Below are 85,749 nucleotides of genomic sequence, written 5' to 3' on the forward strand. Positions count from 1 at the left end.
GGTCAAATACGCTTGATCCGCTGGCCTCGTCATGGGATCTTGACGTCAGATGGTAGGCCACTTGGGGAATGTCGGGTTAAGACATTATTTATCACATTGGGTGGTCGCGCTCCGCTAAGCATGGCGCGTTACCCTTGCGAAGATTCGAGCTTGATAATGACACGATTCGTATATTGCCAGTTACAGTCCGTGCTGCGGTCATCAGAGGACAGGCGCTGAAGGCGCGCGTCGCCGCCAAGAATGAAACCGACCATCGCGCACGGAATGTGGACGCTTCAGTGAAAGCGAGAGATACCCATGGTGAAACGCAGAGACGAGGGCACGCAGGACGGCCTCGACGACACGTCGAAAACCGCCAAGCCAGCCGACACGCAGACTGATCCGGAAGATCCGACGCTCCGTCCCGAGGAGGAGGGCGCAGAGCAGGGTGCAGGTGATGACAAGAGCCGCACCGCGCAGGCCGATGATCCCCAAGGGACTGCGAACGATCCGGCCGATGGCGGTGCGACGGGCGCGACCAAGGACGACGGCGCCGACCCTTCAAGCACCGATGACGGGTCCGGCTTCGGGCTGTTCAGCACCGCATCCGCAACATCGGCCCCGGTTCAGGGCACCACGGGCGATGACACGCTCTTCGGGACGGCGGATGCCGATAGCATTGACGGCGGGGACGGCGATGACCTGATCTTCGGGAACGCGGGCAACGATACGGTCTTCGGCAGCGATGGTGACGATACCATCAGTGGCGGTCGCGGTGACGACAGGATCGACGGCGGACCCGGCAATGACGTTCTTTTCGGGAATGACGGCAATGACCGCCTGCTGGGCGGCACGGGCAATGATATCCTCGACGGCGGGCTGGGAGATGACATTCTCGACGGTGGGTCCGGCAACGACCTGATCTTTGGCGGGGATGGCAACGATACCGTCGTCGGTGGAGGCGGTGACGACACGATTTCGGGCGATTCCGGTGCGAACGTGCTTTTGGGTGGCGATGGAAGCGACACGTTTCTCGGGGCCTCCGACGGTGACGAAATCTACGGCGGCAGCGGCGGTACTGATTTTGACACGATTGATCTGACCGGGCTCGGTCCGTTCGAGATCGTCGGGGAAACGACTGATCCCGATGGAAATTCGACAAGCGGCACGGTCAACTTCCTGGATGCGCCGGATGGCACCGTCACCGGCAGCTTCAACTTTTATGAGATCGAGAACATCGTTCCGTGTTTCACACCGGGCACGCGGATCGCCACGCCGCGCGGGGAATGTGCGGTCGAGGATCTGCAGGTCGGCGACCGGATCATCACGCGCGACAACGGATTGCAGGAAATCCGCTGGATCGGTCAACGCGCCCTCACCGGGCAGGAACTGCGCAAGGCACCGCATCTTTGCCCGATCCTGATCCGTGCCGGGGCGCTTGGGCGGGGGCTACCCCTGCATGACATGCTGGTCAGCCCGCAACACCGGGTGTTGCTCAATTCGGATCGCGCCGCGCTCTACTTTGACGATCGCGAGGTTCTGGCGGCGGCCAAGCACATGACCGGCATGGAAGGTATCGGCCCGGCGGGCGTACGTGCGACGACCTATATCCACTTCATGTTCGATCAGCACGAGGTCGTGCTGTCGAACGGGGCGTGGACTGAAAGCTTTCAACCCGGTGAACAGGTACTCGACGGTCTGGGGACCGAGCAGCGCAGCGAGATATTCGAACTGTTCCCGGAACTGCGCGGTGTCCGGGGCGTAAACGCGTATCAGGCGGCGCGCCGATCGCTCAAGAAACACGAGGCGCGTCTTCTGGTGGAATGACGCGCGCTGTCCGGCAGTACGGGTCTGGGTCGCCTCGCCACCCGTCCGGATATCCGGCCTGACCCTGCGCCGTCCATTTTTACGTGCGCAGGGCCAGTCCGGTTTTGGGGTCAGGATTTCTTCGACTGCCGCTTGCGGTCGGTGGGGTCGAGCAGGCGCTTGCGCAGGCGAATGGCATTGGGCGTCACCTCGACAAGCTCGTCATCGTCGATATAGGCGATCGACCCTTCGAGGCTGAGGGTGACGGGCGTGGTCAGGCGCACCGCCTCGTCGGTGCCCGAGGCGCGCACGTTGGTCAGCTTCTTGCCCTTGAGCGGATTCACCTCAAGATCGTTCTCGCGGCTGTGTTCGCCGATGATCATCCCCTGATAGACCTTGGCCTGGGCCCCGATGAACATCTTGCCCCGCTCTTCGAGGTTCCACAGCGCAAAGGCCACCGCCTCGCCGTTTTCCATGGATATGAGCACGCCCGCGCGCCGTCCCGGAATCGGGCCGCGATGGGGCACCCAGTCGTGAAAGACCCGGTTCAGCACGCCCGTGCCGCGCGTGTCGGTCAAAAACTCGCCGTGATAGCCGATCAGACCGCGTGACGGTACATGTGCGATGATCCGGGTCTTGCCGGCATCGGCGGGCTTCATTTCCACAAGGTCACCCTTGCGCGGGCCGGTCAGCTTTTCGATCACGACGCCGGAATACTCGTCATCGACATCGATGGTCACTTCCTCGACGGGTTCAAGCTGGTTGCCGTTCTCGTCCTCGCGCAGCACCACCCGCGGCCGCGAGATACTCAGCTCGAAACCTTCGCGGCGCATGTTCTCGATCAGCACGCCCATCTGCAATTCGCCGCGCCCCGCGACCTCGAAGGCCTCGCCGCCCGGCGCGTCGTCGACGCGGATGGCGACGTTCGATTCGGCCTCCTTCATCAGGCGCTCGCGGATCACGCGGCTTTGCACCTTCTTGCCGTCGCGCCCGGCAAGCGGGCTGTCATTGATGCCGAACCTTACGGTGATCACGGGCGGGTCGATGGGCTGCGCCGCGATCGGCTCGTCCACGGCCAGGGCGCAGATCGTGTCGGCGACGGTGGCCTTGGACATGCCCGCGATGCTGACGATGTCGCCGGCCACGGCCTCGTCGATGTCCTGGCTCATCAGGCCGCGAAACGCCTGGATGCGGCTGATGCGGAACTGTTCGATCTTCTGGCCGATGCGCGACAGGGCCTGCACGGTCGCGCCCACCCGCAGGCGGCCCGATTCGACGCGGCCGGTCAACAGGCGGCCGACGAACGGGTCGGCGCCGAGGGTGGTGGCGAGCATGCTGAAATCCTCGTCCGCGCGCGCGATCTGCTTCGGGGCGGGGACGTGGTTCACGATCAGGTCGAACAGCGCCGAGAGATCCCTGCGCGGCCCGTCGACCTCGTGATCGGCCCAACCGCCGAGCCCCGAGGCATACATGTGCGGAAAGTCGAGCTGGTCGTCATCGGCGTCGAGATTGGCGAAGAGGTCGAACACCTCGTTGAGCGCGCGGTCGGGTTCCGCGTTCGGCTTGTCGGCCTTGTTGAGCACGACGATGGGGCGCAGACCGAGGGCGAGCGCCTTGGAGGTGACGAACTTGGTTTGCGGCATTGGCCCTTCGGCGGCGTCCACCAGCAGCACGACGCCATCGACCATCGACAGGATGCGCTCGACCTCACCGCCGAAATCGGCGTGGCCGGGGGTGTCGACGATGTTGATGCGGGTGGATTTCCACATCAGGCTGGTGGGCTTGGCGGTGATCGTGATGCCGCGTTCGCGTTCCAGATCGTTGCTGTCCATGGCGCGTTCATCGACCGCCTGGTTGGCGCGGAACGCGCCCGACTGTTTCAGCAGCTCGTCCACGAGTGTGGTCTTGCCGTGGTCGACATGGGCGATGATGGCGATGTTGCGCAGATCCATTTGCGGTGTCCTCTACCGTGATGACCCGCGCCCTATATGCCGCAACGCGGAAAGACCAGAGGTAAAGGGGTATTTACGCGGTCGCGATACGCCATCGCGCGCCCTGTCGCCTGCTACAGGCGCCAGCGCGCCGGATATGCCGCAATCGGGTGGAGACACCCGATCGCGAACCAATAGGGCGGGATCAGAACGGAATTTCGTCATCCATGTCGCGCGCCGGACGGCCGCCGCCCTGCGGCTCGGCCGGGCCGCCGCCGTAATCGCCGCCGCCATACCCCTGATCCTGACCGCCGCCATAGCTTGGGCCGCTACCGCCGCCTTCGCCCTTTCCGTCGAGCATCGTCAGTTCAGAGCGGTAGGGGCGCAGCACGACCTCTGTCGAGTAGCGGTCCTGACCCGACTGATCCTGCCACTTGCGCGTTTCGAGCTGGCCTTCGATATAGACCTTCGAGCCCTTGCGTAGGTATTGCTCGGCCACCCGCGCGAGCGGTTCGGAAAAGATCGCGACAGAATGCCATTCGGTCTTTTCGCGGCGTTCACCGGTGTTCTTGTCCTTCCATGTTTCGGACGTGGCGATGCGCAAGTTGCAGACCTTGCCACCGTTCTGGAAGGTCCGCGTTTCCGGGTCACGGCCCAGATTCCCGATGATGATTACCTTGTTTACAGAGCCGGCCATCGCGCCCTCCTTGGATCAAGCGGTTCCTGAATTGGCATGGTTACACCATCGCAAAGACATGAAGGAAAGATAAAAATGGCACCGTCCGGCACAGGACCGGTCAACCGGCGCATGCGGCACGGAAAAATGGGTCGAAATCATGTGAATCTTGCGTATGATGCGCATGGGACAGTGATGGGACAAACAAGATGCGCGGACTGAAATGCGCGGTGGTCATCGCGGCGATGGCCCTGATGCTGGGGCTGCCTCGGGGGGGGCAGGCCGACACGGTGTCGACCAAGGGCCGTCTCACGACCTTCAAGTCGCAAACAGGCGTTCTGGATTCGCGCGCCCGGCAGCAATACAACAACTCTGTCAGGCTTCAGCCGAAACGCTTCAAGGCCCCCACCAAATGGGACGAGCTGTCACCGGCCTTTCGGGGCAGCTATCGGGGGCCGTATCTCAACGTGGCGAAACAGGCGGCGCGGCGCTACCGCGTGCCAGAGGATCTGTTCCTGCGGCTTGTCCAGCAGGAATCGGCGTGGCGCGCCGATGCGCGGTCTCACAAGGGGGCGATCGGGCTGGCGCAGCTCATGCCGCAGACGGCCCGGATGCTGGGCGTCAATCCGCACGATCCGCGCGAGAACCTCGAAGGTGGCGCGCGATACTTGGCCGAGCAGTACCGCACCTTCGGGTCATGGCGCCTGGCGCTCGCCGCCTACAATGCGGGTCCGCGCGCGGTCCGCGAATATGGCGACGTCCCGCCCTACAAGGAAACGCGCAATTACGTGAAGGTCATCCTGGGCATCTGATCGACACCACTCAGCCCGCGAACCCGATCTTGTGCAGGTGGATTTCGTGGGCCGGGTGCTTTTCGGCATTCACCACCCGTCCGTTGTGGTGATTGTAAAGCGCACGCCAGTAGGGCTGCAGGATCACACCGTTCTCGCGCAAAATGGACTGCAACCGTGACATCACGCCGCGCCGCGTGTCGGGATCGGACAGGCGATTGGCCTCGTCGAGCAAGCGGTCGAACTCCGGGTCGGAAAACCCGGTCTCGTTCCAGACCGCGCCGCTGCGATAGGCAAGCCCCAGCACCTGGACGTCAAGCGGTCTGTGGTTCCATTGCGTGCCGGAAAACGGGTAGTTCAGCCAGTTTTCCCAGAAGGTGCTGCCCGCCACGATCCTGCGCCTGACCTTCAGCCCCGCGTCCCGCAGTTGTGCCGCGACGGCATCGCCGGTGTAGCGTTGCCATTGGTCGTCGATCGTCACAAGCTCGTGCTCGAAATCGAGAAACCCCTCTGCCACGATTTCTTGCAGCGCGCGGGCGGGGTTCAGCGGGACCGGTCCGAGATCCGCGTGGGCGGGGTGGATCGGGCAGACATGATCGTTCTGGGCTTGCGTGCCACGCCCGTCATGGCCCAGTTCGAGGCAGACAGCGTTGTCCACGGCCAACGTCAAGGCGCGGCGCACACGCGCATTGCGGTACGGGTTCCCGCCCTCAATTTCGGGGCGCTGCGAGCCACGGATGACGATGGTATCGGCGGTCTCGACACGGGTCGCGGTCCAGCCAATGTCGTTCATCGAATCTATGAAATCGCCCACGCTTTCATACAGCAGGTCGATCTCGCCGGCCTGCGCGGCCGCCAGCCAGTCAGAGGGGTTCGTGCCGAAATCCAGAAATTCCACCCGGTCGAGCCACGGTCCGCCGAACACCTCGGTCCCCCACCATTCATGATCGGTCTGCCGTTCGAGGATGCAGCTTTTGCCCACGTCAAGGCTGACCGGGCGAAACGGGCCGGTGCCGATGCCATCCGCGAACGGATCACCGCCATCGTAGCTTTCATGCACGATGGCGGCGGGATAGTCGGACATGTTGGCGATCACCGCGATGTCGGGTCGCGCCAGGTGCAAGATTACCGTCAGGTTGTCGGCGACGGTAACCGCCCCGGTGCGGGCCTTGCCCGTGGCGAGATCGATCAGCGCGGTGAAGCGGTTGGCCATTGAATTGGAAGGTACGGTCGTGTCGCACCAGCGTTCGATATTGCGCGCCACGTCCCGCGCCGTGAAGGTGTCGCCGGTGTTCCAGCGGATGCCGGGGCGCACGTGCAGGACGTAGCGTGTCGCGTCCTCGTTGACCTCCCAGTCTTGCAGGAGCATGCCGCGCAACGTGCCATCGGCCTGATATTCGACGAGATACTCCAGAAAACCGCGCGTCTGGTTGGCCTTGGCGCTCCAGTCGAAACTGCGCGGATCTCCGAGCGGTCGGACGGTTTGCTGGATGCGCAATGTGCCGCCCCGGAGCATGGCCGTATCCGCCCGCGCCGGCGCACCCAGACCGCCCAGCATGTAGGCCGCGGCCGCACTCGCCCCGAGCGTCGTGGCACGTGTCAGGAATTCCCGTCGCCCCATGTGCCCGCGTCCGAAGTCCGTCACAAGGCCGGTCGTCGCGGGATGATGCGGCGGGATCTCGTGTGTCATGGTCTGCTGTCGTCGCCTTTGCGCGACCCCTGATCGTCAACTGTTCCACGTCGATTAGACAACCCAGCCCCGCGCAACGCAACCCACCGCGCGCGCGGTGCGGGTCTCAAATCGCCCGCGCGACGGTTGGGCGCGTGACCGCCTTGTTGCGCAACGCCGACGGGCTCTGACCCGTGTGATGCAGGATGAATCGCGAGAAATAGGCGGCGCTGCCAAACCCGAGCCCCGCCGCGATCCGACCGACGGGCAGTTCGCTGTCTTCCAGCATCTCCCGCGCGGCATGCAGGCTGCGTTCGGTGAGAAGGTCGGCCGCGGTGTGCCCCGAAAGCTGTTTGCACACGCGGGTCAGATGCGTCGGAGTGACACCAAGCGCGCGCGCATAGACCGCCATCGACCGCCCGTTCATGTGATCACGCTCGATCAGCGCGGCATAGGCGGCGACCAGTCGCTCGCCGGCATTGGGCTTGGCGGGGCCGGGATGTTCGACCATCGCCCGCCGCAGCCAGACGCTGAGACGCTGGGCCTGCGCCGTCAGGGCCTCGTCCAGGAACGGGCGCGCGCCGGATTGCTCGCGCTGCATCACTTCGAAGATCGTGGTCAACTCGGTCTGCCCGGCCGTGTCGCGGATGCGCAGGTGCTGCACGGTGTCGGGCATCTCGACCGTCCCGTCCGGAGATACCTCGCAGACATGGCCGAACCCCGCCTTGCCCAGATCGAGCGAGAACATCGTCCCCGCCGGAATGTGCAGGGCGTTGTGCACCCCGAGGCCCCGCCGGATCCCGCCGATCACCGCGATGCCCTGGCCGCGCGTGATCCAGACCAGCGCGTGCTTCTTGCAGGAATGTTGCAGGCCGACCCGCCACGTCGCGCCGCGCGCCCATTGCACTACGGTCATGACTTGAGCGTGTTTCATCGACACTGCCTCCGGTTGTCGTATTTGGACCAGTTTTCGCACGGATTCACGGTCGTGTCAGGACAAAACCGCGAAATTTCTAAACTTCGTCAGCGGCGATCCGCCGCCAGCTTCGCATGCGGGCGCGAAACCACGTGCGCTGACGCTTGGCGAATTGCCGCGTGGCGATGGTGGCTGCCTCGCGTGCCTCGTCCAGCGTTGTCTCGCCGCGCAGATAGGCCACCAGCTCTGCCGCGCCGATGGCGCGCGACGACGGGCGCACAGGGTCCCATGTGTCAAGATTGGCGCGCACCTCGTCCAGTGCGCCCGCGTCGAGCATCCTGTCGAAGCGCCGCGCAATCCGGGCGTTCAGCCAGCCGGTCTCGGCGGTCATCAAGAGCGGCTGACAGGTGTCCAGCGACAGCAGCGGCGCGGGGGTCGTGTCCTGCCATGCGGCCAGCCCGCGTCCGGTGGTGCGTTGCACCTCCCATGCGCGCTGCACGCGCTTCGGGTTGCGGGTGTCGATCCGGGCGCGGGTGTCCGGATCGAGCACGTCGAGCAGCGCCCCGAGGCCCTCGGCCGCGACACGCTCGTCGGCCTCTTGCCGGATTCCGGGCGGGGTTGCGGGGATCTCTGCCAGACCTTCGGTCAGCGCCGCGAAATACAGCCCGGTGCCGCCGGTGATGATCGGGCGGTCGGGCCCCCGCACGATATCCGACATCTCGCGCAGCCAGTGACCCACGGAATAGTCCTGTCGCGCGCCAACATGACCGTAAAGCCTGTGCGGGGCCTGCGCCACTTCTTCGGGTTCGGGCCGGGCCGACAGAACATGCCAGTTCTCGTAGACCTGTATTGCATCGGCATTGACGATGATTCCGCCCTGCGCGCGCGCAATGGCAAGGGCGAGGGCCGACTTTCCGGTCGCGGTCGGCCCGGCGATCAGGACGGGGCGGGCAGGGGCGATGTCGCGCATGATATCCATGCCCTCTGGGTATCCGAGATCACGACGCATGACGAGGTCCGGGGCCGCGGTTTCATGCACAGCGATGGTTTCTGCGATTGCACCTTGGGGCCATTTGCGACATTTTGCAGCCAACTGACCTGCTGCGGAGATCCTGCATGACGCCTGTCGACACCCAGAAACCGAGATTCAAACGCGTCATGCTGAAAATCTCGGGCGAGGCTCTGATGGGCGATACCTCATACGGGTTGCACCCCCCGACCGTCGAGAGGATCGCGCGCGAGGTCAAGACCGTGCATGATCTGGGGGTAGAGATCTGCATGGTGATTGGTGGCGGCAATGTCTTTCGCGGTTTGCAGGGGTCTGCACAGGGAATGGAGCGGACGACCGCCGATTACATGGGCATGCTGGCCACGGTGATGAACGCGCTCGCGATGCAATCCGCGCTGGAGAAACTCGGGGCGTTCTGTCGGGTGATCACGGCGATCCGCATGGACGAGGTGGCGGAACCCTATATCCGCCGCCGGGCCGTGCGCCATCTGGAAAAGAAGCGGATCTGCATTTTCGCCGCCGGCACGGGCAATCCCTATTTCACCACCGACACCGCAGCGACGCTGCGCGCCAACGAAATGGCCTGCGAGGCGATCTTCAAGGGCACCAAGGTGGACGGCGTCTACGACAAGGATCCGCTGAAGCATCCCGACGCCAAGCGGTTCGACAGCGTGACATTCGACGAGGTGCTGACCCAGCATCTCAACGTGATGGACGCCTCCGCCATCGCTCTTGCACGGGACAACAATCTGCCGATCATCGTCTTTTCGCTGGACGAGCCGGGCGGGTTCAAGGGCATCCTTGCAGGCGAGGGCACCTATACAACCGTGCATGGTTGAGACTACACAGGGGCGCAAGGACCGGCCCACAGGAAGGACGAGAACGGACATGGCGGACGATATCGAAATCGACACGAGCGACCTTGAGCGTCGCATGGACGGGGCGATGAATTCGCTCAAGACGGAATTCGCCTCTCTCCGAACAGGCCGTGCCTCGGCCTCGATGCTCGAGCCGGTCCAGGTCGAGGCCTACGGTCAGATGACCCCGATCAACCAGGTGGGCACCATCAACGTGCCGGAGCCGCGCATGGTCACGATCAACGTCTGGGACAAGAGCCTTGTCAACAAGGTCGAAAAGGCCATTCGCCAAAGCGGCCTCGGGATCAATCCGCAGATGAACGGCACCATCATCATGCTGCCGATCCCCGAATTGAACGAGGAGCGCCGCAAGGACCTGACGAAGGTCGCGTCGCAATATGCCGAACATGCCCGCGTGGCGATCCGCAACGTGCGCCGAGACGGAATGGACAAGATCAAGAAGGCCAAGGCCGACGGCATGTCCGAGGATGACCAGAAATTCTGGGAAGACGAGGTGCAGGATCTGACCGACAGGTACATCAAGCATGTCGACGATGCGCTCGAACACAAACAAGCCGAGATCATGCAGGTCTGATGACGGAAGGCGTGCAAATGGCTAAGACAAAGCTCCATTCGGCCGGACCGCGCCATGTCGCGATCATAATGGACGGAAATGGCCGTTGGGCGCAGGCGCGCGGGCGACCGCGGCTTTTCGGCCATCATGCCGGTGCCCGCCGGGTGCGCGAAATCGTCGAGGCCTGTCCCGAACTCGGCGTCGAGTACCTGACGATCTTCGCCTTCTCGACCGAGAACTGGAAGCGCACGCAGACCGAGGTGGCCGGGCTGATGACCCTGTTCCGGCGCTATATCATGAAAGAGATGCAGGCCTTCGTGCGCGAGAACGTGCGTGTCCGGTTCATTGGGGACCGGCCCCGGCTGGATGCCAAGCTGCACGGCCTGATGGACGAGGCCGAGGCGATGACCGCGCATTGCACGGGCATGAACCTGACCATCGCGCTCAATTATGGCGGGCGCGACGAGGTTTCCCGCGCCACCCAGCGGCTGGCGCGGGATGTGGCTGCCGGGAAATTGCGACCCGAGGATGTCGACGAGGAAACGCTGCCGCGATACCTCGACACCTGCGTGGTGCCCGATCCGGATCTGGTCATCCGCACCTCCGGCGAGGCGCGGATCTCGAATTTCCTTCTCTGGCAGTCGGCCTATGCGGAATACGAATTCATCGACACGCTCTGGCCCGATTTCACCCGCGAGATCTTTGCGGATGTGCTTGCGCAATACGGTGTGCGCGATCGCCGTTTCGGTGCAGTCTCCGCATGAGCGGGGGCGCGCGGTGGTCCGATCTCGCGCCGCGTGTGGCGTCCGGTGTCGCCATGGCCCTGGTCGGGGGCGGGGCCATCTGGGCAGGTGGCTGGATCTTTGCCGTGCTGGTCAGTGCGCTGTCCGGGCTGATGATCTGGGAAGCGGCGCGGATGTTCGAGACGCCTGACAGCGCCGTGCGGTCCGGTATCGTCGCGGCGGTGGTTCTCGGGCTGGCGCTGTCGCTGCCGGGCAGTTTCGTGCTGCCCCTGCTGCTTGCCGCCGCGCTTGTCGCGGTCGGTCGGGCGGCACGAGATCGCGCGCCGTTCCTGGCGTTGGCGGTTTGGGCCTTGCTGGGTTGCTACGCCATGGGCCTCTTGCGGGCCGAGGCGGGGGCGGTCTGGATCTTGTGGCTGGTCTCGGTCGTGATCGTGTCGGATGTCGCGGGCTATTTTGCGGGGCGCAGCCTGGGTGGGCCGAAATTCTGGCCCAGCATCAGCCCCAAGAAGACATGGTCGGGCACCGTCGCCGGTTGGCTGGGGGCCGGGGTGATCGGCGCGCTCTTTGCAGGTCCGACCGGGGCGGGGCTCGCGCTGGTGCCCGTGTCGATCCTTGTGGGTTTTGCCGGACAGATGGGCGACATCGCCGAAAGCGCGGTGAAGCGGCTGTGCGATGTCAAGGACAGCTCGACCCTCATTCCCGGGCACGGAGGCGTGCTCGACCGGTTCGACGCGATGCTCGGCGCGGCCCTGCTGACGCTGGCCCTGCGGGCGGTCGGCCTGTTGCCGGGGGTTGCATGAAACGCGTGTCCATTCTGGGGGCGACCGGGTCCATCGGGCAAAGCACGATCGACCTGATCCGGCGCGATGCAGGTGCCTACGACGTCGTGGCGCTGACCGGTGGACGCAACATCGCCCGCCTGGCCGCCGACGCCCGGAGGCTTGGCGCGGATATCGCGGTGACCGCCCATGACGAGCTGCTGCCGGACCTGCGCGCCGCGCTGGATGGATCGGACGTCGAGGCGGCGGCGGGGCAGGCGGCCCTGACAGAGGCGGCGCGACGCCCCGCGGACTGGGTCATGTCGGCCATCGTCGGGGCGGCGGGGCTTGCCCCCGGCCTCGCGGCGCTCGAGCAGGGCACGACGCTGGCGCTGGCCAACAAGGAGTCGCTGGTCACCGCGGGGCCGCTTCTGCTGCGGACCGCCCGCGCGCATGGCGCACGCATACTGCCCGTGGACAGCGAGCACTCGGCGATCTTTCAGGCGCTCGTGGGCGAGGACCGGTCGGCGGTCGATCGCGTCATCATCACCGCCTCGGGCGGAGCGTTCCGCGACTGGCCGCTTGCGCGGCTTGCGGCGGCCACGGTGACCGAGGCCTCAATGCATCCCAACTGGGACATGGGGCAACGGATCACCATCGATTCCGCCTCGATGTTCAACAAGGCGCTGGAGGTGATCGAGGCGCGCGAGTTCTTCGGCTTCACCCCCGACCAGATAGAGGTGCTGGTGCATCCGCAATCACTGGTCCACGCGCTGGTGGGGTTCTGTGATGGCGGGCTGATGGCGCATGTCGGCCCGCCGGACATGCGCCACGCGATCGGCTATGCGCTCAACTGGCCGCATCGGCGTGCGCTGCCTGTGCCCGCGCTAGATCTGGCTGCGGCCGGTGTGCTGGAGTTCCGCACCCCCGACGAGGCGCGCTATCCGGCGCTGCGTCTGGCGCGCGAGGTGATGGCCGAGGGCGGTCTTGCGGGCGCCATCTTCAATGCCGCGAAAGAGCGCGCGCTGGATCATTTCATCGCCGGGCGCATCCGCTTCACCGACATGAGCGCGGTCGTCGATGAGGTCCTGTCGGACCTGACCGCCACGTCAGAGGCGCGCAATGCTGTCGCGACCCTTGATCTGGTGGCCCATATGGACCATCTCGCTAGGGACCGTGCCGACGCCGCGACCGAAGCGCGAAAACTTTAAGGATAGTCCGTGGATCTTCAAACCCTCCTACCGCAATTCGGAAGCGGTCTCGTGACCATATTGGCATTCATCGTTGCGCTGTCCGTGATCGTCGCGATTCACGAATATGGCCATTACATTGTCGGGCGCTGGTCGGGCATCAAGGCCGAGGTGTTCTCACTCGGGTTCGGGCCGGTCCTGTTTTCGCGCATGGACCGCCACGGCACGCGCTGGCAGGTCGCCGCGCTGCCGTTTGGCGGATACGTGAAGTTTCTCGGCGACGCCGATGCGGCCAGCGGCAAGGACAGCGACGCAATGGCGCAGGTGCCGGCCGAGCGTCTGCGACAGACCATGCACGGGGCCCCGCTCTGGGCCCGTACAGCGACGGTGGCGGCAGGGCCGATCTTCAACTTCATCCTGTCGATCCTGATCTTCACGGCCGTCATGATGGCCGGTGGGAAGACCGCCGATCCGCTGACCGTGGGCGCGCTCAAGCCGCTTCCGGTCGAGGGTGTGACGCTTCAGCCCGGTGACGAGGTGCTTGCCGTCGCTGACATGGCGCTGCCCGAAGTGGGGTCGGGCGGCATCGACGACGCGTTTCTGCGCGACCTGCCCACCCGCTCCCTGCTCGACTACGAGGTGCGGCGCGACGGACGGCGCACCAGCGCCCAAGGCCCGCATATCATGCCGCCGCTTGTCGGCGGGCTGTCGCCGCAATCGGCGGCATTCGACGCGGGTCTCAGGGTGGGCGATGTGATCACTGCGGTGAACGATCAGCCGGTTCATGCCTTTTCCGAGCTCAAGGAGATCGTCGAAGGTTCGAACGGTGCATCGCTGGCTCTGGACATGTGGCGCCCGGACAGTGGCGCCTATAGCACGACCCTGACACCGCGCCGCGTGGACGAGCCACAACCCGATGGCGGTTTCCGCACCGAGTGGCGCATCGGCATCGCCGGGGCCATGGCCTTCGAGCCCGCGACCGAGGCGCGCGGCCCGGTCGAGGCGGTCGGCGCCGCCGTCGCGCAGACGTGGCAGATCATCACAAGCTCGCTCTCGGGGCTTTACGCGATGATTACCGGCGCGATCAGCAGCTGCAACATGTCCGGGCCGATCGGCATCGCCGAGGTTTCTGGCGCGATGGCCAGCCAAGGCGCGCAAAGCTTCATCTGGTTCATCGCGGTCCTGTCGACGGCTGTCGGTCTGCTCAACCTCTTTCCCGTGCCGGTTCTGGATGGCGGGCATCTGATGTTCTATGCCTATGAGGCCCTGACCGGTCGCCCGCCAAGCGATCGCGCCCTGCGCTTTCTGATGACGGTCGGGCTGACGCTCATCCTGTCGCTGATGGTGTTTGCCGTGTTCAACGATCTCTTCTGCCCATGAGCATGTCGGCGGGCCAGCGTAACGTCGGGGTGTGACGTGACGAGCCTCAACCGTGTCGTGATGCAGAGATCCACGCGCCGCTGGTTGGCCGCCCTCGGACCCGAGACGCTGGACGCGGCGGAAATTTCGGGCAAGTTCGGCCGCCGCTTCGGGTTCCGGAGTTATGACCGTTTCCGGTATCCGAAACACGATATCTGTCAGGGGCCGTTCCGCGACGCCGACGGGCGCGTCTTGCGCTTCGATGTGATCCTTGCCAATCAGGTCTGGGAGCATCTGGACAGGCCACATGCCGCGATAGCCCATGTGCGCCGGATGCTGCGTGCGGATGGCTGGTTCTGGCTGGCCGTGCCGTTCTTCATCCCCTACCACCGTGACCCGGTGGATTGTTCGCGGTGGACGGCGCGCGGTCTGACGAATCTGCTGATCGAGGCCGGGTTCGACGCGCCCCGGATCTCCGCGCGACAATGGGGGAACCGGGCCGCCGCCGCGCGCAATCTGGAATCCGACTGGCCACCCGTGTACGATCCCGAGACCGACGATCTGACAAATGATCCGCAGTTCCCGATATGTGCGTGGGCCCTGGCGCAGAAATAGGCGTAGCGTGCCGCGCGCCCGCGCCGGGTCCGAAAATTGACTTGGACCGATGGCGTGGCGCGCCTATCTGAAATGAAACTCACCCGCAGGGGGCAGAATGGCCGAACTGAAGAACATCGCAGTGCGCGGCGCGCGCGAGCACAACCTCAAGAACATCGACGTGGACATTCCGCGCGACAGGCTGGTCGTGATCACCGGGCTTTCGGGGTCGGGCAAGTCGTCTCTGGCCTTCGACACGATCTATGCCGAGGGGCAGCGGCGCTATGTCGAATCGCTATCGGCCTATGCGCGCCAGTTTCTCGACATGATGCAAAAGCCGGATGTGGACCATATCAGCGGCCTGTCGCCTGCCATTTCCATCGAGCAGAAGACGACCTCGAAGAACCCGCGCTCGACAGTCGGCACGGTGACCGAGATCTATGACTACATGCGCCTGCTGTTCGCGCGCGTCGGCACGCCCTATTCGCCGGCGACCGGTCTGCCCATCGAGGCGCAACAGGTGCAGGACATGGTCGACCGGGTCATGGCGATGGAAGAGGGGACACGCGGCTATCTGCTGGCCCCGATCGTGCGTGACCGCAAGGGCGAATACCGCAAGGAATTTCTGGAATTGCGCAAATCCGGGTTTCAGAGGGTGAAGGTCGACGGCGCCTTTCATGAGCTGGACGATCCTCCGAAACTCGACAAGAAGTTTCGCCACGATATCGACGTGGTCGTGGACCGGATTGTCGTGAAGGAGGGGCTGGAGACGCGGCTGGCCGACAGTTTTCGGACCGCGCTGGATCTGGCTGACGGGATCGCCGTGCTGGAAACCGCGCCGCGTGAGGGCGAGCCCGAGCGCATCACGTTCTCCGAACGCTTCGCCTGCCCGGTCAGCGGTTTCACCATCCCCGAGATCGAACCGCGCCTGTTCTCGTTCAACGCGCCGTTTGGCGCGTGCCCCGATTGCGACGGGTTGGGGGTAGAGCTTGTCTTTGACGAGAAACTGATCGTGCCGGACGCGGCCCTGAAGATCACGGACGGGGCGATCGCGCCGTGGCGCAAGGGCAAGAGCCCCTATTTCACGCAGACCATCAACGCCATCGCCAAGCATTACGAATTCGACAAGGCGACCCCTTGGAAGGATCTGCCGGCGCATGTGAAACAGGTGTTCCTCTACGGCTCTGGCGACGAGGAGATCCCGTTTCGCTATGATGAAGGCGGGCGCGTCTATCAGGTCAGCCGTGCCTTCGAGGGCGTGATCCCCAACATGGAGCGGCGGTATCGCGAGACCGACAGCGCCTGGATCCGCGAGGAATTCGAGCGGTATCAAAGCAACCGGCCCTGTGGCACCTGCGGCGGCTACCGTCTGCGCGAGGAAGCGCTTGCGGTGCGCATCGGTCCCTCCGGGGGCGGGCGGGACCAGCTTTTGCATGTCGGGCAGGTTGTGCAGATGAGTATCCGCGAGGCGTATGACTGGTGCGCGACCGTTCCCGACAACCTGACCAACCAGAAGAACGAGATCGCCCGCGCCATCCTCAAAGAAATTCGCGAACGGCTGGGATTTCTCAACAATGTCGGGCTGGATTACCTGACGTTGTCGCGCAACGCGGGCACGCTGTCGGGGGGCGAGAGCCAACGGATTCGATTGGCCAGCCAGATCGGATCGGGTCTGACCGGCGTGCTTTACGTGCTTGACGAGCCGTCCATCGGGCTGCACCAGCGCGACAACGGACGGCTGTTGCAGACGTTGCGCAACCTGCGCGACCAGGGCAACACCGTGATTGTCGTCGAACATGACGAAGAGGCGATCCGCACCGCCGATTACGTCTTCGACATCGGGCCCGGCGCGGGCGTGCACGGCGGACAGGTCGTCAGCCACGGCACACCTGATGCAGTTGCCGCCGATCCGGCCTCGGTGACTGGTCAATACCTGTCGGGCGCGCGCGAGATCGCGGTGCCCGCCAAGCGGCGCAAGGGCAATCGCAAGAAGCTGACCGTGGTCAAGGCGACCGGCAACAACCTGAAGGACCTGACGACCGAGTTTCCGCTTGCCAAGTTCATCTGCGTGACCGGCGTGTCGGGTGGCGGCAAATCGACGCTGACCATCGAGACGCTGTTCAAGACCGCGTCGATGCGCCTGAACGGGGCGCGCCACGCGCCCGCGCCATGCGAGACGATCAAGGGATTGGAGCATCTCGACAAGGTGATCGATATCGACCAGCGCCCGATCGGCCGCACGCCACGGTCGAATCCCGCCACCTATACCGGCGCCTTCACGCCGATCCGCGACTGGTTCGCGGGGCTGCCCGAGGCCAAGACGCGCGGATACAAGCCGGGGCGTTTCTCCTTCAATGTCAAGGGCGGCCGCTGCGAGGCCTGCCAAGGGGATGGCGTCATCAAGATCGAGATGCACTTTCTGCCCGATGTCTATGTCGAATGCGAGACCTGCAAGGGCGCGCGCTACAACCGTGAAACGCTGGAAATCCGCTTCAAGGGCAAGAGCATAGCGGACGTTCTTGACATGACGGTTGAAGAGGCCCAAGCGTTCTTTCAGGCGGTGCCGTCGATCCGCGAGAAGATGGATGCACTGATGCGCGTGGGCCTTGGCTATATCAAGGTGGGCCAGCAGGCCACGACCCTTTCAGGTGGCGAGGCGCAGCGGGTGAAGCTGTCCAAGGAGTTGGCCAAACGCTCGACCGGCCGAACGCTCTATATCCTTGATGAGCCGACGACCGGATTGCATTTCGAGGATGTGAAAAAGCTGCTTGAGGTGCTGCACGAGCTTGTCGACGCGGGAAACACCGTGGTGGTGATCGAACACAACCTCGACGTCATAAAAACCGCCGATCATATCATAGATATCGGGCCGGAAGGTGGCGATGGCGGTGGCGAGCTTGTGGCCACCGGAACGCCCGAGCAGGTCGCCGAAGAGACGCGCAGCCACACAGGACGCTATCTGAAAAATATGCTGGCGGCACAACGACGTGTCGCCGCAGAATGACCTGCCACTCCAAGCCCGGATCCGGGCTTGGCGGACGTTCTTCCCAGACACGTCATCCTCTGCCCGTCGCAGAGGATGACGTGTTCAGAGGCCTATTTCCGGTCGAGTTGGCAGGTCGACGTGCCGAGTATCGAATACATCGGACAGGACGACATCAGCCCGGTGACAAGCGGCACGATACCGATGAGATACAGCCAGCTATAGGGCCCGCTGGTCATGAAGAACGCAGCGATCAAGGCAAGCCCGACCACGATCCGCAGCACGCGATCTATCGTTCCGACATTTTTCGTGAACATCCAGAACCCTCTCTTATGTGAGTGACATATTCACACATATAGACATAAACATTGCTGAATATAACGGGTCGTCGTCCAGTTACCCATACGTTGGGTCGTCAACTCATTTGAAGTTGCGGCTGTCCTTGATCTGGTCCCACGCCCAGACGACCTGCTGCAACTGCTCTTCCTGACTGCGGTCGCCGCCATTGATGTCCGGGTGCAAGACCTTGATCAGCGACTTGTAGGCCTTGCGTACCTCGGTCTTGGTCCAGTGATCTTCGACTTCGAGTATTTCTACCGCGCGACGTTCGGTCGGTGGCAACTTGCGGCGCCCACCTTTTTTCTTGCCGGGGTTCTGCGTCGCGTTCACCCCCAGGACCTGGTGCGGATCCTCGATGCCGAGCCGTGCCCAGGCCCGTGCCTCGGGGTCGTTGAAGCGCTTGGTCTCACGATCCCAGACCTTGTCCTTGGTGGCTTGCGCGTTCATTTCGGCCTCGGTGGTGCCGTCAAAGAAATTCCATTTGAGGTTGTATTCGCGCACGTGCGTTTGGCAAAACCAGTAATAATCGTCCAGCACATCGGGTGCCTTCGGCGCACGGTACTTGCCCGGCTCTTCGCAGCCGGGATGATCACAGATCCTGGTCGATGTTTCAGATGCGCCGGACATGCTCCGTCTGCCCCGCGGGTTTTTCTTCTTCGCCGACGAGACCGATATATCGAAACCGAAGGGGTCAGTTTTGGACATGAAACATACCTTTTCAACTCAGGTTCCAAAGTGTATCGCAAAACACCATGAATTGAAGGGGCAATCGCAAAAAACTTCGCCCCTGTCGTGCCCTTCCACCAAGGACAGATCAATGGTCGCAGCGTGTCAACCATCTGATTTATCGTACGAAACCTGCGGTTCCCGGATCAATCGTGCGGCGTGGCCGGCGCCAGCGTCCGGGCGAGGCTGGATGCGGTGACATCGTCCTCCTGCGGCCGGTTTTCAATGCGCTCGACCGGCCCGACATCACGCTCGAACACCAGAACGGATCTGTAGACCGTCTGGGTGGATGTCAGGCCCTGCCGTTCCACGCTCGGCAGGATATCGCTGCGCAGATATCTCCATCCGTCGCGCGCCATTTGGTTGAGCGTATCCTCAAGGCCAAGGGCAAATCGCGCCTCGGGCGTTTTCACGCCCGGCGCCTTATGGCCACGTGTCGGGGCCGGGATCACCTTGTACTCAACCTGTGACATCTGCGGCTCCGATTACGGCGCGACTGCCTGCATGGTATGCCCCCTTGACCAGAGCCGCATGTCCGATCGCCGCGCTGCCTGCGCGGACGACCGCGTTCAAAACCCTACTTTGTCGCAGGGCCGATGATCATGACCATCTGACGGCCTTCCATCTTGGGCATGTTCTCGACCTTCCCGACATCCTTGACGTCTTCCGAGATCCGTTCGAGCAGATCCCGCCCGAGATCCTGGTGGGCCATTTCTCGACCACGAAAGCGCAGGGTGACCTTCACCTTGTCACCGCCTTCAAGGAATTTCAGCACGTTGCGCATCTTGACGTCATAGTCATGCGTGTCGGTGCCGGGGCGAAACTTCACCTCCTTCACCTCGATGACCTTCTGCTTCTTGCGGGCTTCGGATTCGCGCTTTTGCTGTTCGTACTTGTACTTGCCGTAATCCATGATCTTGCAGACCGGCGGATTGGCATTGGGCGAGATCTCGACAAGGTCGAGTCCGACCTGTTCAGCCATCTCCATCGCGGCACGGGGGGTCACGACCCCCGCGTTTTCGCCATCGGCCCCGATCAGGCGGATTTCGTTCGCACGAATTTTGTCATTGACCCGAGGGCCGGTGTCACGCGACGGGGGTGCGTTGTGAGGTCTGCGAGCTATGGTATCGATCCTTCAGTGGTTGACTGAGCATGATGGTGTCGAGGCGGCAATCTAGACGTGCCAGTGGCGGCTTTCAAGCCGCAAATAAGCGGACGAGGGCTGAAACAAGTCCGATTTCCGCCTTGCGGGTTTCCTTTTACAGAACCATTTGGCACATAAGAACAATAGGGCCGAAACGATGATCGGATCGGCCCGTCCTAATTTGGGAGACGGTTATGAAAAACCTGATTTGGATCGTGCTGGCCGTGATCGTGATCGGCGGCGGTTACATGCTGTTTACGGGCAAGTCGGTCGACGAGGTGGTGCAGGACATCAGTGGCGCGACAGAAGAGGTCACGTCGACAGACACGACCGCCGAGACCGACGCCGACGTCGACGCGGACGGTGAGACCACGGATCCGTCGACGGACACTGCGCAGGACGAGGCGGACACGGTCGAGGAAACGGCGACCGATGGCGCTGACGCGGCCGAGGACACCGCGAACGACGCGGCCCAATCCGTTGGTGACGCCGCGAACGAGGCGCTAGAGGCCGTAGAGGAGACGGCAGACGACGCTGCCAACTTCGCAGAGGACACGGCAGCAGACGCCACCGAGGCCGCTGAAGACGCGGCACAGGAAGCCGCTGACGCCGTGTCCGACATCACGAATGGCACCGCCGCCGAAGGCACGGATGACGCCGAAGGTGCCATGGGGGAAACTCCCGAAACTGAGGCGGATGCCGCATCTGGGACGGACGGGGCCAGCGACGGCACGGACGAGCAGCCGGCCAACGAAACCGACGATAGCGCCGGAACAGTCAATGAGTCCGCATCCGAGGCGAGCGACGCGGCCGCCGAGGACGCCGAACAAGCCGTCGAGCGTGTCCGGCAACGGGGCGAAGAGGCCGCGGCCGAAGCCGAAGAGGCCGCGCAAGAATCGATAGAGCGGGCGCGTCAAGCGGCCGCGGGCAGCGAGGAAGAGGCCGCAGCCGAAGCGCGCGAGGCGTTCGAGGCCGCCACCGGCGAGACGTCCGGTGAAAGCGCGAATGACGGGTCGGGCAATGTCACACCGAACGGTGACGGGGCCGAAGCCTCGGACGGGGCGTCCGGTATATCCGGCGCGTCGGACAGCGGCGCAGACGAGGTGCCGTCGGCCTTGACCATGGACGGTTTCGACATGGACGGCGCGCGCACCCTTCTGGAAGAGTCCAGCCTTGGCGAAACGACGCAGAATCTACTGCTCGATAGCCTCGAACGCGGGCAGGACAATCCCGAGATGCTTCAGAATTCCCTGGAATCGGTGCAGCGCGCCCTCGGATACTGATCCCAAATCTCGGCAGAAACGAAAAACCCGCGCAAGAGAATGCTCTTGCGCGGGTTTTTTTATGGATTGGATGACCGCCGTCAGTCCAGAAACGCCTTTTCCACCACGTATTCCTTGGGTTCGGAATTGGCCCCCTCGCGCAGACCGTACCCTTCAAGCAACTCCTTGATTTCAAGGTTGAAGGCCAGGTTGCCGCACACCATCGCGCGGTCGGTTTCCGGTGCCAGAGGTGCGACGTCCAGATCGGCGTAGACCTCGCCCGAACGCATCAGGTCGGTGATGCGGCCCATCTTGTCGCTGGGTTCGCGTGTGGTGGTGGGGTAGTAGCGCAGCGTGTCGTGGAACCCCTCGCCCATCAGCTCGGCCAGCATCTCGTCGCTGCGAATGCTGTCGATCAGGTCGCGGCCATACTCCAGCTCGCCGCGTTCGCGGCAGGTATGCGTCAGGATGACCTCGTCGTAATCCTCATAGGTCTGCGGATCGCGCAGAAGCGACGCGAAGGGCGCGATGCCGGTGCCGGTGGCGAACAGCCACAGCCGCTTGCCCGGCAGCAGCGCGTCATGCACCAATGTTCCCACCGGCTTGGGGCGCAGGATGATCTGGTCGCCGGGTTCGATATGTTGCAGCCGCGAGGTCAGCGCGCCGTCCTGCACCTTGATCGAGTAGAATTCCAGTTCGTCGTCCCACGAGGGTGATGCAATGGAATAGGCCCGCAGCAGCGGCTTTTCGCGGCCGGTCTTGGCGTCCTCGGACATCAGGCCGATCATCACGAATTCACCCGACCGGAATCGCAACGAGGCGGGGCGCGTCACCCGGAAGGAGAACAGGCGGTCGGTGTAATGTTTCACCTGTGTCACCGTCTGCGCATCCGGCAACGCAAGGGTCTTGGGTGTCTTCGCGGTTGCGTGTGTCACGTGTGTCATCTCGTCCATTTTGCCTGTCGCCGGCCATTCTTGACCGACGCCCTTTCATAATCCTTGATCGACGTCAGGTGAAGGCGGTATTCAGCCGCGCAGGCGCGCCTGATAGTCATGCGCCTGCCAGTTGGCCCGAAACAGCCATTGGTCCTCGGGCTGGCGGTCTGCCAGTTCGTCCGCGATCTCGACCTCGTCAAAGCCGCTGCGTCGTACCATGGCATAATGATCTGCGATGACATGGCCATGTGCGCGCAGCCGCCCCGAAAACCCCATCAGCCGCAATCGCCGGGCGATGGAAAAGCCGCGCCCATCGGCGGGGCCGGGGAAATGCACGCGGATCATCGCTATGCCGTCCAGCCGACCGGCCAGCGTCGCGGGGTCGGTGTCGTTGGGCAGGTCGAGCGCGGTTGTATGCGCCCCCGCCTCGTCTAGTGGCGTGACGGGACTGGTCCAGTCATCCGGCGCAAAGCCCTGATCGGTGACGATGACACTCATGCGGAAACTCCTTTTCGCACCATCTTGCCGTTCACAAAATGGATGCCACATTCGCTTTTCTCCTGACCGCGCCAGCGGCCTGATCGCGGGTCTTCGCCGGGCGCCACCGGCGTCGTGCAGGGGGTGCAGCCGATCGACGGGTAGCCCTTGGCGACCAGAGGATGCCGGGGCAGGCGGTTCTCTTCCATATAGGTCTGCAGGTCGTCGCGCGTCCAGTGCGCGAGGGGATTCACCTTGATCCGATCGGTGCCGTCCTCGATCTCGAAGAAGTCCAGCGCGGTGCGCAGCCCCGCTTGGTGCCGCTTGCGTCCCGTGATCCAGCCGTCGAAGCCCTGCAGCGCGCGTTGCAGTGGCACCGTCTTGCGCAAGGTGCAGCAGGCGTCGGTGTCGCGCTTGTGCAGGGTGCCGTCGGGATCGTGACGTGCCAGATCCTCTTGCGCGGCGCGGATGATCCGCAGGTCGCGCAGCGCCAGCCGTTCGGCCAGTTCCTGCTGGTAGACCAGCGTTTCGGCGAACAGCATCTCGGTGTCGATGAAGATCACCGGCGTCGCCGCCCGCGTGACGGAGACCATGTGCAACAGCACCACCGATTCGGCGCCGAAGCTCGACACCAACGCAAGGTCGCCGGCCTGGCTGTCGCGCAGCGCATGCTCCAGCACCGAGATCCCCGAATGGTGGCGATAGCGGTGGTTCAGGGCCTGCACGCGCGCCTGAAGATCACTCTGCGGCATGGGCACGGGCCTTGTCGTCGTAAAGTGCGGATTTGAACGGCGCCATACCAAGGCGGGTATAGGCCTGCAGGAATGTCTCGTCCGGACCCTCGCGCAGGTCGAGATAGGCAAGGATCAGGCGTTCCACCGCCGGCACGATCTCGTCGTAGGCAAAGCCGGGGCCCGTACGGGCGCCGATCGCCGTGCTTTCGGATGCATCGCCGCCAAGCGTGATCTGGTAATTCTCGACCCCTGCGCGATCAAGCCCGAGGATGCCGATATGGCCCACGTGGTGATGCCCGCAGGCATTGATGCAGCCCGAGATCTTGATCTGCAGGTGCCCCACGTCATGCTCGATCTTCAGCTCGTCGAGCCGGGTTGCAATGCCTTGCGCCACGGGGATCGAGCGCGCGGTCGCCAGCGCGCAGTAATCCATGCCCGGGCAGGCGATGATATCCGAGGCCAGCCCGATATTTCCCGTGGCCAGACCCACCGCGCGCAGCGCCGCGTGGACGGTGGGGATATCTGCCAGCGCCACATGCGGCAGTACGAGGTTCTGCGCATGGGTGACGCGGATGTCGCCGTTCCCGTACTGTTCGGCCAGATCCGCCACGACGCGCATCTGATCGGCCGATGCGTCGCCCGGCGTGGCACCATGTGCCTTGAGGCTGATCGTGACGATGCCGTGATCGCCATGCTTGTGCGGCGCCACGTTGGTGTCGGACCAGGCCGCGAAAACCGGATCGGCGGCGCGGGCGGCCTGGTACGAGGCGGGATCCCGCGGCGTCAGTGTGGGGGTGATGAAGACCGCCTCGATGCGGTCCAGCCACGCCTGATCGACGCCCGAGAACGCGGCGCGCCGGTGCGGAAACTCGGCCTCGACCAGCTCGCGGATCTCGTCCAGCCCGGTCTCGTGCACGGTGATCTTGACCCGCGCCTTGTACTTGTTGTCGCGCCGTCCAAGGCGATTATACGTCGCGAGGATCGCTTCGAGATAGGGCAGAAGATCGGCGCGGGGCACGAAATCCGTGATCTGCTTGGCGACCATCGGCGTGCGGCCCATGCCACCGCCAACCCAGATCTCGTAGCCACGCGTCCCGTCACGCTCGACGATCTTGACGCCGATATCATGGCTTTTCATCACCGCGCGGTCGGCTTCTGACGCGATCACGGCGATCTTGAACTTGCGGGGCAGGAACTGGAACTCGGGGTGGTCGGTGGACCATTGCCGGATCAGCTCTGCCACCGGGCGCGGGTCCTCGATTTCGTCGGGCGCCGCGCCGGCGAAGTGATCGGATGTCACGTTGCGGATGGTGTTCCCGCTGGTCTGGATGGCATGCATCCCGACCTCGGCCAGCGCATCCAGCATGTCGGGAATGTCGCGCAATTTCGGCCAGTTGTACTGGATGTTCGTCCGGGTGGTGAAATGGCCGTAACCCTTGTCCCACCGCTCTGCCAGATAGGCCAGTTGCCGCATCTTGGCCGGGTCGAGCGAGCCGTAAGGCACCGCCACGCGCAGCATGTAGGCATGCAGTTGCAGGTAGAGGCCGTTCATCAGGCGCAGCGGCTTGAACTCGTCCTCGGTCAGGCTGCCGTCGATGCGGCGCTCGACCTGGGCGCGGAACTGGCGGTTGCGCTCGGCCAGAAACGCGGCGTCGAAATCGTTATATAGGTACATGATATGCTCCTGCGCGTGTCGGTCGTGTCGGGCGTTTTACCGCCCGTCGGCCTGCTTGCCGTGAAAACGGTTCGAGGGGCCGGTGCGGCGGAAATCCTCGCGGAAATGCGCGGGCTGCGGCCCGGTCGGGCCCGGACGCACCTCTGCCAGATAGACGCCGACGACCTCGTCCGCGCGGGCCCCGGCCTGCAACAGGCGGTACTGCGCATCGGCCTCGTCGGTCAGGACGTCGGCCTCGGCAAGGCTGCGGGACCACGTGTCACGGGCGGTCAGGTAAACGACATCGCCTTCGAGAAGGGCGTTGGCGGTGATGACCTTGGGGGTGAACTCTCGGGGCATGTCAGGCAAGCTCCCGTCTGGATTGCGAAAGGGCGGCTTCGGCGGCGCGCGGGGCAAGGCCGAGGACGGTCAGTGCCGGCCCGGTCAGGTCCGCGGCGACAAGATCGGCAGACAATCTTTCCAGCGTGCTGGACAACACGCGCTGATCGGGCCGCGAGGCGTTTTCGATGATCGTGACAGGCGTCGCCCGATCCGCGCCGTGCATGATCAGCCGGCCCTGGATGAAGCGCGCGGATTTCTTGCCCATGTAGATCGCCGCAACCTCGCCCGGACGTGCCAGCGCGTGCCAGTCGTGATCTGCATAGCCTTTCATGTCATGCCCGGTAAGAAACCGCACCGCCGCGTTGCGCCCGCGCTTCGTCAGGCTTTGCCCGATGGCGGCGACCGAGGCCGAAGCGGCGGTGATGCCGGGGACCACATGCCAGCCGATATCTGCGGCGGTGACGGCCTCTATCTCTTCGTCAAGCCGCCCGAAAACGGTGGGATCGCCCCCCTTGAGCCGAACGACCTGCGCGCCGGTGCATGCATGACGGACAATGAGTGCGTTGATCTCGGCCTGCGACATGGCGGGGCCAAAGCCCTGCTTGCCCGCGCAGAGACGCAGCGCGGCCGGAGCCGCCAAGGCGAGAACCTCACGCGACACAAGGCGATCATGGATCACCACGTCGGCCGCCTGCAGCGCGCGCAACGCCTTGATCGTCAGAAGCTCTGGGTCGCCGGGGCCCGCACCGACGAAGGCGACGTGTCCGGCCGAGGTTGGGCTGATGGTATCCGGCGACATGACCGACCCTTTCACATGCGGTTTGACAATGGTGGCAATATAGGAAAAATTCCCACCAAATGGCCACATGCCTGCGCCAATAAGAACGTTTTTGCGGGCAGGCGCCGCTGAAAGCTTTAATGTTCCGATCAGGGAAGGGTTTTGGAATGACGGTTCGTCTGGATGATCTGGATCGGAAAATCCTCGTGGAGCTGCAGGAGGACGGGGGGCAATCCCTCGACGACATTGCGAAATCCGTCGGCAGCTCGAAGACGCCGGTCTGGAACCGAATCCGCAAGATGCGCGATCTCGGCGTGATCCTGCGGCAGACCTACCTTCTCGATCCCGAGGCTCTGGGATTCGAGGCTTGTTTCTTTGTGCTCATCCGCACGTCCGAGCATGACGCGGGTTGGCAGGGGCGGTTTCTAACGGCCCTGCGGGAACGCCCCGAGGTTCTCGAAGCGCACAGGCTGGCAGGGGACATAGATTATATCCTGAAGGTGCGCGTCGCCAATCCCAAGGCATACGACATGTTCTATCAAGCCCTTATTTCGGACGTGAAAGTACACAACGTGACTGCGCTTTTGTCGATGGAGGAAATAAAGTCGACGACGGTATTGCCGCTATGACGGGGGCGTGTGGAATGCCCTGGCTGCCCGATGTCGCGCAGCCAGACCTCAGTGCGCGGTTTCAAGCGCCTGGATGATCGCGGAAAAGTCCTTGGCCTTCAGGCTCGCGCCACCGACCAAGGCCCCGTCCACGTTTGAAATGCCAAAGATTTCGGCGGCATTGGCGGGCTTGACGGAACCGCCATACAGCAGGCGGATGGCGTCGGCCGTGTCCGCGCCATAGCGGTCGCTCAGGCGGCGGCGCAGGAAATCATGCACCTCGGCGATCTGGTCGTTGGTCGGGGTAAGACCGGTGCCGATGGCCCAGATGGGTTCGTAGGCGATCACCGTGTTTGCCCCGGTCACACCATCGGGCAGGGAGGTGTCAAGCTGCTCTGCGATCACGTCAAGGGTTTGCGCGGCCTCGCGCTCTGCCAGCGCCTCGCCAAGGCAGATCACCGCGGTCAGGTCCGCCGCCCAGGCCGCCACAGCCTTTTCAGCCACGAGGGCACTGCTTTCACCGTGGTGTTCGCGGCGTTCGGAATGCCCGAGCAGAACGGCACCGGCCCCGGTGTCCGCAATCATCGGCGCAGAAATGTCACCCGTATACGCGCCCGAATTCGCGGTGTGACAGTCCTGCGCCCCGATCGTCATCGCATGATCCGTGACCAACGTTGCGGCCCGGGTCAGAAGAGTAGCGGGCGGGCAGATCAGAAGATCGCATTCGGGGGCCGGATGCGCGGCGATGACGTTCTCGACCTCGGCAAGACTCGCCAGATTGCCGTGCATCTTCCAGTTTCCCGCGCAAAGTTTACGTCTCATGCGATTGTTATCCCTGAATTATTTTGTTGAAATACCGAGGAAACCGCGCACCTTCGAGTGACGGTGTCTTATGTTTTTCGCGCCCACGTTGTCGCCTTGGCATGTACCGCACAAGGCACATTCGCGGGGCAGAGATCCGCGGCATCGTTCCAAGCGATCTGTTGCGGACGTGCATAGGATATCACGTGCGCCCTGTAACCCTTGTAGGACTTACATTCCTTCGAACTTGATCGACTCGCCGCAGCCGCAGGATTCGGTCACGTTTGGATTATTGAACACGAACCCGGATTCAAGAAGCGAGGTCTGGTAATCGATCTCTGTCCCGAAGAGGAACATTTGCGCCATCGGGGCGATCATGATCCGCGCGCCGTCCTGCTCGACCACCTCGTCATTGGGATCCACCTCGGTCACGTATTCCATGGTGTATTCCATGCCCGCGCATCCGCCCTTCTTGACGCCGATGCGCAGCCCCTCGTGATGGTCGCGATCCATCAGCTTCGAGATGCGATTTGCCGCGGTCGGGGTGAGCGAGACGGCCTGCTTTCCGGGGATGCCAAACATCAAAGTCACCTTTCAACGTGCGAGTGTCATTACATGAAACCCAGTTCAAGCCGGGCTTCGTCGGTCATCATGTCCATACCCCAGGGCGGTTCCCAGACGAGTTGAACATCGACCTGCTTGACGCCCGCCACGGGCTCTATCGCGTCGGCCACCCAGCCGGGCATTTCACCGGCGACGGGGCATCCGGGGGCGGTCAGGGTCATGTTGACCGAAACGGCGTTTTCCTGATCGATATCAATCGTGTAGATCAGTCCCAGATCGTAGATGTTGACCGGAATTTCCGGATCGTAGACGCTGCGGCACGCCTCGACGATCTGATCGTACAGCGGGTGCTCGGTGCTCGACGGCGCGATCAGCGGCGTGCCTTCAAGCGGTTCGGAACTGTTCATCATGGGCTTATCCTACGGCTTACCTAACACAAAACATAAGACTTCATGGTGCTCGCGTCCAGAGGGCGCGGGGCGACCAACGATTTCGTGTGTGCCCCGGCCGTCCATGACATGCGGAATGCCGGACCGGGGTGCGTTTCATCGCGATGGCGCGCCAATATCCGACCGTGCGATCAAGGTCGGGACCCGGCTTTGTACGACAGGGTTTATTCGCCCGATGTGCCGCTTTTCTTTTGCGCGGTCTTGCGCCGGCGAACCGGGGTAGGCCGCACCCGCGTCTCGATCATGTCGTAAAGCGCGCCGGTGATGTTCTTGCCGGTGGATTTTTCGATCCCCTCGAAGCCGGGCGAGGAATTGACCTCGAGCACCTTGGGTCCGGTTTCCGAACGCAAGAGATCGACACCGGCCATGTTGAGATCGAACACCCGCGCGGCGCGGATCGCCGTGTCGCGTTCGGTCTTGGTGATGCGCACTGATTTGGCGGTTCCCCCGCGATGCAGGTTCGAGCGGAAATCACCGTCTGCCCCCTTGCGCTTCATCGACGCGACGACCTTGCCACCGATCACGAGGCACCGGATATCCTCGCCCGCGGCCTCCTTGACGAAGTCCTGCACGAGGAAGTTGGCCTTGAGCCCGCGAAACGCGTCGATCACCGATTCGGCGGCTTTCTTGGTTTCGGCGAGCACCACGCCCTTGCCTTGCGTCGACTCCAGCAGCTTGACGATCAATGGCGCGGTGCCGACAAGGCCGATCAGGTTGCCGGTGTCCTTGGGAGAGGCCGCAAAGGCGGTGTTGGGCATGCCGACCTGCGCGCGCGCCATCAACTGATGCGCATAGAGCTTGTCGCGGCTGGCGATGATCCCGGCCGAGGTGTTGGCGCAGAAGGTGCCGATTGTCTCGAACTGGCGGATCACGGCGGCGCCGTAGGCCGTAACCGAGGCCCCGATGCGCGGGACCACCGCGTCGTAGCGGGGCAGACGCTTGCCGTCGTAATGCACTTCGGGGGCAAGCGCGTTGATCGCCATGTAGCAGCGCGTGGTATCGACCACCTCGACAGTGTGACCGCGCGCCTCGCCTTCTTCGACCAGCCGGCGGGTGGAGTAATTGTCTTCGCGGCTGAGGACGGCAATGCGCAACGAGCGCTTGGGCTGTGCGGACCGCATTTGCGAGGTATGATAGACGTCGTAGCTGAGTTCCGGTTGCAGGAAGCGGTCCGTGGCGACGATCGAGATATGATCCTTCAGCGCCTGGCGCCCCAGCAGCATCCGCGAGGCCATCGTCGAGCGGTTGGTCAGCGTTATCTCGATCGGCCAGCTGTCGCCATCGACGGCCAGCGTGCTCTGGATCACGTAGCGCAATTCGCGGTCGCCGTTCGATGACGCAACATCGCGGCGGTCCATGATCACCGCCGAACATGGAATGATCAGGTCGTCACGCCCCGGTATCGGGTGGACGGTAAAGCGGACCTTGGGTTTCGACGCGGGGCCGAAGGTTTCGATATCGAAGGCGTGCAGCGCCGAGGTGCGGGCGCCTGTATCGACCTTGGCCTTCAGCGCGGGCACGCCGAGATCGGGCAGGGCGATCCATTCCTCCCAGCCGAATTGCAGCGCCTTTGGCGTCGGGGGGGTCTCGGTCATGCGGCGTGGTTCCGTTTGCTGAAAGGTGAAGGCGCCCAGTTCGATTCGCTTCTACTTGGCTTGGTCACGCCGATGCAAGGGCACGGTCGGCGGTGTCACTTGTTGATGTCCTCGTCGATCACACGGGTCTGGTCATCGGGGCTGCGAAAGACGCGGCGCATGACGATCCAGGCGATCAGCGAGAAGATCGCGAAAAGCGCCAGCAGCACCGTAAGGCCGAGATCGAGGGGCAACAGCACCAGAAGCGCCACGAGCGCCGCCCCCGCCGCGAAGCCCAGGAAGATGAAGCCGGGTATCAGGGATTCGAGGATCGCCAGACAGAGCGCCGCCGCGAGCCATATCCACCACGATTGCCACAGCATGCCGTCCATCATCCGCGCCCCTTGAGCATGCTGAACGCGTTGCCGAACGCCTCGACCGCCTGGGCGGGCACGATCACGGTCTGGCTGCCAGTGCCCTGTCCAAGCGTGTTGAGCGATTCGACCTGTTTGAGCGCCACCTGGTACTGCGCCGCCTCCAGCCCGTTATCGGCGATGGCGCGGGCCACGACGCCGGTCGCGTAGGCCTCGGCGTCGGCCTCGACCCGGCGGGCCTTGGCGGCCTGTTCGGCGGCGTAAAGCTCGCCGTCGGCCTGCAGCTCGATGGCGCGCTTCTGCCCCTCGGCCTCGGTCACCGCAGCGCGGCGGGCGCGTTCGGCGTTAAGCTGTTGCAGCATCGCCTCGCGCGTTGCCTGATCGAGATTGACGTCAAGGATTTCGGCGCGGGTCACGTCGATGCCCCAGTCGTCGACCGCGTCCTTGACCCATTGCTTGATCATGGCGATCAGCTGGTCGCGGTTCGACTGCACCTCGTCGAGGTCCATCCTGCCGATTTCCGCGCGGACGATCCCGGCCACTGTGGTTGCGATGGCCTCGTCGACATCGCGGATCCGGTAGACGGTCTTTTCCGGCTGCAGGATACGGTAGAAGACCGAGGTTTCGACCTGCACCAGCACGTTGTCGCGGGTGATCGCGTCCTGGCTGGCGCTGGGCAGTTGGCGCTCTAGGATCGAGACCCGGTGGCGCACCACGTCGAGAAAGGGCACGATCAGGTTGATGCCCGGTCCCAGAACCTTGCGCAAACGACCGAAGCGTTCGACGACGTATTGCTCGGACTGGGGCACGATCTTGACCCCGCGCAGGATGATGACGATCACAAGAAACGCGATCAAGATCCAGATGACATTCGCGGAAACCAGATCGATCAGGGCATCTTCGGTCATGAAAACTCTCTTGATGGAATGAGGATACGGGTCTTTCACCTTCGAGCGTAAACCGCTTTAAGGACGCGCAAAAGGTGTAATCGGCAGGGGATGTGGTGGGATGCGCTTTGACTTCGACAAACAGGCGCAGGATGGCGCGGCGCGCACGGGCGTCATCACGACCCCGCGCGGCGCGATCCGCACGCCGGCCTTCATGCCCGTGGGCACCGCCGGGACGGTCAAGGCGATGCTGCCCGAAAGTGTTGCGGCGACCGGCGCGGATATCCTTCTGGGCAACACCTATCATCTGATGCTGCGCCCCGGCGCCGAGCGCGTGGAACAACTGGGCGGCCTGCACAGATTCATGAACTGGGACCGGCCCATCCTGACCGATTCGGGCGGTTTCCAGGTGATGAGCCTGGCAGGCCTGCGCAAGCTGGACGAGGCGGGTGTGACGTTTCGCAGCCACATCGACGGGTCCACCCATCACCTGACGCCCGAACGGTCGATGGAGATCCAGAGGCGTCTGGGCAGCGACATCGTCATGTGTTTCGACGAATGCCCCGCGCTGCCCGCGAGTGACGCCGCGGTTGCCGACAGCATGCGGCTGAGCATGCGCTGGGCAGCGCGGTCACGCGAGGCGTTCGGGGACCGGCCCGGGCATGCGCTGTTCGGGATCATGCAGGGCGGGGTCACGCCCGATCTGCGCGAGGAAAGCGCGGCGGCGCTGAAGGCGATCGGGTTCGACGGCTATGCCGTGGGCGGTCTGGCGGTGGGCGAAGGGCAGGCGGCGATGTTCGGGGTTCTGGACTACGCCGCCGGCTTTCTGCCCGAAGATCGCCCCCGCTACCTGATGGGGGTGGGCAAGCCGGACGACATCGTCGGCGCGGTCAAGCGCGGCATCGACATGATGGATTGCGTGCTGCCGACGCGATCCGGGCGCACCGGGCAGGCCTGGACCGCGCGTGGCATGGTCAACATCAAGAACGCGCGCCACGCCGCCGACCCTCGCCCGCTGGCCGAGGATTGCACCTGTCCGGCCTGTCGGGGCTACTCACGCGCCTATCTGCATCACGTGTTCCGGTCGGGCGAGATGATCTCGGGGATGCTGCTGACCTGGCACAACCTGCAATACTTCCAGGACATCATGGCCGGCATGCGCGACGCGATCCGCGCGGGGCGTTTCGCGGCCTGGGAGGCCGCGTTTCACGCACGCCGCGCCGAGGGTGACATCGAGCCGGTGTAACCGGGATCAGCCCGCGACCGATGCCGCGTGGATGTCGTCGATGGCACGGGCCAGCGTGGCGTTGAACTCGGCCTCGGATTGCTGTGCGGTCAGGCCTTCGGTCAGCGCCCGCGAGAAGCTGGCGATCACGCCGCGATTGCGGGCCAGACGGGCCGTCGCCTCGTCTCGGCTGTAGCCGCCCGACAGCGCCACGACGCGCAGCACGCGCGGGTGATCCACCAGCGGCGCGTACAGGTTGTCGGTCTCGGGCAGGGTCAGCTTCAGCATCACCTCGGATCCCTCGGGCAGGTCGTCGAGATGTGCGGCGATCGTGTCGCGCAGGATCTCCTCGGCCTCGGCCTTGTCGGGGATCGAGATGGTGATCTCGGGTTCGAGGATCGGCACAAGACCGTGGCGCAGGATCTGGCGGCCGACCTCGAATTGCTGGGCGACGATGGCCTTGATGCCGGTCTTGTCGGCGGCGTCGATGACCGAGCGCATCTTGGTCCCGAACATGCCTGCCGCCGCCCCGCGTTCCAGCAATGCGTCGAGATCGGGCATCGGCTTCATCAGCTTTACGCCGTGCTCGGCCTCGGCGAGGCCGCGATCGACCTTCAGGAACGGTACCACGCCGCGTGCGTTCCACAGGTAGTCGGGCGAGGCACGACCGCCGATCTCGCGGTCCATGGTCTTTTCGAACAGGATCGCACCCAACACCTTGTCGCCGTTGAAGGCGGGGGCCTGCGCGATGCGCGCACGCATCGCGTGGACAAGATCGAACATTTCCGACTCGCCCGAATACTGATCCTCGTCGATCCCGTAGAGACGCAGCGCCTTGGGGGTCGATCCGCCGGATTGGTCGAGCGCCGCGATGAAACCCTGACCGTCCTTGAGTTTTCGTCTCTGCTCAGCCTTCGACATGCGATACCCCATTTGAATTCCATGTGTTTTGCGCCCTCTTAGGCGAGCGCGGCAAGCCGTGCAATCGTGGTGGCGCTAACGGTGCGCGCCTATCCCTTGAGTGCTGCGACACCGGGCAGGTCCTTGCCTTCCATCCATTCGAGGAACGCCCCGCCCGCGCTGGACACATAGCTGAAATCCTGCGCCGCGCCCGCCCTGTTGAGCGCCGCGACCGTGTCGCCGCCGCCCGCGACCGAGGTGAGATGCCCCGCGCGGCTGCGTGCGGCAGCATGACGGGCGGCCGCGTTGGTCGCGGTGTCGAACGGTGCAATCTCGAATGCGCCGAGGGGCCCGTTCCAGATCAGTGTTCTGGCGTTGTCGATCGCTGCGGCGACGCGCGCGACGGCCTGAGGCCCCGCGTCGAGGATCATCGCATCCGCGGGGCAGGCATGCGCGCCCACCGTCTCGTGCGGGGCGCCCTCGGCAAATTCACGCGCCACCACGACATCCGGCGGCAGCAGGATCTCGCAGCCCGCGGCGCCTGCCTTGATCATGATCTCGCGCGCCGTGGGGGTCATGTCATGCTCGCACAGCGATTTGCCCACGTCGAGGCCGATAGCGGCGAGAAACGTGTTGGCCATGCCGCCGCCAATCACGAGGCTGTCGACGCGCGTCACGAGATTGCCCAGCAGGTCGAGCTTGGTCGATACCTTGGCCCCGCCCACCACGGCCATGACGGGGCGCGCCGGGTTGCCAAGCGCGGCCTCCAGCGCCTGCAATTCGGCCTGCATCAGCCGTCCGGCACAGGCTGGCAGCAGATGCGCCAGCGCCGTGGTCGAGGCATGCGCGCGATGCGCCGCCGAGAATGCGTCGTTGCAATAGACATCGCCCAGCCCCGCCAGACGCTGCGCCAGCTCGGTATCGCCGGCCTCTTCGCCGGGATGAAAGCGGATGTTCTCCAGCAGCAGCACATCCGCCGCGCGCGCCTCGTCGGTCAGGTTTTCTGCCCCCTCCAGCGTCTCGATGAACTGCACCTTGCGCCCGAGGGCCTGTTCCAGCGCGGGCACAGTCACGCGCAGCGACATCGCGGGGACGACGCGGCCCTTGGGCCGGTCGAAATGCGCGATCAGCATCGGCTTGCCCCCCTTTTCGAGGATGTCGGTGATGGTCGGCACGATGCGCGTGATCCGCGTGGAATCCGTGACCTGACCGTTCTCGACCGGGACGTTGATATCGACGCGCACCAGCACGCGCTTGCCTGCAAGCTCGATGTCGTCGAGGGTTTTCCAGCTCATGCCGCTCTGGCCTCCTGTGATCGGTGGTCCCCGTCTATTGGCGCGGGGCGCGCGCCGGGTCAACCGGCGTGCTTGGCAAACCGGCGCGTTGCATCTAAGTGTGCCGAAATGTTCAGTTGCAAGGAGCCCCCGATGGCCGAGATCAAGGACCCCGAAAACACTATCCTGATGGAGCTTAAAGGCGGCACTGTCGCGATCGAGCTTCTGCCCGACATAGCGCCGGATCATTGCGCACGGATGAAAGCGCTGGCCCGCGCCGGGCAATACGACAACGTGGCGTTTCACCGGGTGATCGACGGGTTCATGGCGCAGACCGGGGACGTGCAGCACGCCAACATGGAAGCCGATGGCTACAATCCGCGCATGGCCGGCACCGGCAGCAGCGATCTGCCCGATCTCAAGGCCGAGTTTTCCAAGATCCCGCATGATCGCGGCACGCTGGGCGCGGCGCGCAGCCAGAACCCGAATTCAGCGAACTCGCAGTTCTTCATCAGCTTCAAGGACAATCATTTCCTCAACGGGCAATATACCGTCTATGGCCGGGTGATCGACGGGATGGAGCATGTCGATGCGCTGACCCGTGGCGAACCGCCTGCGAGCCCTGACCGGATGATCAGCGTGAAGGTGGCCGCCGATGCGTAAGACTGCATGTATCCTGGGCGTGTCGCTTGGCATTTTCGCGGGTCCGGCGCTGGCAACGGAAATCGAGATCGAGGTGGCCGGCAAGGCCGAAGGCACGGTTACCATTGATCTTGCCGAGGAAATCGCGCCCAATCACGTCGAGCGGATCACAACCCTGGCTGAAGAGGGCGCCTATGACGGCGTGGCCTTTCATCGCGTGATCGACGGGTTCATGGCGCAGACCGGTGACGTGCAATTCGGCAAGCTGGAGGACGGCGACATGCGCCGTGCCGGCATGGGGGGCAGCGACAAGCCCGATCTCGCCGCCGAGTTTTCCGACGAGCCGTTCGAGCGGGGCACGGTCGGCATGGCCCGGTCGCAGAACCCTGACAGCGCCAATTCGCAGTTCTTCATCATGTTCGCACCGGGTGCCTTCCTCAATGGCCAGTACACGGTGGTGGGCCGCGTTACCGACGGCATGGATGTGGTTGACGCGATCAAGCGCGGGCAGGGCCAGAATGGCGTGGTCGTCGGGCAGCCCGACGTGATGGAAAAGGTCACGGTGACCGACTGAGCATGGCCATACCGGAATCCCCGGTGATCGCGCCGGTCCGTCTTGCCGACGGGCTTTGGGGGCTGACCGGCGCGCATGTCCCGTGGCGCATGGGCGTGCCCGTGCCGCTGCGCTCTGTCGTGGCGGTTTTGCCGTCAGGCGAAGTATGGGTTCATGCGCCGGGTCCGTTGACGTACGATCTGCGGACGTGGCTGGCCGGGCTGGGGCCGGTCGCGCACATCGTGCGGCCCTACGCGCCAACGCTGGCATGGCTGGACGACTGGCGTGCCGCGTTTCCCGCCGCAAGGCTGTGGCACGGGCCAGAGATGCGCACCGCGTCATGGGCGCGCCATATCAAGCCGCTTATCCTTGAAGGATCGCAGACCGAGGCGGTATTTCTGCACCACGCAAGTCGGTCGGTGATCCTGTCGCGGTTGATGATGGCGGTGGAAACGGAACATCTGCCGGTCTGGGCGCGGCCGCTGATCTGGCTGGCCGGACTGGATGACAGCGACGGCAAGCCGCCCATGGCTCTTGCCCCGAGGCTTGGCGGACGCCGCGCCGTGGGCGACGTGATCGAACAGGTGCTCGATTGGGGGCCAGAGCGGCTGATCCTGACGCATGGCCGGTGCTACGGCATCGATGCCGGCGGCGAGATGACGCGCGCCTTTCGCCGCTTGATGCGCGCGCGCCTCTGGGATCGCGCCCTGGAGGAAAGCAAGCGCGGCTGATCCCGTCGCCACGCGCCCTTGTGCGGCCGCGATATCGCGGTCGAACATCGCGCCGCGCGCTGCACCGTGCGGTGCCTTCATGTGACGGCAATCCCTGTGACACGATGCTTTGCGCGTGATCCACGCCGAAACCGGGCGGGACATGCAAAACACACAGGAGCTGTCATGAATCCCTTCGAGAACCGTATCAAGGCCCTGTCCGGCCCCGCGACCGACGCCCTGCCGGTCACGCCCGACGACATTACCGATCTGCCGCATGTCGCCATCGGCCTGTATGTCGAGACGGGTGGCACGCTGAGCATCGTGACCGTGACCGGCGAGACGCGCAGCCTTGCCGTGGCGGATTTTTCGATCCTGCCGGTCGGCGCGCGGCGCGTCAACGCGACCGGCACCACTGCGACCGGCATCCATGCGCTGGTCTTGGCATGAAGATCGTCGCGGACATCTCGACCACCTCTCCGTTCCTGGGCGGGGCGGTGTCGAACAGGGCGCCGGTCATAACGGCCGCCACGGCCCCCGTCCTCGGACCGTTGCGCGATGGTGACAGCGTGCAGGACGCGCTGTCGCAAGGCGCACGCGACACCGCCAATTATGCGTCCCTGGACGGCATGATCGTTGCCGTGTCCGCATCCGTGTCGGTCAATGGCACAGCGGGCGATCTGTCGGACAGCGTGGTGTTCGAGGATGTCGTCGCGGTCACCCTCACCGTGACCGATGATGCCGGCAACGCGCGTGTGTTCAATGCGGGCACCCGCACAGTGGCGGGGATTGCGCCGGTGGTGCAGACGGCCCCGGCGATCACGGGCACGGTCGCGCCGGGCAGCACCGTCACGGTCATCGAAGGCACCTATTCCGGCACGCCCGTCCCGGTGACGTCCGGCGTGCTGTTGTTGGATGCGGTGGACGTGACGGCGGACATGATCGGGTCAGATTATACCATTCCGGCAGGCACGCAGGGGCAGGGTCTGGAATGGTCCGAAACGGCCGGCAATGGTGTTGCCCCCGACGCGACACAAGCTGTCACCGTCCCGGTGGTGGCGCCCAGTACATTTCCCGCGGCCACGGGCGGCATCGTCACGGACATCATCGATCCGGCGGACAGTCATGCGTACCGGGTCCACACTTTCACCGAAGACGGCACCTTCGACGTGACCGAAGGCGGCGACGTCGAGGTGCTGGTGGTTGGTGGCGGCGGCCCGGGGGGCGCCAATAACGGCTATTCGGGCAGCGGTGGCGGATCGGGCGGCGACGTGATCGCGGCAATCACTGGGCTGAGCATCGGAGCCTTCCCCGTCACTGTCGGTGCGGGTGGTGTGCCCGATCTGAACAGCCCCGTTCCCGGCGACAGCAGCGCGGCCCTGGGTCTGACCGCCCTTGGCGGTGGGTTCGGGGCAAGCCGCAAGGCAAACCTTGACTGGGTGCCGCCAACCGATGGGGGCGGTGGCATGGGCTCTGTCGCCGGAAATATCGCGGAGCCGGGGGAGGTTCACCCGACATCGTTCACAGGCGGTAACGGGTTTTCGGACGACGCGGCGAGCCCGGATCAGCGCGGTGGCGGCGGTGGGCGCGGCGCGGCTGGCAGCGGCGCGGACGCGTCGGCGACCAAGGCCGGCGATGGCGGTGCGGCGGTGCAGTCGTCGATCTCGGGCGTGCTTGCCGATTACGGACGTGGCGGCGCGGGTGGCCGGCGTGGCGCAGGGACAGCAGCCGAGCCCAATGGCGTCACAGGCGGCACCGCCGGTCTGTCGGGCGTTCATCCGGGGGATGGTGGCAGCGGCGCGGCCGGGGGCAATTCGAGTGCGATCCTTGGCGGGGCCGGCGCGGCCGGCGTCGTGATCATCAGGTACAGGCGGCCTGCATGACACGGCCATGACCATTCCCGGCCCTCTGACGCGGCGCCGCTGCGTGCGGGACCGGTGATCGAAACGCCGCGCGCCGCAGAGACTGCGTTTGATCGCCGCCGCGGGTGGCCGCCCGGCGGTATACCAAGCCAGCCCCCGCATCTATGCGCGCGAGTGACGAGGCCGACGGTCCGGGCCGCCGCATGACGGCCGGGCGGCGTCACCAGTCCATCGGGCCTTTCCCGTCGAATCGATGGACGAGGAAATCCATGAAGGCGCGGACCTTGGGTTGGGTGAACCGACCCTGCGGGTGAACGGCATAGATACCCTGCACCTCGACCGGCAGATCCGGGATCGCATCCTCGACCAGACCGTCTGCCATTGCCTTGGCGTAAAGGAAGGACGGAAGATACGCGATCCCGAGCCCTGAAATCGCCGCGTTGAGCAACGATTGCCCGTCATTGACACTCAGGCCCCCGGCCGTGCGCACCTGCCGCTTTTCCCCCGAGGGTGCGGTCAGCCGCCAGACGGCGTTCCCTGTCTGGCTGGCATAATGAAGCAGCCTGTGCTCGTTCAGATCGTCGATACGCTGGGGCCGCCCGAATTTCTGGAAATAGGCGGGGCTGGCGACCATCCGCTTGGTGGTCTCTGCCAGTTTGCGGGCGCGCAGCGTGCTGTCCTCGACCTCGCCGATGCGTATCGCCATGTCGAACCCTTCCGACACCAGTTCGACGAAGCGGTTGTTCAGCACGAGATTCAGCGTGATGTCCGGAAATTCGTCAAGGAACTGCCCCAGGATCGGGCTGAGGTGATTGACGCCGAAATCGGTGGCCACCGACACCCGCAACAGTCCCGCCGGTTCGGATCTCAGAGAGCTGACCAGCGCATCCGCCTCTCCTGCGTCATTGAGCACGCGCAGGGCGCGGTCGTAATAGGCAAGCCCGATCTCGGTCGGGTCGACCCGCCGCGTCGTTCGGTTGAGCAGTCGCGTCCCCAGTCGCGTCTCGAGCGCCGAGATGTGCTTGGACACGGCCGATTTCGAGATGCCCAGCTTGCGCGCGGCATCGGTGAATCCACCCTGATCCACAACCGTTGCAAAAGCCTGCATTTCCGTAAGACGATCCATGATTACCCCCGTGTTTCGTTGGATCCAGCTTCTCCGGAGAATCGGGCAGAACTAGGGCAATGACTGGACAATATCTCGATTTTTCGTTGATTGTCAGTTATTTGGCAACCATAGCACGAGTGCTCTTAAACCTGAGATTGCCAAGTTATACCTTTGATTGACGACATGTCGGTGGTACAATCCCGAGGGCAGTCTCAGAAGGAGTATGTTCCATGAAACGTATAACGGCACTTTTCGCGGCGGGCCTTCTGGCCATGGCCGGTCCCGCGCTTGCCAGCGACACGCCCGCGCCAGACGGGGCAGAGGTCTATTTTGTCAACCTGTCGGATGGCGATACCGTGGACAGCCCCGTGACCGTGGTCTTCGGGCTTGAAGGCATGGGCGTCGCCCCCGCCGGAATGGACGCGGACATGACCGGTCATCACCACATCCTGATCGACCGTCCGCCGCTGGGCGAGGGGCCGGGTGGCGCCGACGAGTTGACGACCAGCCTGCCGGCGGACGATCATCACCGGCATTTCGGTGGGGGTCAGACACAGGTGACGCTCGACCTGGAGCCGGGCGAGCATACGCTGCAACTGGTCTTGGGTGACCACAACCATGTGCCGCATGACCCGCCGATCACATCTGACGTGATCTCTATCACGGTGGAATGACGGCTTCGCGCATGGCCGGGACGCTGACACCCCGCTGCCGCGCTTGGGCGCCGGGATCACAGCGTCGCGGCCAGCCGCGTGCCCTGATCTATCGCGCGTTTCGCGTCGAGTTCGGCGGCGACATCCGCGCCACCGATGACATGAACGGTCATTCCCCGCGCCTGCAGTGACTCGGCCAGGCTCCGGTCGCTGATCTGCCCGGCGCACAGCACGATGCTGTCGGCCTCGATCAGCGTCGGATGGTCGTGCGCGTCCCCGTAGGTGATGTGCAGGCCCTCGGCGTCGATCCGTTCGTAGTTGACGCCGCTCAGCATCTTGACGCCCTTCATCCGCAATGCCGCGCGATGCACCCAGCCGGTCGTCTTTCCAAGCCGCTTGCCCGGACGCTCGGCCTTGCGCTGCAACAGGGTGATCTGACGTGCGGGCGGTTCCGGCTGCGGCCCCTCGGGGGCTAGCCCGCCGCGTGTCTGTTCCGGATCGCCCACGCCCCATTCGGTGCGCCAGAGGGCGGGATGTTCGGTCGGGCTGTCGCCGGTGTGAACGAGGAATTCGGACACATCGAACCCGATCCCGCCCGCGCCGACCACCGCGACACGGCGGCCGACCGGTGCGCGCCTGCGCAGCACGTCGATATAGCTGAGGACATTGGGCCCGTCCTGGCCGTCGATTCCCGGATCGCGCGGGATCACGCCCGTGGCCACGATCACTTCGTCGAACTCCGTCAGATCGGCGGCGCGCACCTCGTGTCCCAGCTTGACCTCGACCCCCGTCTCGCGAAGCATGACCGCGTACCAGTCCACCAGTCCGTGGAATTCCTCCTTGCCGGGAATCACGCGCGCCATGTTCAGTTGCCCGCCGATTGCGTCGGCCCGGTCGAAGAGCGTCACGTGGTGCCCGCGTCCCGCCGCCGTGATCGCGGCCGAAAGCCCGGCGGGGCCGGCACCGACCACCGCCACGCGCTTGATCCGGTCGATCGGCGCGGGGACCAGCTCTGTTTCGTGGCAGGCGCTCGGATTGACGAGGCAGGAGGTGAGCTTGCCCGAAAACGTGTGGTCGAGGCAGGCTTGGTTGCAGGCGATACAGGGCGCGATGGTCTCGGCACGCCCCGCGGCGGCCTTCCTGACGAAATCGGCATCCGCGAGGAAGGGTCGTGCCATGCTGACCATGTCGGCCACGCCACCCGCCAGAAGATCCTCGGCCACCTCCGGCGTGTTGATCCGGTTCGAGGTGATGACCGGGATGCCCACCTTGCCCATCAGCTTCTCGGTCACCCAGGCAAAGCCGGCGCGCGGCACGGATGTGACGATGGTGGGCACACGCGCCTCGTGCCAGCCGATGCCGGTATTGATGATCGAGGCGCCCGCGCGCTCGACCTCTTGCGCCAGCTGCACCACCTCGGCATGTGTGCTGCCATCGGGGATCAGGTCGATCATAGACAGCCGGTAAATCACGATGAAGTCCGGGCCGACCGCGTCGCGGACCCGGCGCACAACCTCGACAGGAAGGCGCATCCGGTTTTCGTAGGATCCGCCCCAGCGGTCGGTGCGCTTGTTGGTGTGGGTCACGAGGAACTGGTTGAGCAGGTAGCCCTCGGACCCCATGATCTCGACCCCGTCATAGCCTGCTTGCCGGGCGCGGGTTGCCGAGGTGACGATGTCGGCGATCTGTTTCTCGATCCCGGCCTCGTCCAGCTCTTGCGGGATGAAGGGCGAAATCGGCGCCTTGATGGCGGATGGCGCGACGCAATTCTTGCCGTAGGCGTAGCGCCCGGCATGCAGGATCTGCATCGCGATGCGACTGCCTGCCGCGTGCACCCGGTCGGTGACTGTCCGGTGATCGGCGATGTCGTCCTCTGTATAAAGGCCTGCCGCCCCCGGAAAGACACCGCCCTCTGGGTTGGGGGCCATCCCGCCGGTTATCATCAGCCCCACACCACCGCGCGCGCGGGCCGCGTAGAACTCTGCCACCCGGTTCCAGTCGCGCGTTTCCTCCAGTCCGGTATGCATGGACCCCATCAGCACGCGATTCTTCAGCGTGACATGTCCCAGATCGAGGGGCTCAAGAAGGTGAGGGTACTGCGTCATCGCTGGCGGATCTCCCTTGGCTGGCGCATTCTGCTCCCGTGATGCCGCGTGCGGGCGCGCGTGTCACCCCGCAACGCGGCGTCACGGCGCCACGCGCCATGCCCCGATCACCGCGTGGTCTCGGTGAGCCGCCGTTTCACGTAGGTCGAGACGGTGTCGATCATGTCGTCCATGTGGGGTTCCTGGAAAAAATGATCGGCGCCCGGCACTTCCTCGTGGGTGATGGTGATGCCGTGCTGCTCGTGCAGTTTTCCGACAAGCGACGCGGTGTCGGCGGGCGGCGCGACACGATCCTGGCTGCCGTTGATGATCAGCCCCGAGGCGGGGCAGGGCGCGAGGAAGCTGAAATCGTACATGTTCGCGGGCGGCGAGACCGAGATAAAGCCCGTGATCTCGGGGCGACGCATCAACAGTTGCATGCCGATCCATGCGCCGAAGGAAAACCCGGCGACCCAGCAATGTTTCGAGTTGTTGTTCATCGATTGCAGGTAATCGAGGGCGGCGGCCGCATCGCTCAGCTCTCCGACACCCTGATCGTATTCGCCCTGGCTGCGTCCCACGCCGCGAAAATTGAATCGCAGCACCGTGAACCCCAAGGCGTAGAACGCGTAATGCAGATTGTAGACGACCTTGTTGTTCATCGTGCCGCCGAACTGCGGATGCGGATGCAGCACGACAGCGATCGGGGCGTCCTTTTCCGACTGTGGATGATAGCGGCCTTCGAGACGGCCCTCGGGGCCGGGAAAGATTACCTCGGGCATTGGTTCCCTTTGTGCATGGTGTCGGGCAGGTGCATCGTTCTTGACGTGGCTGCCCGGACACCTTAGAACATTTCTAAGTTGTGGTCGGTGCTGGATTGGCTACAGCGAGATAAGCGCATGGTGCGTCAAGGTCAATCTGTGTGCGCGGGGAACGAGCGATGAAACTGAGCACCAAGGGGCGGTACGCGATGGTCGCGCTGGTCGATATCGCGCTTCAGCCCTCCGATCAGGTGGTGACCCTTGGCGAGGTGTCGCGCCGGCAGGACATTTCGCTGCCCTATCTCGAACAGCTTTTCGTCAAGCTGCGCCGCGCCGGGCTGGTGACGTCTGTGCGTGGTCCGGGGGGCGGGTACCGCCTCGCGCGTCCAGCATCGGAGGTCCGCGTGGCCGACATCCTGTCGGCCGTGGACGAGACGGTCGATGCGTTGCACAAGGGGGCCGGGGCCTCGGGCGGTGCCAGCGGATCGCGTGCCCAGTCCATGAGCAACCGGCTGTGGGAGGGGCTGAGCGCACAGGTTTACGTGTTCCTGCATCAGACCCGGCTGAGCGACGTTGTCAGCAACTCGCTGGCGCCGTGCCCGGCGGTGCCGCATCTGTTCTCGGTGGTGGACGAGGACTGAGATGTGGTTTGAAACGGTTATCATCGGATTGCTCGTCGGTCCGTCAGTAGTTGGTGGAATTTACGCAGACGGTCGCAAACGAGAAATGGACAATCTGCGATTCTCCAAAGGTTCGGAGCACAAGCCCGACTTGAGGGAGGCTTGGGACCGAATATCAATGATTTTTGTGGCACAGATACTGTGCGCAATGCTTGCCCTCGGTCTGATCGGGTTTGGCAATTAGCCACGGTCAGCAAGATAAAACGATGCAACCTATGGAATCAGTTTTAAGTTAAAAACTACCGGTCAAATGTGAGTGAAAAGACAAGTTTATCATGGCAAGGGTTTACCTCGACTACAATGCGACGGCCCCGCTGCGCCCCGAGGCACGGGAGGCGATGATCGCCGCGATGGATCTTGTCGGCAATCCGTCCAGCGTACATGCCGAAGGACGCGCCGCCAAGGGCGTGGTCGAGCGGGCGCGCGCACAGGTGGCGGCGGCCTTCGGGGCCGAAGGGGCCGATGTCATCTTTACGTCCGGGGCCACCGAAAGCGCGGCGCTGGCCTGTGCGGGAAGGGATCTGCACGGCGCGGGCGTGGAACACGACGCGGTGCGGTCGTGGATACGTGAGACGCTGCCCGTTGACGCACTGGGCCGCGTGCGCGTGCAGGATCCCGCGCGGTCGGTGCTGCAGCTTGCCAACTCGGAAACCGGCGTGGTGCAGGATCTGCCCGACGGGCTGGCGGTCAGCGACATGACGCAGGCGTTCGGCAAGCTGCCGGTGGCGTTCAACTGGTCTGGGGCGCAGATGGCGCTGGTTTCGGCGCACAAGATCGGCGGGCCCAAGGGCGTGGGCGCGCTGGTGATCCGCCGGGGCACGGACCTCGCCGCGCAGATCCGGGGCGGCGGGCAGGAAATGGGCCGTCGGGCCGGCACCGAGAACGTGATCGGCATCGCCGGATTTGGTGCCGCCGCCGAGGCCGCGGCGCAGGATCTGGCCCGCGGCGTCTGGAGCAGGGTCGAAAAACTTAGAAACATTCTAGAAAATACCATTGCAGGGGGTGCAAAAGAGATTAATTTTGTCGGACAAGGCACGCGGCGTCTGCCCAACACGTCCTGTTTCATTGCAGGGGGATGGAAAGGCGAGACACAGGTGATGTCGATGGATCTGGCGGGTTTCGCGGTCTCTGCGGGCAGCGCCTGTTCCAGCGGCAAAGTGCGGCAAAGCCGGGTGCTGCGCGCGATGGGACACAGCGAGGCCGAGGCAGGCGCGAAGGTGCGCGTATCCCTGGGACCGCAAGTGACCGAAGACGAGATCATGCGCTTTGCCGAAAGCTGGCTCGCGCGCAGACAGAAACAGCAGGCCCGCGCGGTCTGAAAGGAAGGGAGAACGCTGATGACGGCTCTGGATGAAGGTCAGGTCAAGGAAGGTGTCGACACCGAAACGGTCGATGCCGTGCGTCAAGTGGGCGGGGCCTACAAGTACGGTTGGGAAACCGACATCGAGATGGACTATGCGCCGAAAGGCCTGAACGAGGACATCGTGCGGCTGATCTCGGCCAAGAACAACGAGCCCGAATGGCTGACCGAGTGGCGTCTGGAGGCGTATCGCCGCTGGACGCAGATGCAAGAGCCCGACTGGGCGATGATCAACTATCCGGCCATCGACTATCAGGAACAGTACTATTACGCCAAGCCGAAATCGATGACCGAAAAGCCCAAGTCGCTTGACGATGTCGATCCCAAGCTGCTGGAGACGTATGCGAAACTGGGTATCCCGCTGAAGGAGCAGATGGTGCTGGCCGGTGTCGAAGGGGCCGACGCAGCCCCCGCAGAGGCGGCCGATGGGGACAAGCGCAAGGTGGCGGTCGATGCGGTGTTCGACAGTGTCAGCGTCGGCACGACCTTCAAGGATGAGCTTGCCAAGGCCGGGGTGATCTTCTGCTCGATCTCCGAAGCTGTGCAGGAGCATCCCGAACTGGTCAAGAAATACCTCGGCTCTGTCATTCCCAATGCCGACAACATCTTCGCCACGCTGAATGCCGCGGTCTTCACCGACGGGTCGTTCGTCTACATTCCGCCCGGCGTGCGCTGCCCGATGGAGCTGAGCACCTATTTCCGGATCAATGCCGAGAACACGGGCCAGTTCGAGCGGACGCTGATCATCGCCGACAAGGGCAGCCATGTCAGCTACCTTGAAGGCTGCACGGCCCCGCAGCGCGACACCCACCAGCTGCACGCGGCCTGCGTCGAGCTTATCGCGCTGGAGGATGCCGAGATCAAGTATTCGACGGTCCAGAACTGGTATCCCGGCGATGAGAACGGCAAGGGTGGCATCTACAACTTCGTCACCAAGCGCGCCGAATGCCGCGGCGACCGGTCGAAGGTCATGTGGACACAGGTCGAAACGGGGTCCGCGATCACGTGGAAATACCCGTCATGCATCCTGAAAGGCGATGACAGCCAAGGCGAGTTTTACTCGATTGCCATTGCGAACAACTGGCAACAGGCCGATACCGGCACCAAGATGGTGCATCTGGGCAAGAACACGCGTTCGCGGATCGTCTCCAAGGGGATCAGCGCGGGGCAGGCGCAGAACACCTATCGCGGGCTTGTGTCGATGCACCCCAAGGCCAAGAACAGCCGCAACTTCACGCAGTGCGACAGCCTTCTGATCGGCGACAAGTGCGGCGCGCACACGGTGCCGTATATCGAGGTCAAGAACAACTCGTCGCGCGTCGAACACGAGGCGACGACATCCAAGGTGGATGACGACCAGATGTTCTATTGCCGCTCGCGTGGCATGGACGAGGAAGAGGCCGTGGCGCTTGTCGTCAACGGGTTCTGCAAGGACGTGTTGCAGGCCTTGCCGATGGAGTTCGCGATGGAGGCACAACAACTCGTGGCGATCTCGCTCGAGGGTTCGGTCGGCTGATGGGCGGTCAGGGTATTGCGAACGGCCCGCCCCGGCTTGCAATCGCGTGGCTCACGCGGTTCCCGCCACATCTGTGGCGCGAGGGGCGCCGGCTGGGACTGTTGATCGTCGGGCACTTCTTCGTTTTCTTGCTGGCGATCGGCCACGACGAGATCGTCGAGGAAAGCGTGGCGGCGGGTCTCATTGCGCCGGCGCGCACCGAAATGGTCGAATTGCTCATGGCGTTCGTGCTGTTCCTTGGCTGGACGATCCTGACCATCGCCATTGTCCAGATGGTGCATCAGGCCCGGTCGGAGACGGCCCGTGCAACGCGGGGCAATATCTGATGGATGCCGGGCGGTCCGGGCCGCCAGCCGAGGCTGCGTTGGCCCGCCGTTCATCACGACCAGCGGGATCGCCCGGTGCGGGGGGTCGATGATCCCGCCGCCGGCGGACCCGCTGGCTGTCGCCCAAGTAAAAATGCGGCCGCGACGCCGCTGAAGACACATTGAAAGGATAGAAAGAATGCTGGAAATCAAGAACCTGCGCGTCGATCTTGAGGAAGAGGAAAAGACGATCCTCAAGGGCGTGGACCTGACGGTCGAGGACGGCAAGGTGCATGCGATCATGGGGCCGAACGGGTCCGGCAAATCGACGCTCAGCTACGTCCTGTCGGGTCGCGACGGCTACAAAGTGACCGAAGGATCGGCCACGCTCGACGGTGTCGACCTGCTTGCGCTGGAGCCTGAAGAGCGTGCGGCGGCGGGCCTGTTTCTGGCGTTTCAGTATCCTGTCGAAATCCCCGGCGTGGGCAACATGACCTTCATGCGCACGGCCGTGAACGCGCAGCGCAAGGCGCGCGGCGAAGAGGAAATGAGCGCTGCCGATTTCCTCAAGGCCGTGCGCGAGAAGGCCAAGACCCTCAAGATCGACGCCGACATGCTGAAGCGTCCGGTCAACGTGGGATTCTCGGGTGGCGAGAAAAAGCGCAACGAGATCCTGCAGATGGCGATGCTTGCCCCCAAGATGTGCATCCTTGACGAGACCGACTCAGGTCTTGACGTGGACGCGATGAAACTGGTGGCACAGGGTGTGAACGCGCTGCGCGACGAGGGGCGCGGGTTCCTGGTCATCACGCACTACCAGCGACTGCTCGACCACATCCAGCCCGATGTCGTGCACATCATGTCCGAGGGGCGGATCATCAAGTCGGGCGGGCCGGAGCTGGCCCAAGAGGTCGAGCGCGACGGTTATGAAGATCTGAAATCGGAGGTGGCGTGATGGCAGTTCCGAACCCGAAACAGACAGCGACAGAGGCGCGGCTGGCCGGTGTCACGCTGCCGCAGGGCGCGGCGTGGAGCACGTCTGCGCGCGAGGCGGCTTTGGCGCGCGTCCGGTCGATGGGCTTGCCGGGGCGCCGCGATGAATACTGGAAATTCACGCGCCCCGACAGTCTGATCGCTGCGGAACCACCCGTGGCCGCCATCCACGACGACGCGGCCGAGCCGGAGTTCTACGGCGATCTCGACAGGCTGAAGCTTGTCTTTGTCGATGGGGTGTTCGACGCGGCGCAAAGCGATGACGCGGCGCTGGACGCGGTGCGGATCGAGCGGCTGGAACAGGCCGGTCAGACAGACATTCACTGGGCCAAGGATCTCTACGGCACGCTCGAAGAGCGCGGGCAGACCCCGGTGCCACGCCCGCTTGCCGCGCTCAATACGGCGCTGGCCCGCGACGGGATGCTGATCCACGTTACCGGCAAGGCCGCAAAGCCGATCCATCTGGTCAATGTGCAGGCCTCGGAAACCTCCGACGCGCTGCTGCACCATGTTGTCAAGCTGGACGCGGGGGCATCGCTGACCGTGCTGGAACACGGTCCTGCCGGGGCACGGTTCAACACGGTGATGGAGGTCGACGTGGCCGACGGGGCCAGCTTTCACCATGTCCGCGTTCAGGGCCGCGACCATGCGCGCCACGCCGCGACGCATGTGTTCGCGCGGCTGGCCACGGAAAGCGTGTTCAAGTCGTTCACGTTGACCGCCAACGGCGTGATGACCCGCAACGAATGCGTGATCGAGTTGACCGGCGACGATGCCACCGCGCATGTCGCGGGCGCCACGATCGGTGACGGGGACGATTTCCACCAGGACGACACCGTGTTCGTGACCCACGACGCGGAACGGTGCGAAAGCCGGCAGGTTTTCAAGAAGGTGCTGCATAACGGGGCCACGGGCGTGTTTCAGGGCAAGATCCTGGTGAAGGCCGGCGCGCAGAAGACCGACGGCTACCAGATCAGCCAGTCGCTTCTGCTGGATGATGACAGCCAGTTCCTCGCCAAGCCCGAGCTGGAGATCTATGCCGATGACGTCGCCTGTTCGCATGGCTCCACCTCGGGGGCGATCGACGAGGATGCCCTTTATTACATGCGGGCACGCGGTATCCCCAAGGCGACCGCGACCAACCTTCTGACCCTGTCATTCCTTGCCGAGGCGGTGGAAGAGATCGAGGATGAAGACCTGCGTGACGAGATCAGCACGCGTCTCGCAAGCTGGTTGGAGCTTGGTATCGACTGATGCCCGTCACGACGGATATCGTGGCCACGTATCGCGGGCCGCGCCGGGTGGTGCGGCGCCTTCTGGAGATGGGCACACGTGAGGATCGCGCGCTGGTCATTCTGATCGGGGCCTGTGTAGTGGTGTTCGTCGCGCAATGGCCGCGTCTTGCCCGAGAGGCGCACCTGACCGAGCAGGCGTTGAATCCGCTTCTGGGCGGAGCGTTGGTGGCGTGGCTGTGCATCGCGCCCCTGCTGCTTTATGCGCTGGCGCTGTTCAGTCACGGGGTCGCGCGCCTGACCGACGGGCGCGGCACCGCCTTTGGCGCGCGGCTGGCATTGTTCTGGGCGTTTCTCGCGGCCAGTCCGCTGATCCTGCTGCACGGTCTTGTGGCCGGGTTCGTCGGTCCGGGGCCGGGTCTGCAACTGGTTGGTCTGATCTGGTGTGGTGTTTTTGGCTGGTTCTGGCTATCCGGCCTGTATGAGGCGGAATGGAGCCGAAAATGACACGTGACGATGTCCTCGACCTGCTGCGGCAGACCCTGTTTCAGCCGCGCGAGGCGGCGCGTCTGTTGATCGACATGCGGCTGCCGTCGCAATGGCTGTGGCTGGCGCTGGTGCTGATGGCGATCCTGAATTCCATCTTCTACACGCTATCGGTGCAGATCAACCCGCCGACCGATCCATCGGCGGCGCTGATGCCGCCGGTTTTTCAGGCGCCGATTCTTTTTGCCGTGTTGTTGTTCGGGGCCTTGGCGCTGACGGTTATCGCGCTCTCTTTCGTGGGGCAGGGGCTTGGGGGTGCGGCCGAGATGACCGACATCCTTGTCCTGCTGACATGGCTGCAGGTGCTGCGTTTGCTCGTGCAGGCCGGGGTTCTGGTTCTCGCGCTCGGGGCACCGGCGCTGGCGGCCATCGCGGTGATCGTGTCGGCTGTGTGGGGCGTGTATATTCTGATCGGTTTCGTCGATGCGGCCCACCGGTTCGACAACAGGTTCAAGGCGGCAGGGGTGATCGTGTTGTCTTTCGTGGCCATGGCGATCGGGCTCAGCACGCTGCTCAGCCTTGTTGGGATCTTTACAATGAGAGGGGGCTGACATGCTCGACGTCGAAAAGATCCGTGCCGATTTCCCGATCCTCGCGCGCGAGGTGAACGGCAAGCCCCTTGTCTATCTCGACAACGGGGCGTCCGCGCAGAAACCGCAGGTGGTGATCGACGCGGTGACGCAGGCCTACGCGCAGGAATACGCCAACGTGCATCGCGGGCTGCACTATCTCAGCAACATCGCGACCGAGAAATACGAGGCGGTGCGCGGCACCGTCGCGCGGTTTCTCGGTGTCGCGGACGAGCGCCAGATCGTCCTGAATTCAGGCACCACCGAAGGTATCAACATGGTCGCCTATGGCTGGGCCATGCCGCGCATGGAGGCCGGCGACGAAATCCTGCTGTCGGTGATGGAGCATCACGCGAATATCGTCCCGTGGCACTTTCTGCGTGAACGGCAGGGTGTCGCGCTCAAATGGGTGGATGTCGACTCGCGCGGTTATCTCGACCCGCAAAAGATCATCGATGCCATCACACCGCGCACGAAACTGATCGCCATCACCCATCTGTCGAACGTTCTGGGCACCAAGGTCGACGTCAAGGCAATCTGTGACGCCGCCCGCGCGCAGGGCGTGCCGGTGCTGGTCGATGGCAGCCAGGCTGCGGTGCACCTGCCCGTGGACATCGACGAGATCGGGTGCGACTTCTACGCTGTCACGGGGCACAAGCTGTACGGCCCGTCCGGGTCCGGCGCGATCTTCGTGCACCGCGACCGCCTGGCCGAGATGCGTCCCTTCATGGGCGGGGGCGACATGATCCGCGAAGTCTCGAAAGACGCCGTGATCTACAACGACCCGCCGATGAAGTTCGAGGCCGGCACCCCCGGCATCGTCCAGACCATCGGGCTGGGCGTCGCGCTCGATTACATGATGGGTGTGGGCATGTCCGATATTGCCGCCCACGAGGACGATCTCAGCCGCTACACGCAGGATCGGCTGGCGGGGTTGAACTGGCTGACCGTGCAGGGGACAGTGCCCGACAAGGCCGCGATCTTTTCGTTCACCATGGACGGGTCGGCGCATGCGCATGACATCTCGACCATTCTCGACAAGAAGGGCGTCGCGGTGCGCGCTGGCCAGCATTGCTGCGGCCCGCTGATGGAGCATATGGGCACCGCCGCGACCTGCCGCGCGTCCTTCGGGATGTACAACACCCGCGCAGAGGTCGACGCGCTGATCGACGCGCTGGAGCTTGCGCACGATCTTTTCGGCTGACCCATGCGGCGACTGGCGGGGCGAAACTATTTCGAAATCACCCCGTCAATCGTGTCGTTCTTCCCTTCACACGCAGACGGATTTGGCGTAAATGCCATTCCAAGGCACCCATAGCTCAGCTGGATAGAGCGCTGCCCTCCGAAGGCAGAGGTCTTAGGTTCGAATCCTAATGGGTGCACCACCATCTCACCATATCTCCGCGCGGGTGTTTGCCCATGGCGCCTAACGCGGCCTGGCCGTGACAGCGTTTTTAAAGACGGCTGTGTCGCCGTCCAACATTATGCGGCCTTTGAAAGCTTGTTTTGACCAAGGGTCAGCAGCGTCTAAAACGGTTGATGAATATCGCAGTGTGTTTATGGTTTCGTGACATGCATCCCGATACGGGAGCATCACGAACACAAGAAAACAGGGAGTATCGCGATGAAAGCGACAACCGGATTACTGGCCGCGGCGCTGCTGGCCTCCACCAGCGTGGCCGCCTATTCCGAAACCTTGCGGTGGGCGCGTGCGGGGGATTCACTGACCCTCGATCCGCATGCCCAGAACGAGGGGCCGACGCATACCCTGTCGCATCAGATCTACGAGCCGTTGATCATCCGCGACATGGACGGGCAGTTTCAGGCGGCTCTTGCAACCGACTGGGCCCCGAAAGAGGGTGATCCGAACGTCTGGGTGTTCAACCTGCGCGAGGGGGTCACGTATCATGACGGGGCCGATTTCACCGCCGAGGATGTCGTGTTCTCGATCAACCGGGCCAAGTCGGACAATTCCAACATGAAGGAATTGCTGTCGTCGATCGTCGAGGTGCGTGCCGTCGACGACTATACTGTCGAGTTCGAGACAGGTGGTCCCAACCCGATCCTGCCCGCCAACCTGACCAACCTGTTCATGATGGACAAGGGCTGGGCCGAGGCGAACGATTCGGTCGATGTGCAGGACGTCGAAAGCGGCGAGACCACCTTCGCCTCGACCAATGCCAACGGCACCGGGGCCTTCACCCTTGTCAGCCGCGAACCCGACGTACGCACCGTGCTGGAGCGCAACCCGGATTACTGGGGCATGGACGACTTTCCGATGGATGTAAGCGAGATCATCTTCACCCCGATCCAGAACGCCTCGACCCGTGTCGCGGCGCTGCTGTCGGGTGAGGTCGATTTCATCCAGGATGTGCCCGTGCAGGATCTAGAGCGTGTGGCCGCGGCCGATGGGCTGACGGTCAAGACCGCGCCGCAGAACCGGACGATCTTCTTCGGCATGGACCAAGGCTCTGACGATCTGGACACCGACAATGTCGAGGGCGAGAACCCGCTCGCCGATGTCAGGGTGCGCCGGGCGATGAACATGGCGATCAACCGGGAGGCCATCAAGCAGGTCGTCATGCGCGGTCAAAGCCAGCCGGCCGGCATGATCGCACCGCCCTTCGTCAACGGCTGGACCGAGGAGATGGACAACTCCGTCTCCACGGATGTCGACGCCGCCAAGGCGCTGATGGAAGAGGCGGGATATGGCGACGGCTTTGCCATCCAGCTGGATTGCCCGAACGATCGCTACGTCAATGACGAGGGAATCTGCCAGGCGACGGTCGGCATGCTGGGTCAGATCGGCATCACCGTGAACCTCGATTCCAAGCCCAAGGCGCAGCATTTTCCGCTGATCACCAACGCCACCACGGATTTCTACATGCTGGGCTGGGGGGTTCCGACCTACGATTCGGAATACATCTTCAACTTCCTCGTGCATACGCGCGGTGATGAGCGCGGCAGCTGGAACAATACCGGCTATTCGAACCCGGAGATCGACGAGATGATCGTCAGCCTCGCGTCGGAAACCGATCTCGAGAAGCGCGACGCGATGATCGCCGATATCTGGGCCGAGGTGCAGGACGAGGTGCTGTATCTGCCGGTGCATCACCAGGTGCTGAACTGGGGCATGGCCGAGAAGGTCGGCATCGAAGTCAGCCCCGAGGATGACCCGAAGATGAAGTTCTTCACCATGAACTGATGCCATGTGCCGGGCGGCGTGACCGCCGCCCGGCCCTCGTCGCGTGCGCCGCGATCGAACTGCCTTCCTGAACCGGGGATACCCCAATGCTTGCCTATGTCATCCGCCGCGTTCTGCAGTCGGCGCTGGTCCTTCTGATCGTCGGTCTCGTCGCGTTCTCGATGTTCAGCTTCGTCGGTGACCCGGTCGACAACATGCTGGGACAGGAACGCACCCAGGCCGATGTCGAACGGTTGCGCGAACGGCTTGGCCTGAATCAGCCCTTTCCGATCCAGTACATGAAATTCCTCGGCGAGGCGGTGCAGGGCAATTTCGGGCTGAGCTATCGGCAGGGGCGCCCGGTTTCGGAAATCCTGCTGGAACGTGCGCCTGCGACGCTCGAACTGGCCTTCGTGTCGGCGGTCATGGCGTTGCTGGGGGGCATCGGCCTTGGCGTGTTCACGGCGATCCGGCGCAACGGCTTTTCAGCGAATTTCATCATGTCCGCGTCGTTGATCGGGGTGTCGCTGCCGACCTTCCTGATCGGTATTCTGCTGATCTACCTGTTCGCGGTCGAGCTCAAATGGCTGCCCAGTTTTGGCCGCGGCGAGGTCGTGGATCTGGGCGGGTGGACAACGGGTTTCCTGACGGTGTCGGGCCTCAAGGCATTGATCCTGCCGTCGATCACGTTGGGATTGTACCAGATGACGCTGATCATGCGCCTCGTGCGGACCGAAATGCTCGAGGTGCTGCGACAGGATTACATTCGTTTCGCCCGCGCGCGGGGGCTACGCGAGAAGTCGGTGAATTTCCGTCACGCGCTGAAGAACACGATGGTGCCGGTGATCACCGTGACCGGCCTTCAACTGGGATCGATCATCGCGTTCGCGATCATCACTGAAACGGTGTTTCAGTGGCCCGGCGTGGGGCTCTTGTTCATCAACGCGATCCAGTTCGTCGATATCCCCGTGATGGCCGCGTATCTGATGCTGATCTCGGTCATGTTCGTGGGCATCAACCTGATCGTGGATCTTCTCTATTTTGCCATTGATCCGCGCTTGCGGATCGACCGTTCAGGGGGGAAGCCGACATGAGCGATGCCGAAACACAACCCACCCGGCCAGAGCCGACCCCGGCCGCCCCGTCGCGCCTTGCGCGTGCGTGGGATTCGGATTTCCTGTGGTCCTTTCGTCGGTCGCCGGTCGCGGTTGTCGCGACCCTGACGGTGACCCTGATGATTCTGGCGGCCCTTCTCGCGCCGCTCATCGCGCCGTACAACCCGTTCGACCCGGCGACGCTGAACCTGATGAACGGCTTCACCGAGCCGATGACCGAGAACGAGTTCACCGGGCAAACCTTCCTTTTGGGGTCTGACGATCAGGGCCGAGATGTGCTGTCGACGATCCTCTACGGATTGCGCATCTCGCTGTTCGTCGGCTTTGCGGCGGTCCTTCTGGCGCTGGTGCTGGGGGTGACACTGGGCCTTCTGGCGGGATATCTGGGCGGCTGGACCGAAACGGTGATCATGCGGATCGCAGATGTGCAGCTGACCTTCCCCGCGATCCTCGTGGCGATGCTGATCTTCGGTATCGCCAAGGGTATCACCCCGCCCGAGCATCGCGACGCCATGGCGATCTGGGTGCTGATCCTCGCCATCGGCCTGAGTGACTGGGTGCAATTCGCGCGTGTCGTGCGTGGCGCCACCCTGGTCGAGAAGAACCGCGAATACGTGCAGGCCGCAAGGCTGATCGGGCGGCGTCCGGGCGCGATCATGCTGCGCCATATCCTGCCCAACGTCCTCAACCCGGTGCTGGTGATCGCCACAATCAGCCTTGCGCTGGCGATCATCGCCGAGGCGACGCTGTCGTTTCTGGGTGTCGGCGCGCCGCCCACGCAACCCAGCCTCGGGACGCTGATCCGTATCGGGCAGGGATATCTCTTTTCGGGCGAATGGTGGATCCTGCTGTTTCCGGCGCTGACACTTCTGACACTGGCGCTGTCGGTCAACCTGTTGGGCGACTGGCTGCGCGACGCTTTGAACCCGAGGTTGAAATGAGCATACCCGTCCTGTCCGTTCGCGATCTCGTCGTGGAGATTCCGACCCGTCGCGGCATGCTGCGCCCGGTGGATCAGGTCAGCTATGATATTGGTGTTGGTGAAATCCTCGGCGTGGTCGGCGAATCCGGCGCGGGCAAGTCGATGGCCGGCAATGCGGTGATCGGGCTGCTGGATCCGCCGGCGCGGATCACCGGGGGACAGATCCTGCTTTCGGGACAACGCATCGACGACCTGCCGCGCGACAAGATGCGCAAGTTGCGCGGCAACAGGATCGGGATGATCTTCCAGGACCCGTTGACCTCGCTCAACCCGCTGCTGACCATCGGCGACCAGTTGACCGAGACGATCCTCGAGCATCTCGATGTCACCCCGACCGAGGCCCGCAAGCGCGCCATCGCCGCCCTCGAAGAGGTCGGCATCCCCGCCGCGTCGCAGCGCATCGGCAGCTATCCGTTCGAGTTCTCCGGCGGGATGCGCCAGCGGGTGGTGATCGCACTGGCCCTCTGCGCAGAGCCGGATCTGGTGATCGCCGACGAACCGACGACCGCGCTCGACGTGTCGGTTCAGGCGCAAATCGTGGCGTTGCTCAAGCGGTTGTGCCGCGATCGCGGCGTCGCCGTGATGCTAGTCACCCACGACATGGGCGTGATCGCCGAGGCCGCCGATCGCGTCGCGGTGATGTATGCCGGGCGTCTGGCGGAAATCGGCCCGGTGCGCGATGTGCTGACCGCGCCCCGCCATCCGTATACCGAAGGGCTTATGGCCTCGACACCGCTGGCCAGTCAGGGCCGCACGCGCCTGCGGCAGATCCCCGGATCGATGCCCCGGCTGGAAGCCCTGCCGCACGGATGCGCGTTTCACCCGCGCTGCGCCTATGCGCAGGACACCTGTCGGAAGGCGCCCGGACCCGATATCGGATCCTGTGGCGGGCGCGCCGCGTGCTGGTTCCCGCTGACTGAAAGCGCCCCGTTAGAGAAGGCCAAGGCATGACCGCGCTGATTTCCGTCCGCAACCTCACACGCGTTTTCGATGTCTCGAAACCCTGGCTCAACCGGGTGATCGAACGCCTGCCGCGGGCATTGCTGACGGCGGTATCGGACGTGTCCTTCGATGTCGCGGAACGGTCGGTTTATGCGCTGGTCGGCGAAAGCGGGTCGGGCAAATCGACCATCGGCAAGATCGTCGTCGGTCTCGTGCCACCGTCCGAGGGCGCGGTCGAGGTGCGCGGCGTCGATCTGTCGAACTCTGACGATCCGTCGGCCATCGCGGCCGTGCGCGCCGATATCCAGATGATCTTTCAGGACCCGTTCGCCTCGCTCAACCCGCGCTGGCGGGTGCGCGACATCATCCAGGAGCCGGTCAAGGTACTGGGGGGCGACATCACGGGACTGGCCGAGAAATTGCTCGAACAGGTGGGGCTGTCAGCGTCGGATGCGGGCAAGTTCCCACACGAGTTTTCGGGGGGTCAGCGTCAACGGATCTGCATCGCGCGTGCGCTCGCCTCAGAGCCGAAGGTGATCGTCTGCGACGAGCCGACATCGGCGCTGGATGTGTCCGTACAGGCGCAGGTTCTGAACCTGATGAGCGATCTGCGCGAGGAATACGGGCTGACCTATCTCTTCATCAGCCACGATCTGACCGTTGTGCAGCACATGGCCGACGTGATCGGCGTGCTCTACCTGGGCCGGCTGGTCGAGGAAGCGCCGCGCGACGCATTGTTCGAGACCCCGAAACACCCCTATACGCGGATGCTGTTCGAGGCCGCGCCCCGCATGGACGCCTTCGGACGCGATATCGACGTGCCCAAGGGCGAGATTCCCGACGCCATCAACCCGCCGCCCGGCTGCGCGTTTCACCCGCGCTGCCCGATCGCGGTCGATCGCTGCCGCGTGGAGCGTCCCGAGATGCGAAAGATCGGTCAGACCCGCGTGGCCTGCCATCTGGCCGAGTGATCGTGGTGCGCCGCGGGTGGACGACACGTCCGCGTTCAGGGTTTCTTCATGTGTTTGCCGTTATGGTCCCGTCAAGGGAAATGAAACGGGGAAGGCCTGCTCATGGGGGCACCACCGGCACGGATAGAAGCCCCGGCGCGCCGGGGGGCGTCGGCGCATCTGACCCGCGCGCAAAAGGCAGCGATCATCGTTCGGTTTTTGCTGAATGAAGGCACGGATGTCCCGCTTACCGATCTGCCCGAAGACCTGCAGGCCCGGCTGACCACGCAGATGGGGTCGATGCGCTATGTCGATCGCGGCACGCTGGCCGATGTCGTGGCGGAATTCGCGCAGGAACTCGAAGGCATGGGGCTGACCTTTCCACGCGGGGTCGCCGGGGCGCTGACCGCGCTGGACGGACGGATCAGCCCGCAAACCGCGATGCGCCTGCGCAAGGAGGCGGGCGTGCGCCAATACGGCGATCCCTGGACCCTCGTACAGGCGTCCGGTCCCGATGCGCTGTTGCCGATCCTCGAAGGAGAAAGCGCCGAGGTCGCGGCGGTTGTGCTTTCGAAGCTCGACGTGGCGCGCGCGGCCGACCTTCTGGGCCGCTTGCCGGGTGTCGTGGCGCGGCGCATCACCCACGCGATGTCGCAGACCGGTGCGGTCAGCCCCGAGGCGGTGGACCGCATCGGGCTCGCATTGGCCGCACAGTTGCATGACGTGCCCGAAACTGCCTTTTCGGAGGGCGCGGTGGAACGCCTCGGCGCGATCCTGACCTGTTCCACAAGCTTCACGCGCGACGACTTGATGGAGGGCTTGGAGGAATCAGATCAGGATTTCGCGGCCCTGGTGCGCCGTGCAATCTTCACGTTCGGTCATATTCCGGAGCGCGTGAACGCCGCCGACATCCCGAAGATCGCGCGCGAAGTGGATCAGCCGGTTCTGGTCACCGCGCTCGCCGGCGCGTTGGCCGGGGCGCTCGCCTCGGCCGGTGAGTTCGTTCTCGACAACATGGGCAAGCGCATGGGCGACGCGATCCGCGAGGAAATCAGTGAGATCGGCGCGGTCCGTACGCGCGACGCCGAGGCCGCCATGACAGAGGTTGTCAACGCGATCCGCCGACTCGAGGCATCAGAAGAGATCACCTTGCGCCAACAGGCAGATAACACCGACGACGGCTAGCTCTCCCCGCCGGATGCGACGCGCCGCAAGGCGCGTCCCCCGAACACGGTGTGGCGCAGCCACTCCGCCCGGACAGACCCGGATCAGTCCTTTAGACCGGCGAGGTATCGTTCGGCATCCAGGGCGGCCATGCAGCCCATTCCGGCACTGGTAACCGCCTGACGATACAGGTGATCGGTCAGATCGCCCGCGGCAAACAGTCCCGGCACAGAGGTTCGCGTGCTGCCGGCCTCGACTTCGACGTAATCGCCGTGATGCATCGCGACCTTGCCCTTTACCAATTCCGAGGCGGGCGCATGGCCGATGGCGATGAACACGCCCTTGCAGGGGATTTCCGTGATCTCGCCGGTTTCGACATGCCTCACGCGCGCGCCCTCGACACCCTTGGGATTGTCCGTGCCGACCACTTCGTCCAGCGTGTGAAACCACAATGTCTCAATCTTGGGATGCTTGAAAAGCCGGTCCTGTAGGATCTTTTCCGCACGCAGCTCGTCCCGACGATGGATCAGCGTGACCTTGGATGCGAAATTCGTCAGGAACAACGCCTCTTCGACGGCGGTGTTGCCGCCGCCGATCACCACGATCTCCTGCCCGCGATAGAAAAAGCCGTCGCACGTGGCGCAGGCCGAGACACCGAACCCCTTGAAGGCCTCTTCCGACGGCAGCCCCAGCCACTTGGCGCGCGCGCCGGTGGCGAGGATCACGGCGTCGGCCGTGTAGACGCTGCCACTGTCGCCCGTGGCTGTGAAGGGACGGCTGTCCACATCCAGATCGGTGATGATGTCGCCGATGACGTCACACCCCATGGCCTTGGCATGCGCTTCCATCCGCACCATCAGGTCCGGGCCCTGCACCTCGGTGTCGCCCGGCCAGTTCTCCACCTCGGTCGTGGTGGTCAACTGTCCGCCCGGTTCGATCCCCTGCACGAGCACAGGGTCGAGCATCGCACGGGCCGCGTAGACCGCGGCTGTGTATCCGGCCGGGCCGGACCCGATGATCAGGCATTTGGTCTTTCGGGACTCGGGCATCAGGGTCTCCTATGTGCGCAGTATGGCGGACATATAGCCCTCGCCGCGCAAAGGCTAAACCCCTCACGATGAGTTTGACCGGGCCGATGCTGCCCGAGGTCCCCGGATATTACAGTGCCTTGTCCTTGATCGCCTTGGCGAAGGCGCAGGTTATGTCGCGGGCATAGGCCAGATCGATCGTCTGGTCGCTCTGGCGGTGATAATCGGGGTTGGGATCGGCCCCCGGTTCGGTGGCGAGGTTCACGAAGAAGTCCTCGCTGCCCAGCACCGCGCCCCAGCCCTGCTGGTGAAACGCCGCGTGGTCCGAGCGGTTGATCGCACCGTCGTAGATGTCGCGGTCCGGTGCGCCGCCATAGCCGGTGCCGCGGTAGATCTGTGCGGGGGCAAGCGCACCATATGCCGACGCGGCCGCGGCGACCTCTTGCGCCAACGGGTCCGACAGGTTCCGCACCGCCGGATCGGTGTAGCCGGCATGCAGTTCAAACAGCCGGTTGGCATCCGAATTGTGCCCGATCATGTCCAGACAATAGACGGCCCGCACCGGGGCGCCCATGGCCTTGAGGTGGCTGGCATAGGCCTTTGAGCCAACCAGACCCGATTCCTCGGCATTGAAGAAACAAAAGCGGATCGTATGGGTCAGCCGTCCGCGCCAGCCTGCAAAATAGCGCGCCAGCGACAGGATGGCCGCCGTGCCCGAGGCATTGTCGTCACAACCCGGCGCCGCGTCATGCGCGGCCGAATACCCGTGGTCGAAGCCGGCGGTGCTGTCCATATGCGCCCCGGCGATGACGAGGTCCGCCCCGATGCCCGGCACCGGGCACAAAAGCTTCCACCATGGATACCAGGGCCGCAGCACAAGGATCTCTTCGATCTTCCTGCGCAGGATCGGGTCGGGCAATGCGGCCAGCGATCCGGCGTCGGGCAGGGGGCCGATATCCCGGTCCAGCGGCAGCGTGCGACGGTCGATCACCGGCTGGCGCAGGATGCGCCTGTAGCGTTTGAGGATCTCGGGCCGAATCCGCAGATGGCCCTGTCCGGGCAGATCGGCGATGATGTTGGAATGCGTCGCGCCCGCATGGGTGAAATCGTGGCGATAGGCGCAGTAGCCCATGCCCCGCAGATCCGCCAGCAGCTGCGCCTCGGCGCGCTTGTTGTCGGGATGCGCGGAATGGCGCGACTCGATCGGTCCCGCGGCATCCAGCGGTGCCGTGCCGGTGTAGCGGGCAAGGTCGCTCTTGTAATGTGCCGTCACCTCGTCACAGGAGGGCCGGATCCAGCGCCAGATGCGCACGTCAAGGGGGCGCCGTTCGACCTGTTCGAGGATTCGCCCCTGATCGGCGATGACCGGCAGATCCGCCGGCATCTCGCCCGCAGGGAGCGGCCCCCGCATCAGGCCGGGATCGGGCGTCAGCACTTCGGCATGGCCATGACCGCCATGGATATGCAACGCCTGTGCATCCTCGTCCGGACCCAGTGCCAGAAGGACCTGCCCCGGTTCGGCGTAAAGTATCCGACGCCCGCGCAACGCCTCGCGCACCTCGTTCGAGGCGTTGTCGATCCGCGCCCAGACCAGATCGTCGGTCAGGGCGTCATAGTCGAGCGGGGTCAGCGACAGGCGCGTCAGGACGGCCGAAATCAGCGCGTCCTCGGTGAACAGCCCGATCAGGGCCCAGCCCTGTGCGTCACCCGGCACCGGTTGGAACTGCATCGGCACGACGCCGCCGCGTGCCTGAAGCTGCTCCAGGGCGCCCTTCGGGCCGACCACCCGCGCCGCGCGAATGTCGTCGCCCGCCGCGAGCATCGGCAAAAGCGCGGCATGCGGCGCGGGCACCATGCCCGCTGCGCGCGCCTCGCCCCGCATCCTGCGATCACCGGTGACAAGGGCCGTCGCGGCCTCGTCCCCTGACAGCGCGGTCAGCCCCCGGACGCCGTCGGGCGACAGGTAGTGCAGTTCGGGCAGTGGCAGGATCCGGAAAGACCCGGCAAAGTCCGAGAAATCGGCCATGCCTTGCAGGGCGTCGCCCCCCGGCACACCCACGATAATCTCTATTCCTGCCGCCTGCGCGGCCTGTTCCATGTCGGGGCGGAAATCCAGCCCCACAACCTCGTCATCGTCCATGCGCAGGGCGCCGCTCGCCTGGTCGAGCAACACCACCGCGCGGGTTATCCGCTTCGCCATCGCATTTCTCCCCGATCCGCCGGTGGTCTCCTGTCCGGCACGCGGCCTGCCGGATCGTTCAATGACGGGCGACGGCGGTCGCGCCGCCGTCGCCCGCAGTGCTCAGGCGGTGTCGTCGTCGAAGTCGATGACGATCCGTTTGGCCCGGCGTTCGCGGAGGATGCGCAGGATCTCCTCGATGGTCGGACGGCGCATGATGATCGGATCGTCGTCACCGATCGGTGGATCCCTGCGCGGATCGATGGGATCGATCGGCCAGTCCTTGCGCGGGTCCCTCGGATCGTCCTTGCGTGGCGTGTCGCCAGTATCGGCGTCGAAGGTCAGCGGATAGCTCATGCCGCCGATCAACTCTCCGTCCATCAGGGTGCGGATGGTGATCTCGTTGTCGCCCTCGGCGATGGCCCGCTTGACGTGTTCCGGCCGGATCTCTTCGCCCGGTTCGATCTGCAGGATCACCTTGCGCTGTTCCCGCGGGCCCATTTCGAACTTGCCACGGCCTTGCGATGCGATCTTCAACTCCCAGCCAAGCTTGCGCATGAAGCGGGGCAGGTCGATCTCGATCTGAGCGACCGTGACCTTGCGAAACGGGTTGCGTATGATGATGAGATGCTCGCGGAACCGCCGCAGGATCCATTTCAGGCTGGGATAGACCGGGTTCACGTTGCGTTGGCCGATATTGTTGTCGAACGGCACGAAGCGATGTTCGGGGATGGTCCCGGTAATCGTGGTGTCGTTGCCGGCGTCGCCTTCGGCGCTGGCGATCGCCAGCAGGCATTCGTGGCCGACCTCGGTCGGTACGAAGGAGAAAGGCCCCACGATCGTGCTGCCGCCCGATGCGATCGGCCCGCCTGCCGGCAGTGTGGCGGTCGCCATCGGCGTCCAGTCATCGGGAAAGGACAGTCCCGAGCCGGGCAGACAGTGATACGCATCAACGCTGACGCCATGCGCGGTTTGCGTACCGCGGTTCCTGACCCGGACATACATGTAATTGGTCTGGTTCACGATCGGGTCCTGATGCGACAGACCGCCATCGGCGGAGCGCCGCACCCACATGTCCTGACATGACCAGTGGTTGCGCTGATACTCGTATTCGCCGTTCCGCCCGTCATCGATATAGACATCGACATCGGGCGGGTTGCCCTCTGTCATCACGTTGTTGCCCTGACCGGGGGCCGCCCCCGGCTGGAACAGGCCCTGCTTTTCAAAGGCCCAGCGGATGACCTTGTGCAACGCGCCGCCGGGAATGCCCTTGAAGTCGGGCGGTGTCGTGGTCTGGTCCGCGGTTTGCAGCGCCTGCACGAAGACCTCGGGGATCTGGGTGGTCGACGTCATCGCCCCGATGCCCTTGAAGATCAGGTAGGCACTTGTTTCCGCGGCGCGGGTTCGCGTCGGCTGCCATGACGAGTCGCCCCCGATCGCGCGGTAGAAGCGGAAGAGCGTGGAACTCAGCACCTGTTCGCCGCCATATTGCGTGTTCCAGCTTGGCCCGAACCAGGCCCATCCGCCGGCGGGCGTCCGGTCGTGCCGCCGTCCGATGGGCGTGGCCTCCTGCACCCACGGGAACGTGTCAAATCGGTCGGGTTCTTGCGTGACCGGATCGTTCAGGATCGCGGCAAGGGCATCGCCGGCCGAATGGGCAAAGCCGAAATTCGGGCTGCCGACATTATCCCACAAAAGCGCGTGACCGAATTCGTGCCAGGCCACCCGGTTCGAGGTGGCCATGCCGACCGGCTGGCCCGACTGCAGGAGGGCAAAGCGCAATTCGCCAAGCCCGTCGCCCGATCCGTTGCCGGGGGCCTGCGCATTGACCGAATTGCCCAGGGCCCGGTGATCGACGGGCACGGGAAAGGACGTGCCGTCGAAGTAGCTCGTGACGTTGAACCCGTAGTCCTGCATCGTGCGGAACATGTTGTCGCAATGATAATAGGCGTTCACTGCCGAGAAATCGTCGGTGCGTGCGTCGTAGTTGAAGGCGCTTGCCGGTCCAGCCTCGGTCGGCGCGGCCACGACCGGGTTCGAGGTTTCGGCGATCTCGACGAATTCCCCGCTGAGCTCCTGCGGACGCCCCGGTGTCAGCCCGTGCAGCGTGACCGACGACCGCAGCGGGTTCAGGACCGCGTTGCTGGACGCCCCGGTGGCGGTCGCATTGCCCTGCGTCTGCGGGTCCCGTTCGAACACGAGACCTGTCGCGCAGGCGACAAGCGCCCGGATGTACAACACGTCGCCGCTTTTGGGTTCGACGAGCATGCGCCAGTTGACGGGCGCCTCGTCGGCGCTTCTCGCGGCCTGGAACAGGATCTCGTCACAGACCCAGTGCTGTCCCTTTGCCAGCCCCTTGATGGTGGTGTCCGGCAGATGCGGCACATGCACGTCGCCGGGTGTCAGGCAGCCGCCCTGTTCGTGGTCGTGCTGCTCTTCGCGATGGTCGGGTTCGTAGCGGTAGATCACCTGGCGTTCGATCCGTCCGCCGTCGATCTTCGGCAGGCTGAAGCCCAGCATGTCCTTGAAGCGGCTCTTGGGCACCTTGCGCAGACCCGGCTCGGCGATCTGGTCGGGATTCATCACCTCGATCCGGGCATGGGCCGACGACTGCATCGAGGCCACGCTCATCGACGCGCCGTCGATCTGCACGCCAAGCCGGGCGTCGAAGACGTCGAGGCCCATTGCCTTTTGCTTGTAGACGACGACCTTGGTTCCGCTGATGTCGCGCTCGGATTCGAACGCGACGACCGGCCCGGTCGTCATGGGCGCCTCTTCGCCCGTCATCATGTCGTTTTCCAGTTGCATCTCGCCAAGGGCCATTTCGGACCTGTGGTCGCGGATGAACTGGTTTGCGACCTGCTGGGCGGTTCCGCCGGGGATGGCGGACGCGCTTTCACGGGATGTGGAATACCCGAAAAAGACGACTTCACCATATTCGTTGCGAATGACATTATCGGCCATGACAGCCTCCCTTTTGCAAATAGATGTCAACACTGCCGAAATGTGGCAGGTGACCGTTGCCGGTTCGCGCACCATCCTCCCTAGATCCGCGCGAGCCTCTTAATTTTATATCATGATTCCATCATTTTATGCTAATCTGAAATTCACGAGCGTGCGTGTGTGACGATTTCCTCTTAAGTTGACGTTGCGTAAGGATAATTCTGCCAATGCGCTGCCATGACGTCGGTTTCGTCTGCGCAGACGGTTCAGGCTTTGCAATTTTTGCTCCTTGAAGTCCCATCCTGCAGGAGGCCATCATGATTGAAGAGCTATATGCCCAGCTTGACCAGGGCGTGCCGATTCCCAACGAGGATGCGCTCGTCATAGAATTCGTCTTCGCCGATCCGCTTGCCCCCGAAACCCTTGCCGCCCGCCTTGGGGACGCGCTTGCCACGTCCGACATCACCGTGACGCCGGTCTTCGAGGATGGTCCGGACCGATATCATTTCGTGCGCTTCTCCGGCGTCACCGCCCAGGGTCAGGAAGCCGTGGCGTTCGACCTTGCCCGCGCGCTGCGCCCGGTCGCCGAAGCGGACGAGGTCAATCCGGTTCTTGCCGACAGCCTCATCGGTGCAGCGGCCGTCGGGGGCGACGATGCCGAAAGCGTGTTCGGGGCCTGCTCGACCGCACGTGATGACACCTTGCCATGGGGCTGGGTGCACCCGCGCATCGGCACGCTTGCGGCCTGGGGCCAGACGCGGGGGGCGGGCAGTACGGTCGCGGTGATCGACACCGGCCATTCCACCCATCAGGAACTGACCGGCGCGATCCGCCAGCAGGGGCAGCGCAATTTCGTCGAGGGCGGCTCTGACGCCTCGGATCGGTTTTCCACCGGCATTCTCAAGCATCCCGGTCACGGCACGCTGGTCTGTTCCGTGATCGCCTCGCGCGGCACCGTTGACCAGAACGGCGATGTCACCTCGGGCGGCGGCATTACCGGCGCGGCGCCCGAGGCCATGATACTGCCCATCCGCGCGATAAAGTCCGTCATCAATTTCACCCAGGCCACCATAGCGCCCGCCATCGCCCATGCCATCAACGAGGGCGCGGACGTGATCGCCATGGCCCTTGGCGGGCCGACGCGCGTGGCCTCGACCGAACGCGCGCTGCGCATCGCGGTCGATCGCGGTCTCGTCGTGGTCTGCGCCGCCGGCAACTGCTGGCCGCGCGTCGTCTTTCCGGCCGCCTACGCGGCGCAGGGTCTCTGCACGGCGGTGGCCGCGCTGAACCCGGATGTGACCCCTTGGGCCAAGACCGGTGCGGGCCCGGAGGTGACCATCGCGAATTTCGGCGTGAACGTCTGGGGCGCGGCCAAGAACAAGGCCACCGACCCCGATCACGGCATTCGCCCGGCGCAGGGGACCACGCTTGCCACGTCGCTGACGGCGGGTGCGGCCGCGCTGTGGGTCGCCCGTCATGGCGGCCGCGCAGCACTCCGCCAGAAAGCGGCACAGGCCGGAACCACGGTGCAGGCCATGTTCGTCCACTGTCTTACCCAAGGGATCACCAGACCGCCGGTCTGGGGCGGTGCGGATGCGTTCGGTGCCGGCCTTATCGAGGTGGACCGCCTGCTGGCCTGTCCCCTGCCGACCGGGGCCGAGGCCCCGGCACCCGCCCTGCCGGGCCCCACAGGGTCGTCGCCCACCCTTTCGGTCCTGCAATCGCATCTTGCCGGCCATGATGCTGATGCGGCGGCCGAACTCGACCCCGATCTGGCGGACTATGCCGGCGAACTCATCTGGCTGAGCCACCGTGCCCAGGCCAGGGAACGCGCGGCCCTGACCACCGAGACCGAAACCTTTGGCGGGATCGATGCCGCAAGCGCGGGCCTGGCCGAACGGCTTATGTCCAAGCCCGCATTGCGTGCCGCGCTGCGCCGCCCGTAGACCGCCGGGATGCCCGCCGCGCCGCTGTTTTCAAACACGCTGGCCCCGCTCTTGCGGGATCATCGTGCATTGCTGGAGGCGGTCATGGCCGACATCTATGCCGGGCGGGCATGGCAGATGACCCTCGATATCCTCGAAATGATCGCCAGTGACAACCAGATCACGCTGGCGGAAATGCTGTCGCAGACGTTGGAGCGCGACAACCTGACCGGAGAGTTCATTTCGGTGCTGCGCAACCGCGCGCCGAAACTGCTGCCGGTGGACGGGTTCGCGGTGGATGATGTCATCGATGCCCGTGCCGTCGCCGACCCGCATGTCGATCCGGCGAAGTTGGCCGAGTTTTCCTCGATCGCCGATGCCCGGCGCTGCCGGATCCGCATCCGGGTCGCCGACGGCCACCGGCCTGCCGACAGGGGCAGCGGCATCCTTGTCGGGCGCCGGCTCGTGCTCACGGCGGCGCATGTGATCGCGGATGGCCTGCAAGACCCGCAAAGCCTGACGCCCGGGGCTGCGGGCGGGGCCACCGTGTCGATCGTCGTCACCGACATCAACGGCGAGGATTACGCGGCGTGGCCCGTCTTTCTGTCGCCCCCGCACGCGCGCGAACTCGCGGGGCAGCGCGCGCCGCGCAGCGCCTACCGGACCCATAGCGATGTCGCGCTGTTGCGGCTGTTCAAACCGATCGGACGCGCACACAAGTTCGGACATTTCGAATTCGACGGCACCGCGCCCCCCCGGACCGGCACGCGGCGGCTGTGGCTGCTGCATTTCCCGGCCGGTCAGCATATCGGCTATACGCAATCGGCGTACCGGCGCTCGTCCGCGGATGCGATGTACCTGCCCCATTGCGCGCCGACCGAGGGGGGCTCGTCGGGTGGCGCAGGGTTTTCGGGTGAGTTTCGCTATCTCGGCCATCATCAGGCCGGACGGATCGCGGGCAATGGCGGACGAATCGTTCCCTTCGAACGCTACGCCGACAATGCCGAGTTCACGGCCCAGATCAGCGCCGATCGCCCGCCCGAGTACCTTTGGTCGACCGATGAAAGCCCCGAAGGACATTTCATCATCGGGCGCAACACCTATTTCGACGCGCTTGCCGCCATGATCGAGAACAAGGCGCCCGATCTGCGCGGGATCTGGGTCAGGCGGATCGACTCCACCCTGCCGCCCACGGGTCTTTCATTCGGCCATGCGATGCTGCGGGCCTATCTGGATGCCTATGACAGCGACGACCAGATCCACCGGGTATCGACCGATCTGGTCAGTGACGACCTGCTGTCCGAGATCAACGCGCGGCTTTTCGGGCCTGATCGGCCGCTTCTGGCCACGGCCGGGGTGCGACCCGACGAAACCAGCCTCGCGGCCTCGGCGCGCGATCGCGCGGTCACGCTTGCCACCCGGCTTGATGACACGGCCGCGGCATCGGGCGTGACCCACTGGATCTATTTCGACAACCCGCCTTCGGGCTTGTCGCACGAGGCGCAGGTGCAGATGGAGCATCTCGTCTCGGAAATCCTGACCCGTCGCCACCTGCGCCTGATCCTGTCCGGCTTTGAAACCTTCACCCTGCGCACCCGGCTTTACGCCACGATCCGAGAGGCCCGCGATCAGGGTCAGCCGGGGTTGCTTGTCGAGCATATCGGCGAGTTCACGCGCGAGGATGTCTACCAGACCGTTGCGGCGATGTCCGACAGTCTCGGCCTCGGCTGGACGAAGGACGTGATCGATCTTGCTGTCAGGCGCGCACTTGACGGTCTCGGCTCGACCGCCGGGGTCTATTCGGATGCGGTCGCGGGCATGGTCGCGACAGCCCTGCGAGAGCAGGTCCGCGTCTGGGGGGGCCGTCCGTCGTGATGACGCTCGATCCCGATCTGGAACACCTTTACGACCGTGCCCGGCTCTACGCGGCGCTGCATGACAGCTTTGTGCCGGCCGAGGCGGTTTGCTGGGCCAACGGCGAGATGCCGCGCGATATCCAGGTCGTCGCCCGCGTGCTGGCCCTGCTGCGCTCTGACTGCGTCGATGCCTCGGCCGTCATGACTGGTGCCGAGGGCTGGACGATACGTCCCGCCGCGCGCCATCAAATGCTGTCCGCGGATCGGTTCGATCCCGCGCGGGCCGAGATCGTTGCAGGCTTTGACACACCGGTCGCCGATGCCCGCCTCGGGCGCGGGGTCTTTGCCCTCGCCAGTCTCGACCGGATGGTCCGGCTGAACGACGTGCGGGGTGATCTGGCCTTCATCACCGGCACCCTGGATCGCGCCGGCCCGGACGCGCCCGGTGCGGATCATGTTCCGGCCCTGCGCGGCATGCTCAACCGGCTGACCGCCGAAAGGCGCACGGAAACCATCGTCGGTGATGATTTCGTCGGCCGCGAGGCGGAACTGGGGCGTGTGGCTGATGCCCTTGCCAATCCGCAATCCGCGCGTCCCTTGCAGGCGATCTTCATTTCCGGCATCGCCGGGATCGGCAAATCGCACCTGCTGGAACGGGCGCTGCAACTGGCCCGGCTGAACGAGCGTCCCGTCATCGTGCGGCTGGATTTCGACCGCTCCGGTCTCGATGTGCGCGATGCGCAAGGACTGTTCGACGAAATTTCCCGGCAGGTGGGCGACAGCCTTCCCGGCTGTGCTGCGGCGCTTCGCGACCTGCGGCTTGCGGCCACGCAGGATGCCGTCGCCGTGACGCGCAAATCGACCACGGCCGAAACCGACGCGCCCGGTCATCCGCCGCTTGTGCGGCTGCTCGAGGCCATCGCGCAGAGCATAAACGCGGCCGGCAAGCTGCTGCTCATCGTGCTCGACACGCTTGAGGTCCTCCGCTCGGAGGGGGAGACACGGATCCCGTTGCTGTTCGAGCGTCTCGACCGTCTGGCGATGGCCGGCACCGCGCGCATCGCCATCATCGCCGCGGGCAGGGGCGATGCGATGGCGCCCGCCGCAGACCGGATCCTGGGCGCGCCGCTTCATCTGGTCGGTCTCGAAGAACCGGCGGTGCGCAAGCTGCTCGACGCATACAAGGTGCCGCCCGATCACTGGCCAAGGATCAGCCGGCTCGCCGGGGGCAATCCGCTTTTGCTCCGGCTGGCGGCCCGGGCCGTCACGCAGGACGGCTTCGACGACGCCGACATCCCGACCGATGAGGCGGCGAACGTGGTCGCCGGGTATCTCTACCGTGCGATCCTGTCGCGCGTGCCACAGGAGCAGCGCGCATTGGCGACCGAGGGCCTGATCCTTGCCGAGCTCGATTTCGCCACCCTCAAGCATGTCGTCGCCCCCGTCGTGGCCCCGGACATCGCCGAGCCCGACCTTAGCCGTGTCTTCGAGGCCCTGCGCGATCAGCACTGGCTGGTGGCCGAGGCCGGTGAGACCGGGGCGCTGCGCCACCGCGCGGACGTGCGGCGCGCTGTCCTACCGCTGATCTACGATGCCGCCCCGGAGACGACGGCGGCGATCAACCGGCGCGCCGTCGCATGGTTCCAAGACCGGGACAAACCCTTCGAGGCGCTTTATCATCGATTGCAACTGGTCCGCGCGGGCGACCCGATACCCGACATTCCCGCCGATCTCGCACAGCGTTTCTTGCCCGTCCTTGTGGACGAATTGCCCGAAGCGGCCCGCGCCGCGCTGCGTCGCGCGCAAGGTGTCCGGTCGGATTTCGGGCGCGCAGGAGACCATCCGACCGCGCCGGTCGCGGCCCCCGCCAGTGCCACCGGTAAAGAAATAAGAACAGAGACTTCGGGGGGAAAGTTCATCCGGTTCGATACACGCCGGGACACGGTGGATATCGCCGATATCCGGCCCGATGATGCTTCCGAGCCCGATCCGCGCGCGCTGGAGGATCTCGACCTCACGCTCAGGCGTGGCGACCTGCGCGAGGCCGAATACGTGGTTCAAAACGCCGTGCAGGGCTGGCTGCCTGTGACGGCCCGAACAGGCCGCCTTGTTATGGCGCATCTGTGGCTGACCGGGCGCTGGTCGTCGGCCCGCAAACTGTTTGATCTGCAACCCGGTGGCCTGCTGGAAACCGAGATGGAAACGGATCCGCTTCTTCATGGGCGGGTGCTTCTCGACATGACGGCCGAGTTCCGTTTCGATGCGCTGGTCCGCCGCCTGCGTGATGCGGATTTCCGTGCGCGTGTTCTCATCGCGCGGGCAGAGTCGACGCGGATCGGGCTGGAGGGCGGCGCGCTGGATTTCGCGCTGCTGTCTGCGGTGCCGACAGCGGACCTGCCGCCGCGACAGATGCAGACCGCGCTTGGCCTGCTGGCCCATAACGGCGGCCATGATCGCGAGGCCGAGGACCGGCTGCATCACGTGACCGATGGTCTGCGCCGTCGGCAGGGTCTTGTCTCGGAGCCGGTTCATCACCCGCGAGGCGGCGGCATCGACCCCGCCGATCGCTCGCGCGAGTTTGCGATCCTCAACCCCTATGCCGCTGTCCTGTCGGTCCTTCTGGCGCGGCCGGCGCGCGGGGCGCTTGCCACGTTCCTCGACAATGCCCACGACTTGCCGCGCGCCGCAGCACCGCACTACGCCCCGACCCTGCGCAACATCGAAGAGTCCCTGCCACGGCGGTTCGCAACATCGCGCGATCTTGGCCGGGCCTTCAACGGGATGGGTCTTGCCGCGGAATGGATCGAAGGGTTCACGCTGTTCAATCCCGTGGCCGATCTTCCGATGCTGGCCAATGCCCTGGAACGCTGGCGGCGCACGGTGGCTGGCGACTGGTGCCTTGGGCGCAACCGTCCCGAGGACTGGATCACGCGCCGCCCGCCAGATCGCATCACCCATGAGCGCGCCTGGCGGCTTTTCTGGTCAGACGATCCGGTCGCAGCCGCCCGCGCGCAACTGTTCTTCTGGTCGGGCCCCACACATGTCGGCAGCGTCGCCGCGCAACATCTCCGAAAGCGCTTTGGCGCCCGGTATGCAGAGATTTGTGCAGCGCTGCCCGCCGAGGCCGATCTGCACGAGGCGATGCGGGTGGCGCTGATCCGCCTTCACGACGCCGGCATCACCGCGATCGTCGCCGCGCCTCTGGCCGTCATGGCCGCGCACCGCCTTCCCCCAAGCCGCGCTTTTGCGCCCCCGGATGCATAGTCCAGTGAAAGGAATACAGCCATGACCGACAGCCGTACCCAGGAAAGCATCGCCCGTCTCGGTACATTCGCACAGGACGGCACGCTTGATGCCGTGCTGACCTCGGCACAGCAGGGCAACCCCCTGCTGGACGAGCTGGGCCTGACGTTGGACACGTTTCGGGCGATGGTCGAAACCCCGCCGCATCAGCTTCAGACCCGTGGCGAGTCTCCGGTCCGAATGGAAGCGATCATCGAGATCATCCGGCGTCCGCCGCTCATCGTCGAGAACGGACGGGTCCGCGGCAAGGAGACCCTCGCGGCATTCTTTGACGGGACCATCTCGGGCAATATCACCGCGGTCGAGAAATACATCCCCTCGGTCGGGCGGATCGAGTTTCTCAATCACTCGCGGGGCTGGGGCGGGACCGGCTGGGTGATCGAGGACAGGGGCGACAGGCTGCGCATCGTCACCAACCGCCATGTGGCGAAAATCGTCGCGCAACGCACCTTTCGCGGTGATGCCGTCTATGCCTACGGGCCAGGCAACGTCAAATATGGCGCGCAGATAGACTTTGGCGAAGAAGCCGGCTCCGACCCTGATCCGGCGGACGTCTTCACCATCCACCGGTTCACATATCTTGCCGACGACATCTCGGCCGACGTGGCCATCGGCGAGATCGACAAGCCCGAGGGCATGGATCACATCACGCAGCTGCCGCTGGCCGACAGCGACGGCCATGACGGCGAAATCGTCGCGACCGTGGGCTATCCCGCCTATGACACGCGCAACGCGCATGTCCACATGGAACGCTATTTCAAGGGTCTCTACGACGTCAAACGCTTTGCGCCCGGCAAGCTTATCGCCACCGGCGACATCCTCAGCCACGACTGCACAACGCTTGGCGGCAACTCCGGGTCGCCGCTCTTGTCGCTCGAACGCAAGTCAGTGGTCGGGCTGCATTTCGCCGGCGCCTACCGTGAAACGAATTCGGCCGTGCGCGTCTCGACCCTCAAGGCGTTGCTGGCGGGCAATGCGCCCGCCATGGTGGTCGCGGCCCATGCCAGCGGCGCGTCCGAGGCCGCCGACAAGACCCATGATGCCGCCCATTTCGCGGGCCGCCGCGGCTATGACCCCGAGTTCCTGCGCGCGGCCCGCGTGCCGCTGCCGGTCCTGCCTGACGCGCTCGGGCTTGCCACGCCGTCCGATGCCACGCCGGCACGCCCGCACGAGCTGCGCTACCAGCATTTCAGCGTGCTTTTCTCAGCGCTCAACAAGGGGCCGGCAGTCACGGCGTTCAACCTTGACGGCGGGCAGTTCCGGCCGATCAAACGGCACAATTCCACGTGGTTTCACGACCTGCGCATCCCGCGCGAGATCCAGCTCGACAAGGAGGATTACGGGCATGCCGACATTGACCGGGGCCACATGGTTCGCAGGTACGCCACCAACTGGGGCAACGAGGAAGAGGCCGCGCGCGCCAATCTCGACAGTTATCATTACACCAACGCCGCGCCCCAGCATCGCGGGCTGAATCGGTCCTGGGCACGGTGGCTGGGCCTTGAGGCGTATGTGCTGGAAAACGCACGAACGCACGGGTTCCGCGCCAATGTCTTCACCGGCCCGGTTTACACGTCCGAGGACAAGGAACTGGGCGATACGGGGGCGCCGCTACCGATGCATTTCTGGAAAGTGCTCACGATGCTTTCGACCGGCCCTGACGAGGTGATCCGCCTGAATGCCACGGCCTACCTGCTCAGCCAGGGGCAGCTTGTTCAGGACATGCTGCTGGATGACGGTCTGACCGAGGCGACCGAAGGGTTCGAATACAGCGCGTACAAGACCTTTCAGGTGCGCGTCCGCGACCTCGAGGCGATGACGGCCTATGACTTCGGCCCCTTGCGCGACTTCGATCCGCTTGACCGTCTGGCGCAGACCGAAGCGGCCTTCGCCACAAAGCCCGTGATCGAGATCGATTACCCGGAAAAGATCGTTCTGTCAGCGCCGGCCGTCTGAGCCGGATCACGCCCTGCGGCGGCACGCCCCGTTTGGCTGCGGGGTGTGTCGGCAAGGTGGCACGCGTGAGTGCCTGCGCGCGCAACGCAATGCGCCTGTCACGCCGCCGCGCAACGATCATGTGCTGTCTTGGGGGACGCCACGGTATGTCCAGCGGCGCGGCCGCCGTCCGCGATCGGGCGGGCGCGTCGGCACATCGGCCATGACGGCATCGTGGTCGGCAAGGGAACACACCGGCCTTTACCGGTCATCCGGGTCGGGGCAGCCGCGTGCAGGTCCGCGCAAGACGCCCGTGTCATCCCGTGGCGGGTTGGGGCCGCGCGCGTGGCGCGGCCCCGGATCATTACAGGCTCACTCGATGAGGCCGCTCAGGCGTTCGGTCGCCGCATCGTTCACCCAGCCGCTCCAGGTGTCGGTATTGGTGGTCAGGAAATGCACCGCAGCCTCTTCAGCCGATGCTGCGTTGTCCTTCTGCCAGGCCAGAAGATTGCTCAGCTCTTGCGTGCCGAACGAGATGTTGCTGACCAGCTCGAATATGTCCGGATTGCGCTCTGCGAAATCGGTGGTGACCACGGTCAGGACAGGGGCCGCGGGGTATGAGGATTTGCGAGGGTTCTCGCAATCCTGCGTCTGATTGCACGCGTGGATATCCGCGTCATATGGTCCCATGTCCACCGCGACCATGTCGTAGCGGCCCAGTACGGCGGTCGGCCCCCAGTAATAGCCGAACCACGGCTCGCGATTCTCATAGGCCGATGCCATGGACGCGGGCAGTGTCTCGCCAGAGCCGTGATTGAACACGTCCATCCCATGTTCCTCGAACTCGAAGGCCTGAACAAGGTTGTCGTTGGCGATCCGGCAGCCCCAGCCGTCGGGGCAATTGTGGAAGCGGCCGCCGACAAGCTCGGGGTTGGCGAGGACCCCCTCGATCGTGGCAAGCTCTGGGTGCTCCTCGACGAGATAGGACGGCACCCACCAGTTCTCGCTGCCGCCCTCGGCGAAGACGTCGGCGGCCTTGCGCACCTTGCCTTCCTCTTCCAGGCGGAAATAGGCCTGTGCCGAGTTCACCCAAAGCTCGGGCACGATGTCGGGCTCGTTGTTCTCGGCCAGCGAGGTGATCGCGGTGGTGGTGGCCGACTGCACGATCTTCACGTCGCAGCCATAGCCCTGTTCCATCAGGAACGCGGTGATGTTGGTGATGATCTGGCCCGAGGCCCAGTTCATCTCGGCGACGGAGACTTCGCCGCATTCGGCATGGGCGATCGCTGGCGCGGTCAGCGCGCCGAAGGTCAGGGCAAGTGTCAGTTTCTTCATGGTTGTTCTCCCGGTTGGATAAAGGAACAGTTTAGGGTCGTTTGAGGGTCGTTCAATCGTTGTCGGAGCCTGCGGCGCCCGCCCCGGCACGGGATTGGTCCGAGGACGGCACGGTCATCCGCAGTGCCAGGCCGTCGAGCGCCCGCCAATCGGCACGTGTGATGCCGCGGATCGGCACGGTGGGCGCCTGGGCATCGGTCGCATCCTGCGGGGCGGCCACGGCCGTAATCGCGAGGTCGGCTGTCGCAGAGTCGTTGATCCCGGTCAGGTCGCCGCGCGTCGTCATATCGGCCGCGCTCAGCACGATCGCGTGCTGTAGCCCTTGCACACGAAGAGACGCGCCGACGCGCGTGGTGGCCCGTGCGACGAAGGGCAGGACGATCAACGGGTGCGCGACCTTTTCGAGGGTCAGGGCGTGCGCCCCCGGACCCTCTGCCAGACCCGCGAAATCGGCCAGGGCGATACCGCAGCGCAGCGGGCAGTGCGGGCCCGACGCGGCCGCCCAATGGCCCGGCGCGGGGCAGGGGCGTGCCAGCGCGGGCGCCGCGTCCAGCCAGGCCAGAATGATCGACGGCCCCGACAATCCGTGGCCCGACAACCATGATGCGGCCCACCCTGCCTCTTCGGCCTCGCCCCACTCCAGGCCCGCGCCGCGCGCCGCCCTGAAGCACAGGGCGTTGATCTCTGATAACGACAGCCGGACGCGGTCGTCCGGGGGGGCGTCTGGGGGCGTGTCGTGGGGGTCCGTCGGCGACATTGTTACGGTGCGGTCTGACAGTCGGGGTCATCGGGGTACGGGGCGCCCTGAAACAGGCTGATCCGCACCCAGCGGTCAGAGCGCGGGTCGAACCGCGTCGCCCCGAAAAAGGCCAGCTTGCAACGCAACAGGTCGATGGGCAGCATCTGCGCGTCGATGAGGTTGTCACGGATTTCCGCGAATGGGTGGCGCGCGGCGATTTGCGCGCGGCGCACCATGAGGCGGTGTTCGGGATGCGCGAGCAGGAAACGCGCCACGGGGGCGTCTCCGGCCTCGTCCTGCAGGGCGGTCCATAGATCCGCCGCGCGCCGCCCCGTATCGAGGGGCAGCTCGCGCGCCGCGCCATCCTCTTCGAAGCGCTCGCCGAGGCGCGGCTCCAGCTTTTCCTCGGAGATGTACCAGAAGCGTGCGCAATGCTCGGGGATGTCGTAATCGATCCCGATCGCCCAGCCGTAGCTGTGTTGCAGCAATGCGCGCAGATCGGCAATGCGCATGGTCCCGTCGATGCCGAATTGCGTCGCCTCGTCGGCCTGCATGCGGCAGCCGAGATCGTCGATCAGATCGCCATGCGGCTCCAGCATCGCGGCAAGCAGCGCCTCCTGGGCCTCCAACGGTACATTCGCCTGCCCCCATAGCCACAGCGCGTCCCACGGGTGGGCGGTGTCTGTGTCCCAGTCCTGCGCGACATGGGTCTCGATCCGGGCCAGACCCGTGCGCAGCTCGTCCAGCCGGGCGGCCTGGATCGGGTGCGCGCTTTGCCAGTCGTCGGCGTTCCGCACCGCCGCCGCAAGCGCCGTGCGAAATCCCGCGATCGCCTTGTCGGCGGCATGATCCTGCGCGCGCACGCGGGCCAACGCCTCTTCGCGCACCATCACCCAGTTGTTGAGCAGCACGGGATGGCGCACCAGGAACGGTGCCATGCCAAGCCCGGTCGAATTGCCGACGCCCAGATCGCGCCGCAGCTCCGTGTCGAGCCGTACCGCCACCTCGCCGCCGCGTGCCTGCGCCAGATGTTCGACCAGATCGACGGTGAAGGCGCGGATCAGCCAGACCGACAGCATTTCGGCCTGAAACGGTGCGCTGAGCGCGGGGCGTCCGGCAATCATCGCGCGGTCGGCCGCCCCGAACTTGCCTGCGCCGTAAACGGCGGTGGTCCGCATGAGATAGGCGGTTTCGCGCACCATCTGCGCGTTCGGCTGCTGTCCTGCTGCCAGCCGCGCAACCACGTGGTCGAACAGCCGCACCGATCGGTTCGCCCGGCTGAGCGACAGCTCGCGCGGGGTCACCCGGCCCGCTTCCTGCAACGGGACATTGGCGGCAAGCCGGTCGAGATCGGCCGCGTCTGGCGTGCCGTCGTACAGCGCGAATGTCGCGTCCCACGCGGTTGCGATCACCCGGTCAGAGCGTTGCTCGGGCGGCAGATCATGGGCGAAGGCCACAAGGCTCAGGCTGCCGTCCGGCCCCGTCATGCGGTAGACCGCGCGGCCCACGCCGGTCGCGTCGATATCCCAGACGGGCCGGTCGAAGCGCCAGCCCTCGGCGGTGATCCGGCGCACGAGCTGGCGCAGGAAGGACAGCCGCGTCGGGTGACTGGACCCCATCCGCGCAAGGCGCATGACCTCTGCCGGATCGCGGCGGAATGCCGCCACGTCGCTGGGTGCCGGTTCGTTATCTGCGCTCATCGCCGTCTCCTTGTCTCAGGCCCGACCCTTTTCGAGCGTGATCCGCACCGCGTCCCACAGCGAGGGCAGCAGGATCAGCGATACCGGCGCCGCCGTGACCACGATGAAGCTTTGTAGCTTGCCGATCCCGCCCGAGCCGACCGAGATCAGGATGATCGCCATCGCGCCCATGGCCAGACCCCAGAAGACCCGCACCGCCGTCGACGGGTTGGTCCCGTGCGACATCGACACTGACAGCGAATAGGTCATCGAATCGCCCGTGGTGGCGACGAAGATGGTCGTCAGCAACAGGAACAGCAGCGAGACGATGAAGCCCATCGGCATCGCCTGCGTCACCGCCAGCAGGGCGGCGGGCAGGTTGAACCCTTCGAACGCCGTCGAGACGGTGCCGGGATTGGCCAGCTCCAGCCCCAGCCCGGTGCCGCCGACGATGGTGAACCACCCCATCGTCACCAGCGGCGCCACGATCGACAGCATGATCACGATGGACCGGATCGAGCGGCCGCGGCTGACGCGCGAGATGAAGATCGCCATCAGCGGGCCGTAACCCAGGAACCACCCCCAGAAGAACACCGTCCACCAGCCAAGCCAGCCCGCCGGTCCGAAAATCTCTGCCTCGCCGCGATACAGCGCCAGCGAAAAGAAGTTCGCCAGATGCGTGCCGAGACCAGAAAAGAAACTGGAAAACAGGAAATATGTCGGCCCTGCCACGAGGATGAAGACCAGCAGGACGCCGCCGAGGATCATGTTGATCCGGCTAAGAAGCTGGATCCCCTTGTTCACGCCGGTGATCGCCGAAATCAGGTAGATGCAGGTCAACACGGCGATGACGGCTGCCTGCGTGGCCAGGACATCGGGAATGCCGAACAGCGCCTCGAGCCCGTAGCTGACCTGCAGCCCGAGAAAGCCGATGGGGCCCACCGTACCGGCGACCACCGCGATGATGCAGGCCGAGTCGGCGATGTACCCGATGGGCCCGCTGATCGCGCGGTCACCGAAAACCGGGTAGAGCAGCGTGCGCGGCGCGAGCGGCAGCCCCTTCTCGTAGTGGTAATGCATCAGCATCACGGTGGTCAGGCTTCCGAGGATCGCCCAGGCGAGAAAACCCCAGTGCAGGTAGGATTGCGCGAGGGCGTAAGGCACGGCCTCGGCGGTGTTCGCCTCCACCCCCTCGAAGAGCGGGGGCACGGAGACGAAATGCGCCATCGGCTCGCCCGCCGCCCAGAAGACACCGCCACCGGCCAGCAGGGTGCACATCACCATCGACCCCCATTGAAAGACTGTGAATTCCGGCTTGTCGAGGCCGCCCATGATCGCCTTGCCCCCCGGCAGCACCGCGATCAGCAGCCCGATGAAGAAGGTCGCGAGCAGTAGAATTTGCCAATAAAGGCCAAAGAACCGCGCCGCCCAGGCAAAAGAGACATCCACGATGGCCGACAGGGTTTCGAGGCTGACAAGGGCGAGGATACAGACCGCGGCGATGAATCCCCCGGTCAGGATGAAGATCGGGAGGTTGATCCCGTCTAGTCCGCTCGCGCGCTTTCCGGGGCCGGCTGGAATGTCCGTCATTGGATCTCTCCGTTGGTCATGGCGGGGGCGATCTGACGCCGCCCCTCGCGGGTGGGTCCGTATCAGGAAACGGGGCCGAAGCTCCGGTCGAAGAAGGCGCGCCAGTTCTCTCCCATGACGCCGGCGACCTCCGTGTCGGACAGTCCGGCGGCGCGAAGCCCCGCCTCGATCCGCCCGAAATCGCGATTGTCGCGGAACCAGTCGGGCATCGGCGGAAAGCCGGGATTGTCCGCGCTGCCCTCGCCGTAATCCACGCGCTTTGTCCAGCGGCCCGCGCGCATCCAGTCCACGACGCTGTCGGGATGGTCCTGACATAGATCGGACCCGATGCCGACGCGGCCGGGCCCCATGCGCTCGACGGTGCGGGCGACGGCGTCGCAGAAATCGCCAAGCGTACAGTCGCCGCCGCCCCTGAGGTGGTGGGGATAGAGCGAAAAGCCCAGCATCCCGCCACTTTGTGCCAGCGCGTCGAGTACGCGGTCGGACTTGTTGCGCCGGGCAGGGTGCCAGCCTGCGGGGTTGGCGTGGGTGATGGCGATGGGGCGCGTGGAATGCTCGATCGCCTCCAGCGTCGAGCGCTCGGAGGAATGGCTCATGTCCACCACCATCCCGACGCGGTTCATTTCCGTCACCACCTCGCGGCCCATGCGGGTGAGGCCGGTATCTTCGGCCTCGTAACAGCCCGTCGCCAGCAGCGACTGGTTGTTGTAGGTGAGCTGCATGAAGCGCAGCCCCAGCCGGTGCAGCACCTCGACAAGGCCGATATCGTCCTCCATGCAGGACGGGTTCTGCGCGCCGAAGAAGATCGCGGTGCGCCCCGTTTCCTGTGCCAGCGCGATGTCTTCGGCGGTAAAGCCCTGAAAGATCAGCTCGGGATACCGCTCGAACCAGCGGTTCCACGCTTCGATATTCAGGACCGTCTCGCGGAAATTCTCGTGATAGGTGATCGTGGCATGCACCGCATCGACACCGCCCTCGCGCATCTGGCGGAAGACCTTTTCCGACCAGTTGGCGTATTGCAGCCCGTCGATGCGCGGTGCCGTCATGCAGGCGTCCCCGAATGGATATAGGCGGTCTTGACCGTGGTGTAGAATTCCTCGGCATAGCGGCCCTGCTCACGCGGGCCATAGCTCGACGCGCCGCGCCCGCCGAAGGGGACGTGGTAATCGGTGCCGGCCGTGGGCAGGTTGACCATCACGCAGCCCGCCTTCGCGTTGCGGCGGAAATGCGTGGCGCGGGCGAGCGAGCGGGTCATGATCCCCGCCGTCAGGCCAAACTCGGTGTCGTTGGCCATGTGCAGCGCCTCGTCATAGCTGCCGGCCCTCAGGATGCAGGTGATGGGCGCGAACATCTCCTCGCGGTTGATCCGCATGGTATTGGTGGTGCCGGCGAAGACGGCGGGCGCCATGTAGTAGCCTTCGGTCGCACGCTCCAGCCGGTCGCCGCCGCAAAGCAGTTCCGCGCCCTCGTCCTGCCCGATGCGGATATAGTCGAGATTGCCGGCGAGTTGCCCGTCGCTGACGACCGGGCCGATCTGCGTGCCGGCCTCCAGCGCATGACCCACCTTCAGCGCCTTTGTGGCCGCGACCAGTTTCTCGACAAAGGCGTCGTGGATGCCCTCCTGCACGATCAGCCGCGAGGCCGCGGTGCATTTCTGCCCCGTCCCGCCGAAGGCCGCGCCCACGGCGTGCGCGACCGCGAGGTCGAGATCGCAGTCGTCGCAGATCACCATCGGGTTCTTCGAGCCCATCTCCATCTGGATCTTGGTCATGTTGGCGATCGCCGCCGCCGCGATGCCGCGCCCCACCGGCACGGATCCGGTAAAGCTGATTGCGTCGACTGCCGGGCTTTCGACAAGGCGCTGCCCGACCTCGCGGCCCGGCCCCATCACGAGGTTGAAAAGACCCGGCGGCAGGTCCTGCTTTGCTATGATCTCGGTCAGGGCGACGGCGCTTGCAGGGGTCTGGTTGGCCGGTTTCCAGATCACCGCGTTGCCGAAGGCCAAGGCGGGCGCGATCTTCCAGGCGGGCGTGGCGATGGGAAAGTTCCACGGGCTGATGATCGCCACCACGCCCACCGGTTCGCGGCGCACGTCGATCTCGATATCCGGGCGCACGCTGTCGGCGGTGTCGCCCAGCTGGCGCAGCGCCTCGGCGGCGAAATAGGTGAAGAACTGCCCGGCGCGAAAGGTCTCGCCCTTGCCCTCGGCCAGCGGCTTGCCCTCCTCGCGGGCGATCATCGTGCCGATCTCGGTGGCGCGCGACATCAGTTCCGTGCCGATGGCCATCAGAACGTCGTGACGCTTTTGCGGGCCGGTCGCGCCCCACGCCGCTTGTGCGTCTCGCGCCGCCGACAGGGCCGCGTCAAGCTGCGCCGCGTCGGCCTGTGCGTAGTGGCCGATCACGTCCGACAGGTCCGACGGGTTGCGGTTTTCCGCGGTGGTCGCCCCGGCCTGCCAGTCGCCTGCGATGAAATTTCGGGTCTCGTCGGTCATGATCGTCCTTTTTCTATCCGTGGCTCAGGCTGCCGCGATCCGGTCCAGCAGTTCTTGTGGCACCTCGACGCCCTCGGCCTCGATCCGCGCGCGGTTCGTGGCGCGCCGTGCGCCGGGCAGGCGAGTGCCCTCCTGGTCCGTGATGCTGTCGGCAAGCCGGGCCATGGCTGGCCCGAAGGCATTGCCCGAAAAGGCCGCCGGGTCCATCGCGAGGAAGAATTGCCCGGTGCCCGGCGGCCCGCCCTTGGGCCCCGAAAACGGGCTGGCATCGAGGCCGAGATTGGCCCCGGAGAGGGCGGCGGCGAAGATCTCGACCATCAGCCCTGCGCCAAACCCCTTTTGCCCGCCCGCGGGGCGCATGGAGCCGGCGAGCGCGGCCTCGGCATCCTCGGTCGGGTTGCCCTCGGCGTCGAGCGCCCAGTCGGGGTCGATCTTCTCACCCTGGCGGGCGCGCAGCATGATCTCTGACTTGGCGACGGCGCTTGCGGATTGGTCGATCACCAGCAGCGCGCGCCCCGCGCCATCCGGCACCGCCAGTGCAAACGGGTTGGTCCCGATCACCGGGCGCTTGCCGCCCGTGGGGGCGATGCTGGCGGGCGCGTTGGTGAAGCACAGGCCCAGCAGCCCGTCCTCGGCCAGCCGCTCGGCGTGATGTCCAAGGACGCCGCAATTGTAGGAGCGATGCAAAACCATCGCCGCCACGCCCTGTTTGCGCGCGGCCCTTGTGAAATCGGGCCAGCCCGCATCGATGGCGGCATGGGCAAAGCCATATGCGGCATCGACCCGGATGACGCCCGGACGCGGGTGGGTGATCTCGGGCGCGGCGTCACCCAGAACCTTGCCGCAGCGCAGATGCTCTGCATAAACCGGGATGTACATCAGCCCGTGGCTTCTGATCCCGTCGCGTTCTGCAAGCCGGGTTGACCGCGCAACCGGGGCCGCCTGCCGGGGCGCGGCGCCCGCCCGCACAAGCGTTTCGTGCGCAATGCGTTCGATTTCGTCGAGACTGTAATGCCCTGCTGCCAATCCGTCGTCCCCTGTCACAATCAGCAGCAAGTTTGCGGAGGGATCGACATCAGTTCAATCAAAATAATCTTAGACTCATTTCAGATTTTCTGTAATTTAGAGCCATGATCAATGTCTCGGCCCTGCGCACCTTCGCGCGTGTCGCGGAATACGGGAACATCCGCGATGCGGGTGCGCGCCTGTTCCGAACGCCTTCGGCGGTGTCAATGACGCTCAGCCAGCTGGAACGGGATCTTGGTGCGCCGCTGTTCCAGAACGATCGCAAGAACCGGTTGACCGCCCTTGGCGAGGAAATCCTGGGGATCGCGCAGGAACTGCTGCGCGAGCACGACCGCGCAGTGGATCGGATAGAGGCCCTTGCGACGGGACGTCAGGGGCGGTTGCAGTTGGCCTCCGTTCCATCGGTCGCCGCAGAGCTCTTGCCCGGGCTTCTGGCACAGTTTCTGGATTCGCGCCCCGGTGTCATGATCGAGCTTGTGGATACCGACAGCCGCACTGTGCATTCGCTGGTCGCCGACGGAACGGTCGAGCTTGGCGTCGCGGGGCCGACCGCCGCCGATTCGGGTCTGAGCTTTGCGCCGCTTTTTCGTGATCCCTTCCGGGTCGTCTGCCCAAAGGACCATCCGCTGGCACAGCGGGGCGGCCCGCTTGGCTGGCGCGATCTCGACGGGGAACGCATCATCGCCAATGACGCCGCACAGGCCATTGATGCCGAGGCCTATCGCGCGCTGATTGCCGCATCGGCGCTCAAGGCGCGCAACGTGATTTCCCTGCTCGCCCTTGTCCGCGCGGGGGCCGGGGTAACCCTGTTGCCCCGGCTTGCCACGGTGTCGCTGAGGCCGGATCTGGTGGCGTTGCCGCTGGCCGATCCCGCGGCGCAGCGCGAGGTCGGCGTGATCCTGCGGCAAGACCGCAGCGTTAGCCCGGTCTGTACCGCCTTTCTGGATGATCTGCTGGCCACCTGCCGGGCAGGGGCCTGAGGCGCGGCGCGCGCCGGTCAGAAGCCGACGGCCTGACCATCCTTTCTCGGGTCCGATCCGGCCGCGTAGCCGCCGCCATCCAACCGGTGCACCAGTTGCGCGCCGCCAAAGCCGAAGGCAGCATCGGGTGCCTCGAGGCTGATCGAGTGGCCGAACCCCCGCAGGGCCGCGACGGTGCTTTCGGGCAGGGCCGTTTCGCAGGCGATCTCCATGCCCTCGACCACGCGCCAGCGCGGTGCGTCGGCGGCGGTCTGGACATCCTGACCCCAGAGCTGGGTACGCAGGGTCATCTGAAGGTGCCCCTGGGCCTGCATCGGGCCGCCCATCACCCCGAACGACATCAGCGGGGCATCGCCGCGCATCAGGAAACCGGGGATGATGGTATGAAAGGGCCGTTTGCCCGGACCGACCTGGTTGGGATGCCCCTCTGCCAGCGTGAAACCGAAGCCCCGGTTCTGCATATGGATGCCGGTGCCGGGCACGACGACACCCGAACCGAAGCCGCTGTAGTTCGACTGGATGAACGACACCATCATGCCGGACGCATCGGCGGCCGTGAGGTAGACGGTCCCCCCTTGCCGAGGGGCGCCGGACCCGTGGTCGGCCGCGTGGTCCGGGTCGATCAGCGCCGCCCGCGTCTTGAGATATCCGGGGTCGAGAAGATCCTCGGCGCGCGTGCCGGTCATCGCGTCGGAATCGGCGACGTAGGCCTCGGCGTCGGCAAGCGCCAGTTTCATCGCCTCGATCATCAGGTGGATGGCCTTCGGGTCGTCAGGGCCGAGGTCGCGCACACCCGTATGCGACAGCATGCCCAGTGCCATGCACGCGGCAATGCCCTGGCCGTTCGGCGGGATCTCGTGCAATTCGACATCGTCGAAGGCGGCCGAGACGGTTCCGCACCAGTCCGGCGCGTTCGCCGCCATGTCATCCAGCGTCAGTACCGCGCCGTGCCGGGCCGCGTCCTCGACGATCCGCGAAGCCAGGGCGCCGTGGTAGAACGCATCGCCTTTCGTTTCGGCGATCGCGCGCAGGCTTGCGGCCAGATCGGGGTTGCGCACCCGCTCGCCGGCCCTTGGCACGCGGCCACCGGGCATGAAGTGATCGGCAAAACCGGGCTGATCGTGCAGCACATCGGCACCGCGCGCCCAGAGTGTCGCGATCACCGGAGACAGGGCAAAGCCCGTCTCTGCCAGCGCGATGGCGGGCTCGAACAGAGTGGCGAAGGGCAGCTTGCCGAACCTTTCCGACAGGGCAACCCAGCCACCGACGGCGCCCGGCACGGTGACCGACTCCCAGCCGCGTTCGGGCATCGCGGCCCGTCCTGCAAAGCGTTCGGGCGTCCATCCCGCCGGGGACCGGCCCGATGCGTTGAGGCCGTGCAGATCAGCCCCGTCCCAGACGATCGCGAAGGCGTCCGAGCCAAGGCCGTTGCCCGTCGGTTCGACCACGGTAAGGGCGATGGCGGCAGCCAGCGCCGCGTCGACCGCGTTGCCGCCCCGGTGCAGCATGCGCAGGCCAGCCTCGGCCGCAAGCGGCTGGGACGTGGACACCACGTTGTCGGCCATCACGGCGGATCGGCGTGACCCATAGGGCGATGTTGCGGGAAATTGCATGTCTTCTTGCTCCTTGCAGGGGGTGGGGTGGGGTCAGAGACTTTCGCGGACGTCAATCCCGTCGCGCAGCCAGTCGCCGATGAAATTGATCGACAGAACCACCAGAACGATGGCGAGGCCGGGAAAGACGCCAAGCCACCAAGCCGGGGCGATAAAGCCGCGTACGTCCGCGAGAATCAACCCCCAAGTGAACGTCATTGCCTCGACCCCCAGACCCGGGAAAGACGGCCTCGCCTCGCCCCGGATCACATATGACCCGACATTCCCCAAGTGGCCTACCATCTGACGTCAAGATCCCATGACGAGGCCAGCGGATCAAGCGTATTTGACC

General features: G+C 64.8%; 77 protein-coding genes and 1 tRNA gene. 40 read left to right on the plus strand and 38 right to left on the minus strand.

Going from position 1 to position 85,749, the window contains the following annotated elements:
* Positions 1 to 297: 297 nt before the first annotated feature.
* On the plus strand, positions 298 to 1,806 hold the full coding sequence (locus ACROSR_RS10870) for a Hint domain-containing protein (protein WP_432684902.1): 1,509 nt from the start codon (positions 298 to 300) through the stop codon (positions 1,804 to 1,806).
* A 110-nt stretch (positions 1,807 to 1,916) separates the two neighbouring features.
* On the opposite strand, the gene typA is transcribed toward ACROSR_RS10870, so the two are convergent.
* A complete protein-coding gene (typA, locus tag ACROSR_RS10875) occupies positions 1,917 to 3,737 on the minus strand; it encodes a translational GTPase TypA (RefSeq protein WP_432684904.1) in 1,821 nt (606 codons plus the stop codon).
* Between the two features lie 184 nt (positions 3,738 to 3,921).
* Positions 3,922 to 4,413, minus strand: a complete 492-nt coding sequence (ssb, locus tag ACROSR_RS10880; RefSeq protein WP_432684906.1) for a single-stranded DNA-binding protein — start codon at positions 4,411 to 4,413, stop codon at positions 3,922 to 3,924.
* 188 nt (positions 4,414 to 4,601) lie between these two features.
* Here ssb and ACROSR_RS10885 point away from each other — a divergent pair, with 188 nt between their 5' ends.
* A complete protein-coding gene (locus tag ACROSR_RS10885) occupies positions 4,602 to 5,204 on the plus strand; it encodes a lytic transglycosylase domain-containing protein (protein ID WP_490166895.1) in 603 nt (200 codons plus the stop codon).
* 10 nt (positions 5,205 to 5,214) lie between these two features.
* Here ACROSR_RS10885 and ACROSR_RS10890 read toward each other — a convergent pair whose 3' ends face one another.
* The 3 genes from ACROSR_RS10890 to miaA form a co-directional block, all read right to left on the minus strand.
* Positions 5,215 to 6,873, minus strand: a complete 1,659-nt coding sequence (locus ACROSR_RS10890) for an ABC transporter substrate-binding protein (protein WP_432684908.1) — start codon at positions 6,871 to 6,873, stop codon at positions 5,215 to 5,217.
* Positions 6,874 to 6,979: 106 nt separating this feature from the next.
* Positions 6,980 to 7,786 carry an AraC family transcriptional regulator gene (locus tag ACROSR_RS10895; protein WP_432684910.1) on the minus strand — a complete coding sequence of 269 codons (807 nt, stop codon included), beginning with the start codon at positions 7,784 to 7,786 and terminating at the stop codon, positions 6,980 to 6,982.
* 79 nt (positions 7,787 to 7,865) lie between these two features.
* Positions 7,866 to 8,777, minus strand: a complete 912-nt coding sequence (gene miaA, locus ACROSR_RS10900; protein ID WP_432684912.1) for a tRNA (adenosine(37)-N6)-dimethylallyltransferase MiaA — start codon at positions 8,775 to 8,777, stop codon at positions 7,866 to 7,868.
* A 107-nt stretch (positions 8,778 to 8,884) separates the two neighbouring features.
* On the opposite strand from miaA, the gene pyrH reads away from it, so the two are divergent.
* The 8 genes from pyrH (at position 8,885) to uvrA (ending at position 17,856) form a co-directional block, all read left to right on the plus strand.
* Positions 8,885 to 9,616: a UMP kinase gene (gene pyrH / locus ACROSR_RS10905; protein ID WP_432684914.1), complete on the plus strand. Its 732-nt coding sequence runs from the start codon at positions 8,885 to 8,887 to the stop codon at positions 9,614 to 9,616.
* Positions 9,617 to 9,665: 49 nt separating this feature from the next.
* Positions 9,666 to 10,229 (plus strand): ribosome recycling factor, encoded by a 564-nt coding sequence (frr, locus tag ACROSR_RS10910; protein WP_432684916.1) that lies wholly within the window; start codon positions 9,666 to 9,668, stop codon positions 10,227 to 10,229.
* 17 nt (positions 10,230 to 10,246) lie between these two features.
* On the plus strand, positions 10,247 to 10,972 hold the full coding sequence (gene uppS, locus ACROSR_RS10915) for an undecaprenyl pyrophosphate synthase (RefSeq protein ID WP_432684918.1): 726 nt from the start codon (positions 10,247 to 10,249) through the stop codon (positions 10,970 to 10,972).
* On the plus strand, positions 10,969 to 11,751 hold the full coding sequence (locus tag ACROSR_RS10920) for a phosphatidate cytidylyltransferase (RefSeq protein WP_432684920.1): 783 nt from the start codon (positions 10,969 to 10,971) through the stop codon (positions 11,749 to 11,751). Before uppS ends, ACROSR_RS10920 begins: the two co-directional genes overlap by 4 nt.
* Positions 11,748 to 12,920, plus strand: a complete 1,173-nt coding sequence (gene dxr / locus ACROSR_RS10925; RefSeq protein ID WP_432684922.1) for a 1-deoxy-D-xylulose-5-phosphate reductoisomerase — start codon at positions 11,748 to 11,750, stop codon at positions 12,918 to 12,920. The genes ACROSR_RS10920 and dxr overlap by 4 nt, the downstream gene beginning before the upstream one ends.
* A 9-nt stretch (positions 12,921 to 12,929) precedes the next feature.
* Positions 12,930 to 14,279 (plus strand): RIP metalloprotease RseP, encoded by a 1,350-nt coding sequence (gene rseP / locus ACROSR_RS10930; RefSeq protein ID WP_432684924.1) that lies wholly within the window; start codon positions 12,930 to 12,932, stop codon positions 14,277 to 14,279.
* 60 nt (positions 14,280 to 14,339) lie between these two features.
* Positions 14,340 to 14,873 (plus strand): class I SAM-dependent methyltransferase, encoded by a 534-nt coding sequence (locus ACROSR_RS10935; RefSeq protein WP_432684926.1) that lies wholly within the window; start codon positions 14,340 to 14,342, stop codon positions 14,871 to 14,873.
* 97 nt (positions 14,874 to 14,970) lie between these two features.
* Positions 14,971 to 17,856 carry an excinuclease ABC subunit UvrA gene (uvrA, locus tag ACROSR_RS10940; protein ID WP_432684928.1) on the plus strand — a complete coding sequence of 962 codons (2,886 nt, stop codon included), beginning with the start codon at positions 14,971 to 14,973 and terminating at the stop codon, positions 17,854 to 17,856.
* Positions 17,857 to 17,948: 92 nt separating this feature from the next.
* Here the strand turns inward: uvrA and ACROSR_RS10945 are convergent, their stop codons facing one another.
* The 4 genes from ACROSR_RS10945 to infC form a co-directional block, all read right to left on the minus strand.
* Positions 17,949 to 18,152 carry a YgaP family membrane protein gene (locus ACROSR_RS10945; RefSeq protein ID WP_432684930.1) on the minus strand — a complete coding sequence of 68 codons (204 nt, stop codon included), beginning with the start codon at positions 18,150 to 18,152 and terminating at the stop codon, positions 17,949 to 17,951.
* A gap of 103 nt (positions 18,153 to 18,255) precedes the next feature.
* Positions 18,256 to 18,879: a J domain-containing protein gene (locus ACROSR_RS10950; protein WP_432684932.1), complete on the minus strand. Its 624-nt coding sequence runs from the start codon at positions 18,877 to 18,879 to the stop codon at positions 18,256 to 18,258.
* Positions 18,880 to 19,046: 167 nt separating this feature from the next.
* Entirely contained in the window at positions 19,047 to 19,373 is a 327-nt protein-coding gene (locus tag ACROSR_RS10955; RefSeq protein WP_432684934.1) for a DUF4177 domain-containing protein, read from the minus strand.
* A 104-nt stretch (positions 19,374 to 19,477) separates the two neighbouring features.
* The gene (gene infC / locus ACROSR_RS10960; RefSeq protein ID WP_432685056.1) at positions 19,478 to 20,032 is read right to left on the minus strand and encodes a translation initiation factor IF-3; all 555 of its coding nucleotides are present in this window, start codon (positions 20,030 to 20,032) and stop codon (positions 19,478 to 19,480) included.
* Positions 20,033 to 20,238: 206 nt separating this feature from the next.
* Between infC and ACROSR_RS10965 the strand changes: the two genes are divergently transcribed.
* Positions 20,239 to 21,327, plus strand: a complete 1,089-nt coding sequence (locus ACROSR_RS10965; protein ID WP_432684936.1) for a hypothetical protein — start codon at positions 20,239 to 20,241, stop codon at positions 21,325 to 21,327.
* Positions 21,328 to 21,407: 80 nt separating this feature from the next.
* Here ACROSR_RS10965 and ACROSR_RS10970 read toward each other — a convergent pair whose 3' ends face one another.
* From ACROSR_RS10970 to cobA, 6 genes are all read right to left on the minus strand, one after another.
* The gene (locus tag ACROSR_RS10970; RefSeq protein ID WP_432684938.1) at positions 21,408 to 22,259 is read right to left on the minus strand and encodes a ferredoxin--NADP reductase; all 852 of its coding nucleotides are present in this window, start codon (positions 22,257 to 22,259) and stop codon (positions 21,408 to 21,410) included.
* A gap of 72 nt (positions 22,260 to 22,331) precedes the next feature.
* Entirely contained in the window at positions 22,332 to 22,739 is a 408-nt protein-coding gene (locus tag ACROSR_RS10975) for a DUF934 domain-containing protein (RefSeq protein WP_432684940.1), read from the minus strand.
* Positions 22,736 to 23,470 carry a phosphoadenylyl-sulfate reductase gene (locus tag ACROSR_RS10980; protein WP_432684942.1) on the minus strand — a complete coding sequence of 245 codons (735 nt, stop codon included), beginning with the start codon at positions 23,468 to 23,470 and terminating at the stop codon, positions 22,736 to 22,738. Before ACROSR_RS10980 ends, ACROSR_RS10975 begins: the two co-directional genes overlap by 4 nt.
* Complete coding sequence (locus tag ACROSR_RS10985) at positions 23,457 to 25,127, minus strand: nitrite/sulfite reductase (protein WP_432684944.1); 1,671 nt, start codon at positions 25,125 to 25,127, stop codon at positions 23,457 to 23,459. The genes ACROSR_RS10980 and ACROSR_RS10985 overlap by 14 nt, the downstream gene beginning before the upstream one ends.
* 36 nt (positions 25,128 to 25,163) lie before the next feature.
* Entirely contained in the window at positions 25,164 to 25,466 is a 303-nt protein-coding gene (locus tag ACROSR_RS10990; RefSeq protein WP_432684946.1) for a DUF2849 domain-containing protein, read from the minus strand.
* Position 25,467: 1 nt separating this feature from the next.
* Positions 25,468 to 26,247 carry a uroporphyrinogen-III C-methyltransferase gene (cobA, locus tag ACROSR_RS10995; RefSeq protein ID WP_432684948.1) on the minus strand — a complete coding sequence of 260 codons (780 nt, stop codon included), beginning with the start codon at positions 26,245 to 26,247 and terminating at the stop codon, positions 25,468 to 25,470.
* A 146-nt stretch (positions 26,248 to 26,393) separates the two neighbouring features.
* Between cobA and ACROSR_RS11000 the strand changes: the two genes are divergently transcribed.
* Positions 26,394 to 26,855: an Lrp/AsnC family transcriptional regulator gene (locus tag ACROSR_RS11000; RefSeq protein ID WP_432684950.1), complete on the plus strand. Its 462-nt coding sequence runs from the start codon at positions 26,394 to 26,396 to the stop codon at positions 26,853 to 26,855.
* 48 nt (positions 26,856 to 26,903) lie between these two features.
* On the opposite strand, the gene tpiA is transcribed toward ACROSR_RS11000, so the two are convergent.
* From tpiA to ACROSR_RS11030, 6 genes are all read right to left on the minus strand, one after another.
* The gene (gene tpiA, locus ACROSR_RS11005) at positions 26,904 to 27,656 is read right to left on the minus strand and encodes a triose-phosphate isomerase (RefSeq protein ID WP_432684952.1); all 753 of its coding nucleotides are present in this window, start codon (positions 27,654 to 27,656) and stop codon (positions 26,904 to 26,906) included.
* Between the two features lie 210 nt (positions 27,657 to 27,866).
* Positions 27,867 to 28,217, minus strand: a complete 351-nt coding sequence (locus ACROSR_RS11010; RefSeq protein ID WP_432684954.1) for a HesB/IscA family protein — start codon at positions 28,215 to 28,217, stop codon at positions 27,867 to 27,869.
* 29 nt (positions 28,218 to 28,246) lie between these two features.
* Positions 28,247 to 28,609, minus strand: a complete 363-nt coding sequence (locus ACROSR_RS11015) for an SUF system Fe-S cluster assembly protein (protein WP_432684956.1) — start codon at positions 28,607 to 28,609, stop codon at positions 28,247 to 28,249.
* 203 nt (positions 28,610 to 28,812) lie between these two features.
* Positions 28,813 to 30,243 carry a 30S ribosomal protein S6--L-glutamate ligase gene (gene rimK, locus ACROSR_RS11020; protein WP_432684958.1) on the minus strand — a complete coding sequence of 477 codons (1,431 nt, stop codon included), beginning with the start codon at positions 30,241 to 30,243 and terminating at the stop codon, positions 28,813 to 28,815.
* Between the two features lie 95 nt (positions 30,244 to 30,338).
* Positions 30,339 to 30,617 (minus strand): hypothetical protein, encoded by a 279-nt coding sequence (locus ACROSR_RS11025; protein ID WP_432684960.1) that lies wholly within the window; start codon positions 30,615 to 30,617, stop codon positions 30,339 to 30,341.
* Entirely contained in the window at positions 30,614 to 31,504 is an 891-nt protein-coding gene (locus ACROSR_RS11030; protein ID WP_432684962.1) for an SPFH domain-containing protein, read from the minus strand. The genes ACROSR_RS11025 and ACROSR_RS11030 overlap by 4 nt, the downstream gene beginning before the upstream one ends.
* 100 nt (positions 31,505 to 31,604) lie before the next feature.
* Here ACROSR_RS11030 and tgt point away from each other — a divergent pair, with 100 nt between their 5' ends.
* Positions 31,605 to 32,729, plus strand: a complete 1,125-nt coding sequence (gene tgt, locus ACROSR_RS11035; RefSeq protein ID WP_432684964.1) for a tRNA guanosine(34) transglycosylase Tgt — start codon at positions 31,605 to 31,607, stop codon at positions 32,727 to 32,729.
* Positions 32,730 to 32,735: 6 nt separating this feature from the next.
* On the opposite strand, the gene ACROSR_RS11040 is transcribed toward tgt, so the two are convergent.
* Both ACROSR_RS11040 and ACROSR_RS11045 read right to left on the minus strand, forming a co-directional pair.
* The gene (locus tag ACROSR_RS11040) at positions 32,736 to 33,629 is read right to left on the minus strand and encodes a fructose bisphosphate aldolase (RefSeq protein WP_432684966.1); all 894 of its coding nucleotides are present in this window, start codon (positions 33,627 to 33,629) and stop codon (positions 32,736 to 32,738) included.
* Positions 33,630 to 33,718: 89 nt separating this feature from the next.
* Positions 33,719 to 34,903, minus strand: coding sequence for a phosphoglycerate kinase (locus tag ACROSR_RS11045; RefSeq protein ID WP_432684968.1), 1,185 nt, complete (start codon positions 34,901 to 34,903; stop codon positions 33,719 to 33,721).
* 132 nt (positions 34,904 to 35,035) lie between these two features.
* On the opposite strand from ACROSR_RS11045, the gene ACROSR_RS11050 reads away from it, so the two are divergent.
* From ACROSR_RS11050 to ACROSR_RS11070, 5 genes are all read left to right on the plus strand, one after another.
* On the plus strand, positions 35,036 to 35,545 hold the full coding sequence (locus tag ACROSR_RS11050) for a peptidylprolyl isomerase (RefSeq protein WP_432684970.1): 510 nt from the start codon (positions 35,036 to 35,038) through the stop codon (positions 35,543 to 35,545).
* Positions 35,538 to 36,098 carry a peptidylprolyl isomerase gene (locus ACROSR_RS11055; protein WP_432684972.1) on the plus strand — a complete coding sequence of 187 codons (561 nt, stop codon included), beginning with the start codon at positions 35,538 to 35,540 and terminating at the stop codon, positions 36,096 to 36,098. Before ACROSR_RS11050 ends, ACROSR_RS11055 begins: the two co-directional genes overlap by 8 nt.
* Positions 36,099 to 36,100: 2 nt before the next feature.
* A complete protein-coding gene (locus ACROSR_RS11060; RefSeq protein WP_432684974.1) occupies positions 36,101 to 36,808 on the plus strand; it encodes a DUF4336 domain-containing protein in 708 nt (235 codons plus the stop codon).
* A 165-nt stretch (positions 36,809 to 36,973) separates the two neighbouring features.
* Positions 36,974 to 37,237 (plus strand): spike base protein, RCAP_Rcc01079 family, encoded by a 264-nt coding sequence (locus ACROSR_RS11065; protein ID WP_432684976.1) that lies wholly within the window; start codon positions 36,974 to 36,976, stop codon positions 37,235 to 37,237.
* Positions 37,234 to 38,670, plus strand: coding sequence for a glycine-rich domain-containing protein (locus tag ACROSR_RS11070; RefSeq protein ID WP_432684978.1), 1,437 nt, complete (start codon positions 37,234 to 37,236; stop codon positions 38,668 to 38,670). The genes ACROSR_RS11065 and ACROSR_RS11070 overlap by 4 nt, the downstream gene beginning before the upstream one ends.
* A 199-nt stretch (positions 38,671 to 38,869) precedes the next feature.
* Here the strand turns inward: ACROSR_RS11070 and ACROSR_RS11075 are convergent, their stop codons facing one another.
* Positions 38,870 to 39,775, minus strand: coding sequence for a LysR family transcriptional regulator (locus ACROSR_RS11075; protein WP_432684982.1), 906 nt, complete (start codon positions 39,773 to 39,775; stop codon positions 38,870 to 38,872).
* 212 nt (positions 39,776 to 39,987) lie between these two features.
* On the opposite strand from ACROSR_RS11075, the gene ACROSR_RS11080 reads away from it, so the two are divergent.
* Entirely contained in the window at positions 39,988 to 40,431 is a 444-nt protein-coding gene (locus tag ACROSR_RS11080) for a DUF4399 domain-containing protein (protein WP_432684984.1), read from the plus strand.
* A gap of 56 nt (positions 40,432 to 40,487) precedes the next feature.
* Here ACROSR_RS11080 and ACROSR_RS11085 read toward each other — a convergent pair whose 3' ends face one another.
* Both ACROSR_RS11085 and ACROSR_RS11090 read right to left on the minus strand, forming a co-directional pair.
* Positions 40,488 to 42,515: a 2,4-dienoyl-CoA reductase FMN-binding domain-containing protein gene (locus tag ACROSR_RS11085; RefSeq protein WP_432684986.1), complete on the minus strand. Its 2,028-nt coding sequence runs from the start codon at positions 42,513 to 42,515 to the stop codon at positions 40,488 to 40,490.
* Between the two features lie 107 nt (positions 42,516 to 42,622).
* Positions 42,623 to 43,276 carry an alpha/beta hydrolase gene (locus ACROSR_RS11090; RefSeq protein ID WP_432684988.1) on the minus strand — a complete coding sequence of 218 codons (654 nt, stop codon included), beginning with the start codon at positions 43,274 to 43,276 and terminating at the stop codon, positions 42,623 to 42,625.
* A gap of 158 nt (positions 43,277 to 43,434) precedes the next feature.
* Here ACROSR_RS11090 and iscR point away from each other — a divergent pair, with 158 nt between their 5' ends.
* The 16 genes from iscR to ACROSR_RS11170 all read left to right on the plus strand — a co-directional run bounded on the left by iscR (position 43,435) and on the right by ACROSR_RS11170 (position 58,814).
* The gene (gene iscR, locus ACROSR_RS11095) at positions 43,435 to 43,896 is read left to right on the plus strand and encodes a Fe-S cluster assembly transcriptional regulator IscR (RefSeq protein ID WP_432684990.1); all 462 of its coding nucleotides are present in this window, start codon (positions 43,435 to 43,437) and stop codon (positions 43,894 to 43,896) included.
* A 314-nt stretch (positions 43,897 to 44,210) separates the two neighbouring features.
* Positions 44,211 to 45,254: a cysteine desulfurase family protein gene (locus ACROSR_RS11100; RefSeq protein ID WP_432684992.1), complete on the plus strand. Its 1,044-nt coding sequence runs from the start codon at positions 44,211 to 44,213 to the stop codon at positions 45,252 to 45,254.
* Positions 45,255 to 45,272: 18 nt separating this feature from the next.
* Positions 45,273 to 46,811 (plus strand): Fe-S cluster assembly protein SufB, encoded by a 1,539-nt coding sequence (sufB, locus tag ACROSR_RS11105; RefSeq protein ID WP_432684994.1) that lies wholly within the window; start codon positions 45,273 to 45,275, stop codon positions 46,809 to 46,811.
* Complete coding sequence (locus ACROSR_RS11110; RefSeq protein WP_432684996.1) at positions 46,811 to 47,137, plus strand: hypothetical protein; 327 nt, start codon at positions 46,811 to 46,813, stop codon at positions 47,135 to 47,137. Before sufB ends, ACROSR_RS11110 begins: the two co-directional genes overlap by 1 nt.
* Before the next feature lie 178 nt (positions 47,138 to 47,315).
* Positions 47,316 to 48,071, plus strand: a complete 756-nt coding sequence (sufC, locus tag ACROSR_RS11115; RefSeq protein ID WP_432684998.1) for a Fe-S cluster assembly ATPase SufC — start codon at positions 47,316 to 47,318, stop codon at positions 48,069 to 48,071.
* On the plus strand, positions 48,071 to 49,363 hold the full coding sequence (sufD, locus tag ACROSR_RS11120) for a Fe-S cluster assembly protein SufD (RefSeq protein WP_432685000.1): 1,293 nt from the start codon (positions 48,071 to 48,073) through the stop codon (positions 49,361 to 49,363). Before sufC ends, sufD begins: the two co-directional genes overlap by 1 nt.
* Entirely contained in the window at positions 49,363 to 49,848 is a 486-nt protein-coding gene (locus ACROSR_RS11125; RefSeq protein ID WP_432685002.1) for a YIP1 family protein, read from the plus strand. Before sufD ends, ACROSR_RS11125 begins: the two co-directional genes overlap by 1 nt.
* Positions 49,845 to 50,438: a Yip1 family protein gene (locus ACROSR_RS11130; RefSeq protein ID WP_432685004.1), complete on the plus strand. Its 594-nt coding sequence runs from the start codon at positions 49,845 to 49,847 to the stop codon at positions 50,436 to 50,438. The genes ACROSR_RS11125 and ACROSR_RS11130 overlap by 4 nt, the downstream gene beginning before the upstream one ends.
* A gap of 1 nt (position 50,439) precedes the next feature.
* Positions 50,440 to 51,660, plus strand: a complete 1,221-nt coding sequence (locus ACROSR_RS11135) for a cysteine desulfurase (protein ID WP_432685006.1) — start codon at positions 50,440 to 50,442, stop codon at positions 51,658 to 51,660.
* A 104-nt stretch (positions 51,661 to 51,764) separates the two neighbouring features.
* Positions 51,765 to 51,841: transfer RNA gene (locus ACROSR_RS11140), tRNA-Arg, on the plus strand.
* 239 nt (positions 51,842 to 52,080) lie between these two features.
* Positions 52,081 to 53,661: an ABC transporter substrate-binding protein gene (locus ACROSR_RS11145; protein WP_432685008.1), complete on the plus strand. Its 1,581-nt coding sequence runs from the start codon at positions 52,081 to 52,083 to the stop codon at positions 53,659 to 53,661.
* Positions 53,662 to 53,747: 86 nt separating this feature from the next.
* On the plus strand, positions 53,748 to 54,734 hold the full coding sequence (locus ACROSR_RS11150) for an ABC transporter permease (RefSeq protein ID WP_432685010.1): 987 nt from the start codon (positions 53,748 to 53,750) through the stop codon (positions 54,732 to 54,734).
* Entirely contained in the window at positions 54,731 to 55,696 is a 966-nt protein-coding gene (locus tag ACROSR_RS11155) for an ABC transporter permease (RefSeq protein ID WP_432685012.1), read from the plus strand. The genes ACROSR_RS11150 and ACROSR_RS11155 overlap by 4 nt, the downstream gene beginning before the upstream one ends.
* Positions 55,693 to 56,688: an ABC transporter ATP-binding protein gene (locus ACROSR_RS11160; RefSeq protein ID WP_432685014.1), complete on the plus strand. Its 996-nt coding sequence runs from the start codon at positions 55,693 to 55,695 to the stop codon at positions 56,686 to 56,688. Before ACROSR_RS11155 ends, ACROSR_RS11160 begins: the two co-directional genes overlap by 4 nt.
* Entirely contained in the window at positions 56,685 to 57,650 is a 966-nt protein-coding gene (locus tag ACROSR_RS11165) for an ABC transporter ATP-binding protein (RefSeq protein WP_432685016.1), read from the plus strand. Before ACROSR_RS11160 ends, ACROSR_RS11165 begins: the two co-directional genes overlap by 4 nt.
* A 102-nt stretch (positions 57,651 to 57,752) precedes the next feature.
* Positions 57,753 to 58,814 (plus strand): flagellar motor switch protein FliG, encoded by a 1,062-nt coding sequence (locus ACROSR_RS11170; protein ID WP_432685018.1) that lies wholly within the window; start codon positions 57,753 to 57,755, stop codon positions 58,812 to 58,814.
* An 83-nt stretch (positions 58,815 to 58,897) separates the two neighbouring features.
* Here ACROSR_RS11170 and trxB read toward each other — a convergent pair whose 3' ends face one another.
* The 3 genes from trxB to ACROSR_RS11185 all read right to left on the minus strand — a co-directional run bounded on the left by trxB (position 58,898) and on the right by ACROSR_RS11185 (position 64,964).
* Positions 58,898 to 59,842, minus strand: a complete 945-nt coding sequence (gene trxB, locus ACROSR_RS11175) for a thioredoxin-disulfide reductase (RefSeq protein ID WP_432685020.1) — start codon at positions 59,840 to 59,842, stop codon at positions 58,898 to 58,900.
* Between the two features lie 109 nt (positions 59,843 to 59,951).
* Positions 59,952 to 62,021 carry a M28 family metallopeptidase gene (locus ACROSR_RS11180; protein WP_432685022.1) on the minus strand — a complete coding sequence of 690 codons (2,070 nt, stop codon included), beginning with the start codon at positions 62,019 to 62,021 and terminating at the stop codon, positions 59,952 to 59,954.
* Between the two features lie 102 nt (positions 62,022 to 62,123).
* The gene (locus ACROSR_RS11185; RefSeq protein WP_432685024.1) at positions 62,124 to 64,964 is read right to left on the minus strand and encodes a hypothetical protein; all 2,841 of its coding nucleotides are present in this window, start codon (positions 64,962 to 64,964) and stop codon (positions 62,124 to 62,126) included.
* Between the two features lie 296 nt (positions 64,965 to 65,260).
* Between ACROSR_RS11185 and ACROSR_RS11190 the strand changes: the two genes are divergently transcribed.
* Genes ACROSR_RS11190 through ACROSR_RS11205 form a run of 4 tightly spaced genes read left to right on the plus strand, consistent with a single transcriptional unit; the run spans position 65,261 to position 73,983 of the window.
* Complete coding sequence (locus ACROSR_RS11190) at positions 65,261 to 66,889, plus strand: S8 family peptidase (RefSeq protein ID WP_432685026.1); 1,629 nt, start codon at positions 65,261 to 65,263, stop codon at positions 66,887 to 66,889.
* 9 nt (positions 66,890 to 66,898) lie between these two features.
* Positions 66,899 to 68,743, plus strand: coding sequence for a trypsin-like serine peptidase (locus ACROSR_RS11195; RefSeq protein ID WP_432685028.1), 1,845 nt, complete (start codon positions 66,899 to 66,901; stop codon positions 68,741 to 68,743).
* Positions 68,743 to 71,988 (plus strand): AAA family ATPase, encoded by a 3,246-nt coding sequence (locus tag ACROSR_RS11200; protein WP_432685030.1) that lies wholly within the window; start codon positions 68,743 to 68,745, stop codon positions 71,986 to 71,988. Before ACROSR_RS11195 ends, ACROSR_RS11200 begins: the two co-directional genes overlap by 1 nt.
* Positions 71,989 to 72,009: 21 nt before the next feature.
* Entirely contained in the window at positions 72,010 to 73,983 is a 1,974-nt protein-coding gene (locus ACROSR_RS11205; protein ID WP_432685032.1) for a DNA/RNA non-specific endonuclease, read from the plus strand.
* A 351-nt stretch (positions 73,984 to 74,334) separates the two neighbouring features.
* Here the strand turns inward: ACROSR_RS11205 and ACROSR_RS11210 are convergent, their stop codons facing one another.
* From ACROSR_RS11210 to ACROSR_RS11240, 7 genes are all read right to left on the minus strand, one after another.
* Positions 74,335 to 75,297: an ABC transporter substrate-binding protein gene (locus tag ACROSR_RS11210; RefSeq protein WP_432685034.1), complete on the minus strand. Its 963-nt coding sequence runs from the start codon at positions 75,295 to 75,297 to the stop codon at positions 74,335 to 74,337.
* 52 nt (positions 75,298 to 75,349) lie between these two features.
* Entirely contained in the window at positions 75,350 to 76,054 is a 705-nt protein-coding gene (locus ACROSR_RS11215) for a DUF3726 domain-containing protein (protein ID WP_432685036.1), read from the minus strand.
* Between the two features lie 2 nt (positions 76,055 to 76,056).
* The gene (locus ACROSR_RS11220) at positions 76,057 to 77,736 is read right to left on the minus strand and encodes a hypothetical protein (protein ID WP_432685038.1); all 1,680 of its coding nucleotides are present in this window, start codon (positions 77,734 to 77,736) and stop codon (positions 76,057 to 76,059) included.
* A 15-nt stretch (positions 77,737 to 77,751) separates the two neighbouring features.
* On the minus strand, positions 77,752 to 79,305 hold the full coding sequence (locus ACROSR_RS11225) for a BCCT family transporter (RefSeq protein WP_432685040.1): 1,554 nt from the start codon (positions 79,303 to 79,305) through the stop codon (positions 77,752 to 77,754).
* Between the two features lie 62 nt (positions 79,306 to 79,367).
* The gene (locus ACROSR_RS11230; protein ID WP_432685042.1) at positions 79,368 to 80,351 is read right to left on the minus strand and encodes a membrane dipeptidase; all 984 of its coding nucleotides are present in this window, start codon (positions 80,349 to 80,351) and stop codon (positions 79,368 to 79,370) included.
* A complete protein-coding gene (locus tag ACROSR_RS11235) occupies positions 80,348 to 81,799 on the minus strand; it encodes an aldehyde dehydrogenase family protein (protein ID WP_432685044.1) in 1,452 nt (483 codons plus the stop codon). Before ACROSR_RS11235 ends, ACROSR_RS11230 begins: the two co-directional genes overlap by 4 nt.
* A 24-nt stretch (positions 81,800 to 81,823) precedes the next feature.
* Positions 81,824 to 82,855 (minus strand): Ldh family oxidoreductase, encoded by a 1,032-nt coding sequence (locus tag ACROSR_RS11240; RefSeq protein WP_432685046.1) that lies wholly within the window; start codon positions 82,853 to 82,855, stop codon positions 81,824 to 81,826.
* A gap of 74 nt (positions 82,856 to 82,929) precedes the next feature.
* On the opposite strand from ACROSR_RS11240, the gene ACROSR_RS11245 reads away from it, so the two are divergent.
* The gene (locus tag ACROSR_RS11245) at positions 82,930 to 83,805 is read left to right on the plus strand and encodes a LysR family transcriptional regulator (protein WP_432685048.1); all 876 of its coding nucleotides are present in this window, start codon (positions 82,930 to 82,932) and stop codon (positions 83,803 to 83,805) included.
* Between the two features lie 17 nt (positions 83,806 to 83,822).
* Here ACROSR_RS11245 and ACROSR_RS11250 read toward each other — a convergent pair whose 3' ends face one another.
* Together ACROSR_RS11250 and ACROSR_RS11255 are read right to left on the minus strand one after the other, a co-directional pair.
* Positions 83,823 to 85,418 (minus strand): gamma-glutamyltransferase family protein, encoded by a 1,596-nt coding sequence (locus ACROSR_RS11250; RefSeq protein WP_432685050.1) that lies wholly within the window; start codon positions 85,416 to 85,418, stop codon positions 83,823 to 83,825.
* Between the two features lie 33 nt (positions 85,419 to 85,451).
* Positions 85,452 to 85,616 carry a hypothetical protein gene (locus ACROSR_RS11255; RefSeq protein WP_432685052.1) on the minus strand — a complete coding sequence of 55 codons (165 nt, stop codon included), beginning with the start codon at positions 85,614 to 85,616 and terminating at the stop codon, positions 85,452 to 85,454.
* Positions 85,617 to 85,749 lie beyond the last annotated feature (133 nt).

Origin of the sequence: Roseovarius tibetensis, from assembly GCF_050896375.1 — a bacterium.
GTDB lineage: Bacteria > Pseudomonadota > Alphaproteobacteria > Rhodobacterales > Rhodobacteraceae > Roseovarius > Roseovarius tibetensis.

Coding starts and splice junctions, on each gene's coding strand:
- ACROSR_RS10870 (WP_432684902.1), top strand. CDS start 298: ATGGTGAAACGCAGAGACGAGGGCACGCAGGACGGCCTCGACGACACG.
- typA (WP_432684904.1), bottom strand. CDS start 3,737: ATGGATCTGCGCAACATCGCCATCATCGCCCATGTCGACCACGGCAAG.
- ssb (WP_432684906.1), bottom strand. CDS start 4,413: ATGGCCGGCTCTGTAAACAAGGTAATCATCATCGGGAATCTGGGCCGT.
- ACROSR_RS10885 (WP_490166895.1), top strand. CDS start 4,602: ATGCGCGGACTGAAATGCGCGGTGGTCATCGCGGCGATGGCCCTGATG.
- ACROSR_RS10890 (WP_432684908.1), bottom strand. CDS start 6,873: ATGACACACGAGATCCCGCCGCATCATCCCGCGACGACCGGCCTTGTG.
- ACROSR_RS10895 (WP_432684910.1), bottom strand. CDS start 7,786: ATGAAACACGCTCAAGTCATGACCGTAGTGCAATGGGCGCGCGGCGCG.
- miaA (WP_432684912.1), bottom strand. CDS start 8,777: ATGCGTCGTGATCTCGGATACCCAGAGGGCATGGATATCATGCGCGAC.
- pyrH (WP_432684914.1), top strand. CDS start 8,885: ATGACGCCTGTCGACACCCAGAAACCGAGATTCAAACGCGTCATGCTG.
- frr (WP_432684916.1), top strand. CDS start 9,666: ATGGCGGACGATATCGAAATCGACACGAGCGACCTTGAGCGTCGCATG.
- uppS (WP_432684918.1), top strand. CDS start 10,247: ATGGCTAAGACAAAGCTCCATTCGGCCGGACCGCGCCATGTCGCGATC.
- ACROSR_RS10920 (WP_432684920.1), top strand. CDS start 10,969: ATGAGCGGGGGCGCGCGGTGGTCCGATCTCGCGCCGCGTGTGGCGTCC.
- dxr (WP_432684922.1), top strand. CDS start 11,748: ATGAAACGCGTGTCCATTCTGGGGGCGACCGGGTCCATCGGGCAAAGC.
- ACROSR_RS10935 (WP_432684926.1), top strand. CDS start 14,340: ATGCAGAGATCCACGCGCCGCTGGTTGGCCGCCCTCGGACCCGAGACG.
- uvrA (WP_432684928.1), top strand. CDS start 14,971: ATGGCCGAACTGAAGAACATCGCAGTGCGCGGCGCGCGCGAGCACAAC.
- ACROSR_RS10945 (WP_432684930.1), bottom strand. CDS start 18,152: ATGTTCACGAAAAATGTCGGAACGATAGATCGCGTGCTGCGGATCGTG.
- ACROSR_RS10950 (WP_432684932.1), bottom strand. CDS start 18,879: ATGTCCAAAACTGACCCCTTCGGTTTCGATATATCGGTCTCGTCGGCG.
- ACROSR_RS10955 (WP_432684934.1), bottom strand. CDS start 19,373: ATGTCACAGGTTGAGTACAAGGTGATCCCGGCCCCGACACGTGGCCAT.
- ACROSR_RS10965 (WP_432684936.1), top strand. CDS start 20,239: ATGAAAAACCTGATTTGGATCGTGCTGGCCGTGATCGTGATCGGCGGC.
- ACROSR_RS10970 (WP_432684938.1), bottom strand. CDS start 22,259: ATGGACGAGATGACACACGTGACACACGCAACCGCGAAGACACCCAAG.
- ACROSR_RS10975 (WP_432684940.1), bottom strand. CDS start 22,739: ATGAGTGTCATCGTCACCGATCAGGGCTTTGCGCCGGATGACTGGACC.
- ACROSR_RS10980 (WP_432684942.1), bottom strand. CDS start 23,470: ATGCCGCAGAGTGATCTTCAGGCGCGCGTGCAGGCCCTGAACCACCGC.
- ACROSR_RS10985 (WP_432684944.1), bottom strand. CDS start 25,127: ATGTACCTATATAACGATTTCGACGCCGCGTTTCTGGCCGAGCGCAAC.
- ACROSR_RS10990 (WP_432684946.1), bottom strand. CDS start 25,466: ATGCCCCGAGAGTTCACCCCCAAGGTCATCACCGCCAACGCCCTTCTC.
- cobA (WP_432684948.1), bottom strand. CDS start 26,247: ATGTCGCCGGATACCATCAGCCCAACCTCGGCCGGACACGTCGCCTTC.
- ACROSR_RS11000 (WP_432684950.1), top strand. CDS start 26,394: ATGACGGTTCGTCTGGATGATCTGGATCGGAAAATCCTCGTGGAGCTG.
- tpiA (WP_432684952.1), bottom strand. CDS start 27,656: ATGAGACGTAAACTTTGCGCGGGAAACTGGAAGATGCACGGCAATCTG.
- ACROSR_RS11010 (WP_432684954.1), bottom strand. CDS start 28,217: ATGTTTGGCATCCCCGGAAAGCAGGCCGTCTCGCTCACCCCGACCGCG.
- ACROSR_RS11015 (WP_432684956.1), bottom strand. CDS start 28,609: ATGATGAACAGTTCCGAACCGCTTGAAGGCACGCCGCTGATCGCGCCG.
- rimK (WP_432684958.1), bottom strand. CDS start 30,243: ATGACCGAGACCCCCCCGACGCCAAAGGCGCTGCAATTCGGCTGGGAG.
- ACROSR_RS11025 (WP_432684960.1), bottom strand. CDS start 30,617: ATGATGGACGGCATGCTGTGGCAATCGTGGTGGATATGGCTCGCGGCG.
- ACROSR_RS11030 (WP_432684962.1), bottom strand. CDS start 31,504: ATGACCGAAGATGCCCTGATCGATCTGGTTTCCGCGAATGTCATCTGG.
- tgt (WP_432684964.1), top strand. CDS start 31,605: ATGCGCTTTGACTTCGACAAACAGGCGCAGGATGGCGCGGCGCGCACG.
- ACROSR_RS11040 (WP_432684966.1), bottom strand. CDS start 33,629: ATGTCGAAGGCTGAGCAGAGACGAAAACTCAAGGACGGTCAGGGTTTC.
- ACROSR_RS11045 (WP_432684968.1), bottom strand. CDS start 34,903: ATGAGCTGGAAAACCCTCGACGACATCGAGCTTGCAGGCAAGCGCGTG.
- ACROSR_RS11050 (WP_432684970.1), top strand. CDS start 35,036: ATGGCCGAGATCAAGGACCCCGAAAACACTATCCTGATGGAGCTTAAA.
- ACROSR_RS11055 (WP_432684972.1), top strand. CDS start 35,538: ATGCGTAAGACTGCATGTATCCTGGGCGTGTCGCTTGGCATTTTCGCG.
- ACROSR_RS11060 (WP_432684974.1), top strand. CDS start 36,101: ATGGCCATACCGGAATCCCCGGTGATCGCGCCGGTCCGTCTTGCCGAC.
- ACROSR_RS11065 (WP_432684976.1), top strand. CDS start 36,974: ATGAATCCCTTCGAGAACCGTATCAAGGCCCTGTCCGGCCCCGCGACC.
- ACROSR_RS11070 (WP_432684978.1), top strand. CDS start 37,234: ATGAAGATCGTCGCGGACATCTCGACCACCTCTCCGTTCCTGGGCGGG.
- ACROSR_RS11075 (WP_432684982.1), bottom strand. CDS start 39,775: ATGGATCGTCTTACGGAAATGCAGGCTTTTGCAACGGTTGTGGATCAG.
- ACROSR_RS11080 (WP_432684984.1), top strand. CDS start 39,988: ATGAAACGTATAACGGCACTTTTCGCGGCGGGCCTTCTGGCCATGGCC.
- ACROSR_RS11085 (WP_432684986.1), bottom strand. CDS start 42,515: ATGACGCAGTACCCTCACCTTCTTGAGCCCCTCGATCTGGGACATGTC.
- ACROSR_RS11090 (WP_432684988.1), bottom strand. CDS start 43,276: ATGCCCGAGGTAATCTTTCCCGGCCCCGAGGGCCGTCTCGAAGGCCGC.
- iscR (WP_432684990.1), top strand. CDS start 43,435: ATGAAACTGAGCACCAAGGGGCGGTACGCGATGGTCGCGCTGGTCGAT.
- ACROSR_RS11100 (WP_432684992.1), top strand. CDS start 44,211: ATGGCAAGGGTTTACCTCGACTACAATGCGACGGCCCCGCTGCGCCCC.
- sufB (WP_432684994.1), top strand. CDS start 45,273: ATGACGGCTCTGGATGAAGGTCAGGTCAAGGAAGGTGTCGACACCGAA.
- ACROSR_RS11110 (WP_432684996.1), top strand. CDS start 46,811: ATGGGCGGTCAGGGTATTGCGAACGGCCCGCCCCGGCTTGCAATCGCG.
- sufC (WP_432684998.1), top strand. CDS start 47,316: ATGCTGGAAATCAAGAACCTGCGCGTCGATCTTGAGGAAGAGGAAAAG.
- sufD (WP_432685000.1), top strand. CDS start 48,071: ATGGCAGTTCCGAACCCGAAACAGACAGCGACAGAGGCGCGGCTGGCC.
- ACROSR_RS11125 (WP_432685002.1), top strand. CDS start 49,363: ATGCCCGTCACGACGGATATCGTGGCCACGTATCGCGGGCCGCGCCGG.
- ACROSR_RS11130 (WP_432685004.1), top strand. CDS start 49,845: ATGACACGTGACGATGTCCTCGACCTGCTGCGGCAGACCCTGTTTCAG.
- ACROSR_RS11135 (WP_432685006.1), top strand. CDS start 50,440: ATGCTCGACGTCGAAAAGATCCGTGCCGATTTCCCGATCCTCGCGCGC.
- ACROSR_RS11145 (WP_432685008.1), top strand. CDS start 52,081: ATGAAAGCGACAACCGGATTACTGGCCGCGGCGCTGCTGGCCTCCACC.
- ACROSR_RS11150 (WP_432685010.1), top strand. CDS start 53,748: ATGCTTGCCTATGTCATCCGCCGCGTTCTGCAGTCGGCGCTGGTCCTT.
- ACROSR_RS11155 (WP_432685012.1), top strand. CDS start 54,731: ATGAGCGATGCCGAAACACAACCCACCCGGCCAGAGCCGACCCCGGCC.
- ACROSR_RS11160 (WP_432685014.1), top strand. CDS start 55,693: ATGAGCATACCCGTCCTGTCCGTTCGCGATCTCGTCGTGGAGATTCCG.
- ACROSR_RS11165 (WP_432685016.1), top strand. CDS start 56,685: ATGACCGCGCTGATTTCCGTCCGCAACCTCACACGCGTTTTCGATGTC.
- ACROSR_RS11170 (WP_432685018.1), top strand. CDS start 57,753: ATGGGGGCACCACCGGCACGGATAGAAGCCCCGGCGCGCCGGGGGGCG.
- trxB (WP_432685020.1), bottom strand. CDS start 59,842: ATGCCCGAGTCCCGAAAGACCAAATGCCTGATCATCGGGTCCGGCCCG.
- ACROSR_RS11180 (WP_432685022.1), bottom strand. CDS start 62,021: ATGGCGAAGCGGATAACCCGCGCGGTGGTGTTGCTCGACCAGGCGAGC.
- ACROSR_RS11185 (WP_432685024.1), bottom strand. CDS start 64,964: ATGGCCGATAATGTCATTCGCAACGAATATGGTGAAGTCGTCTTTTTC.
- ACROSR_RS11190 (WP_432685026.1), top strand. CDS start 65,261: ATGATTGAAGAGCTATATGCCCAGCTTGACCAGGGCGTGCCGATTCCC.
- ACROSR_RS11195 (WP_432685028.1), top strand. CDS start 66,899: ATGCCCGCCGCGCCGCTGTTTTCAAACACGCTGGCCCCGCTCTTGCGG.
- ACROSR_RS11200 (WP_432685030.1), top strand. CDS start 68,743: ATGACGCTCGATCCCGATCTGGAACACCTTTACGACCGTGCCCGGCTC.
- ACROSR_RS11205 (WP_432685032.1), top strand. CDS start 72,010: ATGACCGACAGCCGTACCCAGGAAAGCATCGCCCGTCTCGGTACATTC.
- ACROSR_RS11210 (WP_432685034.1), bottom strand. CDS start 75,297: ATGAAGAAACTGACACTTGCCCTGACCTTCGGCGCGCTGACCGCGCCA.
- ACROSR_RS11215 (WP_432685036.1), bottom strand. CDS start 76,054: ATGTCGCCGACGGACCCCCACGACACGCCCCCAGACGCCCCCCCGGAC.
- ACROSR_RS11220 (WP_432685038.1), bottom strand. CDS start 77,736: ATGAGCGCAGATAACGAACCGGCACCCAGCGACGTGGCGGCATTCCGC.
- ACROSR_RS11225 (WP_432685040.1), bottom strand. CDS start 79,305: ATGACGGACATTCCAGCCGGCCCCGGAAAGCGCGCGAGCGGACTAGAC.
- ACROSR_RS11230 (WP_432685042.1), bottom strand. CDS start 80,351: ATGACGGCACCGCGCATCGACGGGCTGCAATACGCCAACTGGTCGGAA.
- ACROSR_RS11235 (WP_432685044.1), bottom strand. CDS start 81,799: ATGACCGACGAGACCCGAAATTTCATCGCAGGCGACTGGCAGGCCGGG.
- ACROSR_RS11245 (WP_432685048.1), top strand. CDS start 82,930: ATGATCAATGTCTCGGCCCTGCGCACCTTCGCGCGTGTCGCGGAATAC.
- ACROSR_RS11250 (WP_432685050.1), bottom strand. CDS start 85,418: ATGCAATTTCCCGCAACATCGCCCTATGGGTCACGCCGATCCGCCGTG.
- ACROSR_RS11255 (WP_432685052.1), bottom strand. CDS start 85,616: ATGACGTTCACTTGGGGGTTGATTCTCGCGGACGTACGCGGCTTTATC.